Annotated in this window: 96 protein-coding genes, 1 tRNA gene, 3 pseudogenes and 1 riboswitch (1 of these 101 cut by a window edge); of the genes and pseudogenes, 51 read left to right on the forward strand and 49 right to left on the reverse strand. The window is 72.2% G+C overall.

Annotated features, from left to right (window positions below):
- Window positions 1-382: 382 nt before the first annotated feature.
- The 5 genes from ACIQ5Y_RS26105 (at window position 383) to ACIQ5Y_RS26125 (ending at window position 6,988) form a co-directional block, all read left to right on the forward strand.
- Window positions 383-1,219 (forward strand): M55 family metallopeptidase, encoded by an 837-nt coding sequence (locus ACIQ5Y_RS26105; protein WP_403885122.1) that lies wholly within the window; start codon window positions 383-385, stop codon window positions 1,217-1,219.
- Window position 1,220: 1 nt separating this feature from the next.
- Window positions 1,221-2,564, forward strand: coding sequence for a M20/M25/M40 family metallo-hydrolase (locus ACIQ5Y_RS26110; protein WP_403885125.1), 1,344 nt, complete (start codon window positions 1,221-1,223; stop codon window positions 2,562-2,564).
- A gap of 13 nt (window positions 2,565-2,577) precedes the next feature.
- Window positions 2,578-4,566: a prolyl oligopeptidase family serine peptidase gene (locus ACIQ5Y_RS26115; RefSeq protein WP_403885129.1), complete on the forward strand. Its 1,989-nt coding sequence runs from the start codon at window positions 2,578-2,580 to the stop codon at window positions 4,564-4,566.
- 33 nt (window positions 4,567-4,599) lie between these two features.
- The gene (locus tag ACIQ5Y_RS26120) at window positions 4,600-4,842 is read left to right on the forward strand and encodes a LapA family protein (protein ID WP_403885132.1); all 243 of its coding nucleotides are present in this window, start codon (window positions 4,600-4,602) and stop codon (window positions 4,840-4,842) included.
- Between the two features lie 550 nt (window positions 4,843-5,392).
- Entirely contained in the window at window positions 5,393-6,988 is a 1,596-nt protein-coding gene (locus ACIQ5Y_RS26125; RefSeq protein WP_403885135.1) for a galactose oxidase-like domain-containing protein, read from the forward strand.
- 117 nt (window positions 6,989-7,105) lie between these two features.
- Here the strand turns inward: ACIQ5Y_RS26125 and ACIQ5Y_RS26130 are convergent, their stop codons facing one another.
- The gene (locus ACIQ5Y_RS26130; RefSeq protein ID WP_403885138.1) at window positions 7,106-7,891 is read right to left on the reverse strand and encodes a hypothetical protein; all 786 of its coding nucleotides are present in this window, start codon (window positions 7,889-7,891) and stop codon (window positions 7,106-7,108) included.
- A 34-nt stretch (window positions 7,892-7,925) separates the two neighbouring features.
- On the opposite strand from ACIQ5Y_RS26130, the gene ACIQ5Y_RS26135 reads away from it, so the two are divergent.
- On the forward strand, window positions 7,926-8,489 hold the full coding sequence (locus tag ACIQ5Y_RS26135; RefSeq protein ID WP_403885141.1) for a GNAT family N-acetyltransferase: 564 nt from the start codon (window positions 7,926-7,928) through the stop codon (window positions 8,487-8,489).
- Between the two features lie 64 nt (window positions 8,490-8,553).
- On the forward strand, window positions 8,554-10,548 hold the full coding sequence (locus tag ACIQ5Y_RS26140) for a DUF5107 domain-containing protein (protein ID WP_403885144.1): 1,995 nt from the start codon (window positions 8,554-8,556) through the stop codon (window positions 10,546-10,548).
- A gap of 45 nt (window positions 10,549-10,593) precedes the next feature.
- Here the strand turns inward: ACIQ5Y_RS26140 and ACIQ5Y_RS26145 are convergent, their stop codons facing one another.
- Both ACIQ5Y_RS26145 and ACIQ5Y_RS26150 read right to left on the reverse strand, forming a co-directional pair.
- Complete coding sequence (locus tag ACIQ5Y_RS26145) at window positions 10,594-11,154, reverse strand: hypothetical protein (protein WP_403885147.1); 561 nt, start codon at window positions 11,152-11,154, stop codon at window positions 10,594-10,596.
- A gap of 71 nt (window positions 11,155-11,225) precedes the next feature.
- Entirely contained in the window at window positions 11,226-12,104 is an 879-nt protein-coding gene (locus ACIQ5Y_RS26150) for a class I SAM-dependent methyltransferase (RefSeq protein WP_403885150.1), read from the reverse strand.
- A 152-nt stretch (window positions 12,105-12,256) separates the two neighbouring features.
- Here ACIQ5Y_RS26150 and ACIQ5Y_RS26155 point away from each other — a divergent pair, with 152 nt between their 5' ends.
- The 3 genes from ACIQ5Y_RS26155 (at window position 12,257) to ACIQ5Y_RS26165 (ending at window position 15,329) form a co-directional block, all read left to right on the forward strand.
- Window positions 12,257-12,829: a TIGR03086 family metal-binding protein gene (locus tag ACIQ5Y_RS26155; RefSeq protein ID WP_403885153.1), complete on the forward strand. Its 573-nt coding sequence runs from the start codon at window positions 12,257-12,259 to the stop codon at window positions 12,827-12,829.
- A 157-nt stretch (window positions 12,830-12,986) separates the two neighbouring features.
- Window positions 12,987-14,204 carry an aminotransferase class I/II-fold pyridoxal phosphate-dependent enzyme gene (locus ACIQ5Y_RS26160; protein WP_403885157.1) on the forward strand — a complete coding sequence of 406 codons (1,218 nt, stop codon included), beginning with the start codon at window positions 12,987-12,989 and terminating at the stop codon, window positions 14,202-14,204.
- 48 nt (window positions 14,205-14,252) lie between these two features.
- Window positions 14,253-15,329, forward strand: coding sequence for an MBL fold metallo-hydrolase (locus tag ACIQ5Y_RS26165; protein ID WP_403885160.1), 1,077 nt, complete (start codon window positions 14,253-14,255; stop codon window positions 15,327-15,329).
- Between the two features lie 9 nt (window positions 15,330-15,338).
- Here ACIQ5Y_RS26165 and ACIQ5Y_RS26170 read toward each other — a convergent pair whose 3' ends face one another.
- Both ACIQ5Y_RS26170 and ACIQ5Y_RS26175 read right to left on the reverse strand, forming a co-directional pair.
- Window positions 15,339-15,959, reverse strand: coding sequence for a DedA family protein (locus ACIQ5Y_RS26170; RefSeq protein ID WP_403885411.1), 621 nt, complete (start codon window positions 15,957-15,959; stop codon window positions 15,339-15,341).
- 11 nt (window positions 15,960-15,970) lie between these two features.
- Window positions 15,971-16,747, reverse strand: a complete 777-nt coding sequence (locus tag ACIQ5Y_RS26175) for an MBL fold metallo-hydrolase (RefSeq protein WP_403885162.1) — start codon at window positions 16,745-16,747, stop codon at window positions 15,971-15,973.
- A 116-nt stretch (window positions 16,748-16,863) separates the two neighbouring features.
- Here ACIQ5Y_RS26175 and ACIQ5Y_RS26180 point away from each other — a divergent pair, with 116 nt between their 5' ends.
- The 5 genes from ACIQ5Y_RS26180 to ACIQ5Y_RS26200 all read left to right on the forward strand — a co-directional run bounded on the left by ACIQ5Y_RS26180 (window position 16,864) and on the right by ACIQ5Y_RS26200 (window position 23,005).
- Window positions 16,864-17,271: a hypothetical protein gene (locus ACIQ5Y_RS26180; protein ID WP_403885165.1), complete on the forward strand. Its 408-nt coding sequence runs from the start codon at window positions 16,864-16,866 to the stop codon at window positions 17,269-17,271.
- Window positions 17,272-17,365: 94 nt separating this feature from the next.
- Complete coding sequence (locus ACIQ5Y_RS26185) at window positions 17,366-19,411, forward strand: phage holin family protein (protein ID WP_403885168.1); 2,046 nt, start codon at window positions 17,366-17,368, stop codon at window positions 19,409-19,411.
- A gap of 32 nt (window positions 19,412-19,443) precedes the next feature.
- Window positions 19,444-19,893 carry an SRPBCC family protein gene (locus ACIQ5Y_RS26190; RefSeq protein ID WP_403885171.1) on the forward strand — a complete coding sequence of 150 codons (450 nt, stop codon included), beginning with the start codon at window positions 19,444-19,446 and terminating at the stop codon, window positions 19,891-19,893.
- A gap of 186 nt (window positions 19,894-20,079) precedes the next feature.
- On the forward strand, window positions 20,080-21,141 hold the full coding sequence (locus tag ACIQ5Y_RS26195) for an ATP-binding protein (protein WP_403885174.1): 1,062 nt from the start codon (window positions 20,080-20,082) through the stop codon (window positions 21,139-21,141).
- Between the two features lie 52 nt (window positions 21,142-21,193).
- The gene (locus tag ACIQ5Y_RS26200) at window positions 21,194-23,005 is read left to right on the forward strand and encodes a hypothetical protein (protein ID WP_403885177.1); all 1,812 of its coding nucleotides are present in this window, start codon (window positions 21,194-21,196) and stop codon (window positions 23,003-23,005) included.
- A gap of 79 nt (window positions 23,006-23,084) precedes the next feature.
- On the opposite strand, the gene ACIQ5Y_RS26205 is transcribed toward ACIQ5Y_RS26200, so the two are convergent.
- Both ACIQ5Y_RS26205 and ACIQ5Y_RS26210 read right to left on the reverse strand, forming a co-directional pair.
- Window positions 23,085-24,674 (reverse strand): RNA polymerase sigma factor, encoded by a 1,590-nt coding sequence (locus ACIQ5Y_RS26205; protein WP_403885180.1) that lies wholly within the window; start codon window positions 24,672-24,674, stop codon window positions 23,085-23,087.
- 213 nt (window positions 24,675-24,887) lie between these two features.
- Complete coding sequence (locus ACIQ5Y_RS26210; RefSeq protein ID WP_403885183.1) at window positions 24,888-25,649, reverse strand: methyltransferase domain-containing protein; 762 nt, start codon at window positions 25,647-25,649, stop codon at window positions 24,888-24,890.
- Window positions 25,650-25,705: 56 nt separating this feature from the next.
- Window positions 25,706-25,799: riboswitch (ZMP/ZTP riboswitch) on the forward strand.
- 66 nt (window positions 25,800-25,865) lie between these two features.
- On the opposite strand from ACIQ5Y_RS26210, the gene ACIQ5Y_RS26215 reads away from it, so the two are divergent.
- Both ACIQ5Y_RS26215 and ACIQ5Y_RS26220 read left to right on the forward strand, forming a co-directional pair.
- Complete coding sequence (locus ACIQ5Y_RS26215) at window positions 25,866-26,711, forward strand: bifunctional 5,10-methylenetetrahydrofolate dehydrogenase/5,10-methenyltetrahydrofolate cyclohydrolase (protein ID WP_403885413.1); 846 nt, start codon at window positions 25,866-25,868, stop codon at window positions 26,709-26,711.
- Window positions 26,712-26,980: 269 nt separating this feature from the next.
- A complete protein-coding gene (locus ACIQ5Y_RS26220) occupies window positions 26,981-27,397 on the forward strand; it encodes a hypothetical protein (RefSeq protein WP_403885186.1) in 417 nt (138 codons plus the stop codon).
- Here ACIQ5Y_RS26220 and ACIQ5Y_RS26225 read toward each other — a convergent pair.
- Both ACIQ5Y_RS26225 and ACIQ5Y_RS26230 read right to left on the reverse strand, forming a co-directional pair.
- Window positions 27,383-28,177, reverse strand: a complete 795-nt coding sequence (locus tag ACIQ5Y_RS26225; RefSeq protein WP_403885188.1) for a helix-turn-helix domain-containing protein — start codon at window positions 28,175-28,177, stop codon at window positions 27,383-27,385. The two genes, ACIQ5Y_RS26220 and ACIQ5Y_RS26225, sit on opposite strands and share 15 nt — an antisense overlap.
- A 54-nt stretch (window positions 28,178-28,231) precedes the next feature.
- Window positions 28,232-30,028, reverse strand: a complete 1,797-nt coding sequence (locus ACIQ5Y_RS26230; RefSeq protein ID WP_403885191.1) for an FAD-dependent oxidoreductase — start codon at window positions 30,026-30,028, stop codon at window positions 28,232-28,234.
- 220 nt (window positions 30,029-30,248) lie between these two features.
- Between ACIQ5Y_RS26230 and ACIQ5Y_RS26235 the strand changes: the two genes are divergently transcribed.
- Together ACIQ5Y_RS26235 and ACIQ5Y_RS26240 are read left to right on the forward strand one after the other, a co-directional pair.
- Entirely contained in the window at window positions 30,249-30,554 is a 306-nt protein-coding gene (locus tag ACIQ5Y_RS26235; protein WP_403885194.1) for a 4a-hydroxytetrahydrobiopterin dehydratase, read from the forward strand.
- 29 nt (window positions 30,555-30,583) lie between these two features.
- Window positions 30,584-31,318, forward strand: coding sequence for a class I SAM-dependent methyltransferase (locus tag ACIQ5Y_RS26240; protein ID WP_403885415.1), 735 nt, complete (start codon window positions 30,584-30,586; stop codon window positions 31,316-31,318).
- Window positions 31,319-31,342: 24 nt separating this feature from the next.
- Here the strand turns inward: ACIQ5Y_RS26240 and ACIQ5Y_RS26245 are convergent, their stop codons facing one another.
- The 7 genes from ACIQ5Y_RS26245 to ACIQ5Y_RS26275 form a co-directional block, all read right to left on the reverse strand.
- On the reverse strand, window positions 31,343-31,768 hold the full coding sequence (locus ACIQ5Y_RS26245; protein WP_403885197.1) for an RICIN domain-containing protein: 426 nt from the start codon (window positions 31,766-31,768) through the stop codon (window positions 31,343-31,345).
- A gap of 10 nt (window positions 31,769-31,778) precedes the next feature.
- Window positions 31,779-32,627 (reverse strand): aldo/keto reductase, encoded by an 849-nt coding sequence (locus tag ACIQ5Y_RS26250; protein WP_403885200.1) that lies wholly within the window; start codon window positions 32,625-32,627, stop codon window positions 31,779-31,781.
- A 138-nt stretch (window positions 32,628-32,765) separates the two neighbouring features.
- Window positions 32,766-33,539 (reverse strand): ABC transporter ATP-binding protein, encoded by a 774-nt coding sequence (locus ACIQ5Y_RS26255; protein ID WP_403885203.1) that lies wholly within the window; start codon window positions 33,537-33,539, stop codon window positions 32,766-32,768.
- Window positions 33,536-36,412 carry an ATP-binding cassette domain-containing protein gene (locus ACIQ5Y_RS26260; RefSeq protein ID WP_403885206.1) on the reverse strand — a complete coding sequence of 959 codons (2,877 nt, stop codon included), beginning with the start codon at window positions 36,410-36,412 and terminating at the stop codon, window positions 33,536-33,538. The genes ACIQ5Y_RS26255 and ACIQ5Y_RS26260 overlap by 4 nt, the downstream gene beginning before the upstream one ends.
- A gap of 16 nt (window positions 36,413-36,428) precedes the next feature.
- Window positions 36,429-37,697 carry an ABC transporter substrate-binding protein gene (locus tag ACIQ5Y_RS26265; RefSeq protein ID WP_403885209.1) on the reverse strand — a complete coding sequence of 423 codons (1,269 nt, stop codon included), beginning with the start codon at window positions 37,695-37,697 and terminating at the stop codon, window positions 36,429-36,431.
- 134 nt (window positions 37,698-37,831) lie between these two features.
- Window positions 37,832-39,655: an AMP-dependent synthetase/ligase gene (locus ACIQ5Y_RS26270; protein ID WP_403885212.1), complete on the reverse strand. Its 1,824-nt coding sequence runs from the start codon at window positions 39,653-39,655 to the stop codon at window positions 37,832-37,834.
- A 353-nt stretch (window positions 39,656-40,008) separates the two neighbouring features.
- Window positions 40,009-40,860: a LysR substrate-binding domain-containing protein gene (locus ACIQ5Y_RS26275; protein WP_403885215.1), complete on the reverse strand. Its 852-nt coding sequence runs from the start codon at window positions 40,858-40,860 to the stop codon at window positions 40,009-40,011.
- A 175-nt stretch (window positions 40,861-41,035) separates the two neighbouring features.
- On the opposite strand from ACIQ5Y_RS26275, the gene ACIQ5Y_RS26280 reads away from it, so the two are divergent.
- Both ACIQ5Y_RS26280 and ACIQ5Y_RS26285 read left to right on the forward strand, forming a co-directional pair.
- Entirely contained in the window at window positions 41,036-42,079 is a 1,044-nt protein-coding gene (locus ACIQ5Y_RS26280; RefSeq protein ID WP_403885218.1) for a bile acid:sodium symporter family protein, read from the forward strand.
- Between the two features lie 9 nt (window positions 42,080-42,088).
- Window positions 42,089-42,523 carry a (2Fe-2S) ferredoxin domain-containing protein gene (locus ACIQ5Y_RS26285; RefSeq protein WP_403885220.1) on the forward strand — a complete coding sequence of 145 codons (435 nt, stop codon included), beginning with the start codon at window positions 42,089-42,091 and terminating at the stop codon, window positions 42,521-42,523.
- A gap of 33 nt (window positions 42,524-42,556) precedes the next feature.
- Here the strand turns inward: ACIQ5Y_RS26285 and fdhD are convergent, their stop codons facing one another.
- Window positions 42,557-43,384, reverse strand: coding sequence for a formate dehydrogenase accessory sulfurtransferase FdhD (gene fdhD, locus ACIQ5Y_RS26290; protein WP_403885223.1), 828 nt, complete (start codon window positions 43,382-43,384; stop codon window positions 42,557-42,559).
- A gap of 204 nt (window positions 43,385-43,588) precedes the next feature.
- On the opposite strand from fdhD, the gene ACIQ5Y_RS26295 reads away from it, so the two are divergent.
- Window positions 43,589-44,530, forward strand: coding sequence for a beta-ketoacyl-ACP synthase III (locus tag ACIQ5Y_RS26295; protein WP_376661979.1), 942 nt, complete (start codon window positions 43,589-43,591; stop codon window positions 44,528-44,530).
- Here ACIQ5Y_RS26295 and ACIQ5Y_RS26300 read toward each other — a convergent pair.
- On the reverse strand, window positions 44,514-45,677 hold the full coding sequence (locus ACIQ5Y_RS26300) for a low temperature requirement protein A (protein ID WP_403885226.1): 1,164 nt from the start codon (window positions 45,675-45,677) through the stop codon (window positions 44,514-44,516). The two genes, ACIQ5Y_RS26295 and ACIQ5Y_RS26300, sit on opposite strands and share 17 nt — an antisense overlap.
- A gap of 210 nt (window positions 45,678-45,887) precedes the next feature.
- Here ACIQ5Y_RS26300 and ACIQ5Y_RS26305 point away from each other — a divergent pair.
- Window positions 45,888-45,972 (forward strand) — tRNA-Leu (locus ACIQ5Y_RS26305).
- A 380-nt stretch (window positions 45,973-46,352) separates the two neighbouring features.
- Here ACIQ5Y_RS26305 and ACIQ5Y_RS26310 read toward each other — a convergent pair.
- Both ACIQ5Y_RS26310 and ACIQ5Y_RS26315 read right to left on the reverse strand, forming a co-directional pair.
- Window positions 46,353-47,072: pseudogene (locus tag ACIQ5Y_RS26310) on the reverse strand (IclR family transcriptional regulator); the annotation flags it as partial.
- A gap of 869 nt (window positions 47,073-47,941) precedes the next feature.
- Complete coding sequence (locus ACIQ5Y_RS26315) at window positions 47,942-48,517, reverse strand: sigma factor-like helix-turn-helix DNA-binding protein (RefSeq protein ID WP_403885229.1); 576 nt, start codon at window positions 48,515-48,517, stop codon at window positions 47,942-47,944.
- A 344-nt stretch (window positions 48,518-48,861) separates the two neighbouring features.
- On the opposite strand from ACIQ5Y_RS26315, the gene metG reads away from it, so the two are divergent.
- On the forward strand, window positions 48,862-50,577 hold the full coding sequence (gene metG / locus ACIQ5Y_RS26320) for a methionine--tRNA ligase (RefSeq protein WP_403885232.1): 1,716 nt from the start codon (window positions 48,862-48,864) through the stop codon (window positions 50,575-50,577).
- Between the two features lie 83 nt (window positions 50,578-50,660).
- Here metG and ACIQ5Y_RS26325 read toward each other — a convergent pair whose 3' ends face one another.
- The 3 genes from ACIQ5Y_RS26325 to ACIQ5Y_RS26335 all read right to left on the reverse strand — a co-directional run bounded on the left by ACIQ5Y_RS26325 (window position 50,661) and on the right by ACIQ5Y_RS26335 (window position 54,597).
- Window positions 50,661-52,193: a YfcC family protein gene (locus ACIQ5Y_RS26325; protein WP_403885235.1), complete on the reverse strand. Its 1,533-nt coding sequence runs from the start codon at window positions 52,191-52,193 to the stop codon at window positions 50,661-50,663.
- Window positions 52,190-53,548, reverse strand: coding sequence for a M20/M25/M40 family metallo-hydrolase (locus tag ACIQ5Y_RS26330; RefSeq protein WP_403885238.1), 1,359 nt, complete (start codon window positions 53,546-53,548; stop codon window positions 52,190-52,192). Before ACIQ5Y_RS26330 ends, ACIQ5Y_RS26325 begins: the two co-directional genes overlap by 4 nt.
- Window positions 53,549-53,667: 119 nt before the next feature.
- Window positions 53,668-54,597, reverse strand: coding sequence for an alpha/beta hydrolase (locus ACIQ5Y_RS26335; RefSeq protein WP_403885241.1), 930 nt, complete (start codon window positions 54,595-54,597; stop codon window positions 53,668-53,670).
- Between the two features lie 419 nt (window positions 54,598-55,016).
- Here ACIQ5Y_RS26335 and ACIQ5Y_RS26340 point away from each other — a divergent pair, with 419 nt between their 5' ends.
- Both ACIQ5Y_RS26340 and ACIQ5Y_RS26345 read left to right on the forward strand, forming a co-directional pair.
- Window positions 55,017-55,580 (forward strand): hypothetical protein, encoded by a 564-nt coding sequence (locus tag ACIQ5Y_RS26340; protein WP_403885244.1) that lies wholly within the window; start codon window positions 55,017-55,019, stop codon window positions 55,578-55,580.
- 64 nt (window positions 55,581-55,644) lie between these two features.
- Window positions 55,645-56,421: a hypothetical protein gene (locus ACIQ5Y_RS26345; RefSeq protein WP_403885247.1), complete on the forward strand. Its 777-nt coding sequence runs from the start codon at window positions 55,645-55,647 to the stop codon at window positions 56,419-56,421.
- Window positions 56,422-56,512: 91 nt separating this feature from the next.
- Here ACIQ5Y_RS26345 and ACIQ5Y_RS26350 read toward each other — a convergent pair whose 3' ends face one another.
- From ACIQ5Y_RS26350 to ACIQ5Y_RS26360, 3 genes are all read right to left on the reverse strand, one after another.
- Window positions 56,513-57,706: an MAB_1171c family putative transporter gene (locus ACIQ5Y_RS26350; protein ID WP_403885250.1), complete on the reverse strand. Its 1,194-nt coding sequence runs from the start codon at window positions 57,704-57,706 to the stop codon at window positions 56,513-56,515.
- Window positions 57,703-58,260 (reverse strand): toxin-antitoxin system, toxin component, encoded by a 558-nt coding sequence (locus tag ACIQ5Y_RS26355; protein WP_403885253.1) that lies wholly within the window; start codon window positions 58,258-58,260, stop codon window positions 57,703-57,705. The genes ACIQ5Y_RS26350 and ACIQ5Y_RS26355 overlap by 4 nt, the downstream gene beginning before the upstream one ends.
- Before the next feature lie 64 nt (window positions 58,261-58,324).
- A complete protein-coding gene (locus ACIQ5Y_RS26360; RefSeq protein ID WP_403885256.1) occupies window positions 58,325-58,993 on the reverse strand; it encodes a helix-turn-helix domain-containing protein in 669 nt (222 codons plus the stop codon).
- Window positions 58,994-59,212: 219 nt separating this feature from the next.
- Here ACIQ5Y_RS26360 and ACIQ5Y_RS26365 point away from each other — a divergent pair, with 219 nt between their 5' ends.
- The 3 genes from ACIQ5Y_RS26365 to ACIQ5Y_RS26375 all read left to right on the forward strand — a co-directional run bounded on the left by ACIQ5Y_RS26365 (window position 59,213) and on the right by ACIQ5Y_RS26375 (window position 63,856).
- Window positions 59,213-60,199, forward strand: a complete 987-nt coding sequence (locus ACIQ5Y_RS26365; protein ID WP_403885258.1) for a helix-turn-helix domain-containing protein — start codon at window positions 59,213-59,215, stop codon at window positions 60,197-60,199.
- Between the two features lie 168 nt (window positions 60,200-60,367).
- Window positions 60,368-61,723, forward strand: coding sequence for a 6-phospho-beta-glucosidase (locus tag ACIQ5Y_RS26370; RefSeq protein WP_403885261.1), 1,356 nt, complete (start codon window positions 60,368-60,370; stop codon window positions 61,721-61,723).
- Between the two features lie 36 nt (window positions 61,724-61,759).
- A complete protein-coding gene (locus ACIQ5Y_RS26375; RefSeq protein WP_403885264.1) occupies window positions 61,760-63,856 on the forward strand; it encodes an MDR family MFS transporter in 2,097 nt (698 codons plus the stop codon).
- Between the two features lie 293 nt (window positions 63,857-64,149).
- On the opposite strand, the gene ACIQ5Y_RS26380 is transcribed toward ACIQ5Y_RS26375, so the two are convergent.
- On the reverse strand, window positions 64,150-64,674 hold the full coding sequence (locus ACIQ5Y_RS26380) for an NUDIX hydrolase (RefSeq protein WP_403885267.1): 525 nt from the start codon (window positions 64,672-64,674) through the stop codon (window positions 64,150-64,152).
- Window positions 64,671-65,306 carry a helix-turn-helix domain-containing protein gene (locus tag ACIQ5Y_RS26385; protein ID WP_403885270.1) on the reverse strand — a complete coding sequence of 212 codons (636 nt, stop codon included), beginning with the start codon at window positions 65,304-65,306 and terminating at the stop codon, window positions 64,671-64,673. The genes ACIQ5Y_RS26380 and ACIQ5Y_RS26385 overlap by 4 nt, the downstream gene beginning before the upstream one ends.
- A 66-nt stretch (window positions 65,307-65,372) precedes the next feature.
- Here ACIQ5Y_RS26385 and ACIQ5Y_RS26390 point away from each other — a divergent pair, with 66 nt between their 5' ends.
- From ACIQ5Y_RS26390 to ACIQ5Y_RS26400, 3 genes and pseudogenes are all read left to right on the forward strand, one after another.
- Window positions 65,373-66,356 carry an NAD(P)/FAD-dependent oxidoreductase gene (locus tag ACIQ5Y_RS26390; RefSeq protein WP_403885273.1) on the forward strand — a complete coding sequence of 328 codons (984 nt, stop codon included), beginning with the start codon at window positions 65,373-65,375 and terminating at the stop codon, window positions 66,354-66,356.
- A gap of 108 nt (window positions 66,357-66,464) precedes the next feature.
- Window positions 66,465-66,542 (forward strand): annotated as a pseudogene (locus tag ACIQ5Y_RS26395) (FAD-binding protein); the annotation flags it as partial.
- 382 nt (window positions 66,543-66,924) lie between these two features.
- Window positions 66,925-67,848 (forward strand): hypothetical protein, encoded by a 924-nt coding sequence (locus ACIQ5Y_RS26400; protein WP_403885276.1) that lies wholly within the window; start codon window positions 66,925-66,927, stop codon window positions 67,846-67,848.
- 155 nt (window positions 67,849-68,003) lie between these two features.
- On the opposite strand, the pseudogene ACIQ5Y_RS26405 reads toward ACIQ5Y_RS26400, so the two are convergent.
- From ACIQ5Y_RS26405 to ACIQ5Y_RS26415, 3 genes and pseudogenes are all read right to left on the reverse strand, one after another.
- Window positions 68,004-69,592, reverse strand: a pseudogene (locus ACIQ5Y_RS26405) (TROVE domain-containing protein).
- Between the two features lie 340 nt (window positions 69,593-69,932).
- Window positions 69,933-70,463 (reverse strand): hypothetical protein, encoded by a 531-nt coding sequence (locus ACIQ5Y_RS26410; RefSeq protein ID WP_403885279.1) that lies wholly within the window; start codon window positions 70,461-70,463, stop codon window positions 69,933-69,935.
- A 207-nt stretch (window positions 70,464-70,670) separates the two neighbouring features.
- Complete coding sequence (locus ACIQ5Y_RS26415; protein ID WP_403885281.1) at window positions 70,671-71,753, reverse strand: ATP-dependent DNA ligase; 1,083 nt, start codon at window positions 71,751-71,753, stop codon at window positions 70,671-70,673.
- A gap of 75 nt (window positions 71,754-71,828) precedes the next feature.
- Between ACIQ5Y_RS26415 and ligD the strand changes: the two genes are divergently transcribed.
- From ligD to ACIQ5Y_RS26430, 3 genes are all read left to right on the forward strand, one after another.
- Window positions 71,829-72,848: a non-homologous end-joining DNA ligase gene (ligD, locus tag ACIQ5Y_RS26420; protein WP_403885284.1), complete on the forward strand. Its 1,020-nt coding sequence runs from the start codon at window positions 71,829-71,831 to the stop codon at window positions 72,846-72,848.
- 169 nt (window positions 72,849-73,017) lie between these two features.
- A complete protein-coding gene (locus tag ACIQ5Y_RS26425) occupies window positions 73,018-73,902 on the forward strand; it encodes an alpha/beta hydrolase (RefSeq protein ID WP_403885287.1) in 885 nt (294 codons plus the stop codon).
- The gene (locus ACIQ5Y_RS26430; RefSeq protein WP_403885290.1) at window positions 73,899-75,305 is read left to right on the forward strand and encodes a DHA2 family efflux MFS transporter permease subunit; all 1,407 of its coding nucleotides are present in this window, start codon (window positions 73,899-73,901) and stop codon (window positions 75,303-75,305) included. The genes ACIQ5Y_RS26425 and ACIQ5Y_RS26430 overlap by 4 nt, the downstream gene beginning before the upstream one ends.
- Here ACIQ5Y_RS26430 and ACIQ5Y_RS26435 read toward each other — a convergent pair.
- Window positions 75,289-75,987, reverse strand: coding sequence for a TetR/AcrR family transcriptional regulator (locus ACIQ5Y_RS26435; protein WP_403885293.1), 699 nt, complete (start codon window positions 75,985-75,987; stop codon window positions 75,289-75,291). The two genes, ACIQ5Y_RS26430 and ACIQ5Y_RS26435, sit on opposite strands and share 17 nt — an antisense overlap.
- A gap of 117 nt (window positions 75,988-76,104) precedes the next feature.
- On the opposite strand from ACIQ5Y_RS26435, the gene ACIQ5Y_RS26440 reads away from it, so the two are divergent.
- Complete coding sequence (locus ACIQ5Y_RS26440) at window positions 76,105-76,899, forward strand: VOC family protein (protein WP_403885296.1); 795 nt, start codon at window positions 76,105-76,107, stop codon at window positions 76,897-76,899.
- Between the two features lie 57 nt (window positions 76,900-76,956).
- A complete protein-coding gene (locus ACIQ5Y_RS26445; RefSeq protein ID WP_403885299.1) occupies window positions 76,957-77,202 on the forward strand; it encodes a WhiB family transcriptional regulator in 246 nt (81 codons plus the stop codon).
- Here the strand turns inward: ACIQ5Y_RS26445 and ACIQ5Y_RS26450 are convergent, their stop codons facing one another.
- The 7 genes from ACIQ5Y_RS26450 to ACIQ5Y_RS26480 form a co-directional block, all read right to left on the reverse strand.
- Complete coding sequence (locus ACIQ5Y_RS26450) at window positions 77,203-77,784, reverse strand: hypothetical protein (RefSeq protein WP_403885302.1); 582 nt, start codon at window positions 77,782-77,784, stop codon at window positions 77,203-77,205. It abuts the gene before it with no gap.
- The gene (locus ACIQ5Y_RS26455) at window positions 77,781-78,401 is read right to left on the reverse strand and encodes a hypothetical protein (protein ID WP_403885304.1); all 621 of its coding nucleotides are present in this window, start codon (window positions 78,399-78,401) and stop codon (window positions 77,781-77,783) included. Before ACIQ5Y_RS26455 ends, ACIQ5Y_RS26450 begins: the two co-directional genes overlap by 4 nt.
- Window positions 78,398-79,531, reverse strand: coding sequence for a hypothetical protein (locus ACIQ5Y_RS26460; protein WP_403885307.1), 1,134 nt, complete (start codon window positions 79,529-79,531; stop codon window positions 78,398-78,400). The genes ACIQ5Y_RS26455 and ACIQ5Y_RS26460 overlap by 4 nt, the downstream gene beginning before the upstream one ends.
- Window positions 79,524-79,835, reverse strand: coding sequence for a hypothetical protein (locus ACIQ5Y_RS26465; RefSeq protein ID WP_403885310.1), 312 nt, complete (start codon window positions 79,833-79,835; stop codon window positions 79,524-79,526). Before ACIQ5Y_RS26465 ends, ACIQ5Y_RS26460 begins: the two co-directional genes overlap by 8 nt.
- A 72-nt stretch (window positions 79,836-79,907) precedes the next feature.
- The gene (locus ACIQ5Y_RS26470; RefSeq protein WP_403885313.1) at window positions 79,908-80,879 is read right to left on the reverse strand and encodes an acyl-ACP desaturase; all 972 of its coding nucleotides are present in this window, start codon (window positions 80,877-80,879) and stop codon (window positions 79,908-79,910) included.
- A gap of 166 nt (window positions 80,880-81,045) precedes the next feature.
- Window positions 81,046-81,270, reverse strand: coding sequence for a hypothetical protein (locus ACIQ5Y_RS26475; RefSeq protein WP_403885316.1), 225 nt, complete (start codon window positions 81,268-81,270; stop codon window positions 81,046-81,048).
- Window positions 81,271-81,293: 23 nt separating this feature from the next.
- Window positions 81,294-82,145 (reverse strand): helix-turn-helix domain-containing protein, encoded by an 852-nt coding sequence (locus ACIQ5Y_RS26480; RefSeq protein WP_403885318.1) that lies wholly within the window; start codon window positions 82,143-82,145, stop codon window positions 81,294-81,296.
- Window positions 82,146-82,372: 227 nt separating this feature from the next.
- Between ACIQ5Y_RS26480 and ACIQ5Y_RS26485 the strand changes: the two genes are divergently transcribed.
- Complete coding sequence (locus tag ACIQ5Y_RS26485) at window positions 82,373-82,834, forward strand: ATP-binding protein (RefSeq protein WP_403885321.1); 462 nt, start codon at window positions 82,373-82,375, stop codon at window positions 82,832-82,834.
- A gap of 10 nt (window positions 82,835-82,844) precedes the next feature.
- On the opposite strand, the gene ACIQ5Y_RS26490 is transcribed toward ACIQ5Y_RS26485, so the two are convergent.
- From ACIQ5Y_RS26490 to ACIQ5Y_RS26500, 3 genes are all read right to left on the reverse strand, one after another.
- On the reverse strand, window positions 82,845-84,485 hold the full coding sequence (locus ACIQ5Y_RS26490; protein WP_403885324.1) for an ABC-F family ATP-binding cassette domain-containing protein: 1,641 nt from the start codon (window positions 84,483-84,485) through the stop codon (window positions 82,845-82,847).
- Between the two features lie 184 nt (window positions 84,486-84,669).
- On the reverse strand, window positions 84,670-85,086 hold the full coding sequence (locus tag ACIQ5Y_RS26495) for an SsgA family sporulation/cell division regulator (protein ID WP_403885327.1): 417 nt from the start codon (window positions 85,084-85,086) through the stop codon (window positions 84,670-84,672).
- 179 nt (window positions 85,087-85,265) lie between these two features.
- The gene (locus tag ACIQ5Y_RS26500) at window positions 85,266-85,679 is read right to left on the reverse strand and encodes a (4Fe-4S)-binding protein (protein ID WP_403885330.1); all 414 of its coding nucleotides are present in this window, start codon (window positions 85,677-85,679) and stop codon (window positions 85,266-85,268) included.
- Window positions 85,680-85,774: 95 nt separating this feature from the next.
- On the opposite strand from ACIQ5Y_RS26500, the gene ACIQ5Y_RS26505 reads away from it, so the two are divergent.
- Entirely contained in the window at window positions 85,775-86,860 is a 1,086-nt protein-coding gene (locus ACIQ5Y_RS26505; RefSeq protein ID WP_403885333.1) for a WD40/YVTN/BNR-like repeat-containing protein, read from the forward strand.
- Window positions 86,861-88,038: 1,178 nt separating this feature from the next.
- Here the strand turns inward: ACIQ5Y_RS26505 and ACIQ5Y_RS26510 are convergent.
- Complete coding sequence (locus tag ACIQ5Y_RS26510) at window positions 88,039-88,338, reverse strand: YciI family protein (protein WP_403885335.1); 300 nt, start codon at window positions 88,336-88,338, stop codon at window positions 88,039-88,041.
- Between the two features lie 26 nt (window positions 88,339-88,364).
- Between ACIQ5Y_RS26510 and ACIQ5Y_RS26515 the strand changes: the two genes are divergently transcribed.
- A complete protein-coding gene (locus ACIQ5Y_RS26515) occupies window positions 88,365-89,045 on the forward strand; it encodes an endonuclease V (RefSeq protein ID WP_403885338.1) in 681 nt (226 codons plus the stop codon).
- A 19-nt stretch (window positions 89,046-89,064) separates the two neighbouring features.
- On the opposite strand, the gene ACIQ5Y_RS26520 is transcribed toward ACIQ5Y_RS26515, so the two are convergent.
- Entirely contained in the window at window positions 89,065-90,279 is a 1,215-nt protein-coding gene (locus ACIQ5Y_RS26520) for a saccharopine dehydrogenase family protein (protein WP_403885340.1), read from the reverse strand.
- A gap of 233 nt (window positions 90,280-90,512) precedes the next feature.
- On the opposite strand from ACIQ5Y_RS26520, the gene ACIQ5Y_RS26525 reads away from it, so the two are divergent.
- The 5 genes from ACIQ5Y_RS26525 to ACIQ5Y_RS26545 all read left to right on the forward strand — a co-directional run bounded on the left by ACIQ5Y_RS26525 (window position 90,513) and on the right by ACIQ5Y_RS26545 (window position 97,444).
- A complete protein-coding gene (locus ACIQ5Y_RS26525) occupies window positions 90,513-91,679 on the forward strand; it encodes a CaiB/BaiF CoA transferase family protein (RefSeq protein ID WP_403885343.1) in 1,167 nt (388 codons plus the stop codon).
- Window positions 91,679-92,704: an LLM class F420-dependent oxidoreductase gene (locus ACIQ5Y_RS26530; RefSeq protein WP_403885345.1), complete on the forward strand. Its 1,026-nt coding sequence runs from the start codon at window positions 91,679-91,681 to the stop codon at window positions 92,702-92,704. The genes ACIQ5Y_RS26525 and ACIQ5Y_RS26530 overlap by 1 nt, the downstream gene beginning before the upstream one ends.
- Window positions 92,705-92,806: 102 nt before the next feature.
- A complete protein-coding gene (locus ACIQ5Y_RS26535; protein ID WP_403885348.1) occupies window positions 92,807-93,949 on the forward strand; it encodes an acyl-CoA dehydrogenase family protein in 1,143 nt (380 codons plus the stop codon).
- A gap of 58 nt (window positions 93,950-94,007) precedes the next feature.
- The gene (locus tag ACIQ5Y_RS26540) at window positions 94,008-95,222 is read left to right on the forward strand and encodes an acetyl-CoA C-acetyltransferase (RefSeq protein WP_403885351.1); all 1,215 of its coding nucleotides are present in this window, start codon (window positions 94,008-94,010) and stop codon (window positions 95,220-95,222) included.
- Between the two features lie 50 nt (window positions 95,223-95,272).
- Window positions 95,273-97,444 (forward strand): 3-hydroxyacyl-CoA dehydrogenase NAD-binding domain-containing protein, encoded by a 2,172-nt coding sequence (locus tag ACIQ5Y_RS26545; RefSeq protein ID WP_403885354.1) that lies wholly within the window; start codon window positions 95,273-95,275, stop codon window positions 97,442-97,444.
- Window positions 97,445-97,511: 67 nt separating this feature from the next.
- Here ACIQ5Y_RS26545 and ACIQ5Y_RS26550 read toward each other — a convergent pair whose 3' ends face one another.
- From ACIQ5Y_RS26550 to ACIQ5Y_RS26565, 4 genes are all read right to left on the reverse strand, one after another.
- Window positions 97,512-98,480 (reverse strand): antibiotic biosynthesis monooxygenase, encoded by a 969-nt coding sequence (locus ACIQ5Y_RS26550; RefSeq protein WP_403885357.1) that lies wholly within the window; start codon window positions 98,478-98,480, stop codon window positions 97,512-97,514.
- The gene (locus tag ACIQ5Y_RS26555) at window positions 98,477-101,203 is read right to left on the reverse strand and encodes a molybdopterin-dependent oxidoreductase (RefSeq protein ID WP_403885360.1); all 2,727 of its coding nucleotides are present in this window, start codon (window positions 101,201-101,203) and stop codon (window positions 98,477-98,479) included. Before ACIQ5Y_RS26555 ends, ACIQ5Y_RS26550 begins: the two co-directional genes overlap by 4 nt.
- Window positions 101,200-102,027, reverse strand: coding sequence for an FAD binding domain-containing protein (locus ACIQ5Y_RS26560; protein WP_403885363.1), 828 nt, complete (start codon window positions 102,025-102,027; stop codon window positions 101,200-101,202). Before ACIQ5Y_RS26560 ends, ACIQ5Y_RS26555 begins: the two co-directional genes overlap by 4 nt.
- Before the next feature lie 469 nt (window positions 102,028-102,496).
- Window positions 102,497-103,234 carry a MerR family transcriptional regulator gene (locus tag ACIQ5Y_RS26565; RefSeq protein ID WP_403885366.1) on the reverse strand — a complete coding sequence of 246 codons (738 nt, stop codon included), beginning with the start codon at window positions 103,232-103,234 and terminating at the stop codon, window positions 102,497-102,499.
- Between the two features lie 85 nt (window positions 103,235-103,319).
- Here ACIQ5Y_RS26565 and ACIQ5Y_RS26570 point away from each other — a divergent pair, with 85 nt between their 5' ends.
- The 5 genes from ACIQ5Y_RS26570 to ACIQ5Y_RS26590 all read left to right on the forward strand — a co-directional run bounded on the left by ACIQ5Y_RS26570 (window position 103,320) and on the right by ACIQ5Y_RS26590 (window position 111,079).
- Window positions 103,320-105,152 carry an AMP-dependent synthetase/ligase gene (locus tag ACIQ5Y_RS26570; protein WP_403885369.1) on the forward strand — a complete coding sequence of 611 codons (1,833 nt, stop codon included), beginning with the start codon at window positions 103,320-103,322 and terminating at the stop codon, window positions 105,150-105,152.
- A 122-nt stretch (window positions 105,153-105,274) separates the two neighbouring features.
- Window positions 105,275-106,951: an aspartate-alanine antiporter gene (gene aspT / locus ACIQ5Y_RS26575; protein WP_403885372.1), complete on the forward strand. Its 1,677-nt coding sequence runs from the start codon at window positions 105,275-105,277 to the stop codon at window positions 106,949-106,951.
- A gap of 25 nt (window positions 106,952-106,976) precedes the next feature.
- Window positions 106,977-108,683: an aspartate-alanine antiporter gene (gene aspT / locus ACIQ5Y_RS26580; protein ID WP_403885375.1), complete on the forward strand. Its 1,707-nt coding sequence runs from the start codon at window positions 106,977-106,979 to the stop codon at window positions 108,681-108,683.
- Window positions 108,684-108,700: 17 nt separating this feature from the next.
- Entirely contained in the window at window positions 108,701-110,356 is a 1,656-nt protein-coding gene (locus ACIQ5Y_RS26585) for a bifunctional aspartate transaminase/aspartate 4-decarboxylase (protein WP_403885378.1), read from the forward strand.
- Between the two features lie 90 nt (window positions 110,357-110,446).
- Window positions 110,447-111,079 carry a DUF2461 domain-containing protein gene (locus ACIQ5Y_RS26590; RefSeq protein WP_403885381.1) on the forward strand — a complete coding sequence of 211 codons (633 nt, stop codon included), beginning with the start codon at window positions 110,447-110,449 and terminating at the stop codon, window positions 111,077-111,079.
- 73 nt (window positions 111,080-111,152) lie between these two features.
- Here the strand turns inward: ACIQ5Y_RS26590 and sph are convergent, their stop codons facing one another.
- Window positions 111,153-112,139, reverse strand: a complete 987-nt coding sequence (gene sph, locus ACIQ5Y_RS26595) for a sphingomyelin phosphodiesterase (RefSeq protein WP_403885384.1) — start codon at window positions 112,137-112,139, stop codon at window positions 111,153-111,155.
- 209 nt (window positions 112,140-112,348) lie between these two features.
- Here sph and ACIQ5Y_RS26600 point away from each other — a divergent pair, with 209 nt between their 5' ends.
- On the forward strand, window positions 112,349-112,666 hold the 5' end (the start) of the coding sequence (locus ACIQ5Y_RS26600; protein ID WP_403885387.1) for an oxygenase MpaB family protein. 591 nt of this gene lie beyond the right edge of the window; only the first 318 of its 909 coding nucleotides appear in the window; the start codon lies at window positions 112,349-112,351; its stop codon lies off the right edge, out of view.

Raw genomic sequence — 112,666 nt, forward strand, 5'->3', positions numbered from 1 at the left:
CCGGGGGGTGCCGCTGCGCGGAGCAGTCCCCTACCCGCCCTTCCACCGTTCCCCGGGGCTCCGCCCCGGACCCCGGTCCTCAACCGCCGGACGGGCTGAAAAGACCCGGGGGCTCCGCCCCCGGACCCCCGCGCCTCAAACGCCGGCGAGGCTGGATATGCCCGGGCCTCGAACGCCGGCGAGGCTGGATGTGCCCGCGCCTCGAACGCCGGCGAGGTTGGAGGAACCCCCGCGCCTCGGACGCCGGCGGGGGCGAGTTCGCACGGCCGGTGCCGGAAAGCCGGGTGCTCCGGCGCGGGGCGGGCGCGATCCGGAGTAGACGGCCTAGGCTGGGTCCCTCGCGTGCCGCGCGCGACCGCGCTACCGACCGCCCGGGGGCCCGATGAAGATCCTCATCTCCGCCGACATGGAAGGCGCCACCGGCGTCACCTGGCCCGCCGACGTGCTGCCGGGTACGCCCCAGTGGGAGCGCTGCCGGGGGATGTTCACCTCCGACGTGAACGCCGCCGTCCTCGGCTTCTACGACGGCGGCGCCGAACAGGTCGTCATCAACGAGGCGCACTGGACCATGCGCAACCTGCTGCTGGAGCGCCTCGACGCCCGCGCCGAGATGCTCACCGGCCGCCACAAGTCCCTCTCCATGGTCGAAGGCGTCCAGCACGGCGACATCGACGGCATCGCCTTCGTCGGCTACCACACCGGCGCCGGTTCCGAGGGCGTGCTCGCCCACACCTACCTCGCCAACTCCATCACCGGCGTCTGGCTGAACGGGACCCGCGCGAGCGAGGGGCTGCTGAACGCCCACGTCGTCACCGAGTTCGGAGTCCCCGTCATCCTGGTCACCGGCGACGACCTGACCTGCCGGGACGCCGCCGGTTACGCCCCCGACGCGCTGACCGTCGCCGTCAAGGACCACGTCTCGCGCTACGCCGCCGTCTGCCGGACCCCCGCCCGCACCGCCGCCGACATCCGGGCCGCCGCCAAGGAAGCCACCGCCCTGGCCGGCCGCCGCGAACCCGCGCCCGGCGGCGGGCCGTACACCGTGGAGTTGGAGTTCGACGCCGAGCACCTGGCCATGGCCGCCACCGTGGTCCCGGGCGTCGAGCGGTCCGGGGAGCGCAGGGTCGCGTACACCAGCGGGACGATGTACGAGGGGATCCGCACCTTCAAGGCGGTCACGACGGTCGTCTCGGCGGCGGTGGAGGAGCAGTATGGCTGACATGCGCGCAATCAACAGCGAGGACACCTCCGTCGACCGGGTGGCCCTCGACGAGGTCGTCGAGTTCACCTCCGACCTCATCCGCATCGACACCACCAACCGGGGCGGTGGCGACTGCCGCGAGCGTCCCGCCGCCGAGTACGTCGCCGAGCGGCTCGCCGCCGCCGGGCTGGAGCCCGTACTGCTGGAACGCACCGCGGGCCGGACCAACGTCGTCGCGCGGATCGAGGGCGCCGACCCCTCCGCCGAGGCCCTTCTCGTCCACGGGCACCTCGACGTGGTCCCGGCCGAGGCCGCCGACTGGAGCGTCGACCCCTTCTCCGGTGAGGTCCGCGACGGAGTGGTGTGGGGGCGCGGCGCCGTCGACATGAAGAACATGGACGCGATGGTGCTCGCCGTCGTACGGGCCTGGGCGCGTGCGGGAGTCAAGCCGCGCCGGGACATCGTGATCGCCTACACCGCCGACGAGGAGGACAGCGCCGTCGACGGCTCGGGATTCCTCGCCGACGAGCACCCGCACCTCTTCGAGGGCTGCACGGAGGGCATCGGCGAATCCGGGGCCTTCACCGTGCACCCGAACCCGGGCCAGGCGATCTATCCCATCGCGGCCGGTGAACGGGGCACGGCCTGGCTCAAGTTGACCGCGACCGGCACCGCCGGGCACGGCTCCAAGCCCAACCGGGCCAATGCCGTCAGCAGACTGGCGGCCGCCGTCGCGCGGATCGGCGAGTACGAGTGGCCGGTCCGGCTCACGGACACCGTCACCGCCTGCATCACCCAGCTCGCCGCCCTCCAGGGGCTGTCGGTCGACCCGCGCCGGCCCGGCTTCGATCTCGACGAGGTCCTCGGCAAGCTCGGCCCGGCCGCCCTCCTGGTCGACGCGACCGTCCGCAACAGCGCCAACCCGACGATGCTCAGCGCCGGTTACAAGCTCAACGTGATCCCCGGGGAGGCCACCGCCTACGTGGACGGCCGGATGGTGCCCGGCGGTGAGGCCGAGTTCATCGCCACCCTGAACGAGCTGACCGGGCCCGACGTGCACTGGGAGTTCCACCACCGGGAGGTCGCCCTCCAGGCCCCCGTGGACGGGCGGACGTTCGCGATCCTGCGCGAGTCGGTCGAGCGGTTCGACCCGGACGGGCACGTGGTGCCCTTCTGCATGGCGGGCGGCACCGACGCCAAGCAGTTCTCCCGGCTCGGCGTCACCGGCTACGGCTTCTCCCCGCTGAAGCTGCCGCCCGGCTTCGACTACTGGGCCCTCTTCCACGGCGTGGACGAGCGGGTCCCCGTCGACGCCCTGCACTTCGGCGTCCGCGTCCTCGACCGCGCACTGCGCGCCCTGTGAACAGGGCCCGGTGATGGCCGTGCCGACCCAGCCCTACGGCAGTTGGCCCTCGCCCATCGACGCCGGTCTCGCCGCCTCGCTCGACGGGCGGCCCGAGTACGTCGGCACGGTCGGGTCCGAGGTGTGGTGGACCGAGCCCCGGCCGCGGGAGGCCGGCCGCCGGACCCTGGTGCGCCGCCGCACCGTCGACGGGCGCCCCGAGACCACCGAGCTGCCCGCGCCGTGGAACGTGCGCAGCAGGTTCACCGAGTACGGCGGGCTGCCCTGGGCCGGAGCCGAACGGGAGTCGGGCGGGCCCCTGCTGGTCTTCGTCCACTTCACCGACCAGCGGCTGTACGCGTACGAGCCCGACGCGCCCGGTGGTCCTCGGGCCCGCCCGCTCACCCCGGTCTCGCGCGTGGGCGGCGGGCTGCGCTGGGCCGACCCGGTGCTGCGCGGCGGCGAGGTCTGGTGCGTGCTGGAGGAGTTCACCGGGCCCGCCCCCACCGACGTACGCCGCGTCCTGGCCGCCGTCCCGCTCGACGGATCGGCGGGCGAAGACCGGTCCGCCGTACGGGAACTGACGGACGACCGGCACCGGTTCGGCACCGGGCCGCGGATCTCCCCCGACGGCCGGTACGCGGCCTGGCTGGCGTGGGACCACCCCCGGATGCCCTGGGACGGTACGGAGCTGAAGCTGGCCGGGATCACCGAGGACGGACGGCTGACCGGAGCCCGGACCGTGCTCGGCGGCCCGGAGGAAGCCGTCGCGCAGGCCGACTGGACGGCCGGCGGGAGCCTCCTCGCGGTGAGCGACCGCGGCGGCTGGTGGAACCCCTACCGGGTCGACCGCGAGACCGGCGAGGCCGTCAACCTGTGCCCGCGCGAAGAGGAGTTCGGCGGAGCGCTGTGGAAGCCGGGACTGCGCTGGCTCGCCCCGCTGGAGGACGGACTCGTCGCCGTCCTGCACGGGCAGGGCTCCTCGGTGCTCGGCGTCCTCGACCCGGACAGCGGCGACCTCGTGGACGCGTCCGGCCCCTGGACGGCCTGGCAGCCCGCGCTCGCCGTGAGCGGCACCCGGGTCTACGGGGTCGCCGCCAGCCCGCGCAGCGGGTACGAGGTGGTGGAACTGGACACCGCCACCGGGCACGCCCGGGTGGTGGGGGCACGGGCGGCCGACCCGGTGGACCCGTCGTACTACCCGGAGCCGCAGAGCCGCACCTTCCCCGGCCCCGACAACCGGGAGATCCACGCCCACGTCTACCCGCCGCACCACCCCGCCTGCCGGGCCGCCGCCGACGAACTGCCCCCGTACGTGGTGTGGGCGCACGGCGGGCCCACCGACCACGTGCCGCCCGTGCTCGACCTGCACATCGCGTACTTCACCTCACGGGGCATCGGAGTCGTCGAGGTGAACTACGGCGGCTCCACCGGCTACGGCCGCGCCTACCGGGAGCGGCTGCGCGAGCAGTGGGGCGTCGTCGACGTGGAGGACTGCGCGGCGGTGGCCCGGGCGCTGGCCGCCGAGGGCACCGCGGACCCGGCGCGGCTCGCGATCCGCGGCGGCAGCGCGGGCGGCTGGACCGCGGCCGCCTCGCTGGCCTCCACCGACCTGTACGCCTGCGCCGCGATCATCTACCCCGTGCTGGACCTGCTCGGTTTCGCGGAGGAGACCCACGACCTGGAGTCCCGGTACGTCGACGGCCTCGCAGGTCCCCCGCAGACCCTTCCCGTGATCTGCCGCGAACGCTCACCGGTGGCCCGCGCCGACCGGATCACCTCCCCGTTCGTGCTGCTCCAGGGGCTGGACGACCCGGTCTGCCCGCCCAGCCAGGCGGAGCGCCTGCTCGCCGCCCTGCGCGGCCGATCGGTGCCGCACGCCTACGTGGCCTTCGAGGGCGAGGGGCACGGCTTCCGGCGGGCGGAGACGATGGTCCGGGCATTGGAGGCGGAACTGTCCCTGTACGCCCAGGTGTTCGGAATCGACCGCGCGGACGTCCCCCGTCTGGCCCTGCACGACTGAGCCCTGCCGCCGCCGCGGGCCGATCATGGGGCCATGACCGCGCACACCTCCGAGGGCGGCTCCCGTCACCACGGGCCGCTCCGCCGCACCCGCACCCGCATCGTCCTGTTCTCGGCGCTCGCGGTGGTCACCCTGGTGTTCGTCTTCGAGAACACCAGGCCGACGAAGATCCGGCTGTGGATCCCGCAGGTGACGCTGCCCCTGTACGTGGCCCTGCTGATCGCGGTGGTGCTGGGCTTCCTGTGCGGGCTCTACTTCTCCCGGCGGCGCAGGTAGGGCCTGTCCGGCGTGTCAGGGTCCGCCGGACGGGTCCAGTAAGGCTTCGTCATGTGGTGTCGTAAGGTGCTCGCTGCCTGGGATCGAGAGGAACCGGGTGGGGGCGGCGAGGAGGTCGTCGTCGACGCCCAACCCGGTGAAAATATGCGGTCAGAGCACTGGCAGGTGTCGGAGGAGGTCCAGGGCCTGGTAGGGGGTCAGGCCCTGCCAGGCCCTGGAGCTGCTCCGCCCTTCGGTCAGGCACAGGTGGGCGGCGGTGACCAGGGTGACGGAGCAGTACCGGTCGGTGAATGAGCGGCCTTCGAAAGGGTCCGGGCCCAGGGCTGTCTTCAGTGGAGCGCTTGTGCCGGGCCACGGCCCGGCTCAGCCGGCGCCCACCACCGCCTGGGTCGCCCTGAACCGCACCGTCCGATGCGTGCGCCTGCGCCCGAAAGCAGGCTTTACCCTCGGGCGTCAAGCGTCAAGGTGAATGCACCGCACGATCGGATGAATCCCGGCAAGCGGGCCGTGTCGAGGAGTCGATGGGTCAAAGGGGTGGTGAAGTTGAGATATGCCGTGGAACCCCACACTGATCGACGCGGAGATCCTTGCTGTTCATGCAGCCTTCTTGAACTACGACAGAATTGCTTATTTCGCAGGCAGTCAGTACGACCCTCGAATGCCAACGGGTATTGATAATACTCGGCTCTACAACTGTGACACGGGTGGTATCGCGAGAGTTTCCGGCGGGCCGGGCTTCGACCTCTTCTGCTCCGGGCATGCTCTCAGTGCGAACGGCACGCTCCTGGCGGCCGGCGGGACCGCGACATATGCCGGCTATCGAGGCGTGCGAGATTCTGCGGTCATCCGATACGTCCCGGCCGGGAGTGAATGGAAAACCGTTGCCTCGTTCAACGAGAACCCTAACGCAGATGACAGAGAGTCGGGCGGTCGCTGGTATCCAACCCTGCTTACTCTGGCCAACGGAAACATTCTGGCGCTGAGCGGCATCCCGGGGACGCGTGACACGGAGTCGCGCAACATCATCCCGGAAGTCTTCACGCCTCATCCCTTGTCGCATGGAGCATGGCACTGGCTGGGCGATTACCGGAACCTGGTTGATCGTAATCTGTTCGCACATCACGAGACGCCCCTCTACCCTCGTGCGCTTCTTCTTCCAACGGGCGACGTCTTCTTGCCGGTGGCAGGCGCGCGCGGGCGGACGGTCACGATGGCTGTGAAGGAGAACCCGTGGTCGGCGACATTCCAAGACGTATGCGAATTCACGCCACACGTCGGCGCAGATTACAGCGGCTACGAGGAGACGGCAGTGCTCTTGCCGCTCCTGGCCGGGGAGAACTACGCCCGGCGCCGAGTGCTCATCGCGGGCGGAAGAGAAGCGTGGATCTTGGACCTCAGCCACTGGGATCCTGGAGCCACCCCGCCTGACCAACTGTTCTGGGAGCCAAGTGAGCGTGTGTTGGCCGGACATCCTCGGCGCATGCACTGCAACGCAGTGCTGCTACCGACCGGCCATGTCCTTGTCGTCGGTGGTGTGGCCGGAACCGATGCAGGGGAAAGCAAGGACTCAACCGGAGTCCTGACCCCAGAAATTTACAACCCGCACACCGGTAAATGGTCTGCGCTGACAGCGCACAACGAACAGGCTCAAATCGTCCGAAACTACCACTCCGTCGCACTTCTGATGCGTGACGGGCGCGTTTGGACCGCAGGGTCGAACCATGATGGGAATCCCGGGGTCGGCACCGCCGAAAAGAAAATCGAAATCTACGAGCCGTGGTATTACGGCAACCCCAACCGCCCGGAGATTCTCGCCGCTCCCGACCGTTGGGTGACTGGCGGGCGGTTCGTGCTTCGCACGACTCAGGCTAGCGAAATTCGACGGGTCGCCATGGTGCGCACGGGTTCGTGCACACACGCATTCAACTCGGATCAACGCTATGTGTCGCTAAAATTCGAGTACGAAGGCGGCGACATCTTGAACGTTACGGCAGCCCCCAACGGGAACATCGCACCCAGCGGGATGTACTTCCTTTACACGATCAACAGTCAAGGGCTGCCGTCGGACGGCATCACGATCTACCAGAGCACAGACCCGGCATCGGATGTCGAGGGTGCCTGGGAGGGCCTGTTCCGGGATTCGTGAGGACGATCATCGCAAGTCCGTGTCATCGGACAACACGGCCCAGCACCTCCAGTGTCGGTTCTGCCGGCCAGCGGTGCGCCGACCGGCGCCGCGACGACGTCTCCTCGTGGCAGGCACTCAACGGGCGGAATTCATCCGGTCGACTCGTGCGGCAGGTTGAACGTCGAGCCGGCGGGTCCGCTCGCTCGTGCGCAGCCAGACCCGCAGTGGGCCGATCGGGGTGAAGCCGTGCCGGACGGCGGTGGCGAGGTCGTCCCCGGACTCGTAGCCGACCACGTCGCGCCCCGGCCAGCGGGCGGCGGCCGCGGCGAGGGCGCCCGTCCAGGCGGCGTCGGTGTCGGCATCGTCGTGGGCGAACAGGTTGGACACGCCGACGACCCCCGCGGCCAGGTTCAGAGCCGCCCCGGCGACGATGCGGCCGTCGCGGCGGCCCGCCAGGAAGGCGATCTCCTCGCCGAGCAGGACCGGGCGGAACAGCCCGGTGCTCTCCTCGCCGTCCCAGGCGGCCTCCCAGAGCGCCAGTTCCCCTCCGCCCGCGACCTCGCTCCACTCCAGGCCGGAGGAGGGGGCGCCCGCCGTGGGTGCACCCGCCGGGCGGTGTATCCACTGGGCGTCGAAGAGGACCTCGAAGCCGTCCCCCTCCAGGTCCAGATCGGCGAAGCTGTCCTTCACCGAGCAGCCGGGGCTGTCCGTGTCCATCCGCCGCAGCAGGCCCTCCTCCGGAGCACCCGGGCCCAGGGTCACGGCGTCCGGGTACAGGGGAGGGGTCCGGCTGGTGCTGAGCCAGAGGGACTCGTCGTCGAAGTCGGCGGGCAGGCCGTGCGCGCGGCAGACCGCGTGGCAGAAGAGGGCGTTGTTCAGCACTGCCGGGCGGAGCGGCGTGTCGAGATCATCCGTGGTCACGCGGGTGATGGTGCCATACACGTAGCCTGAGGTCGTGACCTTTTCCCACTACCTCCGCGAGGGCGCCCACGTGGGCCTTCGGCCCTTCCGGACGGCCGACGGGCCCGAGTTCACCGCGCGGGCGCACGAGAGCCGGGAGCTCCACCGCCCGTGGCTGTTCCCGCCCGCCACGATCGAGGCGTACGAGCCCTACGCGGCCCGGCTGACCGAGGGCGGGAGCCACGCCGGGTTCCTCGTGTGCGAGCGGGAGACGGGGGCCATCGCGGGCTTCGTCAACGTCAACAACATCGTCCGCGGGGCATTCCGGTGCGGGGCCCTCGGCTACGGGGCGTTCGCGCACGCCGCCGGACGCGGGCTCATGCGCGAGGCCCTCGGCCTGGTCCTCGTACACGCCTTCGCCCCGGAGACCGCGAACGGCCTGGGACTGCATCGCCTGGAGGCCAACGTCCAGCCCGGCAACGCCGCCTCGATCGCCCTGGTCCGGGGCGCGGGCTTCCGGTTGGAGGGGCTCTCCCCGGACTTCCTGTACGTGGACGGAGCCTGGCGGGACCACGAACGCTGGGCCGTCACCGCCGAGATGACGAACTCCTTTGCGTAATCCTGACCGGTGGTGATCCGCTGAACCCCTGTGCACCGGCCGCCGTGGCGTGTTCCATTTCCCCATGGCCACCACCGTCCGACGCGCCGTACTGACCCTCCCCGCCGCCCCGTTGGGCCCGGACAACCCACTGCCCCCGCTGCGCACCGCCGACGAGGTGCACGCACTGGACGACCTCCCCCGGCTACTGCCGGGAGGTGCCCCCGGGCGCGAGGGGATGCCCCGCGACATGGCGCGCCAGCTCCGGTACGAGCCGCTGCGTTCACTGCTGCCCGCCCGGATCCGCGACGGATACGGGCGGGACCGCACCGAGACGGAGTTCGAGTCGGTCGTCATCGAGAACGAGCACCTGCGGGTGACCGTGCTCCCGGGGCTCGGCGGGCGGATCCACTCGCTGCTCCACCTGCCGACCGGGCGTGAACTGCTCTACCGCAACCCGGTGTTCCAGCCCGCGAACTTCGCCCTCAACGGCGCCTGGTTCTCCGGCGGCATCGAGTGGAACATCGGTGCCACCGGCCACACCACCCTGTCCTGCGAACCGCTGCACGCCGCGCTCGTACCCGCCCCTGACGGGGGCGTGATGGTCAGGCTGTGGGAATGGGAGCGGCTGCGCGACCTGCCCTTCCAGGTGGACCTGTGGCTGCCCGGGGAATCGGAGTTCCTGTACGTGGGTGTCCGCGTGCGCAACCCGCACGAACGGCCCGCGCCGGTGTACTGGTGGTCGAACATCGCCGTCCCCGAGGACACGGGCACCCGGGTCCTCGCCCCCGCGGACGAGGCCTGGTACTTCGGCTACGAGCGCGCGCTGCGGCGGATCCCCGTACCGCACTGGGAGGGCGCGGACCGCACGTACCCGCTGCGCAGCGAGTACCCGGCCGATTTCTTCTACGAGGTCGAGGAAGGCGCCCGGCCCTGGATCGCCTCGCTCGACGCGGACGGGCACGGCCTGGTGCAGACCTCCACCGGGCGGCTGCGCGGGCGCAAGCTCTTCGTGTGGGGCGCGGGCGGCGGGGGCCGGCGCTGGCAGGAGTGGCTGACCGAGCCGGGCACCGGCGGGTACGCGGAGATCCAGGCGGGGCTGGCCCGGACCCAGCTGGAGCACGTACGGCTGGAGGGCGGCGCGGAGTTCAGCTGGCTGGAGGCGTACGGACCGCTGTCGGCGGAGCCCGCCGCCGTGCACGGGGCGGACTGGGCGGCGGCGCGGGGCGCGGCAGAGCGGGCGCTGTCCCGGGCGCTGCCGGGCGAGCGCGTGGAGGCGGCGTACAAGGCGTGGCGGGAGTGCGCGGACACCGAACCGGGGGAGCGGCTGGCGGCCGGTTCGGGCTGGGGCGCGCTGGAGGTGATGTGCGGGGGCTTCAAGCTGCCGGGCACCCCCTTCGAGGAAGCCGCGCTCGGCGAGGCGCAGGCCCCGTGGGCGGAGCTGTGGCGCACCGGCGTCTTCCCCGCGCCGAGGCGTGTGGTGCCGCCGGGGCCGAGCCTGGTGGGCACGCACTGGCGGGACATGCTGGAGACCGCCCCGGCGGATCCGCTGACCGAGTACCACCTGGGCGTGGCACAGTGGCACGCGGGCGATGTGGCGCAGGCGGTACGGAGCTGGGAGCGCGGGCTGGCCCTGGCGCCGTCGAGGTGGCCGCTGCTGCGGTGCCTGGCGGCGGCCGACGCGTTGACCGGGGCGACGGAACGGGCCGCCGACGGGTACGCGGCGGCCTTCGAGGACCTGGTGGCGGAGAGCCGCGGCGGCGAGGCGTGGACGGCGGCGGAGTCCGCGCTGGGGCGGGAGACGATGATGGCGCTGCTCGCGGCGGGCCGTCTCGCGGGGGCGCGGTCGGTCTGGGACCGGCTCCGGCCGGCCCTGCGGGAACAGGGCCGCTTCCGGCTGCTCGCCGCGCGGCTGCTGGCGGCGGAGGGGCACACGGCCGCGGCCCGGCGGGTCTTCGACGAGGGCTTCGCCCTCGCCGATCTCCGCGAGGGCGAGGAGACCCTCGCCGAGGTCTGGTCGACCGTCACCGACCGTCCCCTGCCGCCGAGCTACGACTTCCGCATGCGCCCCCCGGTGTAGGGCCCGCCTCTTGGGCAGGCCCCGGGGGGCGCGGCGCGGAGCCGGCTACTTCTTGATCTCGTTGATGCAGAGCACGAACTGCTTGCCCGAGCTGCGTCGGGAGCCTCGGGTCTGCTCGTAGTAGCCGGTGTCCGACTTGCCTTCGCACTTGCCGCTGTCCAGCGTGTCGGGGATCACCTCGACCACCTTGTACGACGCCTTGGCGTCACCGCACGCCACCACCTGGAGGTCGGGGCTGATCTGGGTCCCGTTGTTCTTCAGGCAGTCCCCGGCCTTCGCGTGGTCGGCGTCGTCCTGGCTCAGGAAGTAGCCGACCGCGATGACGATGAGGGCGATCACACCGCCGACGATCTTCAGCTTCTTCATGATGCCCATGCCGCTTCGGGCCGGCGGCGGCGGAGGAGCGGACCACTGCTGCTGAGGCGGGTACATCTGCTGCTGCGGTGCGCCGCCGTACGGAGGCTGACCCTGCTGCTGGGGGAAGCCCTGCCCGGGCTGGGGCGGGTATCCCTGCGGCGGCTGCTGTCCGTACGGGCCGGGCTGGCCGGGGTACGGGCCGGGGCCCTGCTGCGGCGGGTAGGTCATGTGGGAGTCCCCCAGTGGCATGCTCGCGTTCTTGACGTGGGCACGCTATATCAATCGGTCCGCCCACCTCGAACCGAGTCCCCGGACAGGGGTCAGACCCGGCACAGGATCTCGCCGTTGGGGACCATGAACCAGGCGTCGGGGTCCGCCCCCCACTCGTGCCACGCCGAGGCGATCGACTCCAGGTCTCCGGCAGTGGCCTGGCCGCCCCCGGTGGCGATGTCCGCGTACGAGGAGGCCGTCGTGCGGTCCGCCCACAGGGAGGACCACCAGGCCGCCTCCTCCGGGGTGGCGTAGACCCAGTTCGTCGCACTGGAGGCCACCTCCGTGAAGCCCGCCGCCCGCGCCCACGCCCGCAGCATGCGCCCGGCGTTCGGTTCGCCGCCATTGGCCCGGGCCACCCGTTGGTACAGGCTCTGCCAGGCGTCCAGGCCCGGCGCCTGCGGGTACCAGGTCATCGCCGCGTAGTCCGCGTCCCGCGCCGCCACGATCCCGCCCGGCCGGCACACCCGGCGCATCTCGCGCAGCGCCTGCACCGGGTCGCCCACGTGCTGCAGGACCTGGTGGGCGTGGACCACGTCGAAGGAGTCGTCCGGGAATTCCAGCGCGTGCACGTCCGCCGTGGCGAACCGCACGCCCGTCACCCCGCGTTCCGCCGCGTACGCGCGGGCCTGCCCGATGACGTCCTCGGACGCGTCGACGGCCGTCACGCTGCCGCCGGGGGCGACCAGCTCGGCCAGGTCCGCCGTGATCGTGCCCGGCCCGCAGCCCACGTCCAGCACGGACATGCCCGGACGCAGCTCCCCGATCAGGTACGCCGCCGAGTTCTCGGCGGTACGCCAGCGGTGCGAGCGCAGGACCGACTCGTGGTGTCCGTGGGTGTAGACGGCCGTCTCGTGGGCGTTCATCGCGTACTCCTCGTCGTCGAAGCGTTGCTGTGTCCCTGCTGTGTTTCCACCGTAAAGGATCATGTCGTTATCTGAGATATGTGTTTTGACATGTGGACACGAGTCTTGTCCCACAAGGGGATCGGTCCGGCCGGTGGCAGGGAAATGCGGGTGCGAGGAGAGTGGGCCGCATACGGGAATCACGGGAATCCCCGCGGCGGAAGGCGGTGAGGGGCATGCCGGAGACGCTGCTCCGACTCCACGCCCAGGCGCTCCGGCTCTTCGGCGAGCGGCTGCGCGCGGTCGGGGACGGCCAGTGGGGCGCGCCGACCCCGTGCACCGACTGGGACGTGCGGGCGCTGGTCAACCACGTCGTGGGGGAGCAGCTCTGGATCCCGCCGCTGGTCACCGAGGGCCGTACCGTCGAGGAGCTCGGCGACGCCTTCCCGGGGGACGTGCTCGGCGAGGACCCCCTCGCGGCCTGGGAGACGGCCTCCGCCGCCGCGCACGCGGCCTTCGCCGCGCCGGGCGCGCTGGAGCGGACCGTGCACCTCTCGTACGGGCCCTCCCTCGCCATGGCCTACTGCTCCGAACTGACCGCCGACTGCATCGTGCACACCTGGGACCTCTCCCGGGGCATCGGCGCCGACGACCGGCTCCCGGACGACCTCGTCGAGTTCTCCATCAAGGAGGTCATGCCGTACGCGGACGGGCTCGCGGCCAGCGGCATGTACGCCGAGCCCCTGGAGGTTCCGGCCGGGGCGAACGCGCAGACCAGGCTGCTCGCGCTGCTCGGGCGGAAGGGCTGACCCGGGCCGACCCGGCCCCGACCGGGTCCGGTCCGGGGCGGGTTGGGTCGCGGCGGAGAAGCGTCATAACGGGCATGTTCGCTTGAATAATCGTATAAAGGGCAGCGTCGGGTGAGACGGGCGGTTCCAGCGCGGAAGGCGGGAAACGGTGGCGGGGATGCAGCGCACGGTGGCGGAGGGCCGTGGCCCGGTCCGGTACGGCCCGCCCGCGCCCCAGCCGGGCCTCCCCGTGCTGCCCGAGCTCCTCTCCGTGCTCGCCTCGGCCGCCGGACGCGCCGCCCCCGAAGCCCCCGGCGGCGGCCTGCCCCTGCGCGAGGCCGCGTGCCGCCACTGGGGGCGCCGCGGACTCGCCACCGACCCGGAGAACGTGGCCGCCGGGCCCGGCGCCCCCGCGCTGCTGCTCGCCCTGCTCGGAGCCTTCGGCGGCGACGTGATGCTGCCGAGGCCCTGTCCCGCCTGGTGGACCCCACAGGTCCGGCTGCTGGGACGGCGGGCCTACCACGTGCCGACCCCGGCCGAATGCGGCGGCGTCCCCGACCCGTACGCCCTGCTGGAGACCGTACGCCGGGTGCGCGCCGAGGGCGGTGACCCCCGGGTGCTGCTGGTCTCGGTCGCCGACGACCCGACCGCCACCGTTCCCCCGCCCGAGATGCTGCGCGAGGCCTGCGAGGCCGCCGACGCGGCCGGGCTGTTCGTCGTCAGCGACGAGAGCTGGCGCGACACCGTGCACCGGCCGTACGACACGCTGGTGCTCAGCCCCGCCGAGATGCTCCCCGAACAGGCGGCCGTGCTCCTCGACCTGTCCGGGGCACTGCTCCCCGCCGGCTGGCCCGCGGCCGTACTCCGCTTCCCCGACACCGGACGCGGCACCTGGCTGCGCGCCCGCACCCTCGACGTGCTCACCGCCACCGGCGCGCTCGTCGCGGGCCCCGTCGCCGGGGCGGCCGCGCACGCCCTCGACGAACCCGACGCCGTGGCCGGACGGGCCCACAAGGCGGCCACTCTGCACGGCACGGTGGCCGCGGCCGCGCACCGCACGCTGCTGGAGGCGGGCGCGCTGGCCCGGCCGCCGGAGGCGGGCCGGCACCTGTACGCCGACCTCTCGCCGCTGCGCGCCGGACTCGCCCGCCACGGGGTGGGCGACGCGATGGAACTGGAGGACTGGCTCGGCGCCCGGCTGGGCGCGCCCACTCCGGGCGGACAGCGGTTCGCGGACGAACTCGGGGCGCTGCGCGTGCGGTTGTCGACCGGGCCGCTGCTCGGAGCCACCCCCGAGGAACGGCTGGCCGCGCTCACCGCCCGCGATCCGCTCGCGCTGCCGTACGTACGCCGCTCCCTGGACCTCCTCGGATCGGTCCTGGCGGGACTGGCCTGACCCCCTCTTCAGCCCGACCGACGCGACCCGGTGAACGGAGACTTCTCGATGAGCGACCGGACGGACGCCCCCGCCGCAGCCCCCGCCCCGGTACGCCCCACCGCCGCGCAGCCCCCCACGCCCCGCCCGGCACCACCCGCCCGGCCCGTCGGGGAGCACCGGCGGTGGCCCGCCTCCTTCGCGGACCGCCTGACCACCCCTCTCCCCGGCATGCGGGCCTTCGCCCGGCTCGCCCGGGAGGGCGCCTTCCGGCCCGGACCCGAAGGGCTGCGCGGCATCCCCGACCTCCCGTTCGAACCGGCCCCGCTGCCCGCGGCGGAACCGGGCACGGTCTGCGTCACCTGGGCCGGGCACGCCAGCTGGGTGCTGCGGACCGGCGGGCTGACCGTGCTGACCGACCCCGTCTGGTCGCGCCGCATCCTCGGCACCCCGTCCCGGATGACCCCCGTGGGCGTGCGCTGGGAGGACCTCCCGCCCGTCGACGCCGTCGTGATCAGCCACAACCACTACGACCACCTCGACGCCCCCACCATCAGGCGGCTGCCCCGGCACACCGCCTGCTTCGTCCCGGCCGGCCTCGGCCGCTGGTTCCGCCGCCGCGGGTTCACTCGGGTCACCGAGCTCGACTGGTGGGAGTCGGCCGAACTGGGCGGCGTGCGCTTCGAGTTCGTCCCCGCCCACCACTGGTCGAAGCGGTCCCTGATCGACACCTGCCGTTCCCTGTGGGGTGGCTGGATCCTCACCGACACCCAGAGCCCCGACCCGACGAAGCTCTACTTCGCGGGCGACACCGGCTACGGGCACTGGTTCGAGGAGATCGGTCGCCGCCACCCCGGCATCGACCTCGCCCTGCTGCCGATCGGGGCCTACGCCCCGCGCTGGTGGCTCAGCGACGTCCACGCCGACCCCGAGGAGGCCGTCCAGGCCTGCATCGACCTCGGAGCCCGCCGGATGGCCCCCATGCACTGGGCCACCTTCGTCCTCTCCGCGGAACCCGTCATGGAGCCCGTGCACCGCGCCCGGACCGCCTGGGCCCGCGCCGGCCTGCCCCGCGAACACCTCTGGGACCTCCCGATCGGGGCCTCCCGCATCCTCGGCGGTGAGGCGCGGGAGCCGGTGCCGTGACCCCCACCCTCAACGGGCGGACCCGCCGCGCACCCGCCGCCACAGTGCCGGACCCGCACTGATCAGCAGGGCCAGGCCGACCGCCAGGGCCACGCCCTTCCAGGGCTCGGCGAACAAGGAACCGCCCAGGATGCCGATCAGCCCGTACGTGGCCGCCCAGGCGAGGCAGGCCGGGGCGTCGCCGCGGGCGAAGCGGCGCAGCGGGAGCTCGGCCAGCAGACAGGCCAGCATCACCGGAACGCGGCCCGCCGGGACCAGCCGGGACAGCACCAGGACCAGCACCCCGTGCTCGTCGAGTCGCGTCTGCGCCTGCTCCAACCGCTCCGCGGCGACCCGCCCGCGCAGCCGCTCCAGCCACCGGGAGCCGCCCCGCGAACGCACCCCGCGATGCCCGAGCCAGTACAGCGTCATGTCCCCGGTGAAGGCGGCCAACGCCGCAACCGCGAAAACGAGCAACACCCCGAAGGGCAGCGACTCCTGATGGAAGGCCACCACCGCCGCCGAACTCACCAGCACCCCGGTCGGGATCACCGGCACCAGCGCGCCCAGCGCCACCAGCACGAACAACGCCGGGTACCCGACCGCCCGCTGGGTGCTCTCCGGCGGGACCTGCCCGGCCGCCGCCGCCATCTCGTACCACGTCACGGCAGCCGCACCCGTTCCCCGTGGCCGGGCAGCCGCACCGTCACCTCCGGCGCGAGCCGACCGGCCAGGCGTACGAACTCCCCGCCCGGCGCGTGGAACTCGTGCGGCCGCACCGCGTCCATCCCGATCGGCCAGTACGTCCCGTAGTGCACCGGCACCGCCGCCGCGGGGGCGAGCGAGGCCAGCGCCCGCGCCGCCCGCCCCGCGTCCAGGTGCCCCGGACCGAGGTACGGGCCCCAGCCGCCCACCGGCAGCAGGGCCACGTCCACCGGCCCGACCTCCTCGGCCATCGTGTCGAACAGCCCGGTGTCCCCGGCGAAGTACGTCCGCGCCTCGCCCTGGACCACGTACCCGAGCGCCTGCGCGCGGTGCGGCCCGAACGGCAGCCGCCGCCCGTCGTGCCGCGCGCTCACGGCCCGCACCCGTACCCCGTCCCGTACGTCGACCACCTCGCCCGGCACCACCTCGGTCACCCGCAGCCCGCGCCGCCCCGCGGTCCGAGCCAGTCCCGGCACCGCCCGGCGCGCCCCGCGCGGCACGAGCAGCCGGGTCCCGGGGTCGAGCCGGGCCAGCGAGGGCAGGTGCAGGTGGTCGGAGTGCAGGTGCGAGACGAGCACCACGTCGGCCACCGCCGCCTCCGGCGGGGGCGGGGCCCCGGCCCGCCGCCGAAGATGGGCCAGACGCCGGGCGAACAGCGGATCCGTCAGGACCCGGACCCCGGAGTCCTCGACGGTGCACGTGGCATGCCCCCACCAGGTGATCTCCACAGGCACCCGGCCTCCCTCCCTCGCCCGCCCAACGAGCTTAGGGGGTCTCCGGCGGATCCGCCCGGAACCGGAGCCGCCCGCCCCCTCCTCCCCGGCGGCGGATCGGAGTAGGGTCGGGCGACATGGATGAGCTGCGCGTGGCCGCTATCGCCAGCCTGGCCCCGCTCGAAGACCTGGACGCCGATCCCTTCGCCGTGGACACCCGCAGTCAGCAGGCCATGTGCGCCCGCTGGGCCGCGGCCCGGGGCTACGTCGTGACGAGGCAACTGCTCGTCTACGGGCTGCGCGCCGACCACTGCGGGCTCTGGTCCGACGTCGAGGCCGGCCAGGTCGACCTGTTCGTCGCCGCCAACCACCGGGTGCTCGCGCGCGCCCTGCGCTCCGTGGAGGAGTTCACCGCCGAGTGCGAGCGGCGCGGCGTACGGCTGGAGACCGCCGGGCACGACGACGAACCGCAGTACACCTCCGCGATGAAGGCCGAGGTGCACCGCCGGCTGTCCATGCCGACCGCGGGCTACGACGGCACCTGACCGCGCCCGCCCGCCCCGCACCCCGTGTCACCCGGCCGGGTGAGCCCGCCTGTGCGAGCCTGGAGGCGGGACGGGGCTCGCGGGAGGTTGCGGCGTGGTGCGAGGACGATGGCGGGCCGCGGGCGGCGCCCTGGTGCGGGTGGTCCTCGTATGGGCGGTGTCCACCCTGACCATGCTCGCCCTGGCCGGAGTCCTGCCGGACTTCAGGCTCCAGTCGGGAGACGGCGACAGCATCACGGAGATAGCCCTGACCGCCGCCTGGGGAGCCGGCGCCTTCGGCCTGCTGAGCGCACTGGTCTGGCCCCTCCTCGTACGGGCCCTGCTGATCCTGCCCGCCCTCGTCCTCGGACTGCTCGTCTTCTCCCTCAACGGCTCGCTGCTCCTGATGGCGCTCCGGCTGATCCCGTCCGGGCGCGGCCAGGTGGATCCCGACACCGCGGTGGTCGTGGCCGCGGTGATGTCCGCGGTCGCCTCGGCCACCTCCACCGCACTCGCGGTGCGCGACGACGAGGCCTACCGCAGGCGGCTCTACCGGCTCGCCGACCGGCGCCACCGCAGGCTCCGCGGGGCGGGCGCGCCCGGAGCGCAGGAGGCCGGGCCCGGACTGCTCTTCCTCCAGCTCGACGGCCTCGGGTACGAGGCGCTGCGCCGCGCGGCGGACGGCGGGCTGATGCCCACGGTCGCGGGGTGGCTGGAGCACGGCCACCGCCTCGCGTCCTGGCGTACGGACTGGTCGAGCCAGACCGGCGCCAGCCAGCTCGGCATCCTGCACGGATCCAACTTCGACGTGCCCGCCTTCCGCTGGTACGAGAAGGACACCGGCGAGGTGGTCGTCTGCAACCGGCCCGCGGGCGCCGCCGAACTCCAGCGGCGTGCCACGGCGCGCACCGGGGACGCCGGACTGCTCACGCGCGACGGGGCGAGCCGGGGCAACCTGTTCAGCGGCGGCGCCGACCAACTGGCGCTCGTCCTGTCCGTGTCGGCACGGCGCGGCCGGGCGAACCGCTCCCGCGCGGGCTACTTCGCGTACTTCTCCGATCCGGCCAACGCCGTCCGCACGGCCGTGTCCTTCGTCGCCGAGGTGGTCCGCGAGGTCGTCCAGTCCACGCGGGCCCGGCTGCGCCGGGAGACCCCCAGGGTGTCGCGCGGCGGCCTGTACCCGCTGATCCGGGCCTTCGCGACCGTGGTCGAACGGGACGTGGTCGTGGCGGCGGTGATCGGCGACATGCTCGCCGGCCGCGCCGCGGTCTACGCCGACCTGGTCGCCTACGACGAGGTCGCCCACCACTCCGGCCCGCACGGCCGGGACACCGACCGGGTCCTGGAACGCCTGGACCGGAGCATCGCGCTGATCGCCCGGGTCGCCGAGCACGCGCCGCGCGAGTACCGGATCGTGCTCCTCTCCGACCACGGACAGAGTCCGGGGGAGACCTTCCTGAGCCGCTACGGGCTCACCCTCAAGGACCTCGTCCGGGCCGGCTGCGGGCTGCCCGTCTCCCGCCGGGCCGGCCGCACCCGCAGCGGGGCGGAGGCCCGCGCCGCCGTCCGCACCGCCCTGCACCGGCCGGTGGAGACGGGCGAGGAGACCCTCCCCGAGCCGGGCTCCGACCCGGTGGTGCTCGCCTCCGGGAACCTCGGGCTGATCTCCTTCCCCGATGTCCCGGGCCGCGCCACGCGCCGGCTCGTCGAGCGGTCCCATCCGGCCCTGCTGGCCACCCTCGCGAACCATCCGGGGGTGGGCTTCCTGTTGGTCGACGGGGTCCTCCTGGGGCCCGGCGGAGCCGAGGCCAGGCTGGACGTCCCCGGTGAGGCGGAGGAACTGCTGGCGGCCTTCGGCCCGGGCGCGGCCGAGGCCGTCCGGCGGACCGACGCCTTCCCGCACGTGCCCGACATCATGGTGAACTCGACGTACGACCCGGTCACGGGCGCGGTGCACGCGTTCGAGGAGCAGATCGGCTCCCACGGCGGCCTGGGCGGGGAGCAGGGGCACCCCTTCCTGATGTGGCCGAAGGAGCTGGCCGACCCGCCTGCCGGCCTGGTCGGCGCGGAAGCGGTCCACGGGGTCCTGCGCGGCTGGCTCCGCGACGCGGAACGGGACGGGCCCCAGATCCCCCTGGGCCTGGGGGGTAGTTTGGAATGAGAGGCCGGCCAGGGGGGACCCGAGGGGTCGCCATGTCAGCGATCAGCAACACCATCGAGATTTCCCGCAGCCCGGACGAGGTCTTCACCTACGTCACGGACCCCACGCACCTGCCGGAGTGGCAGGACAGCGCCGTATCCGCCGTCCCGATGGGCGATCTGCCCGTCCACGTCGGTTCCCAGGTCATCGTCACCCGCAAGGTCGGCAAGCGCCGGATTCCCACGAAGATGGAGTTCACCGAGCTGGACCGGCCGCGCAGCTGGCACCTCCACGGCATCGACGGGCCGGTGCGGCCCGAGGTGCAGGGCACCATCGAGCCCCTCGACGGCGGAGCCCGGTCCCGCGTCACCCTGTCCGTCGACTTCGAGGGGCACGGCCTGGGCCGGGCCCTCGTCCCCCTCGCGGTCAAACCGATGGTCCGCAGGGAGATGCCCCGCAGCGAGGAGAAGCTCAAGCACCTGCTGGAACACACGGCCGCCTGACCCGCCGAGCCGCGTCCCCCGGGAGCCGCGTGCCCCGGGAGTCGCGTGACCCGCCGACCTGCCTGACCCGCCGGTCCGCCGGTCCGCCGGTCCGCCGGTCCGCCGGTCGGAAAACCGGATGCTCCGGGACACGTGGTGCGATCACACTGGGCGCACCACGTACCCCGACTCCGAGGAACCGCTTTCGTGCAGGCCGCCGTTGCCGTCACCCCCGCCCAGATCCCCGAACTGCTCCTCGGTCTCGCCACCGTGCGGCCCGTCTTCCTCTGGGGTGCACCCGGAATCGGCAAGTCCTCGCTCGTGCGGAAGTTCGCCGACTCCCTCGGCCTGGAATGCGTGAGCCTGCTCGGTACGCAGCTCGCCCCCGAGGACCTCATCGGCGTACCGCAGATCCGTGACGGCCGGTCCGTCTTCTGCCCGCCAGAGGCGATCGCCCGCGACGAGCCGTACTGCCTCTTCCTCGACGAGCTGAACGCCGCGACCCCGGACGTCCAGAAGGCCTTCTACTCGCTGATCCTCGACCGCCGGATCGGCTCCTACGAGCTGCCCGCGGGCTCCATCGTCATCGGCGCCGGGAACCGGGCCACGGACAACGCGCTGGCCCGGCCCATCGCCTCGGCCCTCGTGAACCGCCTCACCCACGTGCACCTGACGGCCTCCGCGCGGGACTGGCTGGTCTGGGCCGGCGAGAACGGCATCCACCCGTGGATCACCGACTACCTCACCGACCGCCCCGACCACCTCTGGTCGCAGCCGCCCAAGACGGAGGAGCCGTTCTCCACCCCGCGCTCCTGGCACATGCTCTCCGACGCCCTGCACTCCTTCGGGTCCGGCCTCGACGAGCAGACCCTGAAGGTGATCGCGCACGGCACCCTCACCCCGGCGCACGCCGTCTCCTTCTGCGGCTACGCGAAGATCGTCCGCCACACCTACGGCATCGAGGCGATCATGAAGGGGGATGCGGGATGGCCGCGCGGCCTGGAGGACCGCGACCTGCTGTACTACCTGGCCGAGGCCTTCCGGGGACGTCTGCTCAAGGAGCTCCCGGCGCAGAAGGAGCACGTCTCGCCCGCCCTGCGGCAGTCCGCGTACCGTTTCAAGTCGCTGCTCGTCCAGCTCGCCGAGATCTCCGTCGAGGTCGCCCAGACGGTCATCGCCGACGACGCCGACGGTCTGCCCGTGCTCCCCGGATGGTTCCTCGTCGAGGCCGCGCGGGACATGCCGCGCCTCGTCGAGGCACGCCGATGAGCGGGGTGCGCTCCCGCGCGGGGGACCGGGCCGCGAACGGCGGGGCCGCCGTATGAGCCGTGGTGGGCGGGGCGCGAAGGACAAGCCCGATCCGGCCACCGAGGCGTACGCCGCGGGGCTCCTGCTGGTGAAGCGGAACCCGGCCTTCGCCGCCCTGGACGTCGAGTTCTGCCGCCGGAAGAACTGCCGCCTCTGCCCCGCCGAGGGACTCACCGCCGTCGACTCCAACGGCAGCGTCCACGCCCATCCCACCCGCCGGGCCGAGCCCGCCGAGTGGGCCTGGGCGCTGGCCCATTCCCTCCTGCACCTGGGCTTCGGCCACGTCCCGGCCGCCGACGACAAGGTCCGGGCCCAGCCCGACCCCTACGACCTGGCCGCGCGCTGCGTGGTGGTCAACCGTTTCCTGCAGACCTTCCCGGCGGGCCGGACCCCGGACCACCTCCCCGCCGCCTATCCCGGCGGCGAGGAGGAACAGCTCGCCGCCCGCTGGCGCCGCGACGGCATCCCGCCCGGCCTCGACCAGTGCGGTACGGCCGGCCGGGAGCCGGACCAGTGGCTCCTGCACTGGCACAAGTCGAGCATCCACCGCGTCCCCGACTGGCAGACCGCCTTCGCGCACGCCCTGACCCGCAGCGTCTCAGCCGCCATGGACGTGGCGGGCGGCCGCCGCGACCGGATCACCGGTGAACGGGTGGCGCAGCGCCCCTGGGACCGGGCCCTGAACTGGTTCGTCTCCTCCTACCCGCTGCTCGGCGGACTGGCGGCCGGGCTGAAGGTCGTCGCCGACGCCGAGCTGGCCCGCGCCCAGGAGATCTCCATCGCCGCCGTCAGCGCCACCGCCGGGGAGATCTACGTCAACCCGCTGCGCACCTTCGACGACGAGGAGTGGCGGTTCATCCTGGCGCACGAGATGCTGCACGCCGCCCTGCGCCACGGCGGGCGCCGCGGCGCCCGGGACCCGTTCCTGCACAACGTCGCCGCGGACTACGTCGTCAACGGCTGGCTGGTGGAGATGGGGGTCGGCAGCATGCCGGACGGGCTGCTGTACGACCCGGAGCTCCAGGGGCTCTCGGTCGAGGAGGTCTACGACCGGATCACCACCGACCTGCGCCGGATGCGCCGGCTCGCGACCCCCCACGGCAAGGGCCGCGGGGACATCCTGGGGGAGCCGCTGCCCCATCCCGGGAGCGGACCGTACACGGACCTCGACGAGTTCTACCGGCGCGGCCTCGTCCAGGGCTTCGACCTGCACGTGCACGGGGAGCGGGGGCTGCTGCCCGCCGGGCTGATCCAGGAGATCAGGGCGCTGGCCCACCCGCCGGTGCCGTGGGACGCGAAGCTCGCCCGCTGGTTCGACGAGTACGTGCCGCGCCCGGAACCCGTACGGTCCTACGCGCGCCCCGCGCGCCGCCAGGCCTCCACCCCGGACATCCCGCGCGCGGGCCGGTACTTCCCGCCCGAGGAGGTGGCCCGCTGCACCTTCGGGGTGGTGCTGGACACCTCGGGCTCGATGGACCCCGGTCTGCTCGGCAAGGCGCTGGGCGCCATCGCCTCGTACGCGGAGGCCCGCGACGTACCGGCCGCCCGCGTCGTCTTCTGCGACGCGGCGCCGTACGACGCGGGCTATCTGCCGCCCACCGAGATCGCGGGCCGGGTCAGGGTCCGGGGGCGCGGCGGCACCGCACTGCAACCGGGCGTCGACCTGCTGCAGCGGGCGGAGGACTTCCCGCCCGGGGCCCCGGTCCTCGTGATCACCGACGGCTGGTGCGACACCCTGCGGATCCGGCGCGAACACGCCTTCCTGATCCCGCAGGGCGCGTCGTTGCCGTTCACGCCCCACGGACCGGTCTTCCGCCTGACCTGAGGCACGGGTGAGCGGTACGACGACGCCCCCGCCCCGCCGGAAAACGGCGTGGCGGGGGCGTCGTGTGCCGGGGGCCGGCTCAGTCGAGGTAGTCGCGCAGCACCTGCGAACGCGACGGGTGGCGCAGCTTCGACATCGTCTTGGACTCGATCTGGCGGATGCGCTCACGGGTGACCCCGTACACGCGACCGATCTCGTCCAGCGTCTTCGGCTGGCCGTCGTTGAGGCCGTAACGCATGGAGACCACGCCCGCCTCGCGCTCCGAGAGCGTGCCCAGGATCGACTGGAGCTGCTCCTGGAGGAAGGTGAAGGACACCGCGTCGGCCGGCACGACCGCCTCGGAGTCCTCGATGAGGTCACCGAACTCGCTGTCGCCCTCCTCACCCAGGGGGGTGTGCAGGGAGATCGGCTCGCGGCCGTACTTCTGGACCTCGATGACCTTCTCCGGGGTCATGTCGAGTTCCTTGCCCAGCTCCTCCGGAGTGGGCTCACGGCCGAGGTCCTGGAGCATCTGGCGCTGCACACGGGCGAGCTTGTTGATGATCTCGACCATGTGGACGGGGATGCGGATCGTGCGCGACTGGTCGGCCATGGCACGCGTGATCGCCTGCCGGATCCACCAGGTCGCGTACGTGGAGAACTTGAAGCCCTTGGTGTAGTCGAACTTCTCCACGGCGCGGATCAGGCCGACGTTGCCCTCCTGGATCAGGTCCAGGAAGAGCATGCCGCGCCCGGTGTAGCGCTTGGCGAGGGAGACCACGAGACGGAGGTTGGCCTCCAGCAGGTGGTTCTTGGCCCGGCGGCCGTCCTCGACCAGGATCTCCAGCTCGCGCTTGAAGGCGGGCTTGTGGTCCTCCTCCTCTTCGAGCTTGTACTCGGAGAACAGGCCCGCCTCGATGCGCTTGGCGAGCTCGACCTCCTGCTCGGCGTTGAGGAGCGGCACCTTGCCGATGAGCTTGAGGTAGTCCTTGACGGGGTCGGCGGTGGCACCGGCGACCATGACGGTCTGCGCCGGGGCGTCGTCCTCGTCGTCGTCGGACAGGACGAAGCCCTGACCGCCGCCGGCCTTGGGGGCCTCCTCCTCGGGCTCGTCGACGAGGTCCTCGGCTGCCCAGTCCTCGCCCTCGACGACCGGGTTCTCGCCCTCGTCGGCGTCCTTGGCGCTGGTCTTCTTCGCGGCCGCGGTCTTCTTGACCGCGGTCTTCTTCGCGGCGGTCTTCTTGACCGTGCGCTTCTTCGGCTCGGCGGCGACCGTGTCGGACGTCACCTCGTCGGCGGCGGCAGCGGCCGGAGTGGCGGATATCGCCGAGGCCGCGGCCGGGGCGGCGGTGGCGGCCGTCTTGCGCGCGCCGATGGGGCGCGGCGGGGCGACGGCCTTCTTGGTCACGGTTCGGGCAGGGGCGGCGGCCGCCTTGCGGGGCTTCTTGGCGGCAGCCTTCGTGGCGGGGGCGGCGCTGACGTGGAGGGCGACGCCCTCCTCGTCCAGGACCTGGTTCAGGCTGCGCAGGACCCGCTTCCACTGGTCCACCGGGATGCGGCCGGCCTCGAAGGCCTGGCGCACGTCGTCACCGTTGATGTGACCCTGCTCGCGGCCGCGCTCTACGAGCGCGACGAGGGCCTCCGATTCGGCGATCTCCGGAGGGAACGTACGGGACGGGCTGAGCGACACAAGGAGCCTCTCGTTGCGAGCAGATAAGGGATGGACGGGACATCATCGCGCGAACTTGGGAAACAGACCCGAGGGGGTCTGTATTCCGGGCCGCGCGAGGACACCTGTCGGTTCATCGCACGCTCGAGTCGATTCGTTACGCGCTGAATTGAGTGACCTGCGCCACGCTGTGGACGGGCAACCTCTCCGGCGTGATTCCGTCCACCCCCACCGTCAGTCCGTTTTGCGGGCTTCGATGAGGAAACGAGCGGTATGCGCGACGAATGGGCCTTCGCGCTCGATCCGTTCGTGCAGCTCGCGCAACCGGTCCCGGTACTGCCCGACCGTGAAGCCGGGCACCATCCAGATCACCTTCCTCAGGAAGTAGATCACGGCCCCGATGTCGTGGAACTCCGTACGGAGCCGTTCGGAGCGCAGGTCGACGACCTCCAGGCCCGCCTTCGTGGCGTCGCTCACGGCGTCGTCGGGGTGCCGCGCGCCCCGGACCTCCTCCGGCTGGGGGCCCAGGAAGTACTCGACGAGCTCGAAGACGCTCGCCGGCCCGACCTGCTGGGACAGGTACGTTCCGCCGGGGGCCAGCACCCGGGCGATCTCGTCCCACCAGATGGTCACCGGATGCCGGCTGGCCACGAGCTCGAAGGCCTCGTCGCCGAAGGGCAGCGGCGGCTCGTCGGCGTCCGCCACCACGACCGCGCCGAGCGGGTGCAGCAACCGGGTCGCCCTGTCGATGTTGGGCGGCCAGGACTCGGTGGCCGCCATCAGCGGGGGCAGCGGGCCGGACCCGGCCAGGACCTCGCCCCCGCCGGTCTGGATGTCCAGGGCGGACCGGACGCGGGCCAGTCGCTCGCGCAGCAGCCGCTGGTAGCCCCAGGAGGGACGCTGCTCGGTCGCCCGGCCGTCGAGCCAGGAGAAGTCCCAGCCGTCCACGGAGACCGACTCGGCTTCCGCGACAAGATGGTCGAAAGTACGCGTCATGCCTTGATCCTCGCAGGCCGGGCCCCGGTGGACCACCGGATATGTCGACTACAGTGGACGCGGGCCGTGACTGGCGTTCGGGTGGATCACCACCGGGGAGCGGCCCGGCGTACTCCGGTGCGTCGTCTGCCGCGCGCCTGGGCGAACCGCGATCCGCAGCGACGTTCAGGAGACCCCGTGACGACTGCCCAGACTGCCCCTGCCACCGCCCAGCTGATGGACGGCACGGCCCTCGCCCGCCGCATCTCGGAGCAGACCGCCGCCTACGCGGCGAAGATCACCGATCGCACCGGCACGGCGCCCTGCCTCGCGACCGTTCTGGTCGGCGAGGACCCCGCCTCCGTGACCTACGTCCGGATGAAGCAGAACCGCTGCGCCAAGGCCGGGATCACCTCCCGCCACGTGGAGCTGCCGGCCGAGACCACCACCGAGGAACTGGTCGCCGCGATCACCGCGCTCTCCGAGGACCCGGAGATCAGCGGCATCCTGCTCCAGCACCCCGTCCCGCACCACATCGACGAGCGCGCCGCCTTCGAGGCCATCGCCCCCGGCAAGGACGTCGACGGCGTCACCATGCACTCCTTCGCCGCCATGGGCTTCGGGCTGCCGGGCTTCGTCTCCTGCACCCCCGGCGGCATCATGCGGCTGCTGGAGGAGTACGACGTGGACCTCACCGGCAAGCACGCCGTGGTCGTCGGCCGCAGCGCGATCCTGGGCAAGCCGGCCGGGATGCTGCTGCTGGAGCGGAACGCCACGGTCACCTACTGTCACTCCCGCACCCAGGACCTCCCCTCGATCGTGCGCCAGGCGGACGTGCTGGTCGCCGCCGTCGGCAAGGCCGAGTTCATCCGGGGCGAGGACATCAAGCCGGGCGCGGTGGTCCTGGACGCCGGCTACAACGAGGGCAACGTCGGCGACGTCCACTTCGAGTCGGCCGCCGCCCGTGCCTCGCTGATCACCCCGGTACCGGGCGGTGTCGGCCCGATGACCATCGCCGTCCTGCTGGAGCAGACCGTCCAGGCCGCCGCGGCGCAGGCCGGGCTGGACCTCGCGGACCTCTGACCCGCGCCGAGCGCGACGACGTACGGCGGACGCCCCGGGCCTTCGGGCCCGGGGCGTCGCGTTTTCCCGTTCGCCCGTTTCCCGGCCACCTCGGCGAGGAGCCCGACCGGCGCGCCCGGGCTTCGGCGCCGCCGGCATGACCTCGGAGGTAATCGACCCCGCCGCACGGGCGCGGCAAGGTTGGGGCATCGGGTTCCGGAGCTGCGCACTCAGAGCCGGAACCCGGTACCCCACCCCGCCCGTTCGACCTCGATGGAGGCTGGTTCCCCATGTCCGCAACCCTGATCGGCACCCTCGCCCGCACCACCGAGCCGCAGACCGCGCTGCGCCGGTTCCTCGCCCTCGACTCCGTGGTCACCACCGCCAACGGCCTGGCCTACGTGGCCTTCTCCGCCCCGCTCGGGCGGCTGCTCGGGGTCGGCCAGGGGCTGCTGCTGGAGCTGGGCATCTTCCTGGCCGTCTTCGGCGCCGGGGTCGGCCGGCTCGCCTCGCGGCGCCGGCCGCCCGTCTTCCCCGTCAAGTTCGTCATCGAGGCGAACTACGCCTGGGCCGTGCTCAGCCTGGTGTCCCTGTTCGCCTGGTTCACGCCCACCACGGCCGGACTGGTGTGGATCCCCGCGCAGGCGCTCACCGTGGCCTCGTTCGCCCTGTTCCAGCAGCTCGCCCTGCGCTCAGTCGCCGAGTGAGCGCAGGTACTTCACCGTCGCCGGGTCGGCCGGGAGCATCGTCTCGATGGCCAGCTCGGCGACGGTCACGTCCATCGGCGTGTTGAAGGTCGCGATCGAGGACACGAAGGACAGCAGGTGCCCGTCGTGCTCGATGACCAGCGGCAGCGCGATGTACGGGACGGGTTCCTCCGGTTCGGCGTCGCCCGGCCGCTCCGGCGCGGGGTAGGCCGACACCTCTTCGTACAGCGCCCGCAGCGGTTCGGAGCGGGCCAGCGCGATCTGCCGCTCCATCTGCGCCAGCAGGTGTCCGCGCCACTCCTTCAGGTTGTGGATGCGCGGGGCGAGCCCCTCGGGATGCAGGGTGATCCGCATGGCGTTCAGCGGCGGTGTCAGGAGGTGCTCCGGCAGTCCCTCCATCAGCATCATGATGCCCCTGTTGGCCGCGATCACGTTGTACGTGGCGTCCACGACCAGCGCCGGATAGGGCTCGTAGCCGGTCAGCAGCCGCTGAATGCCCTCGCGCAGGGTCTCCATCGACGGGTCGTCCAGGGCCGTCTGCGCGTAGTGCGGGGCGTAACCCGCCGCCAGGAGCAGCGCGTTGCGCTCCCGAACCGGTACGTCGAGGCGGTCGGCGAGCCTCAGGACCATCTCCTCGCTCGGCCGGGACCGTCCGGTCTCGATGAAGCTGATGTGCCGGGACGAGGAGTCGGCGCGGCCCGCCAGTTCCAGCTGACTGATCCCGCGCCGTTCCCGCCAGGTGCGGAGCAGGGCGCCGACCGTGGGTGTCATGGTGGTCATGCTCACGACGGTAGCCGAGGCTTCCGGCCCGAGTTCGGCCCACGTCGGCTCCGGTCAGCCCACGTCGAGGACGTTCCGCAGGCCGAGACGGTAGCGCCACAGGTCGTGCCGCTTGGCCGACTCGACCTCCGGAGCCCGGTACAGCGGCCGGATCGAGCACCGTGCGCTCGGGGAACCGTCGCGGTCCAGGAGCGAGTTGACGGCCGCGCGGGCGGAGGCGTTCGCGCCCTCCATCGTCGCGAGGTCGATGTCCACGGCCACGTAGTCCCCGCTGAGGAAGAAGTTCGGGACGCGCGTGGCGGCGCTCGGCCGGTTGTGGAAGGTGCCGACCGGGTGGATCAGCAACTGGTCCTGGTTGGTGGGGTTCGGGGTGCCGAGCCCGTCCACACCCGGGTCCAGGTGCCAGGAGTGCAGCTTGGAGTCGCTCAGGAGGGTCTTGCCGGTGTCGTTGAGGGAGGCCTTCAGCTGGGCCCACACCTCGCGCGCCACCTCCTCGCGGGTGCACTGCTTGGCCGTCTTCCCGTACAGGATCCCGGGCTTGTCCCACTCCGAGATGTCCACCGAGAGGCAGTCGACCGCCGCCCCGTCGCCGTAGTCGGCGGGGAAGTTCCGGGCGGGCCAGTGCTCCGCCTGCTGGATCGCCGTCAACGACCAGGGGGAATCGATGCAGTTGAGGTGTCCGTGCACCAGTGCGGCGCGTTCGGTGAGGTAGAACTGGATGCCCGTCATCCAGTCGGTCTCCAGCTTGTCGCAGCGCCCCAGCATCGGGTCGGCGGCCCGCAGTTCCGCGCTCCAGGTGCGGCGGGCGTGCTCCACGGGCAGTGCGCTGACGTAGTGGTCGGCGGTGACGGTCTGCCGGCTGCCGTCCGGGCCCTCGACGGCGACCCCGCTCACCCGGCCGCCCCCGTACCGGACCTCGCGCACGGTCCAGCCGATCCTGAACTCCACCCCGAGGGAACGCAGATGGGCCTCCCAGGGGTCGATCCAGGCCTCGTTGGTCGGCAGGTTCAGGATCCGGTCCGGCGGGCCGTCCGCGCCGCGCCCCAGCAGGTTGAAGACGAAGGCCTCGCCGAGGGTGCCGACCGTACGGGTGGAGGCCTCCTCGGCCTTGGTCGCCACGATGTTGCGGGTCACGCCGACCGCGAGGATGCGCTGGTACTCGCTCGACATCTGCTCCGCACGCACGAACTCCCACCAGGGGGTCCGCTCCCAGATGTCGTTGCGGCGCTCGTCGCAGCTGGTCAGGAAGACGAGCGCGCAGTTCACGAAGTACGCCGTCTCGTGCAGGGGCAGCCGGACCAGGGACTGCAGGATCCCGGTGAGGGCGCGGCGCAGCTCGTCTGGCGTCAGCTCGGCGGGGGAGTGTTCGGGCCACGGGATCGGCCCGCGCAGGTCCTCGCGGCCGCCCGACCGGGCGAACATCATCTCGCGCGGGGCGACGAGGTTGTCCCAGACGCCGTTCGCGTTCCCGGGGAAGGGGATGCGCCGCATGGTGTCGGGCAGGTTGTGGTAGATGCCGGGGATGAAGCGGAAGCCGTGCTCGGCGGGGAGCGGCCGGCGGCCGCCGCGGGCACTGTCCGGTACGTCCATGCTGCGGGCCTTGCCGCCCAGCGCCCGGCGCTCGTACACGGTGACGGCGTAGCCCCGCTCGGCGAGTTCGTGCGCCGCGGTCAGCCCTGCCACCCCACCCCCCAGTACGGCGACCCGGCGGCCGTTCGCCGCCGCCTTGGCGGGGGAGGCCGTGGCGGCCGCCGCGGGAGCGGCCGTCACGGCGGTGGACAGGGCCCCCGCGGTGGCCGCCGCGCCCGCGCCCGCGATGAACGTACGCCTGGAACTGCCTGTGCCGGTCATGTCGATGCCGCCCCTTCGTCCCTTGCCCGTCACGTGGTCACCGAACGTGGATGCCGACGGCTGTTACCGGTGGTAACAGTGCGTCGGCGCAGGAGCATATGGGGGGCGGGGCGGGCCTGGAAGGCGCAGGAGCACCCGAGCGCACTATGGCGTGAAAGGGTTGCCCGGGCGTGCGCTGTGGGAACCTTGACTACACGTCACGGGGAAAAGGAGCCGGTGCATGCCGAGTGAGCCGCTGTCGCAGAAGGAGATCGAGGACCGGTTGCGGGAACTTCCCGGCTGGGCCTTCGAGGACGACCACATCCTCCGCACCTACCGGCTGGACACGCACTTCGCGGCGAGCGCCCTCGTCGCCCACATCGCCTCGGTGCAGCAGGAGTTGAACCACCACTCCGACCTGACCCTCGGCTACAACACGGTCCGGCTCTCCGTGAACAGCCACGACGCGGGCGGCCTGGTCACGGCGAACGACTTCGCGCTCGCCGAGCGCGTCGAAGCCCTGGCCCCGGCGCACGGCGCGAGCTGATGACCACGCACATACCGGAGCTGAAGCCGCTGCTCGACTACGACGCGGAGGCCGAGGCCTACGACGCCACCCGCGGCGGCGCCCCGCGCGCCGAGGCCGCCGCCGCGGCGGTCCTCGGCCTGCTCCCCGCCGACGTGCGCACCCTGCTCGACCTCGGCTGCGGCACCGGCATCGTCACCGCCCGGCTGAAGCGCCCCGGACTGCGCGTCCTCGGCGCGGACGCCTCCCACGGCATGGCCGCCATGGCCCTGCGGCGCGGGGTGACCGTGTCCCTCGCCGACGCGGCCCGGCTGCCGGTGCGCTCGGGCTCCCTCGACGCGGTCAGCGCGGTCTGGCTGCTGCACCTGCTGCGCGCCCCCGGCCTGGTGCCCGCCGTGATCGCCGAGGCCGCGCGGGTCCTGCGACCCGGCGGGGTCTTCGTCACCACCGTGGACAAGGACTCCGCCCACGACGTGGGCAGCGACATCGACGCCGTCTTCGCCGCGCACCTGGCCCCGACCCCCGCGGACTCCTCCGGCGAGGTCGAGACCCACGCGGCGCGCGCGGGCCTGCGCCCGGCCGGAGAGGCCCGTTTCCGGGGCCACGGCCAGGGCCGCAGCCCCCGCGGCTCCGCCGAGGCGCTGCTCGCCGGCCAGTACGCCTCGCGCGTGATCCCGCGCGGCATCACCGCCGCGGAGCTGGCGGCCCGGCTGGAACTCCTGCCCGACCAGGACGTGCCGCGCGCGGAACCGACGTACCGGCTGCGCAGTTTCGTACGCGTGTGACGGCGACGACCCGCCGGGGCGGGGTCAGACCGGTTCCAGGCGCCACCACTGGGCCGGCGAGTCGGTGTCCTCGCCCTGACGGGCGCGGCCCTCCTCGTCGGCCTCCAGCAGCAGGTCGCTGATACAGGCCACCAGCGAGACCACGCCCGGATCGTCCAAGTGCCGCTCGACGAGCCACTCCTGCGCGCCGAAGGCGTTGGCCCGCCACACCTGCACCCGGGCACCGCTCTCGGTCGAGGCGTTCGCGACGTCCAGACGCCGCTCGTTGTCCTCGCTGACCACGTGGAACACCCCGCCGCCGCTGTGCACCGGCGCGATCCGCCAGCGGCGGGCCGCCTCCGGCGCGGGCGGCCCGTCCGGGCCCACCCGCACCCGGGAGGCGCCCTCCAGCTGGAGCACCAGCCCGCTCTGCACGTTGCGGATCCGGTAGACCCCCTCGGGAAGATTCACCCGCCCGGCCTCACACGTCGAATTCGGCCGGGTCCGGCCCGATCCGCCGCCCCGCCGGCCCCGCGCCCAGCGCAGACAGCGCGGCGACGTCACCGTCCTCCAGCTCGAAGCCGAAGACGTCCAGGTTCTCCCGGATGCGGGCGGGGGTCACGGACTTCGGGATCACGATGTTCCCGAGCTGCAGGTGCCAGCGCAGCACCACCTGCGCGGCGCTGCGCCCGTACTTCTCGGCCAGGGCGGTCACGGCCGGGAGGGTGAGCAGCTCCTGGCCCTGGCCCAGCGGGGACCAGGCCTCGGTGGCGATCCCGCGCCGCGCGTGCTCGGCGCGCAGCTCGGCCTGCGGGAACAGCGGGTGCAGCTCGATCTGGTTCACGGCCGGGACCAGCGGGCTCTCGGCGGCGATCCGCTCCAGGTCCTCGGCACGGAAGTTCGACACGCCGACGGCCTTGGCGCGGCCGCTCGCGGCGATCTCCTCGAAGGTCTTCCAGATGGAGACGAAGTCGTCGCGCATCGGGCGCGGCCAGTGGATCAGGTACAGGTCGACGTGGTCGAGGCCCAGCCGGGTGAGGGACTCGTCGAAGGCGCGCAGCACCGCGTCCCGGTCCCACGTCCGCGAAGGCCCGTTCCACAGCTTGGTGGTGACGAACAGCTCCTCGCGCGGGATCCCGGAAGCGGCGATGCCCTTGCCCGTGCCGGCCTCGTTGCCGTAGACGGAGGCGGTGTCGACGCTGCGGTAGCCGGCCTCCAGCGCGGTGGCGACGGCACGCTCCGCCTCCGCGTCCGGGACCTGCCAGACGCCGTAGCCGAGCTGGGGCATGAGCGTGCCGTTGTTGAGCTTGATGGTGGGGACCTGGTTCACGTGTCCTTGTTCCTCGCGTCGGCGGTACGTCCTCGTACGAGGGGCGACAACCGGCCCCCCGTACGACGTATTCCCGCCGCGTCCCCCGGTCGGATCAACGCGTCGTCAAGGTGTTGTCAACGCGTCGTGAACGGGTCGTCAACGCGTCCCCAGATAGGCCTCCCGGACCGCCGGATCGGCCCGCACCTCGGCCGCCGTGCCCTCCGCCAGCACCGAGCCGAGGTCCAGTACGACCACACGTGCGCACAGCTCCATCACGAAGGCCACGTTGTGCTCGACCAGCAGCACCGCGCAGCCCTCCTCCTCGGCCAGCCGCCGCACCACCCGCGCGAGCTGCTCGCGCTCGGGCGCCGACATCCCGGACGCCGGCTCGTCCAGCAGCAGCACCCGCGGCGGATCGGCCACCGCGCGGGCCAGCTCCACCATCCGTGCCTGCCCGACCGGCAGACCGCCCGCGAACGAGGCGCCGAGCGCGCCGATCCCGCAGTCGGCCAGCACCCGCTCGCCACGGGCCCGGCGCTCGCGCTCCCGGCGGCGCCGGGCCGGCAAGGCGAACAGATCGGCGGCCGGCCCGCCCCCGCCGCCCCGCCACTCCTGCGCGACCAGCACGTTGTCGGCCACGCTGAGCTGCCCGAAGAGCTGCTGCCGCTGGAAGGTCCGGCGCATGCCGTGCCGGGCCCGCCAGACGGGGGAGCGGCGGGTGATGTCGACCCCGTCGAGCAGCAGCCTGCCCTGATCGGGGCGCCGGATGCCCGACAGGACGTCGAACAGGGTGGTCTTCCCGGCCCCGTTCGGCCCGATCAGCCCGCACACCTCGCCCGCCCGGACCCCGAGGTCCACCCCGTCCAGGGCCTTCACCCCGCCGAAGTGGACGCCGACACCGCCCGCCCGGAGCACGTAGTCGTCGTTCATCTCCCCATCCCCAGGTAGGCCTCGGCGAGCCGGTCCGCCTCCACCTCCGCGCGCGGGCCGCACCAGGAGACCCGGCCCTGCGCGAGGTAGGCCACGGTGTCGGCGATACCGAGGATCTCCGCGGCCTTCTCCTCCACCAGCAACAGGGCGGTACCGGCGTCGCGGAGCTCGGTGAGCAGTGCGTACACCTCGTCCACGACGCGGGGGGCGAGGCCGAGCGAGGGCTCGTCGGCGATGAGCACCCGCGGTGGCCGCTGCAACAGCGGCGCCAGCGCCAGCATCTGCTGCTCCCCGCCGGACAGCGCCCCGGCGGGCACCCCGCGACGCTCGCCGAGCCGCGGGAAACGGTCGTACACGGCGGTCCTGGCGTCCGGCTCCCGGAGGTGGAGGGCCAGGTTCTCCTCGATGGTGAGCGCGGGGAAGATCCCCCGGCCCTCGGGGGCGAGGAGCACGCCGGCGCGGGCCCGCCGCACGGCGCCGTCACGGGTCGCGTCGCGGCCGTCCGTGCGCACCTCCCCGCTCGTGACGGGCAGCGCCCCGGCCGCCACCCGGCAGGCGGTGCTCTTGCCTGCCCCGTTGGGCCCCAACACGGCGAGGATCTCCCCGGCCCGCACGGCCAGGTCCACTCCGTACAGGACCAGGCCCCCGTCGTACCCGGCTGTGACGCCGCGCAGCTCCAGTGCGGGTGCGGCAGCCCCCGAGGGGCTCCCGGGGCTCCGCCCCGGACCCCGCTCCTCAAACGCCGGAGGGGCTGGATTTCGGCCGCTGCCGTCCGTCGGGTTCGGCTCGCCTGTCCGGAGGGCAACACCGAGCCCGCCGGAGGCAACTTCAGCTCCGCCGGGGGCAAATCCAGCCTCGCCGGCGTTTGAGGCGCGGGGGTCCGGGGACGGAGCCCCCGACGGGGTCCGGGGCGGAGCCCCGGTTGTGGGGTGGGGTGGGGTGGGGGAGGGCCCCGCGGGGACACGGGCCGCCCGCCGCTTCGCCAACCGCACCGGCACGGCCGCGCAGTACCCGTCGGGATCGTTGGCCAGGGCCAACCCCGCCAGCCCGAACAGGATCACCGGCAGGTGCGCCGACGCGGTCACGTAGTCCGCCAGCACCCGCGGAGCAACGGCGAAGACCAGTCCCGCCACCACCGCGTACACCGGCCGCCGAACCCCCGCCGCCACCACCACCGCGAGCCACACCAGCCCCGTCATCGCCGTGAAGTCGGTCGCCGTGATCCGGGTGTTGTACGAGGCGTACATGACGCCCCCGAAGCCCGCCAGCCCCGCCGACAGCGTGAACAGCAGCAGCTTCGTGCGCAGCACGGACACCCCCGAGGCCACCGCCGCCGCGGGCGCCGACCGGACGGCGAGCATCGCCCGCCCCGACGGGGAGTTCCGCAAGCTGCCCAGCCCCGCCGCCACCAGGGCGACCAGTACGACCAGGGCCACCCCCAGCGCCCGGTCGTCCGACAGGTCCACCGGTCCGAACACCGGCCGCGGGATCGACCACCCCGAGTCGCCGTTGCGCAGCCACCGCAGCTGGAACAGCACCTGGTCCGCGAGGAACGCCAGGGCCAGCGTGGCCAGCGCCAGCGACCTGCCGCCGAGCCGCAGGGCCGGCAGCGCGACCAGTGCCCCCAACAGCGCGGCCACGCACGTGCCGACCGCCAGCGCCGCCACGAACGGCCAGCCCCGGCTCATCAGCAGCCCGGCCACCAGCGCGGCCGCCGTCACGAAGGTGCCCTGCGCCAGCGAGACCATCGCCCCGAGCCCGGTCACCACGGTGAAGGACATGAACACGAGCGCGATGGCCAGTCCCTGCGCCAGCAGCCCGCTCCAGAACGGCGTGGTCACGGTGTAGAACGCCACGCACAGCAGCGCCGCGCCCACCGCCCACACCCCCCACCGGCGCCCCCACGAGGCGCCCGCGAGGTGGTCGACCGGTGGCGTGTCCACGGCGGCGACCCCCGCGGCCCGGGCCCGGCGGGTCAGCACCAGCAGCCCGCCGAACAGGATCAGGAACGGCACCGCGGTCCGGAAGCCGGTGATGGACTCGGCGAAGGAGGCGTACCCGGCGACCAGGTTCTGCAGGACGCCCAGTCCGAGTCCGCCGGCGAAGGCGAGCGGCACGGACGCGAACCGTCCGATGACCGCGGCCGTCGCCGACACGAACAGGAACAGGGTGAAGTCGTGCGCGGACAGCCCCAGCAGCGGGGTCGCCAGCACACCCGCCAGCCCGGCCAGCCCCGACGAGATCATCCACGCCACCGACGACAGCCGGTCGGCGCTGATCCCGCGCAGCTCGGTCAGCGAGCGGTTGTCGACGGCGGCCCGCAGTTGCAGCCCCAGCCTGGTGTGCCGCATCAGCACCCACAGGACCACCGCCACGAGCGCCGTCACCGTCCAGGTGATCAGCTGGTCGGAGTCGATGCCGACCCCGTCGGCGAGCTGCCAGGACTTCGCGGGGCTCGGCCCCACCCCCGGCAGCCCGAACTGGTTCTCCGCCGGCTTCACGGGCGCGCCCGCGTCGGAGAGGAGCTCCACCGCCCACAGTCCGGCCGCGGGCAGGGCCACCAGAAGTCCGATGGTGGCCACGATCTGCGCCGTCTCGCCGACCCGCGCGAGCCGCCGGAACATCAGCCGGTCCAGCCCCCACCCGAGCGCGGGGGCCAGTACGAACACCACCAGCAGTGCCGCCGGGACCGCGGGCCAGCCCAGGCCGGAGTGCACCTCGTAGAAGGTCAGGGCGCACAGGTAGGCCGTGGCCCCGTGCGCGAAGTTGAACAGCCCGGACGCCGAGTACGACAGCACCAGCCCGGTGGCGAGCAGGGCGTACAGGGCGCCGGAGACCAGGCCGCTCAGGACGAAGACGAGCAGATCACCCATGGCCTTGCCCCCACCCCTACTTGAAGGGGATGGGCTCGTAGCACTTGAACGGTACGGAGACCTCGTACGCGCCGTTCTTCAGCTGTACGAGGGCTCCGCAACCGAAGCTGTCCTTCTGGCCCTTGGGCTCGACCCGGTCGCCGACGAGGGTGCCCTTGTCGGAGAAGCCCTGTGCGGCGGCCTGGAAGGACTCGACGGTCAGGTCCTTGCCGGCCTTCTTGGCGATGGACACGAACAGGTCGGCCGACATGTACCCGGTCAGCATGTGCATGTTGAGCGGCACGTCCTGACCGCCGGCCGCGGCCTTGATGTCCGCCTTGAACTGCGCCATCTGCGGGTCCGTCGACTCGAACGGCTGGAACTGGAGCAGGACGTGCACCCCGTCGAGGGCCTGCTTGGTGGCGTCCTTGGCGAGCAGACCGGGGTCGTAGTCGGTCGGGTCGGACAGCACCCCCTTGTACCCGGCGCGCTTGAGGGCGGTGAACAGCCCGATGTTGTTGGGGGTCTGCATGACGGAGACGACGGCGTCCGGAGCCTTGCCGCCCTCGCCCTCCAGGATGTCCTTCACGTAGGCCGACCAGTCGCTCGGCACGGCCGTCGAGGGCACGGAGGCCTTCGCGTAGGAGACCTTGAACCCGGCGCTGGCGAAGCCCTGCTGGAAGGTCCGGATGCCGAACTTGCCGGCGTCGCTGTCGTTGGCGATGATCGCGACCGACTTGCCCTGGGCGCCGCCGAGGACCTGGCCGATGCCCTCGGGCCAGGTCTGGTTGAGGGTGCCGCCGGGGGTGGGGACCAGGCAGCCGTTGAACCCGTAGATGTACTTGGGACCGCAGAAGGACGGCAGGGTGCCCCAGCCGAAGGTGGGGACCTTCTCCTGCTCCAGGAAGTCCGCGCCGGAGAAGGTCACCGAGCTCATGGGCGCGACGGCGAAGACCTTGTCCTGCTGGACGAGTTTGCGGGCTGCGCCGAGGTTCTTCGCCGGGTCCTGCCCGTCGTCCTCCGCCCCAAGGTACTCGATCTTGCGGCCGTTGACCCCGCCCTCGGCGTTGGCTCTCATGTAGCGGGCCTTGGCACCGAGATCGGTGTCCTTCTTGCTGTAGCCGCTGGCACTGGTCATCGACACGATGCCGCCGACCTTGATCGACTCGGCGGTCACCCCGCGGCGGTCACCGGCGGTGTCGCCGGCCCCGCCCTTGGAGTTGCCGTTGGTGGAGGCGGAATTGCAGGCGGATACGAGCGCGAGGGCCGCTGCCGCGGCGGCCAGGGTGCGGATCGGACGCAACATGTCGGGGATCCCCTCCGGTCGGAATCCCCGCATTCTGTGCGGGACCTGACGGTCCGTCAATATCAATCACAGAGTAAAGTGACGAACCGTCAGGTAACGTTACGGCCCTCCGGGAGGGAGAGTGGTGAGGCTGGTCAGGACTCGTAGAGCGCCGCGACTTCCTTCGCGTACGCCTTCTCGATCGCCCGGCGCTTGAGCTTCAGCGAGGGCGTCAGCAGCCCCCGCTCCTCGGTGAACTGCCCCGCCAGCACCCGGAAGGTGCGGATGGCCTCCGCCTGCGAGACCAGGGTGTTCGCGGCCACCACGGCCCGCCGGACCTCCGCCGTCAGTTCCGCGTCCCTCACCAGCTCCTCCGACGACCGCTGCGGCCGGCCGCGCATGGACAGCCAGTGGGCGATCCCCTCCATGTCCAGGGTGACCAGGGCCGCGATGTACGGCCGGTCGTTGCCCACCAGCACGCACTGCGAGACCAGCGGATGGGAACGGACCCGCTCCTCCAGTGCGGTCGGGGCCACGCTCTTGCCGTTGGAGGTCACCAGGATCTCCTTCTTGCGCCCGGTGATCGTGAGGTAGCCGTCCTCGTCCAGCCGCCCCAGGTCACCCGTGGCCAGCCAGCCGCCGCGCAGCACCTCCTCCGTCGCCTTGGGATCGCCCAGGTACCCGGAGAAGACGTGCCCGCCGTGCAGCCAGATCTCCCCGTCGTCCGCGATGTGCACGGTGCTGCCCGGGATCGGCCGCCCGACCGTGCCGTACTTCGTCGCCCCGGGAGGGTTCGCGGTGGCCGCCGCGCACGACTCCGTCAGGCCGTACCCCTCGAAGACCGTGATCCCGGCGCCGTCGAAGAACAGCCCGAGGCGGCGCGACATCGCCGACCCGCCCGACATGGCGTACCGCACCCGGCCGCCCAGCGCCTCGCGGACCTTCCCGTAGACGAGCTTCTCGAAGAGCTGGTGCTCCATCCGCAGCCCCGCCGAGGGGCCGGGCCCGGTGCCGAAGGCCTTCTGCTCGCGCGCCTCCGCGTACCGCACGGCCGTTTCCACCGCCCGGTCGAAGGGTCCCGTACGACCCTCCGCCTCCGCCTTGCGGCGCGCGGCCGCGAAGATCTTCTCGAAGACGTACGGGACCCCGAGCACGAACGTCGGCCGGAACGCTGCGAGGTCCGGCAGCAGCTCGGCCGCCGCCAGCACCGGCTGGTGCCCGAGCTTGACCCGAGCCCGGACGGCGGCCACCTCCACCATCCGCCCGAAGACGTGCGCCAGCGGCAGGAACAGCAGGGTGGACGGCTGCTCCCCGTGCCTGGCCTGGAACACGGACTCCCAGCGGCCCACCAGGGTGTCGGTCTCGTACATGAAGTTCGCGTGCGTGAGCACGCACCCCTTGGGCCGGCCGGTGGTCCCGGAGGTGTAGATGACGGTGGCGGTCGCATCGGGGGTGACCGCGCGGCGGTGCCGGTGCACCACGTCCTCGGCGACCCCGACCCCGTCCGAGACGAGTTCCCCGACGGCGCCGGCGTCGAGCTGCCAGAGCCTGCGCAGCATGGGGAGCCCGTCGATCACCGAGCCCACCGTCATCGCCTGGTCCTCGTTCTCCACGACGCAGGCCGTGCACGCGGAGTCGTACAGGATCCACTGCACCTGCTCGGCGGAGGCCGTCGGATAGACGGGGACGGGCTGGGCGCCGACCGCCCACAGCGCGAAGTCGAAGAGCGTCCACTCGTACCGGGTGCGGGACATGATCGCGACCCGGTCCCCGAACCGCACCCCCTGCGCCAGCAACCCCTTGGCGAGCGCGAGCACCTCGGCCGCCAGCTCCCCGGACGTCACGTCCTGCCAGGTCCCGCCGGTCTTGCGTCCCAGGACCACCCGGTCGGGCTCCTGCCGCGCGTACTGGAACACGACGTCCGCCAAACCGCCGACGGGCGTGCCCGTGACGACGGGTGGGACGGTGATCTCCTTCAAGCCCCCGCTCCTCTCCGCGCGCCGCGGTGAACGTACCGCACGGTAAACGAGGGTTGACCAGCACGCGGATACCTCCACAAGACCTCCTCAGCCAGGCGGTAGCCACAGCGTCGCCGGCGTTCGAGGCGCGGGGTCCGGGGCGGGGCCCCGGGGTCTTCCAGCCCGTCCGGCGTTTGAGGACCGGAGCCCGGGGCGGAGCCCCACTTCGAGCCCCGCCGGCGCTTGAGGCGCGGGGTCCGGGGCGGAGCCCCGGGAAACGGAGAAAGGGCGGGGCGGGGACCAGCTCCGCGCAGCGGCACCCGCACCCGCACCCGCACCCGCACCTCCGCCCCGCGCGCTCGCCGCCGCCCGGCTCACCCCGTACGGCTCAGCCGATCCGCACCCGACAGCACGGCCGCCGCCAACGCCTCCGCGGCAGCGGACGCCCGCGCCCCGCGCAGCAGCGCGAACTCCACCGGCCCGAGCTCCGGCAGCCCGCCGACCCGCACCAGCCCCGGCGGGATCAGCCCCCGCGTATGGGCCATCACGCCCAGCCCGGCCCGGGCCGCCGCGATCAGCCCGCTCAGGCTGCCGCTCGTACACGCGATCCGCCACTCCCGCCCCTCCCGCTCCAGCACCTCCAGCGCGCGGGCCCGCGTGATCCCCGGCGGCGGGAACACGATCAGCGGCACCGGCCGCTCGGGATCCACCCGCAGCCCCTCGGCCCCGATCCACACCATCCGGTCCCGCCACACCAGCCGCCCCCGCTCGTCCCCGGGGCCGCGCCGTTTGGCCAGCACCAGGTCCAGCCGCCCGGCGTCGAGCCGCTCGTGCAGGGTTCCCGAGAGCTCCACCGACAGCTCCAGGTCCACTTCGGGGTGCTCGTGCCGGAAGCCCTCCAGGATCTCCGGCAGCCGGGTCAGCACGAAGTCCTCCGAGGCCCCGAAGCGCAGCCGCCCCCGCAACCGCGTCCCGGTGAAGAAGGCCGCCGCCCGCTCGTGCGCCTCCAGGATGGTGCGCGCGAAGCCGAGCATCGCCTCGCCGTCCTCGGTCAGCTCCACGCTGTGCGTGTCGCGGACGAACAGCGGCCGGCCCGTCGCCTCCTCCAGCCGCCGCACGTGCTGGCTGACGGTGGACTGCCGTACGCCGAGCCGCCCGGCGGCCTGCGTGAAGCTCAGGGTCTGGGCCACGGTGAGGAAGGTGCGCAACTGGACGGGGTCGTACATACCGCCCATCGTACGGCGGTCATCACGCGATGCGATGGCAGTGAGTGCGGTGTGCAGGTTTCCCGATCACCGCCCACCCCCGACGATGGAGAAGGACGCCCGCGCCCGCGCGGGAACCCGCACCGCCGGCACCGGCCCGCCCGCCCCACCCCCGAACGCAAGTGAGCACCCGTACATGCGCCGCCCGCACCTTCCCGCCTGGCTGCCCCTGGATCCGTACATCCTGGCCCTCCTCGGCACCGTCGGCCTCGCCGCCCTGTTCCCCGCCCGCGGCCCGGCCGCCACCGTCGCCGAGGGCGCTTCCACCGCGGCCGTGGCCCTGCTCTTCTTCCTCTACGGCGCCCGGCTCTCCACCCGGGAGGCCCTCGACGGACTGCGCCACTGGCGGCTGCACCTCACCGTGCTCGGCTGCACCTTCCTCCTCTTCCCCCTCCTCGGCCTGGCGGCCCGCGGCCTCGTCCCCACCCTGCTCACGCCCCCGCTCTACAGCGGCCTGCTCTTCCTCTGCCTGGTCCCCTCGACCATCCAGTCCTCCATCGCCTTCACCTCGATCGCCCGCGGCAACGTCCCCGCCGCGATCTGCGCCGGCTCCTTCTCCAGCCTCGCCGGGATCCTGCTCACCCCCCTCCTCGCCGCCGGTCTGCTCGGCGGGGACGCGGGCGGCTTCTCCCTGGACTCCCTCGTCAAGATCGTCCTCCAGCTCCTGCTGCCCTTCCTCCTCGGCCAGGCACTGCGGCCCTGGGTCGGCGGGTTCCTCGTGCGCAACAAGAAGGTGCTCGGCTACGTCGACCGGGGCTCGATCCTGCTCGTCGTGTACGCGGCGTTCAGCGCGGGCATGGCCGCCGGGATCTGGCACCAGGTCAGCCTCCCGCGCCTCGGCGCGCTGATGGCGGTGGAAGCCGTACTCCTCGCCGTGATGCTCCTCGTCACCTGGTACGGGTCCGCGCGGCTCGGCTTCTCCCGCGCCGACCGCATCGCCATCCAGTTCGCCGGGTCGAAGAAGAGCCTCGCCGCCGGGCTCCCCATGGCCAGCGTCCTGTTCGGGGCCCAGGCGAGCCTGGCGGTGCTCCCGCTGATGCTCTTCCACCAGATGCAGCTGATGGTGTGCGCCGTGCTCGCCCGCCGCCGAGCCCAGGACCCGGAGGAGCCCCGCTCCGCCGCCGACCGTGTGGCGGAGGTCTCCCTCCCGTCCCGACAGCCCACCGGCCAGGCCCGATAACGTTCGGTGGTGACCTGGATACGCCCGCTCGCCGCCCATGCCGAACGTCCCTGCACCCTGGTCGTCTGCCGCGGCTGCTGCTGCGGCGACCCCCGCAAGAACCCCGGCACCGACCACGCCGGGCAGCTCGCCCGGCTGCGCGAGGCCGCCGAGGCCTCCGGGGGCCGGCTGGCCGTCCGTACGAGCGAGTGCCTCGGCCCCTGCGCCCAGGCCAACGTCATCGTGGTCCAGCCCACCAGCGAGGCCCGCCGCCGCGGAGCGCGCGCGGCCTGGTTCGGCTGGGCCCTGGACGACACCGCCACCGACGAGATCATCGCCTGGGCGGAATCCGGCGGCCCCGGCACCGCCCCGGTCCCGGCCACCCTGGACCTCCACCGCATCGAGCCCCCGGAGCCGAAGCCGGCCCCGAACTCCACCCGCCGGGGGCGGCGTGGCCGCCGCTGAGGCCCGACGGGCCCCGGCGGGCCCCGGCGGGCTCTAGCGGACGATCCGCTCCTCGCCCGCGTAGATGTTCATGTCCGGCCCCCGCAGGAACCCGACGAGCGTCATGCCCGACTCCAGCGCCAGGTCCACGGCGAGGGAGGACGGCGCGGAGACCGCCGCGAGGACCGGTACGCCCGCCATCACGGCCTTCTGGACCAGCTCGAAGGAGGCCCGGCCCGACACCATCAGGACCGCCCCCGCCAACGGGAGCAGTCCCGACCGGAGGGCCCGGCCGACTATCTTGTCCACCGCGTTGTGCCGGCCCACGTCCTCCCGCAGGTCCAGCAGCTCGCCCTCGGCCGTGAACAGCCCGGCCGCGTGCAGCCCGCCCGTCCGGTCGAAGACCTTCTGGGCTGCCCGCAGCCCGTCCGGGAGCCCGGCGAGGACCTCCACCGGCACCCGGACCGGATCCGCCGAGGCCCCGGGGAACCGGGTCGCCGTACGGACCGCGTCCAGGCTCGCCTTCCCGCACAGGCCGCAGGAGGAGGTGGTGTAGACGTTCCGCTCCAGCGTGATGTCCGGCACCGGAACCCCTGGGGCCAACTGCACGTTGACCACGTTGTAGGTGTTCGAGCCGTCCTCGGTCGCGCCTTCGCAGTAGGTGACGGCCCGGATGTCCGAGGCCGCCCCCAGCACGCCCTCGCTCACGAGGAAACCCACCGCCAGCGCGAAGTCGTCGCCGGGCGTGCGCATGGTGATGGCCAGCGGTTTTCCGTTCAGGCGGATCTCCAGGGGCTCCTCGGCCACCAGTGTGTCCGGGCGCACACCCGCCACTCCGCCCCGGATCCGGACGACGCGACGGCGCTCGGTGACCCGTCCCATGTGATCAGTCCAACCTTCTGTTCCTCGTCCGCAGCCGACGGACTCATTGTCCCGGTTCCGCTTCGAGCGCCGCCCCCGGCAGCTGGATCCTCGGGAATCTCCAAAATGCAGCCCCGGAATCCTGTCGGGTCACACGCACACGTACCCATCAGTAGCAGGCAAAGCTGGGTGATCCTGACTTCCGTACGAGGGGGGATCCCGCCCATGACCGGTTCACGAGTGGTGGCGCTAGGGCACTACCAGCCCGCGAAAGTGCTCACCAACGAGGACCTCGCGGCCATGGTCGACACCACCGACGAGTGGATCCGCTCCCGCGTCGGCATCCGCACCCGCCACATCGCGGGCCCGGACGAGCCGGTCGACGAGCTCGCCTTCCAGGCCGCGGGCAAGGCGCTGGCCGGCGCCGGTCTGACCCCGGACGACATCGACCTCGTCCTGGTCGCCACCTCCACCGCGATCGACCGCTCGCCCAACATGGCCGCCCGCGTGGCCGCCAAGCTGGGCATGGGCGGCGGCCCCGCCGTGATGGACATCAACGTCGTCTGCTCGGGCTTCACCCACGCCCTGGCCACCGCCGACCACGCCATCCGGGCCGGCTCGGCCACCCGCGCGCTGGTGATCGGCGCGGACAAGATGACCGAGATCACCGACTGGAGCGACCGCACCACCTGCGTGCTCACCGGTGACGGCGCCGGCGCGGCCGTCGTCGAGGCCAGTGACGAGCCCGGCATCGGCCCCGTGCTGTGGGGATCGGTCCCGGAGATGGGCAACGCCGTCCGCATCGAGGGCTCCCCGCCGGTCTTCGCGCAGGAGGGCCAGTCCGTCTACCGCTGGACCACCAGCCAGCTCCCGCCGCTCGCCCGCAAGGTCTGCGAGAAGGCCGGGATCCTGCCGGAGGACCTGGCCGCGGTCGTCCTGCACCAGGCCAACCTGCGGATCATCGAGCCGCTCGCCGCCAAGATCGGCGCCGTCAACGCGGTCGTCGCCCGCGATGTCGTCGACTCCGGCAACACCTCGGCCGGCAGCATCCCGATGGCCCTGTCCAAGCTGGTCCAGCGGGGCGAGATCCCCTCCGGAGCCCCGGTCCTCCTCTTCGGCTTCGGCGGCAACCTCTCCTACGCGGGCCAGGTCATCCGCTGCCCCTGACCCCGGCGGTCCGTACGGCGCGCCCCTCCACGGCCAGCGCGCCGACGAGCACCAGCACGAGTGCCACCAGCTGCCACGCGCCGCCCAGCCGCATCCCGGCGGCGGCGGTGGCCAGCACCGGCACGACGGCCACCGCGCGAAAGCGCACGGGCCGGATGCCGAGCACCAGCCGGAAGGCGACGTCCCCGGCCAGGTAGCAGGCCACCCCGCCCGCGAGGGCGAGGGCCGGGCCCGCGGCCAACTGCTCCCCGAGGTGTCCGATGGTCTTCTTCACGCCCGCCGAAAAGACGGCGATGCCCAGCAGCATCGGAATGAACGCGTAGTAGTACGCGCGCAGCGCCGGCTTGAACCGCTGCTCCGGCGGCGTCCCCGCGAACACCTCCTCGGCCCGGCCCTCGTCGCGTACGAAGTACATCCACCACAGGGCCGCCCCGACGGCCAGCGTCAGGAACGCACCCGCGACGATCCCGAAGGTCGGCGGCGCCGAACCCACGCCGATGCCGATCGCGATGACGGACTCGCCGAACACGATGATCAGCAGCAGTCCGTGCCGTTCCACGAAGTGCGGGGCACTGATCGCACCGTGCTGGTCCCCGGCCCCGGCTCCCGGCCCCCGCGCGGCCAGCCGCCGCACGATGGAGGCCGTCACGAACTGAAGCACCAGCGCCAGTACCCACAGCCCCCACGCGGCCGGCCCGTCGAACAGCCCGGCCGCCGTGACCGACAGCGCGGACAGCGTGTTCGGCAGCGCGAACCAGAGCACCCCGCGCCCGTGGGCCTCCGTGAACAGCGCGGCGTGCACCAGCACGACCATGAGATAGCCCAGCCCGAAGGCCACACCGCCGTCCCCGAAGGCGGTCGGCACGGCCAGCGCGCAGACCAGGAACGCCCCCATGGCCAGCAGGAGCAGCAGCCTGCGCGCGGGCCGGTCCGGCGGCACCTGGTTGGTCAGGTAGGCGTAGCCCCCGTACATCCAGAACAGCACCGTGAAGATCAGCAGCACCTGCCCCGCGCTCCGCAGGCCGATGTCGTCCGCCAGCAGAACCGTCAGCTGGGTGATCGTGAAGACGAAGACGAGGTCGAAGAAGAGCTCCAACGTGCTGACGCGGTGCTCGGTTTGCTGCTCGCTTCGGTGCTCGGTTTCCATGCGCGGCTCCCCCCGGATGTGTGCGCCCACATCCGACCGCCCGGGGCGCCCCGCTGTCCACCCGATCTCGGCATCCGGGAGCCGCTCTCCGCATGCCCGCAGGTCAGCACGGCGTGGCGGAAGACGGGCCGGGCGGATAAGTGGTCCGAGCCCCGTCAATCCTTTGCTATTGTTGTCCATGTCGCCGCGGGAAACCGGGGCGGTCACCTAGTCCGGGTGGCGGAATGGCAGACGCGCTAGCTTGAGGTGCTAGTGCCCTTTATCGGGCGTGGGGGTTCAAGTCCCCCCTCGGACACAGAAAGAAGAACCCCACTTCGGTGGGGTTCTTCTGCGTTTCCGGACGGTCCTGCCGTTCCGGTACGTCCTTCAGGTGCGCAGCACCACCAGCCCGCCCGGTGTCGTCAGGCTGCCCGGGGCGACCGGGGTGAAGGTGTGGGGGAGGGCAAGGCCGGGCCCGCCGGCCGCGGCCGCGTCGAAGAGGTACGCGGCGCCCGCCGCGGAGTCGCTGACCAGATGGGGGCCGTCGGCCGGGGCTGCGGTGTCGGTGAGCGGGGTCCGGAACAGCCGCCGCAGGTGGCGCAGGGTCTCCGCCGTGACCGGGGCCTTCACCGGGTGGGGCGCCGCCGGGGCCGCGCCCTCGGGCGCCGCGGGGGCGTCCGGGGGGATCGCCCCCGACAGGAGCAGCGCCAGCAGGACCGGTACGGCCTTGCGGCGCAGGGCCTCGGTGGCCGGGCGCAGCCGGTGGGCACGGTTGGCGGGCAGGGAGAGCGCGAGGCTCCCGGCGGCGTCACCGGTGGCGATCGGGACCGCCGCGCAGACGACCCCGGGCGCGTACTCGCGCAGGTCGAAGACGGGCGCGCCGGGAGCGACCGCGTCCAGGGCGGTGAACAGGGCCCGGCTGTCGGTGATCGTCCGCGGGGTGAGCCGGGCCGGCCGGTGGCGGGCCACGTGGTCGGCGCGCCGGTCGTGGTCGAGCTGGGTCAGCAGGCACTTGCCGACCGCGCTGGCGTGCGCGGCGGCCCGGAAGTCCACCCACTCGCGCACCGGCGGGGCCCCCGGCCCGTCCGCCATCTGCGTGATCCGGACCTCCCCCTCCGCGTAGCGGCTCAGGTACACGGCGGCGCCCGCGCTGTCCCGGGCCAGGGCCAGGGTGCGCTGGAGCTGGCCCGCCAGGCCGTGGCCGCCGGGCGCCGCGAGCCGGTCGAGCGCGGGACCGCGCCCGTACACCCCCGCGCCCGGCCGGTACGCGTACTCCTCCTCGCACAGCATGGACAGCAGCGGGCGGAGCTCCGCCTCGGCCAGCCCGGTCTCCCGCCGCAGCTGCGCGGTCCGCACACCGAGCGGGTGCCGTTCGAGGACCCGTACGACGGCCAGCGCGCGCCGGGCCTCCGCCAGGGCCTCGCCGGCCCCCGCCCGGACGACTGTGCCGCGCGCGGCGGCCGTCAGCGCCGGGTGGCGCAGCGGACCGGCGGCCGGCCGGGAGGCGGCGGGCGCCGTGGCCCCGGCGGACGCGGTCACCATGACGGCGGGCACCGGCGGCGGCCGGAACGCGGCCAGTACCCCCGACAGCCCGGGCATCGGCAGCGGCACCGGGCCCAGATCGGGGTCGTCGAGCTGGTCCACGTACCGCAGGACGGCGGCCTGCGCGCACAGCCGCACCTCACGGAGGTCCCGGCGGCCGCCCGGCCGGAAGCCGCGCCGGCCCAGCTCGCGCGCCCAGTGCCGGGCGTCGTGGTGCTCACCGCGCCGGGAGTGGTCGAGGAAGAGGCAGTAGGCGGCGGCCGTGGTCCGCGCGGTGCCCCAGCCGGCGGCGAACTGCCACCAGAAGAGGGCGCCCTCGCGCAGCCCCGCCAGGTGCAGCACGCAGCCGAACACGGTGGCACCGGCCAGGTCGGTGCGCCCGCCCATGACGAAGGAGTCCAGCTGGGCGACGGCCTTGGGCGCGCACACGGCGGCCAGGCAGGCGGCCTTGAGGTCGCGCCGGGCCCGTTCGGCGTCCAGCGGACAGTCTCGCGTCGGGTCGCTCCACCCGAACGCGGCGCGGCGCCGGGCGCGGTGCCCGGGGACGGGCGTGTGCGGGGTGGCGCGCAGCAGCCGGGCCTCGGCCGCGCCGAGGTCGTAGTGCGGATAGCGGTCGCGGACGCCGGCCCGGGCCAGGAACCGGGCCAGGGCGCGGGGGGTTTCGTCGCCGTCCCGGCCGACCCATGGGTCATGCCGGTTCTGCCGGTCCCGCGGGTCGTGAGGGTCCTGAGGCTCGTTTCGCTTCATGATCCGGCTGATTCCGCGGAGTCGGCGCCGCCGGGACGGCCGGCCGGATCCGCTGACGTGTCGAGCAGGCGGGCGAGCCGCCGGTGGGCCTGGCGGAGGTAGGAGCGGACGGTGGCCTCGTCCACTCCCATCACGGAGGCGGCCTCGCCGGGGGAGCACCGCAGTCCGTACCGCAGGAGTACGGCGTCGCGCTGGCGCTCGGCAAGCCGGGAGACCGCGGAGTAGAAGCGGATGGCGTCGGTCAACACCTCGTACTGATCGGCGCTCGCCTCCTTGAGCGCGGCTTCGAAGGCGCTGATGTCCATCGGCTCCGGCCGCCGCCGCCAGGGGTTGAGCAGGTGCTGCCGGCCGACTATGCATTGTTTGAGGACGGTCCAGGCGTAGGCGTCGAGGCGGTCCATGTGGAGCATCCGGAGCCACTCGCCCATGATCGAGTCGAAGGCGGCGTCCACCGCTTCCTCCGCCGCCGCGTCCGATCCCAGCTGCAGGTACGCGAAACGCATGTACGCGGGCCGCCTGTTGGCGTGGAACGCCCAGTACGAGACGCGCGCAGCCGGATCCCACTGGCTCATGGGCGTCGGCCGTCGCCGTCGGCTCGGCAGTCCCACGGCCCCACCGGACTCCTCCGGTCCGCCATCGCTCACCGTTCCACCTCATCCCGTGTGCGGGGACAGGAAATCAGCGCGGGCGCACTCCGGGGGCGCAGAGGAGAAACCTGGAAATATTACGTTCGGTGATGATCGTGTCGTGATCGGAGTCGATCGCACGGGGGCTCCGTCGGACGACTACGCATATGCCCGTCACCCATCCCTGCAGGTCGCCGCGGCCCCGGCCGCCTGTAGCATGGGCCTTCTATCCGGATCGTCACGTCACGTAGCACCGCACGTACCGCACAAATGAAATGGAGCATCCGAGGATGGCTCGACACCTGGTCACCAGCGCGCTTCCCTACATCAACGGGATCAAGCACCTGGGCAACATGGTCGGGTCGATGCTTCCGGCGGACGTGTACTCCCGGTACCTCCGCCAGCGCGGCCACGACGTCCTGTACATCTGCGCCACCGACGAGCACGGCACCCCCGCCGAGCTCGCCGCCAAGGAGGCCGGCCTCTCGGTCTCCGAGTTCTGCGCGCAGGCCCACGACGCCCAGAAGGCGGTCTACGACGGCTTCGAGCTGTCCTTCGACTACTTCGGCCGCAGCTCCTCCGCGCAGAACCGCGAGATCACCCAGCACTTCGCGCGGGGGCTCCAGGAGAACGGCTTCATCGAGGAGCGCGCGATCCGGCAGGTCTACTCGCCGGTCGACGGCCGCTTCCTGCCGGACCGCTACGTCGAGGGCACCTGTCCGCACTGCGGCTACGACAAGGCCCGCGGCGACCAGTGCGAGAACTGCACCCGCGTCCTGGACCCCACGGACCTGATCGAGCCCCGCTCGGCCATCTCCGGCTCCACCGAGCTGGAGGTCCGCGAGACCAAGCACCTGTTCCTGCTGCAGTCCAAGCTCCAGCACGAGGTCGAGGCCTGGGTCTCCGAGCACGAGGAGGAGTGGCCGCAGCTGGCCTCCTCCATCGCCCGCAAGTGGCTGACCGAGGGCCTGCACGACCGCGCCATCACCCGCGACCTCGACTGGGGCGTCCCGGTCCCGGCCGACACCTGGCCGGAGCTCGCGGCCGAGGGCAAGGTCTTCTACGTGTGGTTCGACGCGCCGATCGAGTACATCGGCTCGACGAAGGAGTGGGCGGACCTGGACCCGGCCGGCCGCGACTACAAGTCGTGGTGGTACGAGGCCGAGGACGTCCGCTACACCCAGTTCATGGCCAAGGACAACGTCCCGTTCCACACGGTGATGTTCCCCGCCACCGAGCTGGCCACCCGCGAGCCGTGGAAGAAGGTCGACTACGTCAAGGCCTTCAACTGGCTGACGTACTACGGCGGCAAGTTCTCCACCTCGCAGAAGCGCGGCGTCTTCACCGACCAGGCGCTGGAGATCCTGCCCGCCGACTTCTGGCGCTACTTCCTCATCGCCAACGCGCCCGAGTCCGACGACTCGTCCTTCACGTGGGAGCACTTCGCCGCCACGGTCAACAAGGACCTCGGCGGCACCCTGGGCAACTTCGTCAACCGCGTGCTCACCTTCTCGCGCAAGAAGTTCGGCGACGAGGTCCCCGCGGGCAGCCCGGCGGGAGAGGCCGAGGCGAAGCTCGGCGAGCAGATCGCCGAGCTGCTGGCCGAGTACGAGGGCCACATGGAGACCCTCCAGTACCGCAAGGCCGCGGCCGCGCTGCGCGCCCTGTGGTCGGCCGGCAACGCGTACCTGGACGAGAAGGCCCCCTGGCTGGAGGTCAAGACCGACCTGGAGGCCGCCGCGCTCACCCTGCGCACCGCGATGAACCTCATCCACCTCTACTCGGTGGTCTCCGAGCCGTTCATCCCGGCCTCGGCGCGCGCCATGCGCTCCTCGTTCGCGCTGGCCGACGACACCGCGACCTGGATCACCCCGGAGCAGGCCAAGGCCCTGGACGCGGTCCCGGCCGGAACCCCGTTCACGGTGCCGCCGGTGCTCTTCGCGCGGGTCACCGAGGAGGACCTGGAGTCCTACCGCGAGCGCTTCGGCGGCTCTCCGGAGGCCTGAGCCCGCGGGTGAGGAACGAGTGACGTACGCGTGAGGGGCGCGGCCTTCCGGGGCCGCGCCCCTCACGCGTACCCGGACGGCCGCTACACCGTCGCGCCCACCGCGACGAACCCGCAGATCAGCACGAAGAGGATGGCGAGCAGCGGCCAGACGAAGCGCAGGTACTTGTCGTAGCCGACCTTGGCCAGGGCCACACCGCCGATGATCACGGCGCTGGTGGGCACCCACAGGTTCATCCAGCCGCTGGCCGACTGCCATGCCGTGACCACCAACGCGCGCGAGACGCCGGCGAAGTCGGCGAGCGGGGCCAGGATCGGCATGGCGAGGGTGGCGTGGCCGGAGGTGGAGGGGATCAGGAAGGCCAACGGCAGGTTGACCAGGAAGACGCTCACCGCGAAGACGCTCGACGAAGTCCCCTCCACCACGCCCTCGATGGAGTGGAGCACGGTGTCCGTGATCCTCGAGTTGTTCATGATGACGGTGACCCCGCGCGCCAGCATGATGACCAGGGCGGGGGAGATGAAGTCGGCCGCGCCCTGGATGATCGTGGAGCTGAGCTTCGCCTCGCCCATCCGCGCCACGAGCCCCACCAGCACCGCCGCCACCAGGAAGAGCGCCGAGAGCTCGGCGAAGGACCAGTCCAGCTCCCAGGCGTAGGGGGCCGCGTCGGCGTCGCCGGTCAGCGCACTGGCCCACGGCACCACCGAGAAGATCATGAAGCCGAAGACCAGGACGACCACGACCAGCACCGCCTTGTGCAGGCGGGTCAGTTCCGGTTCCTCCTCCGCGTTCGCGGCGGCCCGCTGCTCCCGGTCGCCCGGCAGGAAGCCGCACACGGATTTCGCCGGGTCCTTCTGCACGCGCCGCGCGTAGCGGATGACGTAGAGGACCGTCACGGTGGTCAGCACCACCCACATCACGAAGCGCAGCGCGATCCCGTCGCCCAGCGAGATGCCGGCGGCCGAGGAGGCCACACCGGTCGCGAACGGGTTCACGGTGGAGCACAGGACGCCGATCCCCGCGCCCAGGATCGCCGTGCCCACCGCGACCATCCGGTCGTAGCCGAGCGCGAGCATCATCGGCACCAGCAGCCCGTAGAAGCCGAGAGTCTCCTCCGCGAAGCCCTCCACCGTGCCGAGGATCGAGAAGACCACCATCACGGCGGCGATCAGCAGGGCGCCGCGGTCGCGCAGCCGGTGGGCCAGCCGGGCGATGCCGCGGTCGAGGGCGCCGGTGGCGAAGACGACCGTGATGAAGGCGCCGATCGCGAGGACGAAGAGGAAGACGCCCGCGCTGCCGTACAGGTGGCCGGCGAACGTCGGGCCGACCTCGCCCGTCTTCGGGTCCTGGATGCCGTAGAGCCCGTTGACGGGGGCGAGGAACAGGTCCTTCAGGCGCTCGGTGAAGCTCTGCGTCCCGGAGACCCGGTGGTAGGTACCCGAGACGGGCGAGCCGTCGGCATCGCGGTCGTACAGCCCGGCCGGGACGAGGAAGGCCAGCAGCCACACCGCCACGGTGACGATGGCCAGGATCGTCAGCGCGCTCGGGAAGGCGAACCCCTTCGCCGGGGGAGGCGGTTCGGTCTCGGGCGGGGGCTGAGGCGGCGCCGTGCTCACCCGGCGGCTCCCGCCGCCCGGTGGTCCGCCGCGTACTCCCGTACGAAGGCGGCCATCGCCACGACCGTGTTGCGCAGCTCGGAGAGGAGCACGCGCTCGTTGGGGGCGTGCAGGTTGCACATGCTGTCCTGCGCGCCGAACAGCAGCACCTCGGCGCCCGGAGCCGCCTTCGAGAGACCGTTCACCAGGGGGATGGAGCCGCCCGTCGCCACGTACGAGGCCTCCGTGCCCCAGGCCTCCTTGAGCGCGGTGAGCGCCGCGCGGTGCGCGGGACCGCCCGTGCGGGCCTCGAAACCGGGACCGGTGTCGCCCGGGGTGACCTTGAGCGTGACGCCGAACGGGCGCTGCGCGCGCAGGTGGGCGACCAGTGCGGCCCGGGCCTCGATCGGGTCCTGGTGGGGATGGAAGCGCAGGTTCAGCTTGGCCCGGGCGTACGGGACCACCGCCGAGGCGGCGTGCTCCACGGAGGGCGCGTCGAGGCCGATGACGGTGATGGCCGGACCGCTCCAGAGCCGCTCCCCGAGGGAGCCGGTGCCCATGAGGGGGACGTCCTCCAGGACGGCGGCGAGCTCGCGGAACTCCTCCTCGGTGTAGGTGGTTCCGTCCCACGGGTCGCGGCGCAGGACCGGCACGGCCACGTCGCCGTTCGCGTCGTGCAGGGTCGCGAGGGCCCGGAGCAGCACCAGCAGGGCGTCGGGGGCGGCGCCGCCGAACTCCCCGCTGTGGCGCGGCTCGGCGAGGGTGCGCACCTCCACCGTCACCTCGCAGGCCCCGCGCAGACCGGTGGTCAGCGTGGGGGTGCCGGGGCGCAGGTTGCCGAGGTCGGCGATGACCATGGCGTCGCAGGCGAAGCGTCCGGGGTCGGACGGCGGGTAGTCGTCGAAGGCGCTGCCGTACTCTTCCTGCCCCTCGATCACCAGCTTGATCCCGACGGGCGGGCGGCCGCCGTACAGCCGCAGCATGCCGAGGAGGGCGACCACGTTCGACTTGTCGTCGGCTACGCCCCGGGCCCGCAGGCCGCCGGGGACGGGGGTGGGCTCGAACGGCGGGGAGAGCCAGAGGGTGGGGGCGCCGGGCGGCTGGACGTCGTAGTGCGCGTAGAGCAGGACCGTGGGCGCGTCGGGCTCGGGCGGCGGGATCTCGCCGTAGATCACCGGGGCCGTGTCGGGGAGGTCGATCCGTTCGACGGTGGGCACCCCGGCGTCGCGGAGCAGGGAGGCGATCAGGTCGTGCGCCTCCTCCACGGGCTCCGGGTCATAGCCGGGGAAGGCGATGGACGGTATCGCCGTCAGCCGTTCGAGGTCGGCCCGCAGGCCGTCCATCAGGGCATCGGCCCGGGACTCCAGGGATTCCATGCTCCGAGCATGGGGCGGGGCGCGGACGGGTGCCGTGGCGTACTGGTCCGGACGAGTGAGCGAAAACGGGGAAGGGCGGGGGCGTACACCGGCAGGTGCCAGGGGGTGGAAGGCACGGCCTACGCCTCGCACGGTCTCGGGCTGACGGTCACCGGCCCGGTGCTCACGATCGGCTGGAGCGCCGGGTCGGCCGCCAGCAGGCAGTCCTCCAGGAAACCGAGGCAGCGCAGGTGGTAGGAGCGGGCCGCGTATCCCAGGCTGATGTTGTGACCCGCCCCGGGCTGCCGGTCCACGCACAGCCGCGGGACCGCGGACAGCCGTGACCGCAGCTCCGCGAGAGCCTCCGGGTCGTGCCGCCACCAGGTTTCGTGCTCGGCGAAGGTGAAGCGCACGGGCACGCGGACACGGCCCGCGACGTCCTTGAACAGCGTCGGCCAGCGGCCCATGTCCGCCTGCTCCCTGGCCGGGACGGGGGAGATGATCGAGCCGCTGGTGACGAAGGTCGTCGGCGGGTAGAGGTTCAGCGGCCCCCAGCTCCGCCTGCCCCCGCGGGCCGCCTCGGCGCCCGAGGGGGCGTCCGGCGCGTACCGGTGGCCGCAGCCGGACACCTCCACGCCGAGCAGGTCGGGCGTGGCGTGGCCGGCCGCGGTGAGCAGGGCGACCTTCCCGCCGAACGAGTGGGCCAGCAGGAACACCCCCGCACCCGTGCGGAACCGGGAGCGGTAGTCGCGCAGCGCCGCCGCCAGGGTGGCGGCCTGCTCGGTGAGCCCCTGCCCGTCGGGGAGCGGGCCGGCGGACTGCCCGTAGCCGGGCCGGTCGACGGCCAGCACGGTGAAGCCGAGCCGGGCCCCCAGCGCGAGCAGGGAGAGATCGGGCAGGGCCTGGCCGTCGAAGTAGCCGGCGCTCATGCCGGCCCCGTGCACGGCGACCACCGTGGCCCGCGGGGCGCCGTTCCGCGCCTCGCAGAGCAGGGCGGACAGCGCGATGCCCGCGGCGTCCAGGCTGATCCGGCGCACTCCCCGGGACGGGCCGGCGGGTGCGGGGGTCATGGCGCCGTCGCCGTGCGGATCGCGGTGCGGCGGGCGGCCGAGGGGCCGGGCCACCCGGCAGGCCGGGCGGCGGGGCTGAAGAGGTCCGTGTCCACGGGGATCATCCTGTGCTCGGACTTTCGTGTCGTCCGGTTGACGCGCCGGAGGGGCGGCGCCGGGCCCGGAAAGCGGTGCGGTCGGGGCCGGGCCCGGGGAAGCGGTGCGGTCGGGGCCGGCCGGGCGGTGCGGTCGGGGGGCGGGTGGGTGGTGCGGTCGGGGGTCGGGTGGGTGGTGCGGACGTCACGCCGCCGAGGGCGTGCGCCCGTCCCGGCGGCGCCCGGACGGGGATCTCGGGCCGTCTGCCGCGTATCGAACCCCCGCCGTGATCGTTTCTTCAGACGTAACCCCTACATCTGCTGCGGAACTCGGGAGGACGCGCGGTGACCGCTTGGCAGTACTTCGCCGGGGCCGGTCTGGTGGCGGCGCTCTGCCCCCTGCACGGCCATGTGGCGGTCGCGGGCGACGGCGACGGGCGCGGTGCCCGGGTCGACGTGTGCGTACCCGCCGGCAAGCCCGGGCGGCCCGTGGCGCGGCCTTCCGTGACGCCCCCGGTACGGGCACCCCTGCCCGGGACCGACCGGCCGACCGTGCACCATCCGGGGGCGGGCCCCGCTCCGGCGGGGTCGCCCCGGCCGGCCGGCCCGGGGCGACCGGAGCCCGCCGTGCCCGCGGCGAAGGCAGAGCCCGGGGATGCGAAGCCGCGGACACCCGTACCGGAGCCCGGGCCGGCAGCGGGCGACGCCCCGGCGGATCCCGCCGCTCCGGCTCCGGCGAAGGCCGCGGCCGCGCCTGCGAGCGCCTTCCACGTGCGACCGTACCGATCCGTGGCCCTTGAGCGGCGCGGGCCGGGCGGACTGTCCACCGTGATGCTCATGGTGGTCGTCACCACCCCCGCCGTGCTCGCCGCCGCCGCCCTGCGTCCGCGCTCCAAGAGCCGCGGCTGACCGCCGCCGCGGCCGCGCACACCGTCCACCCCATCCATCCCACCCACACCACGGGAGAATCCACGTGTCCGAATGGCTGGTCCTGGCCGTCGCCATGGCACTCGTCTGCGCCCTCGTCCTCGCCATCACCCTGATCCGGCACCGCCGGGCCGCTGCGGACGAGGACACCAGCGAGACCCCCGACGTCATCGAGTACATGACGATGATGGTGGGCGTGGTCTACGCGATCGTGCTGGGCCTGGCCATCGCGGGCGTCTGGGAGGCGCGCGGCGCCGCGGAGGACAGCGTCCGCCGGGAGGCGCAGGCCCTGTACGAGGTCACCCAGCGCGCCGACGTCTACCCGGCCGCCGTCCGAGACCGGATCCGTGGCGAGGTCGACGCGTACGTCACCCACACCGTCTCCGTGGACTGGCCGCGGCTGACCTCCGGCGAGGCGGCCTCCGCCGAGGGTGCCCGGCTGCTGGGCAAGCTGCGCAGCGACGTCACGCACCAGAGCCCGGGCACCGAACTCCAGGCGCAGGCCTACCAGCCGCTGCTGGACCAGATCGCCACCGCCGACGACGCCCGCCACGCGAGGACGCAGAGCTCGGACTCGACGCTGCCGGGCGTGGTGTGGTTCGGGCTCCTGGTGGGCGGGGTGGTCACCGTGGGCCTGATCTTCACCCTGCAGATCAGGCGCTCGGGGCGGGAGCTTTTGCTGGCCGGGCTGTTCAGTGCGCTGATCGTGTTCCTGCTGTTCATGGTGTGGAGCTTCGACGCGCCGTTCGGGCGGGACGGGATCGACTCGGCCGCACCCTTCCAGGACCTGTTCCCGGCGATGGCGATCGCGGCCGGCGGGTGACGGACCGGGCCTTGAGAGGACCGGCCCTTGACGGGGCCGGGCTTTGGCTGGACCGGGCTTCGGCCGGAGCGGGCTCCGGTCGGAGCCGGCTTCAGGAGAGCCCGCTCCCGGAGAGCCCGCTCCCGGAGAGGGCCGCGCGCTGCCGGACCGCCTGCACCACCGGCGAATGCCGTAGGGCGTGCGAGATCCGCAGCAGATCGCGCGGCCCTTCGACCGCGTTCTCCTCGCCGGCCTCGATGACCCGGCCCTCGGGGTCCGCGGCGCGGGCCTGCACGGCGGCCGCGACCATCGCGGCGTCGGCGACGGCGCGAGCGGTCTCCTCGTCGGCCCCTTCCGCGCGGGCGCGCTCGTAGGCCGCGTCGCGCAGCTGCCGGTCGAAGTACGGGCCCAGGTGCAGGAACCCGTCGTGGATGTCCGACTCGCGCTGGATCACCCGCAGTTCGGCCGCGGACCACCAGGCCATGTGCACGGCCGGCGCGTTGCTGGGCGCGGAGATCTGCACCTCCTGCCAGAGCCAGCCGAGCCTGCGGTACGTCGTCCAGATCTCCCAGTTGTCCGACAGCTTCTGGCAGACCAGGGGGAGTACGAATCCGATCGCGCTGACCAGCGCTCCCGCCGAGGCCAGCGGCGGGGCGGCGAACGTGCTGAGGTAGTCGAGGTCGTGGCCGGTCCAGCGGGCGACGACCGCGGTCATCTTGGTCGCGTCGTAACTGAGGTTGAACATGTAGCCCGCGACGATGATCATCAGGCCGACCCGCAGCCAGCCGCGCACCTGGAGCGACCAGCGCCAGCACATGGCGACCATCACCAGCGCGGCCACGTTGTGCGCCACCAGGTAGAGGGCGATCATCTCGCGGATGTACGGGGTGTTCGCGTAGTAGGTGTCCAGATCGCGCAGCCGCTCGACCGGGGCGTCGCCCAGGGCGAAGAGCACGACCAGGAGCACGCTGACGACGCTGTAGCCGAGGATCCACCTCCGCGAGGTGCGGCGGGTCTTCTCGGGCGGGCCGCCCCGCCAGTTGACGACCAGGACCAGGCAGGAGGCGCTGAACCCGGTGATCAGGGAGTACACCAACGGCGCCGAGACGTTCGGCACCCCGGTCCAGCGGTTGACCGCCTCGATGGTGGGCGGGGCGGCGAAGGCGAACACGGCCGCCGCCAGTGTCAGCAGGGCCACTACCGAACGCAGCAGCGGATCACGCCAGTTGTGGCGTAGGGCCGGCAGCTTGAAAGCGAGCGCCACCGCCATCGCGATCGCCGGTATGTAGTAGTCCTGGCCGTTCAACGGTCGTTCCTGTGCCCCCGGTAGCCGAGCGAGGCCTCGATCCGGCCCGCCAGGTGGTCGCGTTGTGCCGGGGCCCGGTGGCTCGACGATCCGGCCAGCCAGGTACGGCACCGGCTGCCCAGCAGCAGGCCGAAGGTCTCGGCCTCGGTCTCCTCCCGGACGTCGGCGCGCGTGCGCGCGGCGACGCTGCGGACCGTTTCGCCGATGTCGGCACCGTCGGACAGCAGCCGGGCGGCGACGGCGGCGCCGTCGACGTGGTGACTGCAGTGACCGGCCTTCATGTGCCACAGCTCGTGCCCGAGGATCACCAACTGGTGGTCGGGTGCGGTGCGTTCCTCGACGACCACGAGATCACGGTCCGCCATGTCGAGCCACAGGCCGCTGGCCGTCCCCGGCGGGAACGCGGCCATCCGGAACTCCACCGGGCGGCCCCGGTGCTTGCTCATGCCCTCGCACAGGGCGGCGTAGAGGTCCACGGGTTCCACGGGAGCGGTCAGCCGGATGCCGGCCACCAGCTCCCCGCACAACCGCCGCTGCTCTCTGCCTATGCTCACCGTTCTCCCCGTCGGAATGGATCCGGATCAGGACTCAAGGATCAGACCCAGACTCTCGACTGGGTCAGGATTCATTCGGTTTGACGCTCTCGAGGAGCATGTCCAGCCATTCGGTGACCTTGTCCCGGTGCTTGTCGCTGGGCAATTGTGCGGCGCGCCAGGCAATGCCCCGTACGCCGTGGTTCTGGAGGAGTCTTGCCAGGGGATCGCCCGTCGATGCGGCCGCGGCAGGTACGGTTTCCCGCGCCCGGCCGGCGAAGTCCTGGAGCAGTTGCTGCTCCGTCCGCTGCAGCGCGTCGGTGAGGGCGTCGGCGTCGTGGGCGGTGAGGAACCCGGCGTGCACGCCGAAGAAGCGCTGGATGGCGTCACAGTGCTCCATGGTGGGCCGCCGGTCGCCGTTGATCAGGGCGCCCGCCTGCTGCCGGGACATGCCGGCGCCGTCGGCGATCTCCTGCTGGGTGTAGCGGCGGCCGTTGGGCTTGACCCGGGTGCGCCGGAGCAGGTCGAGACGCTGGAGGAAGCGGGCCTGCAGATCGGGTTCGCCGGCCGGCCTGCCGTCGAGCAGGGTCCTGACCACGTCCGTGGGCACGCCGGAAGCCTCGGAGAGGCGTCGCAGGTCGAAGACCTGGCTCCGGTCGCGGCCCATCTTGGCTGCGAGTTCGGCAACGCGCGCGACGGTGGCTGCCAGGGGTGCGTGGGCCACCGCGACGGGAGCCGGGAAGCCGTCTGTCACCAGTGGTTCTCCTAGATCGCGCGAAGTCGGTTCGGACACGTGGTCGGCTTCTGGAATCTAGCCGTTCCGGCCTCGAAGGGCTAGAACGTGCCACAGCTGTGGCGGGAATGAGCTGTCAAGAGGCTGGAATTGCCACAATAGTTGACACTCGAATGAAGTCGGTAGCAGGATCGCCACACGGAAATGAAGATCCAGACCGTGAGGGAGGGGGAGCTCTCGGTGCCACATCTCGCAGCGGTGGGCCCGTCCGATGGCCTCGCCCGAGCCGGTGAAGAGCGCCTGGCGGCCGATGAGTCCGCACGCGGCGCCGTACGGGCGGAGCGACGCAAGGAGATTTTGCGCCAGCGCCGTGAGGAACTGGGCCTGAGCCAGGAGGACCTCGCCGCCCGTCTGCGCATCAGCGTGCGTGCGTACGGGAACTGGGAACGCGGCCTGGTCAAGGAGTGGACGGACCGCAAACTGCTCGCCCTGGCCGAGGCCCTGGAGATGAGCGAGCGGCAGTGCTTCTGGCTGTTCCGCGTCATGGTCGACCGCGATCCGCCGCCCACGTGGCGGGCCGCCGAGGACAACCGCCTGCCCCAGGACCCGGCGCAGCGCGACTACCTGTGCGACTACGCCGCCCTCATGGAGGCCGTGCCCTATCCGAGCTTCCTGGTGGACCACCGCTGGGACGTAGCGCTCACCAATTCGGCCTTCGACCAGCTCTTCCAGTCCGTACGGCCGCATCCGACGGCCCTGCCCGACGACAACTTCCTGCGCTTCGTGCTGTTCCACCCGGACGCGGCGGGCGTACTGGAGGACCACGAGCCGGCCTGGTGCGTACCGCTGCTCGCGCAGCTCGCCACCGCGCTGGCCGAGGCGCCGGAGGACGAGGGGCTGAGCAGCATCCGCCAGGAGGTGGCCCGCGACCCGTTCATGGAGGCGGCCTACCGCTACGGGGTGCCGCACTGGCTGAGCAAGCGCGGGGCCGAGGCCGCCGAGCAGGACGGGGCGGTGCGCACCGTGCGCCACCCCGACCCGAGGTGGGGCCTCGTGCGCTGCCGGATGGTGGCCGAATCCAGCCGGATGCTGGAGGCGATGGGGCTGACCCGGATCACCCTGATCCTCTCGGCGCCGCAGGGAGGCTCCCTCGGTCCCGTCCATGGCGGCGGGCTCGTGCACCAGCAGGGCGCCCGACTGCGCGCCGTGCCGCCGCTGGGGGAGTGACCGGGCGGGGGAGACTGGTGTCCGGAAGGTCGCGTGCCACGGAACCGCTCGCGGGATCCGGTGTCGTGTCACCGACCGTGGCACCGGACCCCGGCTGCGGCCGGGGGCTGCCGGGCCGCGGGTGCGGCCACGGCAAGGACCAGGGCTTCGGCGAAGGGCGGTAAGGGCGTGCGGCTGACGATCCTCGGTGGGGGCGGTTTCCGTGTACCGCTCGTCTACGGGGCCCTGCTCGGCGACCACGCCGAGGGCCGGGTGTCCCATGTGACGCTGTACGACGAGGATCCGGCGCGGCTCGCCGCCATGGCCTGCGTCCTCGCCGACCAGGCCGCGGCCGCCGGGGTGCCCGACGCCCCCGCCGTCACGGCCACGCGCGATCTCGACGAGGCCCTGCGCGGGGCCGACTTCGTCTTCTCCGCCATCCGCGTCGGCGGCCTGGACGGCCGCGCGGCCGACGAGCGGATCGCCCTGGCCGAGGGAGTGCTGGGCCAGGAGACGGTGGGCGCGGGCGGGATCGCGTACGGCCTGCGGACCGTGCCCGTGGCCCGCGAGATCGCCCGCAGGATCGCCCGTACCGCCCCCGAGGCGTGGGTCATCAACTTCACCAATCCGGCCGGGCTGGTCACCGAGGCGATGGCCGAGGAGCTCGGCGCGCGGGTGATCGGCATCTGCGATTCCCCCGTGGGCCTCGGGCGGCGCATCGCCCGGCTGCTCGGCGCCCGGCCGCAGGAGGCCTGGATCGACTACGTCGGCCTCAACCACCTGGGCTGGGTGCGCGGGCTGCGGATCGGCGGCCGCGACGAACTGCCCCGGCTGCTGGCCGACACCGAGGCGCTGGAGTCCTTCGAGGAGGGCCGGCTCTTCGGGGCCGATTGGCTGCGCTCGCTCGGCGCGATCCCGAACGAGTACCTGCACTACTACTACTTCAACCGTGACACGGTACGGACCTACCAGGAGGCCAAGCAGACCCGCGGGGCCTTCCTGCGGGACCAGCAGCGCGGCTTCTACGCCGAGGCCGGCCGGGCCGGGCTGCCCGCCGGGGCCGCCCTCGCCGCCTGGGACCGGACCCGGGCCGAGCGCGAAGCCACGTACATGGCCGAGAACCGCGAGGCGGCCGGTGTCGGCGAGCGCGACGAGAGCGACCTGGAGTCGGGCGGCTACGAGAAGGTCGCGCTCGCCCTGATGCGGGCCATCGCACGCGACGAGCGGGCCACCCTGATCCTGAACGTCCCCAACGGCTCCACCCTGCGCGTCCTCGACGCCGAAGCGGTCATCGAGGTGCCCTGCCTGGTCGACGCGAACGGGGCCCATCCGGTGGGCGTCGGGCAACTGCCGCTGCACGCGGTGGGGCTGGTGACGGCGGTCAAGGCGGTCGAGCGGGAGGTCCTGGCGGCCGCGGCGAGCGGCTCGCGGGCCGATGCGGTGAAGGCCTTCGCGCTGCACCCGCTGGTGGACTCGGTGGGGGTGGCCCGACGGCTGCTGGACGGCTACGCGGCGGCCCATCCCGGCCTGGCCCACCTGCGCTGATACCGCACTCCCGCCGCCCGTTCGGCCGTACGCCGCATGCGTGCGGCCGGGTGCGCTGTGAGAGTGCGAGATGTGACCACAGCCCCCGCAGCGACCTCGGCGTCCCCCGCCCTCGACCGGCGGCGGCGCAACGTCATCTTCGGCACGATCATGCTGGGGGTGCTCCTGGCCGCGCTGGACCAGACGATCGTGGGCACCGCCCTGCCCACGATCGTGGCGGATCTCGGCGGCGCGGCCCACATGTCGTGGGTGGTCACCTCCTACCTGCTCGCCGAGACCGTGGCGACGGTGCTGGTCGGCAAGTTCGGCGACCTCTTCGGCCGGAAACTGATCTTCCAGATCTCCGCGATCGTCTTCATCACCGGCTCCTTCCTCTGCGGCCTCGCGAGCAACATGACCCTGCTCATCGTGTGGCGGGGCTTGCAGGGCATCGGAGCGGGCGGCCTCATGGTCACCTCGATGGCACTGATCGCGGACGTGGTCCCGCTGCGCGAAAGAGGCAAGTACCAGGGCGCGATCGGCGCGGTCTTCGGCGTCGCGACCGTGATCGGCCCGTTGCTGGGCGGCTTCTTCACCGACCACCTGAGCTGGCGCTGGTGCTTCTACGTCAACGTTCCGATCGCCATCCTGGTGGTCGTGGCGGCGGCCCGGACGATCCCCACCATGCGGGCGTCGGGCCGGCCGGTGATCGACTACCTGGGTATCGCGCTCGTCACCGCCGGTGCCAGTGCGCTGATCCTGGCCACGAGCCTGGGCGGGAACGAGCTGGCGTGGAGTTCCCCGACGATCATCGGCCTGTTCGCAGGCGGGGTCGTGGCCCTGGTGCTCTTCTGCCTGGTCGAGGCCCGGGCCGCGGAGCCGATGCTGCCGATGCGGCTGTTCCGCAATCCCGTCTTCGCGGTCTGTTCGGTGCTCAGCTTCGTGGTGGGCTTCGCGATGCTGGGCGCGATGACCTTCCTGCCGACCTATCTGCAGTACGTGGACGGGGATTCGGCCACGGTCTCGGGCGTCCGGACGCTGCCGCTGGTCATCGGCCTGCTGATCTGCTCCGTCTTCAGCGGCAACGTGACCAGCAAGACGGGGCGGTACCGGATCTTCCCGATCGTGGGCAGCGCCGTGATGGCTCTCGGCCTCTACCTGCTCTCCCTGATGGGACCGGGCACCAACGCCTGGCTGGAATCGCTGTACATGTTCGTCCTCGGCGCCGGCATCGGCCTGTGCATGCAGGTCCTGACGATCGCCGTGCAGAACACCGTCGACTACGCCGACCTGGGCACGGCCACGTCCGGCGTCACCTTCTTCCGTACGCTCGGCAGCAGCTTCGGGACCGCGGTGTTCGGCACGATCTACGCCAACAGCCTGGAGCCCGCGCTGGTGGCGGGCGTGGCGGAGGCGGCCCGGGCCACCGGCGGCGATCCGGCGCAGCTGGGCAAGGCGGCCATGAGCCCGGAAGGGGTGCACGGGCTCGATCCGGCGGCCGCCGGTCCGATCATCGACGCGTACGCGCACGCCCTGCACACGGTGTTCCTGTGGACGGTGCCGGTGGCGCTGGTCGGCTTCGTGGTGTCCCTCTTCCTCAAGCAGGTCCGGCTGCGCGACACCGCCCGGGCCGCCTCCACGGACATGGGCGACGGCTTCGGCTCGCCGGCCACGGCCTCGGGGGACTCGGCCAAGCTGCTGGAGCTGGCGGTCGGCAAGCTGGTGCGGAACATGGGGCCGGAGGAGGCGCGCGCGATCGTCGACGCCTCCGACACACGGCTGGACATGGCGGGCGCGTGGGCCGTGATGCAGGTGGACCTGATGACCCGGACGGTCGGCCACGCCAGCCTGGGGCTGATCGCGGGGCGGCGCTCCCTGCCTCCGGAGGTGCTGCTGCCGGTCTTCGAGCGGATGGTCGACGAGGGGTACCTGACGCGGCAGAACGGATTCTTCTCGCACACCCCGGCCGGGGAGCGGGAGGCCGGGGTCATCTCGGCGGCGTGGGCGGAGTGGCTGAAGGACCGGCTGGAGCAGGACCGGGGCCGGCCGCGGAGCGCCGAACTGCGGGTGGCGGCGGACGCGATCGCGAAGCGGCTGCTGGCGGAGGACCTGGGTGAGGGGAACTTCGCGCCGAGGGTGGTCATGCGGGGGTAGTCGGCGGGGGCCGGTGGGCGGGGTCTGTCCGGCGGCGGTCGTCGGTCGGCGGTCGTCGGGCGGTGTTCGTCGGGCGGCGGTCGTCGGGCGGCGGTCGGCGGTCGGCGGTCGTCTGGCGGTGTTCGTCGGGCGCGCGTGATCGGGCGCCGGTCGTGGGGCGCCGGCCGTCGGGGGCCGACCATCGCATGCTGGGCATCGGGCGGGGAGCATCGCGCGGGGGAGCTTCGCGTGTGGGCGGTCGGCATCGGAGGTCGTACGGAGGCGGTCGCGCGCGGATCGTGGCCCGGTGGGGCTCAGCCGGCTTCGTCCACCGTGGCGGTCGGATAGTCGTACGAGGGTGCGTGCGGCAGCGCTTCGAGGTCCGGGCGCCAGGTGCGGAGCACGCCCGCCGACGGTGCGTAGAGGGCGGCGGGGATCGACTCCGGGGCGAACCACTCCCACCGGGCGATCTTGTGCGGCTCCGTGACGGCGGGTACGCCCGTCGCCGTGGTGGTGACCGCGGCCGCGGTCAGCCGGGTCACCCCGGACTTCGCGTCGATCCGGACGCCGAGCACCCGGATCCCCTCGGGCTCCACCCGCAGGTCCGTCTCCTCGGCCAACTCCCGGGCGGCCGCCTGCTCGAACCCCTCTCCCGGGTCGACCTTGCCGCCGGGCAGCTCCCAGCGGCCGTCGTGCGCCCGGCCCAGCAGCACCCGGCCGTCCGGGGCCACGACGACGAGCCCGACGCCGACGACGCCGTTGGGCCGGGGCGCGGCGCGCTCGGGGCGCTCGGGCTGCTCGGGCTGCTCGGGGTGCCGGTCGGTGGCGGTGGTGTTCATCGGCGTCCTTCCGGTGGTGTGGTGGGCCGGGCCCGCACGTGCATCCTCTCGCCCTGCGGGCCGAAGAGGCTCAGGAACTCGGCGGGGCGCGGCCCCGCGTTGAAGAAGGCATGGGGCGTGCGCGTGTCGAACTCGGCGGCCTCTCCGGCGCCGAGCACCAGATCGTGCTCGCCGAGGAGCAGCCGTACCTGCCCGGACAGCACGTACAGCCACTCGTAGCCCTCGTGGACCTTCAGCTCGGGCTCGGGGTCGACCGTCGGGCTCCCGGCGGGCGGCAGGATCGTCTTGTAGGCGTGCAGACCGCCGAAATCGCGGGTCAGCGGCACATAGGTCCGGCCGTGGCGGACGAAGGGCCGCGGCCGGATCCGGGGGTCCCCGGTCTCCGGGGCGCCCACCAGCTCGTCGAGTGCCACCCGGTGCGCCCGGGCGAGCGGGAGCAGTAGCTCCAGCGTCGGCCGGCGCTGCCCCGACTCCAGCCGGGAGAGGGTGGAAAGCGAGATTCCGGTGGCCTCGCTGAGCTGCGCCAGCGTGGTGCCGCGCTGCCGGCGCAGGGCGCGCAGCCGCGGGCCGACGGCGGTCAGCACGCCTGCGATTTCCTTGTCCTGCTCCTCGCCGTGCTCCTCGGTGGCCATGGATCCATTTGCCACTTCGGCAAGTACGTTTGTCAAATGTGCATGGCCGGGCGGACGCTCACCGGCATGGACGACGCAGAGGAAACGATGGACACCTTGTTCGACGTGGTGGTCGTGGGCGGCGGGGCCGCCGGGCTCGCCGGAGCCCTGACCCTGGTCCGGGCCCGCCGCTCGGTCCTGGTCGTCGACTCCGGCAGCCCGCGCAATTCCCCCGCCGCGCACATGCACGGATACCTCGGCCACGACGGTCGCGGCCCGGCGGAGCTGCTGGAACGGGGCCGGGCGGAGGTGGCCGGCTACGGCGGGCTGATCCGGCGGGGTACGGCCATCGCCGCGGACCGGCTGCCGGGCGGGGGATTCCTGGTGCGCTGCGGTGACGGTTCCTCGGTCCGGGCGCGGCGGCTGCTGGTCACCACCGGGCTGGTGGACGAGCTGCCCGAGGTGCCGGGTCTCGCGGAGCGCTGGGGGCGGGACGTGCTGCACTGCCCGTACTGCCACGGCTGGGAGGTCCGGGACGCACCGGTCGCGGTACTGGCCGGGGGCCCCGTCTCCGTGCACCAGGCGCAGTTGTGGCGGCAGTGGAGCGACCGTACGACGCTGCTGGCGCACACCTGGGAGCCCGCCGAGGAGGACCGGGAGCTGCTGGCCGCCCTCGGGGTCGCGGTGGTCGAGGGGGAGGTGACCGGACTCGCGGTCGACGCGGACGACCGGCTCGCCGGGGTGACCCTGGCGGGCGGGGGAACGGTCGAGTGCCGGGCACTGGTGGTGGCCCCGCGGTTCACCGCCCGCTCCGGGGTGCTGACCGGACTGGGACTGCCGCTGACCTCCCTGGAGCGGGACGGCCAGGTGATCGGCACCTGCGTGGAGTCGGCCGCGGCGACCGGGGCCACCGCACTTCCCGGGGTCTGGGTGGCGGGGAACGTGACGGCCCCGATGGCACAGGTCGCGGGCGCCGCCGCGCAGGGCGTGCAGGCGGCCGTCGCCATCAACGCGGACCTGATCGAGGAGGAGGGGCGCCGGGCCGTGGAGGCGTACCGGGCGGGCGGCTGATCCCGCGGACATCCGACCCTCGGACGACTGTGCGAGTTTCGGCCAGGTTCCGTTCGCGCAGGCTCTGGGCGGTCTGATCGTCGTACGTTCTTCGGCTCAGGGGGCGCAATGGCACATGTGCTGGTCATCGGCGGAGGAGTCGGAGGCCTGGCCGCCGCCCTGCTCACGGCACGGCACGGACACACCGTGGAACTGTTCGAGCGCGACACCAGGGCCCCGGGCACCGCGCTCGACCGCGACTTCTTCGGCTGGCACCGCCCGTCCGTACCACAGGCGAACCAGCCGCACGCCCTCCTCGGCGCCGCGCGCGGAGTCCTGCGCGAGGAACTGCCCGATGTCCACGAGGAGCTGCTCCGGCTCGGCGCGCGCGAGCGGCACGAGCTGGACTGGTTCGACGTACGTCCCCCCGCGCGCCCCGGCGACGAGGACCTCGTCATGATCCAGGCCCGGCGGATCCTGCTGGAGAGCGCGCTGGCCACGGCCCTGCGGGGGGGAAGCGGGCGCCGTCTCGCGGTACGGGGAGCCGGTCACCGGGCTGATCACGGCCCCGGGGATCAGGGTGACGGGGGTGACGACCGGCGAAGGGAGCCACGAGGGGGACCTCGTGGTGGACGCGGGAGGCCGCCGGGGCGGCACCGAGCGGTGGCTCGCCGCGGCCGGCTGCCGCCCGGCCGCCGTGGAACGGCACCGCACCGGACTGGCGTACTTCTGCCGCTGGTACCGGCTGCCCGAGGGCATGGAGGAGGGTCCGCGCCGACCCTGGGCGGTGGCCGGCGGGGCCTTCGCCGGGTGCGCCGTCTTCCCCGCCGACAACCGGGTGTTCGCGGTCACGCTCTTCGTGCACACCACCGACACCACGCGCTCGGCACTGCGCGATCCCGCGATCTTCGAGGGCGCGGCCCGGTCCTTCGCGCCCGGCGAGGCCTGGCTGGCGCTGGGCGCGCAGCCGCTGTCGGAGGTACTGGCGACCGCGAGCCTGGACAACCGGTGGAGCCCGCTCGCCGACGAGCGGGGCCCGGTGGTGAGCGGGCTCGTACCGGTGGGGGACGCCATCACGCACACCAACCCGACCCTCGGGCAGGGCACTTCGCTCGCGCTGTGGGCGGCGCGCCGAGTGGCCCGTACGGCGCACCAGGACCCGGGATCGGAGCGGTACGCCGCAGACCACCACGACTGGGCGGTGCGCACGCTGAAGCCCTGGTTCGACTTCCAGGTGGTCGCGGACTCGGCCATCGGGGAGCGGTTCGCGACCCGGGCCGTGCGATCCGGGACGCCGCGGGAGGTGGCGGCGCTGTTCGAGTGCGCGCTGGAGGACCCGGAGGTGATGCGGGCCCGGGCGAGGGTGCGGCACCTGGCCGAGCCGCCGGCGCGCGCGTACGCGGATCCGGAGATCCGGGCGCGGGTGGCGCGCTGGCTGGAGGCACGCCCGGACTACGGGCCGAAGCCGGCGGGGCCGGACCGGGAGGAGTGGGAGAAGCTGACGAGGGGCTGAGCGCGGTCCGGTCCGGACCGGACCGGGTCCAGACGGGCCGGACCGCGGCTTTCGGATCAGACCGGATCGGCGGATCCGGCGGTCCCGCCTGTCCCGATGGTCCCGCCTGTCCTGGTGGTCCCGCCCGTCCCGATGGTTCCGCCCGTTCCGGTGGTTCACGGCCAAGCGGCCTCGCGGCCGGCCTCGATGAGGCCGACCATCCGGAACGCGGCGTCGGTGAGGCCGCCGAAGGTGTGGCGGTGCGGGCCCGCAGGGCCGTGGGCGGGCTGGTATCCCGCGAGGTTCCACGTGTAGACCGGGATGCCGGCCGGGACCGGTTCGGCTGGCCCGCCGCGGCGGCCGGGTACGGCCGCGGCCTGCTCGTCGGTGACGATCAGGACCCGGTCGTGCTCCCGGTAATGCTTCCGCACCGCGGTCGTGGTCTCCGTGCCGCCGAGACTGTGGAACCGTTTCAGCACGTCGAGCACCGGCTCGCCCCGCTCGAACGGCACCGGTCGGCTGCCCCAGCCGAACTCCACCAGATCCGCCTGGTCGGCTCGCATGGCCAGCGCGGTGCCGAACACGGCCGCCGCGTCCGCCCGGGTCAGCTTGGACCGTTCGGAGACGGTGTCCCAGAACATGGAGTCGGACCGGTCCACGAGGATCAGGGTCCGGCCGGGCAGGGAGGGCACGTTGGCCAGGGAGTGGCCCAGCGCCCGTTCCAGCGCCACGGCCCAGCGCTGCGACGGCGCGTGTTGGTGGGCGGCCAGGTAGCGAAAGGGGAACTGCCGGGACCGGGCGACCTCGGAGGCGTCCGAAAGGCGTGCGGCGACGCGAGCGGCGACTTCGTCCGAGACCCCCGCCTCGTCGAAGTGCGCAGGTTCCGCAGGAGCGCCATCGGCCCCATCGTGGGGATCACGGCTTCCCAGACGGCGGCGTCCATCGGTCCGTGGAGCCAGCCCGCCAGGGCCTCCCACGTCATGCCCGCCGCGGCCAGGAGCTCGGAGCCGCCCGGCCCCGTCACCATCGCCCGCCGCTCGTCCGCGGCCGACGCCATCAGAGCCCGGTGGGCGGTCAGCAGGCGGTCCGAGGCGGGTGGAACCGCCGTCTCCGGGTGGTGGCGGCGGTCCAGGGCGTACCGGAAGAGCGCGCCCTGCCAGGGCTTGTCCGGGTCGGGGGAGGCGTGCACCAGGTTGAGCACGTCACCGAAGCGGAAGGCCTTGGACGCCGTGTCGTACTTGAGCAGGGACCGGGACGTGTAGAGCCGGCGCACGGCGTCGGCGACGCCCCGCTTCACGGGCGTCGGCACCTTCCGCCCGTACGCCGAAATCCAGTGGGCGAGCAGCTCGCCGGGTTCGTCGGCGCGCTGGAGCACCGAGTCGATCACGGACCGGTTGGACGGCCCTCCGGACGCTCCGGCGTCGAGCCGGGCCCGTACGTACACGGCGGCGCCCACCAGGGACGCGGTGCGCATGTTGCCCTCGCCGCGAAGCCAGCGGAGCAGGCCGGCCGTCCACACGGGGTCCTGGACGGCGAGTTCGGCGACGAGGCGGGAGTACCGGTCGTCGCGCTCCTGGCCGCTCTCGTAGAAGGTCCGCTGGGAGACGAAGTTGCCGACCGCGAGGAGGAAGAGCTCCTCGCGCGGCTCCCGGACGAAGCCCGGGCCGCCGTGATGGGTGCGGAAGTCCGGCCAGGCCGGCCGGTGGTGGAGCGCTGGAGCGGGCAGGGAGCGTGCGGCCGCCGAGATGTGCGGCGCCACGAGCATCTCGGACCAGACCTTGGAGACGCGCGGGGTGTGACGAGGCAGTGAATCCCCCCGGATTCAAGGGACGGGACGCCCCGGACGAAGCGTCCGACGGGGCGAAGGAGCGCCCGCGCCCACCGAGATCAAAAGGGGCTGCGGCGTCACTTGGTTGTCAGAAGGAAGTAGCCGCAGCCGGGCGCATCGGAGGCGCGGTCGCGCTGAGAACCTACAAGGCCGCCGGACCGCGCACCACCGATTAACCGCGGGCCCGCGGTCCGCCGCTTGCGGCTCGACCGGCTTGCGGCTCGACCGGCTTGCGGCTCGACCCGCCTGCGGCGGGCCGAGCCGTCGGTGCGCCGGCTCAGCGGAACAGCACGGACGCGTCCCCGGCCGGTGTGGTGACCGAGCCCGGGCACAGGAAGCTGCCCGAGGTCTTGGCGGCGGTGAAGGCGCGGTTGACGTACTTTCGGGTCACCCCGTCGCGGTCCCACACGATGTTCGTCGCCTTGTAGCGGCAGGAGATGAAGCTCTGCCGGCCGGTGATGTCGATCAGGTCGGTCCGCGCCGTGCCGGCCGCGTCGTCGAACGTGAAGGCGGGGTTGTTGTTGAGGGTGGCGGCGATGCCGCCGCCACAGGCCAGATTTCCTCCCGGCGCGTTGACGGTGGTGCGGTCGATGGTGAGGGCGGCCGGGGCGGCCGCGCTGGTACTCGCGTTGGTCCAAGTGCAGGTGCTGCCGGCGACCACGATGACGCCGTCGGCCTTCAGATCGGCGGCCGAACCGCGTGCGAGGGCGGTGCCGGTACCGGCCAGGGCCGCCGTGACCGCCAGCGTCGCGATCCCGGCCATTCCGGTGATGCGCGATAAGCGGGTCCTGTGCGTGAAGTGCCTCATGGTTCGCTCCTCCATGCCGTACTGGTGGGGGTGGGCGAGGCGGTGGGCCTCTCAGAGGGTGCGGAGTGCGTGCCGGGAGCGTCCCACAGTGACCATGAACTGTCAGGAGCATGTCAGGCGTCAGAGTGGATTGGCTGGAATTACCACCCGGTACGGAATGGGGGTGGTTCGGACGGTGCGGCCCGGGCGGGATCCGGAGGGGAGGCCTCAGGTGGACGCCGGGTCCGGGCCGAGTCCGAGCACCTCCGCCAGGTCGTAGCCGACGACCTCCTCCAACTGGGCGTACGTACAGCCCTCCGGCACCCGGTCGGGCCGCCACCGGCGGAACTGGGCCGTGTGCCGGAAGCGGTCCCCCTCCATGTGGTCGTAGGCCACCTCGACGACCCGCTCAGGGCGCAGCGGCACCCAGGACAGGTCCTTCTTGCCGGTCCAGCGGCTCGTCGCGCCGGGCAGCCGGGCGCTCTCGTGCGCGGACTCCTCGGCCCAGGCGGCCCAGGGGTGGCCGGTCGGGTCCTCCAGCCGCAGGGGTTCGAGCTCGTCGACCAGTTCGGCGCGGCGCTTCATCGAGAAGGCCGCGCACACGCCCACGTGCTGGAGCGCGCCGTGGCTGTCGTACAACCCCAACAGCAGCGATCCGACAATCGGACCGCTCTTGTGGAAGCGGAAACCCGCGACGACGGCGTCGGCGGTACGTTCGTGCTTGATCTTGAACATGAGGCGGGCATCGGGCCGGTAGGGGAGGTCGAGCGGTTTGGCGATCACTCCGTCGAGCCCGGCGCCTTCGAACCGCTCGAACCATTCCTGCGCGAGCGCGGGGTCGGTGGTCGCGGGCGCGAGATGAACGGGGGGCCTGGCGGTGGAGAGGGAGCGGACGAGGGCGTCACGGCGCTCGGTGAGCGGGGTGTCGAGGAGCGCCTGGTCGTCGAGGGCGAGCAGGTCGAAGGCGACGAAGGCGGCGGGGGTCGTCTCGGCGAGGAGCTTAACGCGGGAGGCGGCGGGATGGATCCGCTCCGTCAGCCGGTCGAAGTCGAGACGTCCGTCGTGGATGATCACGATCTCGCCGTCCATGACGCACCGGTCGGGCAGATTGGCCTTCAGTGCCGCCGCCAGCTCCGGGAAGTACCTGGTCAGGGATTTGCCCGTGCGGCTGCCGATCTCGATCTCATCGCCGTCGCGATGGACGATCGCCCGGAAGCCGTCCCACTTGGCCTCGTACTGCATGCCCGGCGGGATCCTGGCCACGGACTTGGCGAGCATCGGTTTCACGGGGGGCATCACCGGCAGATCCATGTTGTCGATTCTGCGGCGGTACATCCGCATGCGCCCGGTATGCGCGACCGGCCGGGCCCGCCTAACGTGGCCCACATGGGTGCTGCCGGTAACGCGATCGAGCTGGAGGCGGGCGGCCGTACGGTCCGTCTGTCCAACCCGGACAAGGTGTACTTCCCGGAGCGGGGCCTCACCAAGAGGAACGTCGCCGAGTACTACTTGTCGGTCGCGGAGGGCATCACGCGCGCCCTGCGCGACAGGCCCACGACCTTGGAGCGGTACCCGGACGGGGTGGAGGGGGAGTCCTTCTTCCAGAAGCGCGCCCCGAAGAACCTCCCCGACTGGATCCCGACCGCTCACATCGCCTTCCCCAGCGGGCGCACGGCGGACGAGATCTGCCCCACCGAGCCCGCGGCCGTCCTGTGGGCCGCCAATCTGGGCTGTCTCACCTTCCACCCCTGGCCGGTACGGCGCGAGGACACCGACCGCCCCGACGAGCTGCGCATCGACCTGGACCCGCAGCCGGGCACCGACTACCACCACGCGGTGGCGGCCGCCCACGAACTGCGGGCCCTGCTCGAGGAACTGGGCCTGCGCGGCTGGCCCAAGACCTCCGGTGGTCGGGGCCTGCACGTCTTCGTGCCCATCGCCCCGCGCTGGACCTTCACGGAGGTCCGCCGCTGTGCGATCGCCATCGGCCGGGAGCTGGAACGCCGGATGCCGGGCAAGGTCACGACGGCGTGGTGGAAGGAGGAGCGCGGCGAGCGGATCTTCTTCGACTACAACCAGACGGCCCGCGACCGCACGATCGCCTCCGCCTACTCGGTCCGCCCCCGGCCACACGCCCCGGTGTCGGCGCCGCTGCGCTGGGACGAAGTGGACGACGTGGAGCCGCGCGACTTCGACATCGTGACCATGCCGGTCCGCTTCGCCGAAGTGGGCGACCTGCACGCGGACATGGACGACCACGCGTTCACGCTGGACGCCGCGCTGGAACTCGCCTCCCGTGACGAACACGAACACGGCCTGGGCGACATGCCGTACCCGCCGGACTACCCGAAAATGCCGGGCGAACCCAAACGCGTCCAACCGAGCCGCGCCAAACACGAGTCCTGACGGCACCGCAGACACCTCACGAAGCCAGGCGTCAAATCGACGTCGACGTCGACGTCGGCGGTGCACGGTCATCCAAAAACAACACGAACGATCGTGCTAATATCTTCGCATCATCCTGCCACCGCCATCTGGCCGTCCTGCGGAGATCCGGAGACCCGGCATGCATCCCATGGCTTCACTCCTGAGCACCACCCTCGACGTCGGCGCCCGGCTGGCCCCGGGCCTGGCCGGACCCCGCGTCTTCGCGTTGTTCGTCCGCCCGCTCGGCCGCGCACGGCTGAGGCCCGACGAGGAGGAGGTGATGGCACGGGCCGAGACCGGGCGGCTGCTCGTGCGGGGCATACCCGTCACCACCTACCGCTGGGGGGACGGCGAGCGGCCCGTCCTCGTGGTGCACGGCTGGTCCTCGCGCGCCTCGCGGTTCGCCGGATTCATCGAGGCGCTGCGGGCCCAGGGCCACACCGTGATCGCCTTCGACTCGCCGGGGCACGGCGAATCCGGCGGCCGAGCCGCCACGGTCCGTGACCACCGGGAGATCATCCGCCTGCTGCACGCCGAACACGGGGACTTCTCGGCCATCCTCGCCCACTCCATCGGAGTCCTCTCCAGCCTCTTCACCCTGCGGGACACCGTCCGCGCGGACCGTGTGGTCGCCATCGGGGGAATCGCCGATTTCGGCTACCTCCTGGAGCAGTTCCGTGCCCGGCTGGGTGTGGGCGAAGCGGTCGAGCGGGTCCTGCGCCGCCACGTCGAGCAGCGCCTCTTCCCCGGAGAAGCGGACATCTGGCAGCGCCTCGACGCCCGTTGGCGGCCGACGGACGTCCCGGTGCCGATGCTCCTCCTCCACGACACGGACGACGACACCGCGACCCCGGCCCAGTCCCGCGCCATCGCGGCCGCCCACGGCGACCGGGCCCGCCTGATCGAGACCAGCGGCCTGGGCCACCGCCGCATCCTCGCGGACCCCGAGGTCGTCGCGGCCGCGGTCCGGTTCATCACCGCCCCGTACGTGCCCGCGGAAGGCCCCGTCGAGAGCCCGGCGGCCGCCCGATGAGCACCACCACCCGTACCGGGTCCAACCTCACCGGCCCGGCCGGCGGCGCCGCCACCCCCGGCCGGATCCTGCTCCTCGCCTGCGCCGTCACCTTCCTCGCCTTCCTCGACGCCACCGTCGTCAACGTGGCCTTCGCCGATCTGCGGCGGGCCTTCCCCGAGGTGACGCCTGCCCGGCTGACCTGGGTGGTCAGCGGCTACGCCGTGCTCTTCGCCGCACTGTTGGCCGCCGCCGGGCGCCTCGCCGACACCCTGGGGCGCCGCACCCTCTTCCTCGGCTCGGCCCTCGCCTTCACCCTCGCCTCGCTCGCCGCGAGCGCGGCCCCCACCGCCGACCTGCTCATCGTGACCCGTGCCCTCCAGGGGGCGGCGGCCGCCGGAATGATCCCGGCCGCGCTGGGCCTCGTACTGGCCCACACCCCACCCGGACGCCGGGCCGCCGCGCTCGGCGCCTGGGGCGCCGCGGGCGGGCTCGCCGCCGCGGTCGGCCCCAGCCTCGGCGGCCTGCTCGTCGAGGTGTGGGACTGGCGCGCGATCTTCCTGGTCAACGTTCCCCTCGGCCTGGCCGTCTGCTGGGCCGCCGCCCGAGCCGTGCCCCGGGACGTGGGCACGGTGCGCCGGCTCCCGGATCCCGTCGGCACCGTCGCCCTCGCGCTCGGCATCGGGGGTGTGGTGGCGGGCCTTTCCCAGGGCGAGGACTGGGGCTGGACCGACCCCGTGGTGCTCGGACTCGTGGGCGGCGGCGCCCTGTCGACCGCCACCGCGCTGTACCGATCGCGCCGCCATCCCGCACCGGCCATCGACCGGGACCTGTGGCGCGACCGGTTCTTCGCCCGCGCCAACCTGTCGGCCCTGTTCTTCGGGGCGGCCATGTACGCCTGGCTGCTGACCGGGCCCTCGTACCTGATCGCCCGCTGGAACTACTCGGTCCTGGAGGCCGGTTTCGGCGTCACCCCGGGTGCCGTGCTCGCGATGGCCGGCGCGATGGTCGTCGGCCGCCGCGTGCCGGCACGCCTGCAGTGGGCCGCGGTCGTCGCCGGCTCCCTGCTGTTCGCCGCCAACGCCCTGCTGCTGTGGGGCTGGGCCGCCGTCTCGACCTCGTACGCCCAGGTCTTCCTCCCGGCCGGCCTGCTGGGAGGCCTCGGTATCGGGGTGGCCCTGACCGCGCTCTCCACCGCCGCCTCCGCCACCCTCCCGCCGGAGCGGTTCGCGGCGGGCACCGGGCTGCTGATGACGGCCCGCCAACTGGGCGGCGCACTCGGCGTCGCGGCCACCGCGGCCTTGCTGACCGGGGCGGGCGACCGTTGGCGCGGGGTCTTCCTCATGGTGGCGGTCGCGGCGCTGGGCGCGGCGGCCGCGGGCTGGTCGATGCGGGCGGGCGCCCGGGTCAGCCGGTCGGACTGACGGCGGAACCGATGCCCGGGCCGATGCCCGGGCCGGTGGCCGGGGGCCGCTCCGGAAGTTCCTCCGGGGCGGCCGCCGCCGCCCGCAGCCGGCCGAGGATCCCCCGGCCGGCACGTTCGTACGCGAGCGGGTCCTCGTGCAGCACGGAATGCGCGTTGGCCAGCTCCATCATCGCGATCACCTCGAAGGCGAGCTGCGGCACGTCCGCCGGGTCGAACCCGTCCCCGAACCCGCCCGCCTGCCGGGCCTCGTCCAGGAGCCGCTCGATGTAACGCGTCCAGTCGGACCGCGCCTTGGCGATCTCGTCGCGCACGGGGCCCGGGCGCGAGTCGAACTCCGCGGAGACCGAGTAGAAGAAGCACCCGCCGGGGAAGATCCGGCGCCCGGAGTAGTCGAGCCACAGCTCGCACACCCGCCACACCTTGGCGAGACCGGCAGGATCCGTGCGCACGGGGCGGACGACCTGCTCGACGAACACGTCCACGGCGGCGCGGACGGTGGCGAGCTGCAGGTCCTCCTTCGAACCGAAGAGGGCGAAGACGCCACTCTTGCTCAGCCCGAGATCCGCGGCGATCTTCCCCAGGGACAGGCCCTCCAGCCCGTCGACGGAAGCGATGCTCATCGTCCGGTCGAGGACGGTGCGCCGCGTCTGATTGCCTCGTTCCACGCGTCCGTCTGCCATATCACCATCTTACCGAACGCACGGTCGTTCACTCTGTGGGATCGGGCGGGGCCCACTGTCAGTGGGGGATGCCATGCTCGAAGGGAGAGGACGCCGGAATCGGAAGGAGCGCGGACCATGCTCACCACGGACTACAAGGACGGCTCCCCGAACTGGGTGGACCTCGGGACGCCGGACATCGACGCCGCCGCCGGGTTCTACGGGGGACTCCTCGGCTGGGACTTCCAGGCGGGTGGCGAGGAGGTCGGGGGCTACGGCATGTTCCACCTCGGCGGAAAGACGGTCGCGGGCGGCATGACCGTCCCGGCCGACAAGGGCCCGTGCGCCTGGCAGGTGTACTTCCAGACCTCCGACACGGACGCGACGGCGGCGGCCGTGACCAAGGCGGGCGGCACGGTCACCGTCGAGCCGATGGACGTCATGGACTTCGGCCGCATGGCGATCTTCGCCGACCCGGAAGGCGTGGGCTTCGGCGTGTGGCAGCCGAGGGGGCACTCGGGCCTGGGCGCGGTGACGGAGGTGGGCTCCCTGTGCTGGACGGAGCTGTATACGGGAGACGTGGCCGCGGCGGCCGGGTTCTACGGAGCGGTGCTGGGGTGGGAGATCCACGAAATGCCGTACGAGGGCGGCACGTACACGATGGCCAGGCCGGCCGGCGGGACGGACGAGGAGTCCTTCGCGGGGCTCGTCCCGATCTCGGTCGACCCGGTCGAGGACGCCGAACGGCCCTACTGGTCCCTGTACTTCGAGGTAGCCGACTGCGACGCGGCGGCCGCGAAGGCGGAGGAGTCGGGCGGGAAGGTGCGTCTCACGCCGGTGTTCATGGAGGGGGTCGGGCGTTTCGCCAAGCTGGCGGATCCCTTCGGGGCGCGGTTCTCGGTGATAGCGAGTGCGCCGTCGACGGGGGCGTGACGTGTTGTTGATCAGGCGTTGATCGGACGTCCATCGACGCCGGTGAGTATCACCGGCATGTCGATGAACACCACAACCACCGCCGCCGGCACCGCCTGGTACGACCTCGCGCTCTGCGCCCAGACGGGCCCGGGCTTCTTCTTCCCGGAACCCGGCTCGTCACTGCGCGACGCGAAGCGGTTGTGCGGGGCGTGCGAGGGGCGGGTGGCGTGCCTGGAGTACGCCTTGGCGAATGACGAGCGGTTCGGTGTGTGGGGCGGCCTGTCGGAAGCGGAACGCCTGGCCCTTAGGCCGCGCCGCTGATCAGGTACGGGTGCCCTTTCCACTGGGCCGCACCAACCCCACCCGCAACGCGAGCTCGAACCCCTCACCTCCCGGCTCCTCCTTGCGGGGCACGTGGGCGACGACCCGTACGGGGTAGTGGCCGCCGACTGGGGAGACCACTCCGCCGAAGCGGGGGTCCCCGGCGAACCAGATCCGGTCCGGGTGGCCGCTGCCCACCTCGGCGAGCTCGACCGGAAGCGGGATGATCCGGAACACGGCCGTGAAGTCCTCGTGGAAGGGGATGGCGATCGTCGCCGGACTGCCGGGCGGGCGGAACGGGTGATGGCACGGCCACTCTCGCCAGGGGTAAGCCTGGAGTACCGCGGCAACTCGGCGCCGTCGGAAGTAGGCGATCACCAGCCAGGGGAAGAAGGGGGTCACCAGCATGGTGATCAGCCAGAACCCCGTTCGAGCGTGGGGGATGATGTCGAAGCAGGCCAGCGCTACCAGCGGAGGGCCGCCGAGACTGAGGACCCAGCCGAGGCGGCGCTTGGCCAATCGCTTGTAGCCGGCAACTGTCGGAGGGTGGTCCCAGGCGGCCTTGGCGAGCGTGACGCTCATAGGAGCACCTCCAGGATGCGTGAGGTCTCAGCCGTAGTCGGCGGCGTCGGGTCAGGGTCGGAAAAGCAGGTGGTGTGCGCGATCGCTTCGAGGATGTCCGTGTATGCCTCGGCGTGTTGCGTTGAGGCACTGGTCAGGTCCAGGACGAGGAGATGTAGCCCGTCTGGGTGCACGGTTGCGAGCCTGGCCTGAAATAGCTCTTGTTCCACATCTGGCACGGAAATGATTCCGGAGACCAGGCAACAGGGGAGCGCTGAGGGCAGATCTACGAACCTGCGAATCGAGCTGCTCCACAGCGGGGAACGGGCCAGGGCCAGGGCCGTGCGTGCCACGGTGAGCCGTGGGTTTGGCTGCTCGACACGCCGGATGGTCAGGGAGAACAACGAGGTTGCGACACCCACGGGCTCCTCGGGGTGAAAGCCGAATGCCGTGGCCACGACCTCGTGTCCTGACAGTTGCTCAAGCTGGTCCATGAGCTGTGCCAATTCCTGTTGCGCAGGCGGGCTGCCCAGCGCATCAGCGAACATGTCCAACGACGCCCTGTCGTCGGGGCTGATCTTGTGGAAGCCCGGAGGTAGGCGGAACCAGACTGTGGGGAGGGCGTTTTGCTGCGTCACGGGCGCAGCACCGACCAGACGCGGCTTGACTTCTTGACGGCTGCTGGGGCATCGTCCAGCACCCCTCGAGCGCCGTCCACCGCTGTTGATCCGTTTTTGACCGTCTCGTTCTCGGGGGCGTAGTCGAGTCCGGCGGTTAGAGCACCTGTGCCTGCCACGGCCACACCCACCCTGTCCCTGGCCGTTTGTGTAGATGACTGCATGGCCCATGCGGTCAGGGGGCTGTCGACCTGTTGCAGTGTTTCACCGGTCGTCCATGCCGCTTGCCTGAATGCGGTGGCCCCCGGGGCGAGCCCTACCAGCGCGCTGCTCTCCGGTGCGGCGGCCATCGCCGCACGGGCTGCTGCCGTACCTGCCTTGGCTCCGGAAGCGACCGATGCCAGTCCCGGCACCATGCCAGCGGTGTCGCCCAGCAGGGTCACGCTGCTCTTCCAGAAGTCGGCGTCGAACTGGCCCTTTGTGAAGCCGTCTGCCAGTGACTTTCGGAACTTCGGATCGGAGGTGTGCGTCGCCAGTGCCGCAAGGGACAAACCGCTGCCAACGAGCATGATTGCGAGCCCGACCGGCGGGCAGGCAAGAGCAACCCCAGCACCAAGGAATCCCAGGATCGCCGACGCGTTCGACAGGGCGTCGCCCGGGTCGTCCACGATCTTGTGCCAGGTCGACGCCAGCCAGCCCGGCTCCTTCGGGGCCAGGCGGTCCACCGCCGCGTTCAGGGTCTGGGCCACCCCACGCGCCGCCGCGTTGTGTTCCGAGGCCAGTTCACGGGCCAGCCGGCGGGCGTCGGACAGGGCCTCGGGGGTCTTCGCCGCGGCCGCCTGGGACTCGTAGCGGGCCGCCAGTGCGCGGTGGGCGACCAGGGTGTCGTGCCAGCCCGTGAGCCGGCGGGCGGCCTCCACCAGGGAGGTGTGCGCCGAGCCGAGGTAGCGGGGGAGGTCCTGGGACAGGGACGCGCGGAAGGCGGTGGCGGCCTCGCCCTCCCAGGACGAGCTGTGGGACACCAGGGCCTTCATCACCCGGGAGGCCTCCCCGAGGGAGTCCGCCGAGGCGGAGAGCTTCTTCGTCAGGGCGAGGACCGCCGCCGGATTCCCCGGGGCGGGGTCGAAGCCCAGCGCGGCGTGGTCAGCCATGCGAGGCCGCCGCCCGGCGGAAGGCCTCGCGGATGGCCTCCTCCAGCTCCGCGTACTCGGCCGCGCTGCGGTCCACGCCCTCCCGTACGGCCTTGACGCGTTTGGTCAGCTCCCGGGTGCCGAAGGCCCAGCGTTCCTGGAAGTCGTCGCACGCCCGGTCGAGGTCCGCCGTGCCCAGCTGGTCCGCCCGTACGTGGTCGAGCGCCTGCCGGGCATCCCGTAAGGAGACCAGGGAGGAGTCCAGGGCGTGGGTCAGACGGGTCAGCTGGTCGATGTCCACCTGGAGCGAGGTGTGCGGGGTCATGACGCGAAACCCTGGCAGAGCGGTGCTCTGCCAGGGGAATCCGCGTCACTCCCCGGAGGGAGCCGAAACCGGTCAGCCCTTGCGGGCGGCGATGCGCGCCGCGCGGGCGGCCAGGCGCTCGTCCAGCTTGCGGGCCTCGGCGTCCAGGCCGTTCATGAAGAGGCCGAGCTCCTCCTGGGCCTTCTGGCCCTCGGGGCCGAGGTCGTCGATGTCCATGACCTTCAGGAAGCGGATCACGGGGGCCAGCACGTCGTCGTGGTGGATCCGCAGGTTGTAGACCCCGCCGATCGCCATCTGCGCGGCCATCCGCTCGAAGCCGGGCATGCCGTGTCCGGGCATCCGGAAGTTGACCACGACGTCCCGCACGGCCTGCATCGTCAGGTCCGGGGCGATCTCGAAGGCCGCGGCCAGCAGGTTGCGGTAGAAGATCATGTGCAGGTTCTCGTCCGCCGCGATGCGCGCCAGCATCCGGTCGCAGACCGGGTCACCGGACTGGTGGCCGGTGTTGCGGTGCGAGATGCGGGTCGCGAGCTCCTGGAAGGCCACGTACGCCACCGAGTGCAGCATCGAGTGGCTGTTGTCGGACTCGAAACCCTCCGACATGTGCTGCATCCGGAACGCTTCCAGCTTGTCCGGGTCCACGGCGCGCGAGGCCAGCAGGTAGTCGCGCATCACGATGCCGTGGCGGCCCTCCTCGGCCGTCCAGCGGTGCACCCAGGTGCCCCAGGCGCCGTTGCGGCCGAAGAGCGTCGCGATCTCGTGGTGGTAGCTGGGGAGGTTGTCCTCGGTCAGCAGGTTCACGACCAGCGCGATCTTGCCGATCTCGGTGACCTTGGACTGGTCCGGGTGCCACTCCTCGCCGTCCTCGAAGAAGGTGGGGAAGTTGCGGCCGTCGCTCCACGGGACGTAGTCGTGGGGCATCCAGTCCTTCTGGACCTTCAGGTGGCGGTTGAGCTCCTTCTCGACCACCTCTTCCAGCGCGAACAGCAGCTTGGCGTCGGTCCACGCCTCCGAGCTGCCGAGGTGGGGAGAGGTGATCGTCACGGGTACTCCTGGATGTAAAGCGAACTACCTACGGTTCCGTAGCCTACGGAGTCGTAGGTTAAGCGCGACGTGAAGACCAGCCAAGTCCCCGGCAGGTGTATGTCTGGTTACATCCGGTTATCTATACAGTTTGGGGGTGGGTTGAAGGGGCTGTGAAGGGGCAAAGTCAGGCCAAGAGGTGGTCCGCCGCCCCCGCTTTGACCGCGGAGATCAGTGCCCGGAGGGCGTCGATCGAGTCGGTGACGTACGTGGCGGACTCGGTCGTTCCGATGTACGCCTTCCCCTCGGTGTCGCGCCCGAAGCGGAAACAGTTGGCTCCCTCGCTGCAGAAGGCCTCGTCCCAGGTGATCTCGGTTCCGGGGGGCGCGGCGGTCGTGGTGGTCGTGTTCATGGCGTCTCTCCTCGTCGGCCCGGTCAGAGGCTCTGTGCGACGGCGTGGATGAAATCGCGGGAAGCGGCGGCGGGCAGCGCCAGTGAGCGCAGCCGCTCCAGCAGCCCCCGGTAGCGGAGCAGCTTCATGTGGGAGTCCAGCAGCATCGAGCCGTGCGAGCTGTCCAGCTGCACGGTGTCGAGCCGGCGCATCTCGGCCGCGGCGTACGTGAAGGACTGCCCGGCACCCGGGAAGCCGCCGGCGGTGAAGGGGATGACCAGCACCGTCGTACGCGCCCGCTCCGACTGCTCCAGGATGTGGTCCAGCTGCGCCCGGGCGACCTTCGGCCCGCCGAACTGCATCCGCAGGGCGGCCTCGTGCACCACCGCCTCGTACAGCGGGGGCCGCTCCCGCGCGAACACCTGCTGACGGCTCATGCGCAGGGCGAGCCGCGCCTGCAGGTCCGGTTCCGGCAGCGGCGGGTCGGCGGTGTCGAAGACCGCCCGCGCGTGCGCCTCGGTCTGCAGCAGTCCCGGTATGTGCGTGGTGACCGCGGTGTGCAACTCGACCGAGTGGTGCTCCAGTTCGCAGATGTCGAGCAGTCCCGGCGGCAGCATCCCCCGGTGCTGCTCCCACCACCCCTTGTCCCGTTCCTGCGCCATCGTCGCGAGCAGGTCGACGAGGCCGGTGTCGGGACAGTCGTAGTTGAAGGCGAGGGTGCGGACACGCTCGGCGCTGATGCCGATCCGGCCGGATTCGATGTTGGGGATCCGCGTGCGGTCCACCCCCAGCAGGGCCGCGGCCTGCTGCACCGTCATGCCCGACTCCTCGCGGAGTTTGCGCAGCTCGGAGCCTAGGCGCTGCTGCCTCGCGGTGGGCGTGCTCCTGGGTGGCACGGGGCCTCTCCTTCGCTGCGGGGCACGCGTGAGATTCCGTACCCGTCCGGAAATGCCCTGAGAAATGGGCAAGTGATGAGACAAGTAGTAGCACTGTGCACCGGGTTACGCTACGGTCGGTAGTGCAAGTCTCACACGGGGCGACCCCGTGACCTCGTACGACCCTCCATGACCAACCGGTCTTTGATCACACTGCTGTCGATCACACCCATATTTGGAGCAGCACGATGACGGGCACTCTCGGTGGCCTGCGGCCGGTCCATACGCCCCGGCGGATACCGCCCGAAGAGGCGAAGCTGAACTACTCGATACGCCTGCCGGGCGGCGCCTACTGCGCGGGCACCGCCCGTTCCGTCGTCCGGACCCTGCTCGACCGGCACGGCCTGCCCGACCTGCGGGAAACCGCGGCCCTCGCCGCCTCCGAACTCGTGGCGTACGGACACCGCTTCACGCCCGACAAAGAGATGATGCTGAAGATCCGCTGGCAGTACGACGCGCTGCGGATCGTCGTGTACGACCAGCACCCCGCGCACTCCTCGCCCGAGGAGAGCGAGGAGTGCAGGCGCCGGCGCAGCCGCGGGATGTGGCTGCTCGCCGCAGCTGTCGACGCCTGCGGCGGGGACTGGGGGCTCACCCCCGTCCTGACCTCGATGGGGGGCACCAAATCGTGGGCCTTATTGCCGCGTTAGCGGCCGGTGGTCATTCCTGCCACAACGTCTCCCGAACCTCCTCGGCCGTCGTCGGCCGCAGTTCGCCGTCCAGCAGCAGCCAGCGCGTGATGCCGATCGACTCCAGGAACGGCACGTCATGGCTGGCCACCAGGAGCGCGCCCTCGTAGGACTCCAGGGCGTCGGTCAGCTGCCGCACGCTCGACAGGTCCAGATTGTTCGTCGGCTCGTCGAGCATCAGCAGTTGCGGAGCGGGCTCCGCGAGCAGCAGCGCCGCCAGCGCCGCCCGGAACCGCTCGCCGCCCGACAAGGTGCCGGCCGGCCGGTCCGCCCGGGCTCCCCGGAACAGGAAGTGCGCGAGCCGCGCCCGGATCACGTTGTTCGTGGCCTGCGGGGCGAACCGCGCCACGTTCTCCACCACCGAACGGCTCTCGTCCAGTACGTCCAGGCGCTGCGGCAGGAACCGGGTGGTCACGTGCCTCAACGCCTCCCCGGACACCGGTTCGAGCTGCCCGGCGACCGTGCGCAGCAACGTGGTCTTGCCCGAGCCGTTGCGTCCCACCAGCGCGATCCGCTCCGGCCCGCGCAGTTCCCACTCGCCCCGCACGGCCGCCCCGTGGGCCAGCCGTACATCGCTGAGGGTCAGGACGCGCCGCCCGGGCGGGACCTGGGTGGCGGGGAGCTTGATGCGGATCTCGTCGTCGTCGCGCACCGCCTCCACCGCCTGGTCGAGCCGTTCCTTCGCCTGCGCGAGCTTCTCGCTGTGCATGATCCGGTGCTTGCCGGCCGATTCCTGCGCCGCGCGCTTGCGGGCGCCCATCACGATCTTCGGCTCGCGCTTGTTCTCGTACATCTTCTGGCCGTACCGCTTGCGCCGCGCCAATTTGACCTGAGCATCGGCCAGTTCGCGCTTCTGGCGCTGTACGTCGGCCTCCGCCACCCGGACCATCCGTTCGGCCGACTCCTGCTCGGCGGCGAGCATCTCCTCGTAGTCCGTGAAGTTCCCTCCGTACCAGCGGACTTCGCCGTCGCGCAGATCCGCGATCTGGTCGACCCGTTCCAGCAGCTCCCGGTCGTGGCTCACGAGGACCATCACCCCGGTCCAGGACTCGACGGCCGCGTACAGGCGGCGCCGGGCCCGCAGGTCCAGGTTGTTGGTCGGCTCGTCCAGCAGCAGGACGTCCGGGCGGGCGAGGAGCAGCGCGGCCAGCCTGAGCAGCACGCACTCGCCGCCCGACAGTTCACCGACGGTGCGGTCCAGGCCGATGCCGGCGAGACCGAGCTGGTCGAGCATGGCGATCGCCCGCTCCTCCACGTCCCAGTCGTCGCCGACGGCCGTGAAGTTGGCCTCGGTGGCCTCGCCCGCCTCGATGGCGTGCAGGGCCGCGCGGGCCGTGTGGATGCCGAGGGCCTCGTCGACCCGCAGCGCGGTGTCGAGGGTGAGGTTCTGCGGCAGGTAGCCGACGGTGCCGGCGATCGTCAAGTCTCCTTCTCCGGGGGAGAGTTCACCGGCGATCAGCTTCAGCAGCGTGGACTTGCCACAGCCGTTGAGGCCGATCAGACCGGTGCGGCCCGGGCCGATGATCAGGGAGAGGTCCTCGAAGGCGGGGGAGCCGTCGGGCCAGTCGAAGGACAGGGCGGAGCAGATGATGAAAGCAGGGGCGTGACTCATAGAGGCCTCCAGGTTGCGTGAATGGAGCGTGCAACGCGGGGAGACAGCCGACGGTCAGCGGTTGGCGGTGACGATGGTCGGTGTCTCGGACCTCAGAAGTCCAATGTCCTGCTCCGTTTCGACGGCGATGGGGCGTCTACGAAGCTACGGGCGACCGGAGCCGCCCGCAAACGATTAACGGGCGTCAGCAGCCGTCGCGCATCAGCTCGGCCAGGCTGTGGTCCATGTCCAGGTAGAGGTGCTCGAGGCCGGGCGGGACCACGGCGGAGGCCCGCTCCAGGAACCGGTGCAGCTCGGCCGTGAGCATCAGCACGATCGCGACGCCCTCGGGAGCGTGGAACTCGACCGTGGTCCGGTCACCGTCGTACGGGCGCACGCGTACGTCGCCGTGCCCGGTCGGGCGGTCCAGCCCGGACTCCAGCAGCTCCCGCGCGAAGGTCCACGAGACCTCGACACCCTCCAGCGTGGCCGGAGCGGGGAAGGCCATGCGGACGGCGAACGGATCCGCACGGTCGTAGCAGAGGGTGACGGGCACGGTCTCGACCTTCGGCGCGGTGGCGACCAGACGGGCCTGAACGGCCTGCTCGATGACAGTGATCAAGGCTCACTCCCTTGCGGCGGATCTGCTGCCGGGCCGTGGGGTGGAGCCTGGCAACTCGATAGACGCCGGAATCGGCAAATCCGTGCATGGAAGGTGACGTGAGCTGTGTCACCGATTGGCCGGAACCCGCCCGTGTGATCGCACAGAGTCACCATCGGCGACGCGTGGTGGCGGGGCGATCACTCGGAGTGGCAACTGCCGGAGAGGTCGCAGAAGGGCTGATTAGCGCTCACTCCACAGGCGCAAAGCATGGCCCTGGTTTCCCTGCGGACCTCCCCGTCGGCGGTCGTCACGCTCAGGTCGCCGCGCACCACGAGCCGGCCGGCCGGATCCCGTACGACGGTGGTCGGCCGGTCCGGCTCCTCCTCGGGGCCCTCGGCCAGGCGGTACTGGAGCGCCCCCGACGGGCAGCGGCGGATCACCTCGGCGGCCAGTTCCGCCGCGGCGCCGTCCGGCTGGATCCAGGGGCGTCGTCCCGAGTCGAAGACCCCGGGCAGGCCCCGCACGCACTCGGCGGCGTGCAGGCACCGCCCGACCTCGTAGGTGATGCTGATCTGCTTGCCCTTGTAGGCCTTGGGTTCCTTGGGCGTCATGGGACCACCGTAGGAAGGCGGGGGCGGGGACGCACCCTGGACGGAAAAACGGGCGTGCGTTAGCTTCCGGCGCCATGAGACTTCTGGGAGTTGGCATGTGCGCGGCAGTTTTGGCGGTGGGCTTACTGGCGGTGCCCGCCCAGGCGGACGCGACGGGCGGAGCCGAAGCGGCGAGCGGAGCGGCACAGCTGCACGGCGCGGGCTGGGCGCTGAAGAGCACCGGCAAGGAGGTCCGCTTCCGCGGCCTGTCCGCGGTCAGCCGGTCCACGGCCTGGGTGGCCGGCTCCAAGGGGACGGTCCTGCGCACCGTGGACGGTGGCCGCAACTGGAGTGACGTCTCCCCGCCGACGGCCGTGGCCGAAGGCCTGGAACTGCGCGACATCGAGGCCTTCGACGCCCGCCGCGCCGTGGCCCTGTCCATCGGGGAGGGCGAGGCCTCCCGGGTGCTGCGCACCGAGGACGGCGGCGCCACCTGGACGGAGACCTTCCGCAACCCCGACCCGCGAGCCTTCTACGACTGCCTCACCTTCTTCGACAACCGCCACGGACTGGCCGTGAGCGACCCGGTGGACGGCAAGTTCCGCATCCTGTCGACGGACGACGGCGGCCGAACCTGGCGGCCCCTCCCGACCGACGGCATGCCGGAGGCGCTGCCCGGCGAAGCCGGCTTCGCGGCGAGCGGCCAGTGCCTGGTCAGCGCGGGCCCGAAGGGCGTATGGCTCGCCACGGGCGGTGGCGCGACCGCACGCGTCCTGCACTCCGCCGACCGCGGCCTGCACTGGACGGCCACGCAATCCACCGTCCCCGCCGGCGACCCGGCACGCGGGGTCTTCGCCCTGGCCTTCCGCGACCGTACGAGGGGCCTCGCGGTCGGCGGCGACTACCGCGCGGGCCTGCCCTCCCCGCAGGCGGGGGCCCGCTCCTCCGACGGCGGCCGCACCTGGACCCCGTCGACCACCCCGCCCCCGGCCTACCGCTCGGGCGCGGCCTGGTACCCGTACGGAGCGAACACCGCCCTGGCGGTGGGCCCGACGGGCACGGACGTCACCACCGACGGGGGCCGCAACTGGCGACCGCTGGACCCCGGTTCCTTCGACACGGTCGACTGCGCCCCGGACGCGGGGTGCTGGGCGTCGGGGGAGAAGGGCCGCGTGGCCCGACTGGAGGCGCGACGAGAGTAGCGGCGGGGGTGGGGAGGCGGGTTGGCGGTGCCTCGGCCGGTCGGCCGCGAGAAGGGTTGGGGGTTTCCCGTCAGTCCCATCGTCCTTCCGCGTCGGGCCGGCCTGTCAAGGGCGCTCCTCCTTCGTCGTCGCGTCGCTGCGCGATCGCCTTCGGCGACCCTTGACAGACCGTCCCGCCACGGAAAAACGAAGACTGCCGGGAACCCCCCAAAGGAACGGGCCGGGCCAGAGATTCCAACACGGGCCCACCGGAATGCCCGACCAGGCGACCACCCTCCCCAAAACCCCCACCACAAGAGCCTGAGCGGGAGGAAGGGCGCCTCAAATCGCTACGCGCTCCTCTTTGACGGCGTCCACGGTCGATTGGGGCTGGTCATAAGCCGCCCACGATCGCTACGCGCTTCTCGACGACCGCGACTGACCCCCGTCCGGGGCTGATACTCGCTGTGACCCGAAGGCAGCCCGAAATGGCCGCCGTCCGGCTCCTTCTCTCCTCTCGACAGCCGTCGGACGCCGTCATGGAGGACGATTCAAGGGTGTAGGCGGCTTATGTCCAGCCCACGGCAGCTGTCGGACGCCGTCGAAGAGGAGCGCGTAGCGATCTGGGGCGTGACCAGCCCCAGACGGTCGTCAGACGCCGTTGTCGAGGAGCGCGTAGCGATTTGGGGCGCCCTTCCTCCCGCCGAGGGGCTTGTGGTGGGGGTTTCGGGGAGGGTGGCCGCCTGCCCGGTCTGGCCGGTGGACTTGGTGGGCCGAGGAGGGGTGTGCCTCACCTCGACCGGGTCAGGCATTGCTGTCGGCCCGTGTTGGGATCTCTGGCCCGGCCCGTTCCTTTGGGGGGTTCCCGGCAGTCCTTGTCTTTCCGTGGCGGGACGGTCTGTCAAGGGCGGCCGAAGGCCGTCGCGCAGCGACGCGACGACGAAGGAGGAGCGCCCTTGACAGGCCGGCCCGACGCGGAAGGACTATGGGACTGACGGGAAACCCCCAACCCTTCTCGCGGCCGACCGGCCGAGGCTCCGCCAACACACGTCCCGACCAGCCGATCCCCTCCGCCCCGCCGGGGCTACCCGCCCCGTACCCCGAACGGGTCCGGGCCCCGGTCCGCTGAGATGACGTACCGCCCACCCCCCCGCACCCAACCGGGCGGGTGGGCAGCCCACCTGTCGGGCGCGTGGGCCTCACGACACCGGGTTCTCCCGCACCGTCGACAGGTCCGCCGAGGTCTTCGTCGCGATGAACTCCGTGATGTGGTACTCGCAGACGCCCGTCACCGTGAAGGGGTCCTCGGACGCGATCTTCTCGATCTCCGCCCGGGAGACCCCGCCGGCCAGGATCACGCCCCCGTCGCGCGGGACCTTGCGGCCCGAGGCGAGGAAGACGCCGGCGGCGTAGTAGCCGTCCAGCCAGGCGATGTGAGCGTCCATCTGCTCCTCGACGGCTTCGATGGGTGCGGTGTAGGAGAGCTCCATTACGAACATGATCGCCAGGCTACTCTCGCTCCATCATGACGAGTGTGAAGACCCCCGCCGACGAGGCCGAGGCCCGGGCGATACAGGACGAACTGCGCCACCAGGTCGTACTCGACGAGCTCGGCCCGCCGCCCGGGCGCGGACTGGTCACGGGTGTCGACGTCGCCTACGACGACGAACGCGACCTGGTCGCCGCGGCGGCCGTGGTGCTCGACGCCGCCACCCTGGAAGTCGTCGAGGAGGCCACCGCCGTGGGGCACGTCAGCTTCCCCTACGTGCCCGGGCTGCTCGCCTTCCGCGAGCTGCCGACCGTACTCGCCGCCCTCGACGCCCTGACCGCCGCGCCCGGCCTCGTCGTCTGCGACGGCTACGGGCTCGCCCACCCCCGCGGCTTCGGCCTCGCCTGCCACCTCGGCGTGGTCACCGGACTCCCGGCCATCGGCATCGCGAAGAACCCGTTCACCTTCACGTACGAGGAACCCGGCGCCCGGCGCGGCGACGCCGCCCCGCTGCTCGCGCCCGACGGCACCGTCGTCGGCCGGGCGCTGCGGACGCAGGACGGCGTCAAGCCGGTCTACGTCTCCGTCGGGCACCGGGTCTCGCTGGACAACGCCTGCGCCCACGCGCTCGCCCTCAGTCCCCGCTTCCGGATCCCGGAGACCACCCGCCACGCCGATTCCCTGTGCCGCCGGGCCTTGCGCGAGGCGGCCGGGTGAGTCGGGCGGCGGCGCGGGCTCAGCGTTCGTCCGCGACCCGGAAGACGATCCCCGCCTTCCTGAGCCGGTCGAGCAGCGCGTCGCCCATCGCCACCGCGGTGGTGAGCTGACCCGCGCGGTCGGGCAGGGCGTCGTAGGCCAGGCACAGGGCCGACTCGGCCAGCATCTTCGCCGTCTCCCCGTAGCCCGGGTCGCCGCCCGACACCTCGGTGAGCACGCGCCGGCCGCCGCCCTCGCCCACGAACCGCACGGTGAACCAGCTGCGCGCGCGGCGTTCCGCGTCCGGCCCCTGGCCCGACTCCCAACGGTTCATCAGCCACCGCCGGGCGGGCGGCACCTGGGCGACGGCCACCGTCGCGGCCACGGCCGCCGTACCGCCCACCGCGAAGGGCAGGTGCTTGACGGAGGCGTAGTGCCGGTAGCGGAAGTCCGGGCCGTACCGCTCCAGCGCGGCCGCCGACCGCGCCACGATCGTCGGGTCGAGCGTGGGCAGCGGCAGGGCCCAGGTGCCCGTCTCCCGGCTGAACCGGGGCGCACCGACCGGCCCCCGCGCCCGTCGGCCCAGCAGCCGGGGCTCGTGCAGTCTGCGGGCGTGCGCGGCCGCGAAGGTCTGGGGGCCGCGTCCCATGGCGGTCAGCGCGGAGGCCAGGGTCCCGCCGGAGAAGACGGCGTTGGACCGCATGAACCCGTCGACCCGCAGGGGAACCCCCTCGGGCAGCCGGGACACCGTGAAGTACGCCCCGAGGTCCGCCGGGATCGAGTCGAAGCCGCACGCGTGCACGATGCGGGCGCCGGTCTCCCGGGCCCGGGCGTCGTGTTCGACGTACATCCGGTCCACGAACTCCGGCTCGCCGGTGAGGTCCACGTAGTCCGTGCCCTCCTCGGCGCAGGCGGCGACCAGCTCCGCCCCGTGCCAGACGTACGGTCCGACCGTGGTGGCGAGCACCCGGGTGGACGCGGCCAATCGGCGCATCGCCCCCGCGTCGGCGGCGTCCGCCGGGAGCAGGGGCAGTTCGGCGCAGGCGGGGTCGATGACCGCGAGCCGCTCGCGCAGCCGCTCCAACTTGGCCGGGTTCCGGCCGGCCAGTGCCCAGCGGCAGCCTGCGGGTGCGTGCGCGGCCAGGTACTCGGCGGTCAGTGCCCCCACGAACCCGGTCGCGCCGAAGAGCACGACGTCGTAGGCCCGTTCCGGATGGTCCTGTTGTCCCTGAGGGGTCCGCACCGTTGCGTTCATGACCGCTCCTCCCAGCTGGTGTCGGTGGCTGAGGCTAGCGCGATGCGCACGCGCGACGAACAGCGCCCCGGGAGCGGCCGACAGCCGTTCCCGGGGCCCCTCCTCAAGGGAAAATCCGGCGGCGCGGGCAACCGGCTAAGCGCTTGCTCTTGTGTTGGGTGCAACACGTTCCTAGCATCACTGGTGTTACATCAGTTGTGTCACATGGTGGTCCTACGGATGCTGGGGGCTCGATGGCAGTGACAGGGAACGCGACCGCGGGTGGGCACGGCCCGCTCGCCGGAGTGCGGGTCGTCGAACTGGCGGGCATCGGCCCCGGCCCGTTCGCCGCCATGCTCCTCGCCGACCTGGGGGCGGACGTCGTCCGGGTCGACCGGCCCGGCGGTGGCGGGCTCGCGGTCGATCCGGCCTACGACGTCACCAACCGCAACAAGCGCTCCGTCCTGGTCGACCTCAAGTCGGACGGGGGCCCGGCCCGGGTCCTGGACCTGGTCGAGCGGGCCGACGTCCTCATCGAGGGCTTCCGCCCCGGGGTCGCCGAGCGGCTCGGCGTCGGCCCGGCCGACTGCCACGCCCGCAACCCGAAGCTGGTCTACGGCCGGATGACCGGCTGGGGCCAGGAGGGCCCCCTCGCCCACACCGCCGGGCACGACATCGCGTACATCGCCGTGACCGGAGCCCTGGGCATGATCGGAGACCCGGACGGGCCCCCGGCCGTCCCCGCCAACCTCGTCGGCGACTACGCGGGCGGCTCGCTCTACCTGGTGATCGGCGTCCTCGCCGCCCTCCAGCACGCCCGGACCGCCGGCGTCGGCCAGGTCGTCGACGCCGCCATCGTCGACGGCACCGCCCACCTCACCGCCATGATCCACGGCATGATGGCGGCGGGCGGCTGGCAGGACCGCCGCGGGGCGAACCTGCTCGACGGGGGCTGCCCCTTCTACGGCACCTACGAGACCTCCGACGGCGGGTACATGGCGGTCGGCCCGCTGGAGCAGCAGTTCTACGACACCTTCGTGGATCTGCTCGGCATCGGGGACCAGGCCCCGGCCCGCAAGGACCTCGCCCGCTGGGGCGAGCTGCGTCAGACCGTCGCCGGGCGCTTCAAGACCCGTACGCGCGCGGAGTGGACGGCCGTGTTCGAGGGTACGGACGCGTGCGTGGCGCCCGTACTGTCCCTGCGCGAGGCCCCGGAGCACCCGCACCTCGCCGCCCGCGGCACCTTCACGGACTTCGGCGGGATCGTGCAGCCCGCCCCCGCCCCCAGGTTCTCGGCGACCCCGGCCGCCGTCACCGCCGGCCCGGCGCTGCCGGGCGCGCACACCGAGTCGGTGGCAGCGGACTGGGACGTACCGGCCCTGCTGGGGAACGTACTGGAGAACGCGGAGAAGGACGGCTGATGGAACTGTCCATGATGCTCGACTACGCCGGCGACGCCCGCCGGGCCGCCGACCAGGCGGTGGAGCTGGAGTCGGCGGGGCTGGACGCGGTGTGGGTGGCGGAGGCCTGGGGCTTCGACTCCCCGACGATCATGGGCTACCTCGCCGCCCGCACCGAACGGCTGAAGATCGGCTCGGCGATCCTCAACGTCTACTCCCGCACTCCGGGCCTCATCGCCCAGACGGCCGCCGGGCTCGACGAGGTCTCGGGCGGCCGGGCGCTGCTCGGCCTCGGCGCCTCCGGCCCGCAGGTCGTGGAGGGCTGGCACGGGAAGCCGTACGACAGACCGCTCGGCCGGACGCGCGAGACGGTTGACCTGTGCCGGCGCATCTGGCGACGGGAGACGATCGACCACCACGGCATCACCGACATGCCGCTGCCGCCCGAGAAGGGCGGCCGGCACGGCAAGCCGCTGAAGATCCTCACCCGGCCGGTGCGCAGCTCGATCCCCGTCTACATCGCCTCGCTCGGCCCGGCCAACGTGGCGATGACCGCCGAGATCGCCGACGGCTGGCTGCCGACCCTCTTCATCCCCGAGAAGGCGCGGGAGGTGTGGGGCGAACCGCTCGCCCGGGGCGCCGCCAAGCGGTCCCCGGAGCTCGGACCGTTGCAGACGGTGGCGGGCGGCCTGCTCGCCATCGGCGAGGACGCGGCCGCGGCGCGGGACCTCGCGCGCCCGCAGATCGCCCTGTACGTCGGAGGCATGGGCGCGGTCGGCAAGAACTTCTACAACGACCTCGCCGTGGCCTACGGCTACGAGGAGGAGGCCCGCAGGATCCAGGAGCTCTACCTCTCCGGCCGCAAGCGCGACGCAGCGGCCGCCGTCCCGGACGAGTTCTGCGAGCTGATGACGCTGTGCGGGCCCGAGGGCTACGTACGCGAGCGGGTCGAGGCCTTCCGCGAGGCGGGCGTGACCATGCTCAACGTCACGCCCGTGGGTCCCGAGCCGGCCCGGCTGATCGAAACCGTCAGGAACTGGCTTTAGGGAGCTCCTTGTGACCCACCTTGTCACCCATCTTGTGACCCACCCTGTGACCCACCTTGAGGCGAACTTTGAGGCGAACCTTGTGACGAAGCGAGCCGCACGATGAAGCGCCGGATCTTCGACGCCGAGCACGAGGCGTTCCGCGAGAGCGTCCGCACCTTCCTCGTCAAGGAGGTGCTGCCGCACTACGAGCGGTGGGAGAAGGACGGCATCGTCAGCCGCGACGCCTGGCGGGCCGCCGGGCGGCAGGGGCTGCTGGGCCTCGCCGTCCCGGAGGAGTACGGAGGCGGCGGGAACACCGACTTCCGCTACGCCGCCGTGATCGCGGAGGAGTTCACCCGGGCGGGCGCCCCCGGACTGGCCATCGGCCTGCACAACGACATCATCGGCCCCTACCTGACCTCGCTCGCCACCGAGGAGCAGAAGCGCCGCTGGCTGCCCGGCTTCTGCTCGGGCGAGACCATCACCGCCATCGCGATGACCGAGCCCGGCGCGGGCTCCGATCTCCAGGGGATCCGGACGAGCGCGGAGGACCGCGGCGACCACTGGGTGCTCAACGGCTCCAAGACCTTCATCTCCAACGGCATCCTCGCCGACCTGGTGATCGTGGTCGCGAAGACCACCCCCGAGGGCGGGGCCCACGGCCTGTCGCTGCTGGTCGTCGAGCGCGGCATGGAGGGCTTCGAGCGCGGCCGCAACCTCGACAAGATCGGCCAGAAGTCCCAGGACACCGCGGAGTTGTTCTTCAACGACGTACACGTCCCGAAGGAGAACCTGCTCGGCGAGCTGAACGGCGCCTTCGTCCACCTGATGACCAACCTCTCGCAGGAGCGGCTGGGCATCGCGATGGCCGGCATCGCCGCGGCCGAGCACCTGCTGGAGATCACCACCCGGTACGTCAAGGAGCGGGAGGCCTTCGGGCGGCCGCTCTCCAAGCTCCAGCACATCCGGTTCGAGATGGCGGAGATGGCCACCGAGTGCGCGGTCACCCGCACCTTCCTCGACCGGTGCATCGTCGACCACTCGAACGGCGAACTGGACCACGTCCACGCCTCGATGGCCAAGTGGTGGGCCACCGAACTCCAGAAGCGGGTCGCCGACCGCTGCCTGCAACTGCACGGCGGGTACGGATACATGACCGAATACCCGGTCGCGCGGGCCTTCACCGACGGCCGCATCCAGACCATCTACGGCGGCACGACCGAGATCATGAAAGAGGTCATCGGCCGTGCCCTCCTCCGCTAGGCCGTCCCGGCAGCCCCTTCCCGACCCCTACGCTCAGACCTCCCGAAAGGCTTGACCAGTGAGCACCGAAGCGTACGTGTACGACGCGATCCGCACCCCGCGCGGCCGGGGCAAGGCCAACGGCGCCCTGCACGGCACCAAGCCGATCGACCTCGTCGTCGGCCTCATCGACGCCCTGCGCGAGCGCAACCCCGGCCTCGACCCCGCCGGCATCGACGACATCGTGCTCGGCGTCGTCGGCCCGGTCGGCGACCAGGGCTCCGACATCGCCCGTATCGCGGCCATCGCCGCCGGCCTTCCGGACACGGTGGCGGGCGTGCAGGAGAACCGCTTCTGCGCCTCAGGCCTGGAGGCCGTCAACCTGGCCGCCGCCAAGGTCCGCTCCGGCTGGGAGGACCTCGTCCTGGCCGGCGGCGTGGAGTCGATGTCCCGCGTCCCGATGGCCTCCGACGGCGGTGCCTGGTTCAACGACCCGATGACCAACTGGGACGTCAACTTCGTCCCGCAGGGCATCGGCGCCGACCTGATCGCCACCATCGAGGGCTTCTCCCGGCGCGACGTCGACGAGTACGCCGCCCTCTCCCAGGAGCGGGCCGCCGCGGCCATCAAGGACGGCCGCTTCGCCAAGTCCGTCGTCCCGGTCACCGACCGCAACGGCCTGGTCGTCCTCGACCACGACGAGTTCGTCCGCCCGGGGACAACCGCCGACACCCTCGCCAAGCTGAAGCCCTCCTTCGCCGACATCGGCGAGCTCGGCGGCTTCGACGCGGTGGCCCTGCAGAAGTACCACTGGGTCGAGAAGATCGACCACGTCCACCACGCGGGCAACTCCTCCGGCATCGTCGACGGCGCCTCGCTCGTCGCCATCGGCTCCCGCGAGGCGGGGGAGCGGGGCGGTCTGACGCCCCGAGCGCGGATCGTCTCGGCGGCCGTGTCCGGCTCCGAGCCCACCATCATGCTCACCGGCCCCGCCCCCGCCACCCGCAAGGCGCTCGCCAAGGCCGGGCTGACCATCGACGACATCGACCTGATCGAGATCAACGAGGCCTTCGCCGGTGTCGTCCTGCGCTTCGTCAAGGACATGGGCGTCTCCCTCGACAAGGTCAACGTCAACGGCGGCGCCATCGCGCTCGGCCACCCGCTCGGCGCCACCGGCGCGATGATCCTCGGCACGATCGTCGACGAACTGGAGCGCCAGGACAAGCGCTACGGGCTCGTCACCCTCTGCGTCGGTGGCGGCATGGGCGTCGCCACCGTCGTCGAGCGACTCTGACCGGCGTCCTGTATCCCCCAGACCTCCTCTCTGACACGGAAGTAGCGAACATGAGCGAGTCCACCACGATCCGCTGGGAACAGGACGAGACCGGCGTCGTCACCCTGGTCCTCGACGACCCCGACCAGTCCGCGAACACGATGAACCAGGCCTTCAAGGACTCCATCGCGGCCGTCGCCGACCGCGCCGAGGCCGAGAAGGACTCCATCCGAGGCATCATCTACACCTCCGCCAAGAAGACCTTCTTCGCGGGCGGCGACCTCAAGGACATGATCCAACTGCGCCCCGAGCACGCGCAGCTGGCCTTCGACACCGGCACCGCCATCAAGCACTCGCTGCGCCGCATCGAGACCCTCGGCAAGCCCGTCGTCGCCGCGATCAACGGCACGGCCCTCGGCGGCGGTTACGAGATCTGCCTGGCCTCCCACCACCGCGTGGCCCTCGACGCCCCCGGTTCCAAGATCGGCCTGCCCGAGGTCACCCTCGGCCTGCTCCCGGCCGGCGGCGGCGTCACCCGCACCGTCCGTCTCATGGGCATCGCCGACGCCCTGCTCAAGGTGCTGCTCCAGGGCACCCAGTACAACCCGCAGCGCGCCCTGGACAACGGCCTGGTCCACGAACTGGCCGCCACCCCGGAGGAGATGCTGGCCAAGGCCCGTGCCTTCATCGACGCGAATCCCGAGTCGAAGCAGCCCTGGGACGTCCCCGGTTACAAGATCCCGGGCGGTACGCCGTCCAACCCGCGGTTCGCCGCCAACCTCCCGGCCTTCCCGGCCAACCTGAAGAAGCAGCTCAACGGGGCCCCGTACCCGGCGCCGCGCAACATCCTCGCCTGCGCCGTCGAGGGCGCCCAGGTGGACTTCGAGACCGCGCTGACCATCGAGGCCCGGTACTTCACCGAGCTGGTCACCGGGCAGACCGCCAAGAACATGATCCAGGCGTTCTTCTTCGACCTCCAGGCCGTCAACGCGGGTCGCAGCCGCCCGCAGGGCGTCGCCCCGCGCAAGGTCGCCAAGGTCGCCGTGCTCGGTGCCGGGATGATGGGCGCGGGCATCGCCTACTCCTGTGCCCGCGCGGGCATCGAGGTGGTCCTCAAGGACGTCTCCGCCAAGGCCGCCGCGAAGGGCAAGGCGTACTCCGAGAAGCTGCTCGACAAGGCGGTATCGCGCGGCCGTACCACCGAGGCCCAGCGCGCCGAGCTGCTCGCCCGGATCACGCCGACCGCGGACGCCGCCGACCTCGCGGGCTGCGACGCCGTCATCGAGGCCGTCTTCGAGGACACCGCCCTCAAGCACAAGGTGTTCCAGGAGATCCAGGACGTCGTCGCACCGGACGCGCTGCTGTGCTCCAACACCTCCACGCTGCCCATCACGGGCCTGGCGGAGGGGGTTTCGCGGCCCGTCGACTTCATCGGGCTGCACTTCTTCTCGCCCGTCGACAAGATGCCGCTCGTCGAGATCATCAAGGGGGAGCGGACCGGCGACGAGGCCATCGCCCGTGCCTTCGACCTGGTCCGCCAGATCAACAAGACCCCGATCGTGGTCAACGACTCGCGCGGCTTCTTCACCTCGCGGGTCATCGGCCAGTTCATCAACGAGGGCGTTGCGATGGTCGGCGAGGGCATCGAGCCCGCCTCGATCGAGCAGGCCGCGGCCCAGGCCGGGTACCCGGCCAAGGTCCTCTCGCTGATGGACGAGCTCACCCTCACCCTCCCGCGCAAGATCCGCAACGAGACGCGCAAGGCCTTCGAGGCCGAGGGCCGGGCGTGGTCGGAGCACCCCGCCGACACCGTCATCGACCGCATGGTGGACGACTTCGGCCGCCCCGGGCGCAGCGGTGGCGCCGGCTTCTACGAGTACGACGAGAGCGGCAAGCGCACCCGCATCTGGCCGGGGCTGCGCGAGCACTTCGCCAAGCCGGACGCGGAGATCCCGTTCGAGGCCATGAAGGAGCGGATGCTCTTCTCCGAGGCCCTGGACACCGTCCGCTGCCTCGACGAGGGGGTCCTGACCTCGATCGCCGACGCCAACATCGGTTCGATCATGGGCATCGGCTTCCCGGCCTGGACCGGTGGCGTGATCCAGTACATCAACGGTTACGAGGGCGGCCTGCCGGGCTTCGTGGCCCGCGCCCGTGAGCTCGCCGCGCAGTACGGGGAGCGCTTCACCCCGCCGGCCTCCCTGGTGGAGAAGGCCGGACGGGGCGAGACGTACACCGACTAGCGAGGCGCACGCGGAAGGCGGGCCGGTTCCTTCCCGGCCCGCCTTTCCGTTTCGGGGGTCCGTCCGTTCAGGGCAGCGTCCAGAACTGCCGGGTCACGAGGTAGAAGACGATCGCCCAGAACCCGAGCGCCGCCGCGACGATGCCGAGTCCGACGAGGTTGGTCCGCAGCGGCGGTGCGTCCGGCGCGGGCCACAGCCACCGCCTGAGCAGCCTGTTCACGTAGTACGGCATGGTGAAGAAGCTCATGGCGAGGCTCGACAGCAGGTTGCCGATGAGCAGCCCGATCCAGATCGGCAGCTTCAGCGGGGACAGGGCGAGCGCCAGCAGCACGACGGTCGGGTAGAGGCCCACCCAGACCGCTATGGCGGTCTTCGTCTCCGAGGGCGGCGGTGCTTCCCTGCCGTTCTCCTCGAACGCGAACCAGCTGCCGAACGAGTTCTCGATCGTGTGGAGTTTGAAGTCGAACCTCTCTCCTTCGGCGAGCATCTGCCGCCGCTTCTCCGACGTCAGCCAGGCGTCGAGGTGTTCGGCGTTGTCGTAGCGGTACAGGGTGGTCCACTCGTCCTGGAGGCCTTCGACGGGGCGGAAGATCTCGGTGCCTCGGAAGCCCGGGAACCTGCCCTCCTCCTCGCTCATCCGGCGCTGCCACTGGAGGAAGTCGTCGACCTGGTCCGGGTGGACCCGGTGGGTCACCACCACGGTCACCAGTGGGTCCTCGGGCAGGCTGCCTCCGCTGATGACCTGCTGGGTGCCGGGGCCGTCGAAGAACTCCTCCCCGATGTCGAGGAGCCGCTGCCGGGTCGCGCCGTTCATCCAGGCCTGCAGATGGGCGATCGAGTCGAACCGGTAGACGACGACCCAGTCGGGCTGCCGCTCCGTCGGAGGGGTCACCTCGGCGCCCAGGTGCCCGGCGTACCGGGAGGCGGCGGCGTTGACGCCCTCCTGCCACTTCTCGTACTCCCGGTCCATGCCGGGCCGGATCCGGTGACCGATGATGACGGTGGCCGCGGCGCCGGCCTGCTGCCCGGTGGTCATCGTCTCGGGCCCCGCCGGGCCGACTGGCTCTCACCGAGCCGGCTGTAGATCCGCTCCGGGGTGAGGGGCAGCTCGCGGTAGCGGACTCCCGTGGCGTCGCGCAGCGCGTTCGCCAGCGCGGGCGCCACCGGGTTGATGCAGCATTCCGCCATCCCCTTCGAGTGCATGGCCCCGACGGAGTCGGCGGAGCTCACCAGGAGCAGGTCGGTGCGCGGCACGTCGGCGTAGGTGGGGATCCGGTAGTTGCGCAGGTTCGGGTTGGACATGACCCCGTCCGCGTCGACCATGAAGTTCTCGGTCAGGGCGAATCCGATGCCCTGGGCGACGCCCCCGTCGACCTGGCCGCGGACCTGCTCGGGGTTGATGAGGACGCCCGCGTCGGCCGCGTGGACGCTGTAGAGGATGCGGATCTCACCGGTCACCCGGTGGACGGCGATGCGGAACCCCTGTGCGTTGGAGGTGACGCTGCGGGGCGAGCCGTAGGCCTTGCGGGCGGCGGTGAACCGGATGCCGCGGTCGCGGGCCACGGCGACGAGATCGGCCAGGGGCACGCGGTCGTCCCCGCAGAGGACGTGGTCGTCGTCCATCGAGCACATCACGACGTGGACGCCCGTTTCCGCGGCGGCGAACTCCAGGATGCGGTCGCGCACGGCGTTGGCCGCCCGCAGGACGGCGTTGCCCGCCACGAACAGGCCCGCGCTCGCGAAGGCGCCGGTGTCGAACCCGGTGCGGTCGGTGTCCGACTGCACCAGGCGGATCCGGGACGGTGTCGTACCCAGCTGGTTGGCCGCGATCTGGACGTGCGCGGTCGACGTGCCCTCGCCGAACTCGACCGTGCCGATGGCGAGTTCGTAGACCAGGTCGTCGCCGAGCGTGACCCAGGCCTCGGAGATGTGCTCCGTCGGGGGCGCGGTCTCGTGCATGGAACTGGCCATGCCGGTCCCCACGAGCCACCCGGGGCCGGGGGAGGGCTGGTCGGCCGTCCGGGCCAGCTCGCCGGCCACGAGGTCGATGCACTTGGCGAGCCCGTCCTCGTTGAACATCACGTCGTCGGGGCCGTCGTGCAGCGCGATGAGCGAATCGCCGGGGCGCACGATGTTGCGGCGGCGCAGTTCGAGCGGGTCCATGTGGAGGGCGAGGGCCAACTCGTCCATCGCGCACTCCACGGCGAAGGCCGGCTGGGTCATCCCGTACCCGCGCAGGGCGCCGCTCGGAACGATGTTCGTGTAGACGGAGTAGGCGTCGTACTTCTTGTTGGGGCAGCGGTAGAGCATGACGGCGGAGCCGCCCGCGTACAGGGTCTCCCCGCCGTGGTTGCCGTAGGCGCCCGTATTGGACACGTTGCGGACCTGCAGGGCGGTGAGCGTGCCGTCGTCCTTCGCGCCGAGCCTGACCGTCAGTTTCATCGGGTGGCGGGGCGAGGCCGTGGTGAACTCCTCCTCGCGCGTGAACTCGAAGCAGACGGGCCGCCCGGTGTCCAGGGCGGCGAGGGCGGCCAGGTCCTCGGTGATGACCTCCTGCTTGCCGCCGAAACCGCCGCCGACGCGCTTGCAGAACACGCGGAGCTGGTCGGGGCGCAGCGCGAACAGGTAGGCCAGTTTGACCTTGGCGATCGACGGCGACTGCGAGCTGGTGCGCACGTTGAGCCGGCCGTCCTCCATCCAGGCGATCGAGCCGTGGGTCTCCAGGTGGGCGTGCTGCACGCGCGGCGAGGAGTAGGTGCCCTCGTGGATCACGTCGGCCGCCGCGAACCCCGCGTCGACGTCGCCGACGTGCGAGTGGATCTCCACCAGGAGGTTGTGGACGGAGTCGCGCACGAACGGATCCTCGGAGTCGTGCAGTTGGGGTGCGCCGTCGGCCATGGCCTCCTCGGGGTCGAAGACCGCGGGCAGCACCTCGTACTCGACGACCAGCTTGCGGCAGCCCTCCTCCGCCGCACCGACCGTGTCGGCGGCGACGACGGCGACGCGCTGTCCTGCGAAGCGGACGGTGTCGTCGAGGATGTAGGTGTCGTCCGGATCGACGAGGTGGTCGGTGTGGATCGCCGTGGTGAACCGTTTGCGCGGCACGTCCTGCCAGGTGTAGACGCGCTGGACACCGGGGACCGCGAGGGCGGCGGACTTGTCGATCGAGACGATCCGGGCGTGGGCGTGGGGCGAGTGCAGCACCTTGAGGTGCAGCATCCCTTCCATCCGGGTGTCCATGGTGAACTCGGCCCGGCCGGTGACCACGTCCTCGGCGGCGGGCGCGCCGACGCTCCTTCCGACGGCCTTGCCCGGGGCGGCGGTCTGCACGTGGGCGACGCCCTTGACCGCGTCCTCGATCGCCCGGTATCCGGTGCAACGGCAGAGGTTGCCCTTCAACGCCCGGGGCAGGTCGGCCTTCTGCTCCTCCGTGAAGGTCGCCGAGGTCATGATCATCCCCGCGGTGCAGAAACCGCACTGGAAGCCGGGGGCGTCCCGGAACCGCTGCTGCACGGGATGCAGGTCGCCGGGCGAGCCGAGCCCCTCGATCGTGGTCACCTCACGGCCCTCCGCGCGGAAGGCCGGGGTGATGCAGCTGTGCACCGGAACGCCGTCCAGCCACACGGTGCACGCGCCGCAGTCGCCCGCGTCGCAGCCCTTCTTGACGCCGAAGTGGCCGAGCGCGCGCAGGAAGGTGCGCAGGCACTGGCCGGGCCCGGGCTCCGCGTCGAAGCTCCGTCCGTTGACGAGGTAGGTCATGCCGGGCCCCCATGGATGAGTTCGCCGCGGATCTCTTCGGCGAAGTGCCGCGTCAGGTGACGACGGTGGTCGGGCGTCCCGTTGGGGTCGGCGAACCACACGTCGGCGGGGATGGCGTCGATGCTCTCCCGCAGGGTGTGGGCATCGGGCATGCTCTCGAAGGCGAACCGCACCGGCCGCGTGGTGCCCGCGGTGACCGTGAGCAGCAGATTGCTCGTTCCGGGCGTGTGCGTGCCGATGAGGAACACGGTCGAGCGGCCGAGGTGGGTCAGGGTGAAGCGGCGGTGGGCGGCGCGTTTGCGCAGGGCGTGCGCCGGAATGTCGATCCGGCGCAGTATCTCCCCGGGCGCGAGGACGTTGCGGTTGTTCCCGGTCACGAAGTCGAGGGCGTCGACGGTGCGTACGGAACCGTCGGCGGCCCACAGTTCGTACCGCGCCTCCAGCGCGACCGAGAGCGTGATCATCGGGCCGGCCGGCAGCGACATGCAGATGTTCCCGCCGACGGTGGCCGCGTTCCAGACCTTGAACGAGGACAGGAACGCCTCGCAGGCCGTCCGGATGAGGCCGCCCGCGGTCCACTCCGCGGGCGGCGCGAAGGCGTACAGGTCGCGGATGGTGCACGTGGCACCGATCTCCAGGCCTGCGTCGCCGGGGACGAGGGGGTCCCAGGGCAGCGACGTCAGGTCGACCAGGCGGCGCAGATCGGGCTGCTCCGCGGAGAACAGCCAGGTGCCGCCCGCGAGCCAGGCGTCCCCGTCGTGCCAGTCGGAGCCAGGCCGGTCGGCGGGCCGCCGGACGACTTCGGTGATGGTGTTGAGGTCCATGGGAATCGAGCTCCCTCACGAAGGCATCGTGAACTGCTCAGGGGTGGACCGGCCCGGCACGGAGCTTCCCCTTCACGGTACCCAGGACGGTCCGGCCCCGCGCGCCGAGGCCGGGCCCTGGGCCGTGGGCGCCGAGGCCGGCCCCGCGCGCCGAGCCGGCCCGCGCGGCCGGGCCGGGGCCGCGTGCCGAGGCCGGGCCCCGGGCCCCGCGCGTCGAGCCCGGCCCCATGCGTCGAGCCCGGCCCCGCGCGTCGAGCCCGGCCCCGCGCGTCGAGCCCGGCCCCGCGCGTCGCGCCCGGCCCCGCGCGTCGAGCCCGGCCCCATGCGTCGCGCCCGGCCCCGCGCGTCGAGCCGGGGTCCGGGGCAGGCGCCCGGTTTCGGCGCGCGCGTCACCGGCCGCGCGGGGCCGGCGCCCTGGCCGGACCGACGGCGCCGGGCGAGCCCGCCGTGTTCGTACCGCTCGCGCGTACTACGCGCCGGGCTGCTCGCCGGATTCGAACGCCGCCCGCAGTTCCTCGCGCAGGGACCGCTGGAAGGCCGTCACCAGGGCCTGCACCACCATCGGCTGCATGTGCGCCGACAGCGCCTTCATCGACTCCACCCGCTCCGGATCGCTCTCGCCCTCGGTGAACGGACCCCACACCTCGTCCCGGAACAGCGCCGTCAGTTCGTGCGCCGCCGACCGCGTGTGCTCCGTCAGCACCGTGCGCGCCGCCAGGATCGTCTCGTGCGCGATCGGTACGTCGAGCAGCGCGACCCCCAGCCGCAGCAGCCCCACGTCCACCCGGAACCCGTCGCCCGAGGCCGCGAGCACGTTCATCGCCGTCAGCCGCCGCACGTCGGAGTCCGACAGGCTCCGCCCGGCCCGCTTCTCCAGATCCGCCCGCGAGACCTCCTGCGCCGCGTCCGGGGCCCAACTGGCCACCATCGCCCGGTGGATCGCCAGATCGTGCGCGCTCAGATCGTCCGGCAGGGCCTCCAGATAGCGCTGGCAGGCCGACAGGGTCATCCCCTGGTGCTGGAGCTCCTCGATCAGCGCCAGCCGCGACAGGTGCTCCGGCCCGTAGTGGCCCACCCGACGAGGTCCGATCACGGGAGGGGGCAAAAGCCCGCGCGTGCTGTAGAACCGTACGGTGCGCACGGTGACGCCCGCCCTGGCCGCCAGCTCGTCGACGGTGAGCATCGGCTCGGGTGCCTGGTCGGCCATCGTCTGCGCCTCGCTCTCTGCTGCACGGCTTGGGTTCAACAGTATTGCTGTCGCACCAACGATGTGAAACGGCCAGGAGCTGCCCATGACCACGAACCTGCGACTGCCCGGACGACCCGAAGAGATCACCTTCCCCGCCCTGCTGGCCCGCAACGCCGCCGAACACGGGGACCTGCCGGCCCTCTCGTGGCGCTCGGGAGACGGCTGGGAGACCCTCACCTGGAGCGAGGTCCGCCGCAAGGTCGCCGTCCTCGCCTCCGGATACGCCGCCCTCGGCGTCGAGCGCGGCGAGCACGTCCTGATGATGATGGGCAACCGCCCCGAGCACTGGCTCAGCGACCTCGCCCTCGTCCACCTCGGCGCCGTCCCCGTCACCGTGTACGGGACCTCCGCGCCCGAGCAGATCGCCCACATCGCCCGCCACAGCCGGGCCAGGATCGCCGTCGTCGAGGGCGCCCGGGAACTGGCCCGGTGGGAGCCGCTGCTGGCCGACGACAGCACGCCCCTGGAACGCCTGGTCGTCGCCGAGCCCGCCGAGGCCGGCCCGCACGCCACCTACGGCTCCCTGTACGCGAGTGGTGCCCGGCTGTACGGGGCCGAGGCCTTCGAGAAGGCCTGGCAGGACACCGCCCCCGAGGACCCGCTGACCGTCGTCTACACCTCGGGCACCACCGGCGACCCCAAGGGCGTCCGCCTCACCCACCGCAACCTGGTGCTCCAGGCGGTCCGCCTCGACCGGCACGTCGAACTGCCCGAGCACGCCGAGCACATCTGCTACCTGCCCTTCGCGCACATCGCGGAGCGCGTCCTCGGCATCTACCTGCCCCTGCTGCGCGCCGCCCACGTCCGGCTGTGCGCCGACCCGACCGCCGTGTCCGCCGCCGTCCGCGAACTGCACCCCGTGCAGTTCTTCGGGGTGCCGCGGGTCTGGGAGAAGCTCGCCGCCTCCGTACGGGCCGTCCTCGCGCAGCTCCCCGAGGAGCAGCGGCGGGCCATCGAGGCCGCGGGCGACCTGGCCCGCACCCGGGCCGGCCACCGGGAGCGGGCCGAAGAGGTCCCGGCCGAGCTGGAGGACTCGTACGCCTCGGCCAAGGAACGGGTCCTGGACCCGCTGCTGCGCCTCGCGGGCCTCGACCGGCTCGTCTGGACGGCCAGCGCCACCGCGCCGATGCCGCTCGACGTGGTGCGTTTCTGGGCCGGCTGGGGGATCACCATCATGGACGCCTGGGGGCTCACCGAGACCTCCGGCGTGTGCACGGTCAACAGCCCGGACGGCTTCCGGCTCGGCTCGGTCGGCCGCGCGATCGAGGGGCTGGAGCTGAGGCTCGCCGAGGACGGGGAGATCCTCACCCGGGGCGAGACCGTCTTCGCGGGCTATCTGCGCCCCGACGGATCGGTGGACAGCGCCTCCGACGCCGAGGGCTGGTTCCCGACGGGGGACATCGGCCGGCTCGACGAGGACGGGTTCCTCTGGATCACCGACCGCAAGAAGGAACTGATCATCACCTCGAACGGCAAGAACGTCTCGCCGGCCCTGGTGGAGAACACCGTCAAGGAGCACCCGCTGATCGGCCAGGCCCTGGTGCACGGCGACGGCCGCTCCTACCTCGTCGCCCTGCTGGTCCTGGACGCGGAACTGGCCCCCGCCTGGGCCGCGGCCAGGGGCATCGAGGCCGCCTCGCCCGGCGCGCTCGCCGAACACCCGGCCGTCCGGGAGGAGATCGCCCGCGCGGTCGAGGCTGCCAACGCGAGGCTGAACCGTACCGAGCAGATCAAGCGGTACCGGCTGCTGACCGAGGAGTGGGGCCCCGAGACCGGAGAGCTCACCCCGTCGCTGAAGCTCCGCCGCCGGGTGGTCCGGGAGAAGTACGGGGACCTGATCGAGGGCCTGTACGAGGAGGCGCGCGAGACTCCGTAACCCGTATGGGCGTGTCCGGTGGGCGGCCTGCCACCCACCGGACAAGGATGGGCAAATGTGGATATCCGACCCTCCTGAATCCGAGCCCGAATCCGCCACGGGACGAGGCCGGGTGAGTGCCGATGGGCGTGCTCACTGACCACCCCGAACTCGCCCTCTTCCTCTGCCTGGCCCTCGGCTACCTGGTCGGCAAGGTGCGCGTCGGCCCGATCACCCTCGGCGGCATCTGCGGCACGCTGATCGTGGCCCTGCTGCTCGGCGCCTGGACCAAGGTCGTGATCGACGACGACGTGAAGACCGTCTTCTTCGCGCTCTTCATCTTCGCCCTCGGCTACCTGGCGGGACCGCAGTTCTTCGCCAACCTCAACCGCAAGAGCCTGCGCTTCTTCACCCTCTGCCTGATCGAACTGGTCAGCGTCCTCGGCATCGCCTACTTCCTGGCCAAGGCCTTCGACCTCGACGTCGGCACCGCCTCCGGCATCCTGGCCGGGGCGGCCACCGAGTCCGCCGTCGTCGGCACCGCCACCGAGGCGATCGGCAACCTCCCGGGCCTGACGCCGGAGCAGATCAGCACGTACCAGGGCCACGTGGCCACCGCCTACACGGTCTGCTACCTCTTCGGCCTGGTCACCATCGTCATCTACACCAGCCAGATCATGCCGATGCTGCTGCGCGTCAACCTGCGCGACGCCTCCCGCGCCGTGTGGGAGCGGATGCGCGGCGGCGGGGGCGGCCTGCAGAGCGACGAGCGCGCGTCACTGCCCGGCCTGGTGGGCCGTACGTACTTGGTCACGCACGCCGACGGCCGCACCGTCGGGCAGCTGGAGTCGGACCACGGAGGCCGCGTCACCGTCGAGGCCGTCAAACGCGGCTCCAGGACCCTCACGCCCGAGCCCGGGCTCGAACTGACCCTCTCCGACCTGGTGCTGGTCGTCGGACGCCGGGCCAACACCATCGAGGCAGGCCGCTCCATCGGCCCCGAGACCCCCGGCATCCCCGGGGTGGACACCCCGCTCGCCACCAGCCAGATCGCGGTCACCGACCGCGCCGTGTCCGGAAAGACCCTGGACCGGATCGGGCGCGACCACCCCGAGCTGCGCGACGGGGTGTACGTCACCGACGTGCTCCGGGGAGAACAGCACCTGCCCGCCACGCCGGAGACCGTCGTCCAGCGCGGGGACGTCGTCACGCTGGTCGGTGCCCGGGCGGGCCTGAACCGGGTCGTCCAGAAGATCGGCACGGTCGCCAAGAACGACGCCACCGACTTCGTCTACCTGGGCCTCGGCATCGTCGTCGGCTCGCTCATCGGCCAGATCGCGGTCACCTTCGGCGGCGTCCCGCTGTCGCTGGGAACCGGCGGCGGCTGCCTGGTCTCCGGACTGCTCTTCGGCTGGTTCCGCGCCGGCCGGCAGACCTTCGGCGCGTTCCCGCCGCAAGCCGCCACCACCATCAAGGACCTGGGTCTCGCGGTGTTCATCGCCTGCACCGGTCTGACCTCGGGCCCGCAGGCCTGGCCGCTGCTCAAGGAGTACGGGGCCCTGCTGCCGTTCGCCGGGATCGCGATGGTCCTCGTGCCGGCCACGCTCTCGCTCGTCATCGGCCGCAAGCTGCTGAAGATCGAGAGTCCGCTGCTGATCGGCGCCATCGCGGGCCAGCAGTGCTCCACACCGGCCATCACCTCCGTGACCCAGGTGGCCCAGAGCTCCGTGCCGATGCTCGGCTACACGGTCACCTACGCCCTCTCCAACTTCCTGCTCCCGCTCACCGGTCCGATCCTCGTCGGCGTCCTCGGCGCCTGACCGCCTCGCAACGGACGGCCACCACATGATCGACTTCCTCAATCGCAACGTCTTCCATCCCCACCCCGAACTGCTCGTCTTCCTCACGGTCGCGCTCGGCTTCCTCGTCGGGAAGCTCCGCTGGAGGGCCATCGGCCTCGGCGCGGTCACCGGCTGCCTGATCGTCGGACTCCTGCTGGGAGCCCAGTTCGAGATCACCATCGACGGCACGGTGAAGAACCTCTTCTTCACGATGTTCCTGTTCGCCCTCGGCTACAAGGTCGGACCGCAGTTCTTCCGCGGGCTGAGGAAGGACGGCCTCCCGCAGGTCCTCAACGCGGTCGTCGTCTGCGTCACGGGGCTGCTGGTCTGCTGGGGCTTCGCCGCGTTCCTCGGCTACGGCCCGGGCCTCAGCGCCGGTCTGCTCGGCGGAGCCCTCACCCAGTCCGCCGTCATCGGCGTCGCCCAGGACGCCATCGGCAGCCTCCCGGGACTGACCCCCGACCAGGTCACGGAACAGGAGAACCTCGTCGCCATCGGGTACGCCGTCACCTACCCGCTCGGCACCATCCTCTGCGCACTGCTCCTGGCCAACGTCCTGCCCCGGCTCTACCGCCGCGACCTGGCCGCCGAGAGCGCGCGGCTGGCCCGGGAACTCGACGCGCCGGAGGACAACCCCGACCTGCACGAGGGCTACTACGAAGTGGTCCTGCGCGCCTACACCCTCCAGGGGCTCGACCACCTCGCCGGGCGCACCATCGAGGAGTTCGAACAGCAGCAGAAGGGGCTCGGCCGCCGGATCTACCTCACCCGGATCCGCCGCGAGGGCAAGATCCTCGAACACTCCCAGCAGACCGTGCTGCGGGAAGGCGACACGGTCGCCGTCAGCGCCCTGCGCGGCTCGCTCGTGGAGTTCGACCCCCGCGCCAACATCGGGGCGGAGGCCGACGACGTCGAGCTGCTCGGCTACCAGACCGAGACCCTGCACGTGGTTGCCTCCGAGAAGGCCCAGCTGGGCAAGTCCATCGCGGAGCTGCGCAAGGAACCCTTCATGGTCGGCGTCTACGTGGACAAGCTGTACCGGGCGGGCGCGGAGTTCCCCTACCGGCTCTCCACGCAGCTGGAACGGGGTGACACCGTCGTCCTGTCGGGCCCCCAGCGGCTGGTGGACCCGGCCGGCCGGGCCATCGGCAAGCCGGTGCCGACCAGTTTCGCCACCGACATGATCTGGGTCGGCTCCGGCATCTTCCTCGGCGGTTGCCTCGGCATCCCCGCGCTCACCGCCGGCGGAGTCCCGATCTCGCTGTCCACCTCGGGCGGCGCGCTCATCATGGGTCTGGTCTTCGGCTGGATCCGGGGCAAGTACCCGACGTACGGCAACGTCCCGCCCGGTGCCCAGTGGTTCATGGACACCCTCGGGCTCTGCATCTTCGTCGCGGTCGTCGGCATCAACGCCGGGCCCGGCTTCACCAGCGGACTGGCCACCGCCGGCTGGGGGCTGCTGGTCTTCGGCGCCGTCGCCACCCTGATCCCGCTCGTCGTGGGCTTCCTCGTCGGCCATCACATCCAGAAGATCCGCTTCCCGATCCTGATGGGCGTCCTCGCGGGCGGGCAGACCACCACGGCCGCGATCGGCGCCATCAACGAACAGTCCAGGTCCCAGGTGCCGGTGCTCGGTTACACGATCCCGTACGCCGTCGGCAACGTACTGCTGACCATCTGGGGCGCCGTCATCGTCCTCCTCCACCACTGAACGAAGGACCGAAAGCCGTGCCCGAGACCACATTCAGCCGCGAGGAGATCCAGTCCCTCGCCCAGCTCAGCCCCTTCGAGCTGAAGGACAAGTTCATCCAGCTGGCCACCGCCGTCCAGGCCGACAAGCCGGGCCAGAAGGACACCACCGCCCGGGCCATGCTCAACGCGGGCCGGGGCAACCCGAACTGGATCGCGACGGGCCCCCGCGAGGCCTTCCACGCCCTCGGCTACTTCGCCCTCGACGAGTCCCGGCGGGTGTGGACCGCGGACAACCTCGGCGGCATGCCGGAGAAGAAGGGCATCGGGCACCGCTTCGACTCGTGGGTGCGCCGCCACCCCGAACTGCCCGGCGTGGAGCTGCTGTCCGCGTGCGTCGAGTACGCGCTCACACGCTGGCCGTTCGACCGGGACGCCTTCATCCACGAGCTGACCGACGCGATCACCGGCGACAACTACCCGGTTCCCGACCGGATGCTGACCCACGCGGAGCACATCGTGCGCGGCTACGTCGGCGACGAGCTCTTCGACAAGCGCCCGCCGCGGGGCGACCTGTCACTGTTCGCCACCGAGGGCGGCACGGCCGCCATGTGCTACGTCTTCGACTCCCTGATGAAGAACGGGATCCTCCGCAAGGGCGACAAGATCGCCCTGATGACCCCGGTGTTCACCCCGTACATCGAGATCCCCGAGCTCGACACCTTCGAGTTCGAGGTGGTCAACGTCTCGGCGAGCCTCTTCGCCGAGACCGGAGTGCGGCAGTGGCGCTATCCCGAGGAGGAGGTGGCCAAGCTCGCCGACCCGTCCGTCAGGCTCGTCTGCCTGGTCAACCCGAGCAACCCGCCGTCGCTGGCGCTCAGCGAGCGGGTCGCGAACCAGCTGCGGGACATCGTCGCCACCACCAACCCCAACCTGCTGATCGTCACCGACGACGTCTACGGCACCTTCGTGCCCGGCTTCCGCTCGGTCGCGGCCGACCTGCCCCGCAACACCCTGCTCGTGTACTCGTACTCCAAGCACTACGGCTGCACCGGCTGGCGGCTCGGTGTCATCGGGCTGCACGACGACAACGTCATCGACGAGATGATCGCGAACTTCCCGCAGGAGCAGAAGGACCGCCTGGCCGAGCGGTACGGCACCCTCAGCCTCGAGCCGGAGAAGATCCGCTTCATCGACCGGATGGTCGCCGACTCCCGCTCGGTGGCCCTCAACCACACCGCGGGCCTCTCGCTGCCGCAGCAGGTGATGATGACGCTGTTCTCGCTCTTCGACCTGCTGGACGAGGGGCAGGCGTACAAGGAGCGCATCCGCGAGACCGTCCGGCGGCGCCTCGGGCTCCTGCTGGAGGGCGCCCAGATGAAGATCGCCGACGACGACGGGCGGGCCGGCTACTACATCGAACTCGACCTGCTGGCCGAGGCCGAACGGGTCCACGGCAAGGACTTCGCGGACTTCCTGGAGAAGAACTACGAACCCGTCGACCCCCTGTTCAGGCTCGCCGAGCAGACCTCGGTGGTGCTGCTCAACGGCGGCGGGTTCGACGGGCCCGAGTGGTCCGTGCGGGTCTCACTGGCCAACCTCGACGACCTGGACTACCTGAAGATCGGCCACCACCTGCGGGAGATCTTCCAGGACTACGCCACGGAATGGGAGCGAGCGAAGGCCGCCGGCTGAGCGGATGCGGAAGGGTGCGACACGGCCGTCCGTGTCGCACCCCGTTTTCCGCGCGCTGCGTGGCGTGGCCCGCCGGTGTCTACTGGCGTCATGGCTTTCTCCGGATTCCCCCAGGAGGCGTTCGCCTTCTACGAGGCCCTGGCCGCGGACAACTCCAAGAGCTACTGGGCCGCCCACAAGGAGACGTACGAGTCGGCCGTCCGCGAGCCGATCCAAGAACTGTGCGCCGAACTCGAAGCCGAGTTCGGCCCGGCGAAGATCTTCCGCCCGTACCGCGACGTCCGCTTCTCCGCCGACAAATCGCCCTACAAGACCCAACAGGGCGCGCACACCTCACAGGGCTACTACGTCGCGGTCGACGCGGACGGCCTCCTGGTCGCCGCCGGGCTCCACGGGCCTTCCGGCGAGCAGCTCGCCCGCTACCGGGCCGCCGTGGACGCCGACCGTCCCGGCACGGAACTGGCCGCGATCCTCGAAACCCTCCAGGCGGACGGGTTCGAGCTGGCGGGCGAGCGGCTGAAGACCCGGCCGCGCGGCGTCGCGGAGGACCATCCCCGCCTCGACCTGCTCCGGTACCGCAGCATCTACGCCCACCGCGGCTGGCCACCCGACGCCTGGGTCAGCACCCCCGAGGCCCTCGACCGCGTACGCACGTCCTGGCGGGCCCTGCGCCCGTTCGCCGAGTGGTGCGCCACGCACGCCGGCGCTCCCGGGGAGCGGTAGCGGGGCCGGGAAGGTCGCGGCGGGGTGGTGGGGGTGCGGGCCGGCGGGGCCGGTCGCACCCCCCTCGTCCGGACTAGCGCCCGATCAGCGGGTAGTGGTCGGAGAGGTTGGTGTAGGTGTAGGAGGTGCCCCAGCTGGAGACGGTCCAGGGCGCCGACTCCTCCTTGACCACGTTGTTCTCCCAGCCCGCCGGACGGGCGTTGCCCTTGCGGTACAGGACGTAGTCCAGGTCCTCGCGGGGGTCCGTCGGGTAGCGGTAGTTGGCGATCGAGTTCAGCGCCGTGTCGAAGGAGTACGGGTGGCCCGTACGGGTGTCGGAGGCCGCCAGGTCGGCGTTGGCCAGCATGGAGGCGAGTTCCGGTGTGCGCGAGTCGACGTTCATGTCGCCCGCCACGATGACCTGTTCGTTCGCCGGGATGTTCTTCCCGTCCAGGAACGCGTCTATGGAGCGGAACTGACGGGCGCGCATCTCCGCGGCCTCACCCGCTCCGCAGCCCGGGTCGGTGGACTGGGCGTGGGTGCCGACCACGTGCACCTTGGTGCCGTTCACGTTCAGCACCACGTAGGCGAAGCCCTTGTTGGACCACCAGTCGGCACCGCAGGCGTCCTTGTAGACCACCTGTTCCTTGCGGATGATCGGCCACTTGCTGAGCACCATGACCCCGCCGTCCTCCGGGGTGGTGGAGGAGTACGCGCCGCCCGTGGCGTCCCAGCCGCTCTTGCTGCGGCCGACGACCGGCGTCGCGTACGGGTACTGGCCGGCCGCGTTGGCCTTGAGCGCGTCCGAGGCGCCGTTGTCGAAGGCCTCCTGGAGCACGACCACGTCGTGGCCCTGGAAGAAGGAGGCCTTCGGGATCTCGGCGGCCCGGTGGTCCTGGCCCCAGTTCGGGTACAGGTTCTTGCTCATCAGGAACACGTTGTACGACAGGACGCTGAGCCGCGGCGCGGCGGCGCTCTCCGCGGCCGTGGCGGCGGGCGCGGTGGTGGCGGCCAGGGTGCCGGCGGCGATCGCGGCCACAGCGGCGGCGGCGGTGCGGTGACGGCGGGAGGAAGGCAGCATGAGGACTCCATCGTTCCTGCGGGGGAAGATCGGCTCCGCCATCCAAGCAGCCGCGGTTACCTCTGGGTAACACCCGTGCAGCGACTTTCTGTCCGGGCCGCGACAAGGTGGCGACCCGGGTGCCGCCGAGCGCGGCGGTCGGGCCCGGCGGCCCTGCTCGTCCGCAGGTCATACTGGGAATCGGCGAGATCTACACCCAGGGGGCGCACATGAGCGGGACCGAGCGGCCGACGGTCCCCGGGGCCGGAGCGCACCGGACGCCCGGCGGCCGGACCGACCCCGAGCCGCCCCCGCGCGGCGGGGTGCTGTGGACCATCGCGGGCGACGTCCGGGCCCTGCTGATGCTGCCCGCCGCCTTCACCCTCCAGGTCGCCCACCCGGCCATCGGGGCCGGCGTCGACCAGTACTCCGTCTTCCGCACCGACCCCTGGGGGCGGGGCGAACGCTCCCTGCGGTCGGTCCAGCTGTGGGTGTACGGCGGCGAGGAGGCCGCCGAGGAGGGCCGCCGGGTGCGCCGCCTGCACAAG

This window comes from Streptomyces sp. NPDC096339 (assembly GCF_044762985.1).
In the GTDB taxonomy this organism is placed as follows: domain Bacteria; phylum Actinomycetota; class Actinomycetes; order Streptomycetales; family Streptomycetaceae; genus Streptomyces.

Bases quoted from the DNA above. Each gene is read 5' to 3' on its own strand.
- ACIQ5Y_RS26105 (WP_403885122.1), top strand. From the start codon at position 383: ATGAAGATCCTCATCTCCGCCGACATGGAAGGCGCCACCGGCGTCACC.
- ACIQ5Y_RS26110 (WP_403885125.1), top strand. From the start codon at position 1,221: ATGCGCGCAATCAACAGCGAGGACACCTCCGTCGACCGGGTGGCCCTC.
- ACIQ5Y_RS26115 (WP_403885129.1), top strand. From the start codon at position 2,578: ATGGCCGTGCCGACCCAGCCCTACGGCAGTTGGCCCTCGCCCATCGAC.
- ACIQ5Y_RS26120 (WP_403885132.1), top strand. From the start codon at position 4,600: ATGACCGCGCACACCTCCGAGGGCGGCTCCCGTCACCACGGGCCGCTC.
- ACIQ5Y_RS26125 (WP_403885135.1), top strand. From the start codon at position 5,393: ATGCCGTGGAACCCCACACTGATCGACGCGGAGATCCTTGCTGTTCAT.
- ACIQ5Y_RS26140 (WP_403885144.1), top strand. From the start codon at position 8,554: ATGGCCACCACCGTCCGACGCGCCGTACTGACCCTCCCCGCCGCCCCG.
- ACIQ5Y_RS26145 (WP_403885147.1), bottom strand. From the start codon at position 11,154: ATGCCACTGGGGGACTCCCACATGACCTACCCGCCGCAGCAGGGCCCC.
- ACIQ5Y_RS26150 (WP_403885150.1), bottom strand. From the start codon at position 12,104: ATGATCCTTTACGGTGGAAACACAGCAGGGACACAGCAACGCTTCGAC.
- ACIQ5Y_RS26155 (WP_403885153.1), top strand. From the start codon at position 12,257: ATGCCGGAGACGCTGCTCCGACTCCACGCCCAGGCGCTCCGGCTCTTC.
- ACIQ5Y_RS26160 (WP_403885157.1), top strand. From the start codon at position 12,987: ATGCAGCGCACGGTGGCGGAGGGCCGTGGCCCGGTCCGGTACGGCCCG.
- ACIQ5Y_RS26165 (WP_403885160.1), top strand. From the start codon at position 14,253: ATGAGCGACCGGACGGACGCCCCCGCCGCAGCCCCCGCCCCGGTACGC.
- ACIQ5Y_RS26170 (WP_403885411.1), bottom strand. From the start codon at position 15,959: ATGGCGGCGGCGGCCGGGCAGGTCCCGCCGGAGAGCACCCAGCGGGCG.
- ACIQ5Y_RS26180 (WP_403885165.1), top strand. From the start codon at position 16,864: ATGGATGAGCTGCGCGTGGCCGCTATCGCCAGCCTGGCCCCGCTCGAA.
- ACIQ5Y_RS26190 (WP_403885171.1), top strand. From the start codon at position 19,444: ATGTCAGCGATCAGCAACACCATCGAGATTTCCCGCAGCCCGGACGAG.
- ACIQ5Y_RS26200 (WP_403885177.1), top strand. From the start codon at position 21,194: ATGAGCCGTGGTGGGCGGGGCGCGAAGGACAAGCCCGATCCGGCCACC.
- ACIQ5Y_RS26210 (WP_403885183.1), bottom strand. From the start codon at position 25,649: ATGACGCGTACTTTCGACCATCTTGTCGCGGAAGCCGAGTCGGTCTCC.
- ACIQ5Y_RS26215 (WP_403885413.1), top strand. From the start codon at position 25,866: ATGGACGGCACGGCCCTCGCCCGCCGCATCTCGGAGCAGACCGCCGCC.
- ACIQ5Y_RS26220 (WP_403885186.1), top strand. From the start codon at position 26,981: ATGTCCGCAACCCTGATCGGCACCCTCGCCCGCACCACCGAGCCGCAG.
- ACIQ5Y_RS26225 (WP_403885188.1), bottom strand. From the start codon at position 28,177: ATGACCACCATGACACCCACGGTCGGCGCCCTGCTCCGCACCTGGCGG.
- ACIQ5Y_RS26230 (WP_403885191.1), bottom strand. From the start codon at position 30,028: ATGACCGGCACAGGCAGTTCCAGGCGTACGTTCATCGCGGGCGCGGGC.
- ACIQ5Y_RS26235 (WP_403885194.1), top strand. From the start codon at position 30,249: ATGCCGAGTGAGCCGCTGTCGCAGAAGGAGATCGAGGACCGGTTGCGG.
- ACIQ5Y_RS26255 (WP_403885203.1), bottom strand. From the start codon at position 33,539: ATGAACGACGACTACGTGCTCCGGGCGGGCGGTGTCGGCGTCCACTTC.
- ACIQ5Y_RS26260 (WP_403885206.1), bottom strand. From the start codon at position 36,412: ATGGGTGATCTGCTCGTCTTCGTCCTGAGCGGCCTGGTCTCCGGCGCC.
- ACIQ5Y_RS26265 (WP_403885209.1), bottom strand. From the start codon at position 37,697: ATGTTGCGTCCGATCCGCACCCTGGCCGCCGCGGCAGCGGCCCTCGCG.
- ACIQ5Y_RS26275 (WP_403885215.1), bottom strand. From the start codon at position 40,860: ATGTACGACCCCGTCCAGTTGCGCACCTTCCTCACCGTGGCCCAGACC.
- ACIQ5Y_RS26280 (WP_403885218.1), top strand. From the start codon at position 41,036: ATGCGCCGCCCGCACCTTCCCGCCTGGCTGCCCCTGGATCCGTACATC.
- fdhD (WP_403885223.1), bottom strand. From the start codon at position 43,384: ATGGGACGGGTCACCGAGCGCCGTCGCGTCGTCCGGATCCGGGGCGGA.
- ACIQ5Y_RS26295 (WP_376661979.1), top strand. From the start codon at position 43,589: ATGACCGGTTCACGAGTGGTGGCGCTAGGGCACTACCAGCCCGCGAAA.
- ACIQ5Y_RS26300 (WP_403885226.1), bottom strand. From the start codon at position 45,677: ATGGAAACCGAGCACCGAAGCGAGCAGCAAACCGAGCACCGCGTCAGC.
- ACIQ5Y_RS26315 (WP_403885229.1), bottom strand. From the start codon at position 48,517: ATGAGCCAGTGGGATCCGGCTGCGCGCGTCTCGTACTGGGCGTTCCAC.
- metG (WP_403885232.1), top strand. From the start codon at position 48,862: ATGGCTCGACACCTGGTCACCAGCGCGCTTCCCTACATCAACGGGATC.
- ACIQ5Y_RS26330 (WP_403885238.1), bottom strand. From the start codon at position 53,548: ATGGAATCCCTGGAGTCCCGGGCCGATGCCCTGATGGACGGCCTGCGG.
- ACIQ5Y_RS26335 (WP_403885241.1), bottom strand. From the start codon at position 54,597: ATGACCCCCGCACCCGCCGGCCCGTCCCGGGGAGTGCGCCGGATCAGC.
- ACIQ5Y_RS26375 (WP_403885264.1), top strand. From the start codon at position 61,760: ATGCGTGCGGCCGGGTGCGCTGTGAGAGTGCGAGATGTGACCACAGCC.
- ACIQ5Y_RS26380 (WP_403885267.1), bottom strand. From the start codon at position 64,674: ATGAACACCACCGCCACCGACCGGCACCCCGAGCAGCCCGAGCAGCCC.
- ACIQ5Y_RS26385 (WP_403885270.1), bottom strand. From the start codon at position 65,306: ATGGCCACCGAGGAGCACGGCGAGGAGCAGGACAAGGAAATCGCAGGC.
- ACIQ5Y_RS26390 (WP_403885273.1), top strand. From the start codon at position 65,373: ATGGACGACGCAGAGGAAACGATGGACACCTTGTTCGACGTGGTGGTC.
- ACIQ5Y_RS26410 (WP_403885279.1), bottom strand. From the start codon at position 70,463: ATGAGGCACTTCACGCACAGGACCCGCTTATCGCGCATCACCGGAATG.
- ACIQ5Y_RS26415 (WP_403885281.1), bottom strand. From the start codon at position 71,753: ATGGATCTGCCGGTGATGCCCCCCGTGAAACCGATGCTCGCCAAGTCC.
- ligD (WP_403885284.1), top strand. From the start codon at position 71,829: ATGGGTGCTGCCGGTAACGCGATCGAGCTGGAGGCGGGCGGCCGTACG.
- ACIQ5Y_RS26425 (WP_403885287.1), top strand. From the start codon at position 73,018: ATGGCTTCACTCCTGAGCACCACCCTCGACGTCGGCGCCCGGCTGGCC.
- ACIQ5Y_RS26430 (WP_403885290.1), top strand. From the start codon at position 73,899: ATGAGCACCACCACCCGTACCGGGTCCAACCTCACCGGCCCGGCCGGC.
- ACIQ5Y_RS26435 (WP_403885293.1), bottom strand. From the start codon at position 75,987: ATGGCAGACGGACGCGTGGAACGAGGCAATCAGACGCGGCGCACCGTC.
- ACIQ5Y_RS26440 (WP_403885296.1), top strand. From the start codon at position 76,105: ATGCTCACCACGGACTACAAGGACGGCTCCCCGAACTGGGTGGACCTC.
- ACIQ5Y_RS26445 (WP_403885299.1), top strand. From the start codon at position 76,957: ATGTCGATGAACACCACAACCACCGCCGCCGGCACCGCCTGGTACGAC.
- ACIQ5Y_RS26450 (WP_403885302.1), bottom strand. From the start codon at position 77,784: ATGAGCGTCACGCTCGCCAAGGCCGCCTGGGACCACCCTCCGACAGTT.
- ACIQ5Y_RS26460 (WP_403885307.1), bottom strand. From the start codon at position 79,531: ATGGCTGACCACGCCGCGCTGGGCTTCGACCCCGCCCCGGGGAATCCG.
- ACIQ5Y_RS26465 (WP_403885310.1), bottom strand. From the start codon at position 79,835: ATGACCCCGCACACCTCGCTCCAGGTGGACATCGACCAGCTGACCCGT.
- ACIQ5Y_RS26475 (WP_403885316.1), bottom strand. From the start codon at position 81,270: ATGAACACGACCACCACGACCGCCGCGCCCCCCGGAACCGAGATCACC.
- ACIQ5Y_RS26485 (WP_403885321.1), top strand. From the start codon at position 82,373: ATGACGGGCACTCTCGGTGGCCTGCGGCCGGTCCATACGCCCCGGCGG.
- ACIQ5Y_RS26490 (WP_403885324.1), bottom strand. From the start codon at position 84,485: ATGAGTCACGCCCCTGCTTTCATCATCTGCTCCGCCCTGTCCTTCGAC.
- ACIQ5Y_RS26500 (WP_403885330.1), bottom strand. From the start codon at position 85,679: ATGACGCCCAAGGAACCCAAGGCCTACAAGGGCAAGCAGATCAGCATC.
- ACIQ5Y_RS26505 (WP_403885333.1), top strand. From the start codon at position 85,775: ATGTGCGCGGCAGTTTTGGCGGTGGGCTTACTGGCGGTGCCCGCCCAG.
- ACIQ5Y_RS26510 (WP_403885335.1), bottom strand. From the start codon at position 88,338: ATGTTCGTAATGGAGCTCTCCTACACCGCACCCATCGAAGCCGTCGAG.
- ACIQ5Y_RS26515 (WP_403885338.1), top strand. From the start codon at position 88,365: ATGACGAGTGTGAAGACCCCCGCCGACGAGGCCGAGGCCCGGGCGATA.
- ACIQ5Y_RS26520 (WP_403885340.1), bottom strand. From the start codon at position 90,279: ATGAACGCAACGGTGCGGACCCCTCAGGGACAACAGGACCATCCGGAA.
- ACIQ5Y_RS26525 (WP_403885343.1), top strand. From the start codon at position 90,513: ATGGCAGTGACAGGGAACGCGACCGCGGGTGGGCACGGCCCGCTCGCC.
- ACIQ5Y_RS26530 (WP_403885345.1), top strand. From the start codon at position 91,679: ATGGAACTGTCCATGATGCTCGACTACGCCGGCGACGCCCGCCGGGCC.
- ACIQ5Y_RS26535 (WP_403885348.1), top strand. From the start codon at position 92,807: ATGAAGCGCCGGATCTTCGACGCCGAGCACGAGGCGTTCCGCGAGAGC.
- ACIQ5Y_RS26545 (WP_403885354.1), top strand. From the start codon at position 95,273: ATGAGCGAGTCCACCACGATCCGCTGGGAACAGGACGAGACCGGCGTC.
- ACIQ5Y_RS26550 (WP_403885357.1), bottom strand. From the start codon at position 98,480: ATGACCACCGGGCAGCAGGCCGGCGCCGCGGCCACCGTCATCATCGGT.
- ACIQ5Y_RS26555 (WP_403885360.1), bottom strand. From the start codon at position 101,203: ATGACCTACCTCGTCAACGGACGGAGCTTCGACGCGGAGCCCGGGCCC.
- ACIQ5Y_RS26560 (WP_403885363.1), bottom strand. From the start codon at position 102,027: ATGGACCTCAACACCATCACCGAAGTCGTCCGGCGGCCCGCCGACCGG.
- ACIQ5Y_RS26565 (WP_403885366.1), bottom strand. From the start codon at position 103,234: ATGGCCGACCAGGCACCCGAGCCGATGCTCACCGTCGACGAGCTGGCG.
- ACIQ5Y_RS26570 (WP_403885369.1), top strand. From the start codon at position 103,320: ATGACCACGAACCTGCGACTGCCCGGACGACCCGAAGAGATCACCTTC.
- aspT (WP_403885372.1), top strand. From the start codon at position 105,275: ATGGGCGTGCTCACTGACCACCCCGAACTCGCCCTCTTCCTCTGCCTG.
- aspT (WP_403885375.1), top strand. From the start codon at position 106,977: ATGATCGACTTCCTCAATCGCAACGTCTTCCATCCCCACCCCGAACTG.
- ACIQ5Y_RS26590 (WP_403885381.1), top strand. From the start codon at position 110,447: ATGGCTTTCTCCGGATTCCCCCAGGAGGCGTTCGCCTTCTACGAGGCC.
- sph (WP_403885384.1), bottom strand. From the start codon at position 112,139: ATGCTGCCTTCCTCCCGCCGTCACCGCACCGCCGCCGCCGCTGTGGCC.